Origin of the sequence: Methylomonas sp. MK1 (assembly GCF_000365425.1) — a bacterium.
Taxonomy (GTDB): domain Bacteria; phylum Pseudomonadota; class Gammaproteobacteria; order Methylococcales; family Methylomonadaceae; genus Methylomonas.
In genome coordinates this window covers 3,168,526-3,283,868 of the sequence record NZ_AQOV01000001.1, presented here as the reverse complement: position 1 = coordinate 3,283,868, position 115,343 = coordinate 3,168,526, and the positions used below count along the sequence as shown (strand labels likewise).

General features: G+C 51.1%; 105 protein-coding genes and 1 pseudogene (2 of these 106 only partly in view). 47 read left to right on the top strand and 59 right to left on the bottom strand.

The window, feature by feature from the left end; translation table 11 throughout:
* Positions 1-472, top strand: the 3' end of a protein-coding gene (locus G006_RS0115570) for an EAL domain-containing protein (RefSeq protein WP_020484140.1). 4,163 nt of this gene lie to the left of the window's left edge; only the last 472 of its 4,635 coding nucleotides appear in the window; the start codon falls outside the window, past its left edge; it ends in the stop codon at positions 470-472.
* 427 nt (positions 473-899) lie between these two features.
* Here the strand turns inward: G006_RS0115570 and G006_RS0115560 are convergent, their stop codons facing one another.
* The 27 genes and pseudogenes from G006_RS0115560 to mnmG all read right to left on the bottom strand — a co-directional run bounded on the left by G006_RS0115560 (position 900) and on the right by mnmG (position 36,707).
* On the bottom strand, positions 900-1,547 hold the full coding sequence (locus G006_RS0115560; protein WP_020484138.1) for a hypothetical protein: 648 nt from the start codon (positions 1,545-1,547) through the stop codon (positions 900-902).
* Between the two features lie 615 nt (positions 1,548-2,162).
* Entirely contained in the window at positions 2,163-3,596 is a 1,434-nt protein-coding gene (locus G006_RS0115555) for an HlyD family type I secretion periplasmic adaptor subunit (RefSeq protein ID WP_020484137.1), read from the bottom strand.
* 4 nt (positions 3,597-3,600) lie between these two features.
* Complete coding sequence (locus tag G006_RS0115550; protein WP_026147086.1) at positions 3,601-5,742, bottom strand: type I secretion system permease/ATPase; 2,142 nt, start codon at positions 5,740-5,742, stop codon at positions 3,601-3,603.
* Positions 5,743-5,884: 142 nt separating this feature from the next.
* Positions 5,885-13,372 carry a beta strand repeat-containing protein gene (locus tag G006_RS29380; RefSeq protein ID WP_020484135.1) on the bottom strand — a complete coding sequence of 2,496 codons (7,488 nt, stop codon included), beginning with the start codon at positions 13,370-13,372 and terminating at the stop codon, positions 5,885-5,887.
* 633 nt (positions 13,373-14,005) lie between these two features.
* Complete coding sequence (locus G006_RS0115535) at positions 14,006-14,371, bottom strand: hypothetical protein (RefSeq protein WP_152428876.1); 366 nt, start codon at positions 14,369-14,371, stop codon at positions 14,006-14,008.
* Between the two features lie 304 nt (positions 14,372-14,675).
* Positions 14,676-15,206, bottom strand: a pseudogene (locus G006_RS29545) (REP-associated tyrosine transposase).
* A gap of 127 nt (positions 15,207-15,333) precedes the next feature.
* Positions 15,334-16,047, bottom strand: coding sequence for a lysozyme inhibitor LprI family protein (locus G006_RS0115525; protein ID WP_020484131.1), 714 nt, complete (start codon positions 16,045-16,047; stop codon positions 15,334-15,336).
* Positions 16,041-16,202 (bottom strand): hypothetical protein, encoded by a 162-nt coding sequence (locus G006_RS28650; RefSeq protein WP_020484130.1) that lies wholly within the window; start codon positions 16,200-16,202, stop codon positions 16,041-16,043. Before G006_RS28650 ends, G006_RS0115525 begins: the two co-directional genes overlap by 7 nt.
* A 682-nt stretch (positions 16,203-16,884) precedes the next feature.
* Positions 16,885-18,096 (bottom strand): glycosyltransferase, encoded by a 1,212-nt coding sequence (locus tag G006_RS25660; RefSeq protein ID WP_020484129.1) that lies wholly within the window; start codon positions 18,094-18,096, stop codon positions 16,885-16,887.
* Between the two features lie 917 nt (positions 18,097-19,013).
* A complete protein-coding gene (locus G006_RS0115510; RefSeq protein ID WP_020484128.1) occupies positions 19,014-19,484 on the bottom strand; it encodes a hypothetical protein in 471 nt (156 codons plus the stop codon).
* 487 nt (positions 19,485-19,971) lie between these two features.
* Complete coding sequence (locus tag G006_RS0115505; protein WP_152428875.1) at positions 19,972-20,559, bottom strand: hypothetical protein; 588 nt, start codon at positions 20,557-20,559, stop codon at positions 19,972-19,974.
* A gap of 881 nt (positions 20,560-21,440) precedes the next feature.
* Positions 21,441-21,719: a hypothetical protein gene (locus G006_RS0115500; RefSeq protein ID WP_020484126.1), complete on the bottom strand. Its 279-nt coding sequence runs from the start codon at positions 21,717-21,719 to the stop codon at positions 21,441-21,443.
* Positions 21,720-22,089: 370 nt separating this feature from the next.
* Positions 22,090-23,919 carry a glutamine--fructose-6-phosphate transaminase (isomerizing) gene (gene glmS / locus G006_RS0115495; protein WP_020484125.1) on the bottom strand — a complete coding sequence of 610 codons (1,830 nt, stop codon included), beginning with the start codon at positions 23,917-23,919 and terminating at the stop codon, positions 22,090-22,092.
* 1 nt (position 23,920) lies between these two features.
* The gene (glmU, locus tag G006_RS0115490) at positions 23,921-25,342 is read right to left on the bottom strand and encodes a bifunctional UDP-N-acetylglucosamine diphosphorylase/glucosamine-1-phosphate N-acetyltransferase GlmU (protein ID WP_020484124.1); all 1,422 of its coding nucleotides are present in this window, start codon (positions 25,340-25,342) and stop codon (positions 23,921-23,923) included.
* A 72-nt stretch (positions 25,343-25,414) separates the two neighbouring features.
* On the bottom strand, positions 25,415-25,837 hold the full coding sequence (locus tag G006_RS0115485; protein ID WP_020484123.1) for a F0F1 ATP synthase subunit epsilon: 423 nt from the start codon (positions 25,835-25,837) through the stop codon (positions 25,415-25,417).
* Positions 25,838-25,861: 24 nt separating this feature from the next.
* Positions 25,862-27,235, bottom strand: a complete 1,374-nt coding sequence (atpD, locus tag G006_RS0115480; RefSeq protein ID WP_020484122.1) for a F0F1 ATP synthase subunit beta — start codon at positions 27,233-27,235, stop codon at positions 25,862-25,864.
* Between the two features lie 44 nt (positions 27,236-27,279).
* Positions 27,280-28,143: a F0F1 ATP synthase subunit gamma gene (atpG, locus tag G006_RS0115475; RefSeq protein WP_020484121.1), complete on the bottom strand. Its 864-nt coding sequence runs from the start codon at positions 28,141-28,143 to the stop codon at positions 27,280-27,282.
* A gap of 11 nt (positions 28,144-28,154) precedes the next feature.
* Complete coding sequence (gene atpA, locus G006_RS0115470) at positions 28,155-29,696, bottom strand: F0F1 ATP synthase subunit alpha (protein WP_020484120.1); 1,542 nt, start codon at positions 29,694-29,696, stop codon at positions 28,155-28,157.
* A gap of 21 nt (positions 29,697-29,717) precedes the next feature.
* Complete coding sequence (locus tag G006_RS0115465) at positions 29,718-30,248, bottom strand: F0F1 ATP synthase subunit delta (protein ID WP_020484119.1); 531 nt, start codon at positions 30,246-30,248, stop codon at positions 29,718-29,720.
* A 3-nt stretch (positions 30,249-30,251) separates the two neighbouring features.
* Positions 30,252-30,725, bottom strand: coding sequence for a F0F1 ATP synthase subunit B (locus G006_RS0115460; protein WP_020484118.1), 474 nt, complete (start codon positions 30,723-30,725; stop codon positions 30,252-30,254).
* An 85-nt stretch (positions 30,726-30,810) separates the two neighbouring features.
* Positions 30,811-31,095 carry a F0F1 ATP synthase subunit C gene (atpE, locus tag G006_RS0115455; RefSeq protein ID WP_020484117.1) on the bottom strand — a complete coding sequence of 95 codons (285 nt, stop codon included), beginning with the start codon at positions 31,093-31,095 and terminating at the stop codon, positions 30,811-30,813.
* Positions 31,096-31,137: 42 nt separating this feature from the next.
* Positions 31,138-31,902 carry a F0F1 ATP synthase subunit A gene (atpB, locus tag G006_RS0115450; RefSeq protein WP_026147085.1) on the bottom strand — a complete coding sequence of 255 codons (765 nt, stop codon included), beginning with the start codon at positions 31,900-31,902 and terminating at the stop codon, positions 31,138-31,140.
* 17 nt (positions 31,903-31,919) lie between these two features.
* On the bottom strand, positions 31,920-32,288 hold the full coding sequence (locus tag G006_RS0115445) for an ATP synthase subunit I (protein WP_026147084.1): 369 nt from the start codon (positions 32,286-32,288) through the stop codon (positions 31,920-31,922).
* Between the two features lie 310 nt (positions 32,289-32,598).
* Positions 32,599-33,447 (bottom strand): ParB/RepB/Spo0J family partition protein, encoded by an 849-nt coding sequence (locus G006_RS0115440; RefSeq protein ID WP_020484114.1) that lies wholly within the window; start codon positions 33,445-33,447, stop codon positions 32,599-32,601.
* Positions 33,444-34,220 (bottom strand): ParA family protein, encoded by a 777-nt coding sequence (locus tag G006_RS0115435; protein WP_020484113.1) that lies wholly within the window; start codon positions 34,218-34,220, stop codon positions 33,444-33,446. Before G006_RS0115435 ends, G006_RS0115440 begins: the two co-directional genes overlap by 4 nt.
* Positions 34,213-34,839 (bottom strand): 16S rRNA (guanine(527)-N(7))-methyltransferase RsmG, encoded by a 627-nt coding sequence (gene rsmG, locus G006_RS0115430; RefSeq protein ID WP_020484112.1) that lies wholly within the window; start codon positions 34,837-34,839, stop codon positions 34,213-34,215. Before rsmG ends, G006_RS0115435 begins: the two co-directional genes overlap by 8 nt.
* Positions 34,839-36,707 carry a tRNA uridine-5-carboxymethylaminomethyl(34) synthesis enzyme MnmG gene (mnmG, locus tag G006_RS0115425; protein WP_026147083.1) on the bottom strand — a complete coding sequence of 623 codons (1,869 nt, stop codon included), beginning with the start codon at positions 36,705-36,707 and terminating at the stop codon, positions 34,839-34,841. Before mnmG ends, rsmG begins: the two co-directional genes overlap by 1 nt.
* A gap of 54 nt (positions 36,708-36,761) precedes the next feature.
* Here mnmG and G006_RS0115420 point away from each other — a divergent pair, with 54 nt between their 5' ends.
* Genes G006_RS0115420 through G006_RS0115410 form a run of 3 tightly spaced genes read left to right on the top strand, consistent with a single transcriptional unit; the run spans position 36,762 to position 40,030 of the window.
* Positions 36,762-37,001: a DUF7230 family protein gene (locus G006_RS0115420; RefSeq protein ID WP_020484110.1), complete on the top strand. Its 240-nt coding sequence runs from the start codon at positions 36,762-36,764 to the stop codon at positions 36,999-37,001.
* A gap of 27 nt (positions 37,002-37,028) precedes the next feature.
* Positions 37,029-37,637 carry a GTP cyclohydrolase II gene (gene ribA / locus G006_RS25655; RefSeq protein WP_020484109.1) on the top strand — a complete coding sequence of 203 codons (609 nt, stop codon included), beginning with the start codon at positions 37,029-37,031 and terminating at the stop codon, positions 37,635-37,637.
* Positions 37,638-37,645: 8 nt separating this feature from the next.
* Positions 37,646-40,030, top strand: coding sequence for a Lon protease family protein (locus tag G006_RS0115410; RefSeq protein ID WP_020484108.1), 2,385 nt, complete (start codon positions 37,646-37,648; stop codon positions 40,028-40,030).
* Positions 40,031-40,207: 177 nt separating this feature from the next.
* Here G006_RS0115410 and G006_RS0115405 read toward each other — a convergent pair whose 3' ends face one another.
* The 5 genes from G006_RS0115405 to G006_RS28395 all read right to left on the bottom strand — a co-directional run bounded on the left by G006_RS0115405 (position 40,208) and on the right by G006_RS28395 (position 45,893).
* Positions 40,208-40,603, bottom strand: a complete 396-nt coding sequence (locus G006_RS0115405) for a type II toxin-antitoxin system HicB family antitoxin (RefSeq protein ID WP_020484107.1) — start codon at positions 40,601-40,603, stop codon at positions 40,208-40,210.
* A 162-nt stretch (positions 40,604-40,765) separates the two neighbouring features.
* The gene (locus G006_RS0115400; protein ID WP_020484106.1) at positions 40,766-41,182 is read right to left on the bottom strand and encodes a type II toxin-antitoxin system VapC family toxin; all 417 of its coding nucleotides are present in this window, start codon (positions 41,180-41,182) and stop codon (positions 40,766-40,768) included.
* Complete coding sequence (locus G006_RS0115395; RefSeq protein ID WP_020484105.1) at positions 41,179-41,436, bottom strand: hypothetical protein; 258 nt, start codon at positions 41,434-41,436, stop codon at positions 41,179-41,181. The genes G006_RS0115400 and G006_RS0115395 overlap by 4 nt, the downstream gene beginning before the upstream one ends.
* 10 nt (positions 41,437-41,446) lie before the next feature.
* Positions 41,447-45,097, bottom strand: a complete 3,651-nt coding sequence (locus G006_RS0115390; protein WP_160167677.1) for an Eco57I restriction-modification methylase domain-containing protein — start codon at positions 45,095-45,097, stop codon at positions 41,447-41,449.
* Positions 45,098-45,509: 412 nt separating this feature from the next.
* Positions 45,510-45,893, bottom strand: coding sequence for a hypothetical protein (locus G006_RS28395; RefSeq protein WP_152428874.1), 384 nt, complete (start codon positions 45,891-45,893; stop codon positions 45,510-45,512).
* A gap of 772 nt (positions 45,894-46,665) precedes the next feature.
* Between G006_RS28395 and G006_RS0115375 the strand changes: the two genes are divergently transcribed.
* The gene (locus tag G006_RS0115375; protein WP_020484101.1) at positions 46,666-47,583 is read left to right on the top strand and encodes a response regulator; all 918 of its coding nucleotides are present in this window, start codon (positions 46,666-46,668) and stop codon (positions 47,581-47,583) included.
* Between the two features lie 45 nt (positions 47,584-47,628).
* Here the strand turns inward: G006_RS0115375 and G006_RS0115370 are convergent, their stop codons facing one another.
* Positions 47,629-48,150: a GNAT family N-acetyltransferase gene (locus G006_RS0115370; RefSeq protein WP_020484100.1), complete on the bottom strand. Its 522-nt coding sequence runs from the start codon at positions 48,148-48,150 to the stop codon at positions 47,629-47,631.
* A gap of 145 nt (positions 48,151-48,295) precedes the next feature.
* On the opposite strand from G006_RS0115370, the gene G006_RS0115365 reads away from it, so the two are divergent.
* Positions 48,296-49,045, top strand: coding sequence for a zinc ribbon domain-containing protein (locus G006_RS0115365; RefSeq protein ID WP_020484099.1), 750 nt, complete (start codon positions 48,296-48,298; stop codon positions 49,043-49,045).
* A 24-nt stretch (positions 49,046-49,069) separates the two neighbouring features.
* On the opposite strand, the gene G006_RS0115360 is transcribed toward G006_RS0115365, so the two are convergent.
* The 7 genes from G006_RS0115360 to ltrA all read right to left on the bottom strand — a co-directional run bounded on the left by G006_RS0115360 (position 49,070) and on the right by ltrA (position 56,851).
* Positions 49,070-49,540, bottom strand: coding sequence for a hypothetical protein (locus G006_RS0115360; RefSeq protein WP_020484098.1), 471 nt, complete (start codon positions 49,538-49,540; stop codon positions 49,070-49,072).
* A gap of 66 nt (positions 49,541-49,606) precedes the next feature.
* Positions 49,607-50,014 (bottom strand): hypothetical protein, encoded by a 408-nt coding sequence (locus G006_RS0115355; RefSeq protein WP_020484097.1) that lies wholly within the window; start codon positions 50,012-50,014, stop codon positions 49,607-49,609.
* Complete coding sequence (locus G006_RS0115350; protein WP_020484096.1) at positions 50,011-51,756, bottom strand: Hsp70 family protein; 1,746 nt, start codon at positions 51,754-51,756, stop codon at positions 50,011-50,013. The genes G006_RS0115355 and G006_RS0115350 overlap by 4 nt, the downstream gene beginning before the upstream one ends.
* Before the next feature lie 17 nt (positions 51,757-51,773).
* A complete protein-coding gene (locus G006_RS0115345; protein WP_020484095.1) occupies positions 51,774-52,424 on the bottom strand; it encodes a nucleotide exchange factor GrpE in 651 nt (216 codons plus the stop codon).
* Positions 52,421-52,756 carry a J domain-containing protein gene (locus G006_RS0115340; RefSeq protein ID WP_020484094.1) on the bottom strand — a complete coding sequence of 112 codons (336 nt, stop codon included), beginning with the start codon at positions 52,754-52,756 and terminating at the stop codon, positions 52,421-52,423. The genes G006_RS0115345 and G006_RS0115340 overlap by 4 nt, the downstream gene beginning before the upstream one ends.
* 6 nt (positions 52,757-52,762) lie before the next feature.
* The gene (locus G006_RS0115335; RefSeq protein WP_020484093.1) at positions 52,763-55,252 is read right to left on the bottom strand and encodes a hypothetical protein; all 2,490 of its coding nucleotides are present in this window, start codon (positions 55,250-55,252) and stop codon (positions 52,763-52,765) included.
* 426 nt (positions 55,253-55,678) lie between these two features.
* The gene (gene ltrA / locus G006_RS26665; RefSeq protein WP_020484092.1) at positions 55,679-56,851 is read right to left on the bottom strand and encodes a group II intron reverse transcriptase/maturase; all 1,173 of its coding nucleotides are present in this window, start codon (positions 56,849-56,851) and stop codon (positions 55,679-55,681) included.
* 856 nt (positions 56,852-57,707) lie between these two features.
* Between ltrA and G006_RS28895 the strand changes: the two genes are divergently transcribed.
* The 5 genes from G006_RS28895 to G006_RS0115300 all read left to right on the top strand — a co-directional run bounded on the left by G006_RS28895 (position 57,708) and on the right by G006_RS0115300 (position 65,293).
* Positions 57,708-59,279: a hypothetical protein gene (locus G006_RS28895; protein WP_033193938.1), complete on the top strand. Its 1,572-nt coding sequence runs from the start codon at positions 57,708-57,710 to the stop codon at positions 59,277-59,279.
* Between the two features lie 402 nt (positions 59,280-59,681).
* Positions 59,682-60,530: an aldo/keto reductase family protein gene (locus tag G006_RS0115320; RefSeq protein WP_020484091.1), complete on the top strand. Its 849-nt coding sequence runs from the start codon at positions 59,682-59,684 to the stop codon at positions 60,528-60,530.
* A 286-nt stretch (positions 60,531-60,816) separates the two neighbouring features.
* Positions 60,817-62,844 (top strand): TonB-dependent receptor plug domain-containing protein, encoded by a 2,028-nt coding sequence (locus G006_RS0115310; protein WP_020484089.1) that lies wholly within the window; start codon positions 60,817-60,819, stop codon positions 62,842-62,844.
* Between the two features lie 17 nt (positions 62,845-62,861).
* A complete protein-coding gene (locus tag G006_RS0115305; protein WP_020484088.1) occupies positions 62,862-63,371 on the top strand; it encodes a YfiR family protein in 510 nt (169 codons plus the stop codon).
* Positions 63,368-65,293, top strand: a complete 1,926-nt coding sequence (locus G006_RS0115300) for an ATP-binding protein (protein ID WP_020484087.1) — start codon at positions 63,368-63,370, stop codon at positions 65,291-65,293. The genes G006_RS0115305 and G006_RS0115300 overlap by 4 nt, the downstream gene beginning before the upstream one ends.
* 14 nt (positions 65,294-65,307) lie before the next feature.
* Here G006_RS0115300 and G006_RS0115295 read toward each other — a convergent pair whose 3' ends face one another.
* The 5 genes from G006_RS0115295 to G006_RS0115275 all read right to left on the bottom strand — a co-directional run bounded on the left by G006_RS0115295 (position 65,308) and on the right by G006_RS0115275 (position 67,995).
* Positions 65,308-65,784 carry a CreA family protein gene (locus G006_RS0115295; RefSeq protein ID WP_020484086.1) on the bottom strand — a complete coding sequence of 159 codons (477 nt, stop codon included), beginning with the start codon at positions 65,782-65,784 and terminating at the stop codon, positions 65,308-65,310.
* Between the two features lie 40 nt (positions 65,785-65,824).
* Entirely contained in the window at positions 65,825-66,301 is a 477-nt protein-coding gene (locus G006_RS0115290; RefSeq protein WP_020484085.1) for an MEKHLA domain-containing protein, read from the bottom strand.
* 9 nt (positions 66,302-66,310) lie between these two features.
* The gene (locus tag G006_RS0115285; protein WP_020484084.1) at positions 66,311-67,009 is read right to left on the bottom strand and encodes an RES family NAD+ phosphorylase; all 699 of its coding nucleotides are present in this window, start codon (positions 67,007-67,009) and stop codon (positions 66,311-66,313) included.
* On the bottom strand, positions 67,009-67,413 hold the full coding sequence (locus tag G006_RS0115280) for an MbcA/ParS/Xre antitoxin family protein (protein WP_020484083.1): 405 nt from the start codon (positions 67,411-67,413) through the stop codon (positions 67,009-67,011). Before G006_RS0115280 ends, G006_RS0115285 begins: the two co-directional genes overlap by 1 nt.
* Before the next feature lie 111 nt (positions 67,414-67,524).
* Positions 67,525-67,995, bottom strand: a complete 471-nt coding sequence (locus G006_RS0115275; RefSeq protein WP_020484082.1) for a hypothetical protein — start codon at positions 67,993-67,995, stop codon at positions 67,525-67,527.
* A gap of 127 nt (positions 67,996-68,122) precedes the next feature.
* Between G006_RS0115275 and G006_RS0115270 the strand changes: the two genes are divergently transcribed.
* A complete protein-coding gene (locus G006_RS0115270; RefSeq protein WP_020484081.1) occupies positions 68,123-68,929 on the top strand; it encodes a helix-turn-helix domain-containing protein in 807 nt (268 codons plus the stop codon).
* Position 68,930: 1 nt separating this feature from the next.
* Here G006_RS0115270 and G006_RS0115265 read toward each other — a convergent pair whose 3' ends face one another.
* On the bottom strand, positions 68,931-70,091 hold the full coding sequence (locus G006_RS0115265) for an aminotransferase-like domain-containing protein (RefSeq protein WP_020484080.1): 1,161 nt from the start codon (positions 70,089-70,091) through the stop codon (positions 68,931-68,933).
* Positions 70,092-70,162: 71 nt separating this feature from the next.
* Here G006_RS0115265 and G006_RS0115260 point away from each other — a divergent pair, with 71 nt between their 5' ends.
* From G006_RS0115260 to G006_RS0115240, 5 genes are all read left to right on the top strand, one after another.
* Positions 70,163-70,645 carry a MarR family winged helix-turn-helix transcriptional regulator gene (locus G006_RS0115260; RefSeq protein WP_020484079.1) on the top strand — a complete coding sequence of 161 codons (483 nt, stop codon included), beginning with the start codon at positions 70,163-70,165 and terminating at the stop codon, positions 70,643-70,645.
* Between the two features lie 6 nt (positions 70,646-70,651).
* Positions 70,652-71,878 (top strand): RNA polymerase sigma factor, encoded by a 1,227-nt coding sequence (locus G006_RS0115255; protein WP_020484078.1) that lies wholly within the window; start codon positions 70,652-70,654, stop codon positions 71,876-71,878.
* Positions 71,879-72,185: 307 nt separating this feature from the next.
* The gene (locus tag G006_RS27915) at positions 72,186-72,338 is read left to right on the top strand and encodes a tetratricopeptide repeat protein (RefSeq protein ID WP_020484077.1); all 153 of its coding nucleotides are present in this window, start codon (positions 72,186-72,188) and stop codon (positions 72,336-72,338) included.
* Positions 72,339-72,879: 541 nt separating this feature from the next.
* The gene (locus G006_RS0115245) at positions 72,880-74,019 is read left to right on the top strand and encodes a helix-turn-helix domain-containing protein (protein WP_020484076.1); all 1,140 of its coding nucleotides are present in this window, start codon (positions 72,880-72,882) and stop codon (positions 74,017-74,019) included.
* Positions 74,016-74,507 carry a DUF4411 family protein gene (locus tag G006_RS0115240; RefSeq protein WP_020484075.1) on the top strand — a complete coding sequence of 164 codons (492 nt, stop codon included), beginning with the start codon at positions 74,016-74,018 and terminating at the stop codon, positions 74,505-74,507. The genes G006_RS0115245 and G006_RS0115240 overlap by 4 nt, the downstream gene beginning before the upstream one ends.
* A 52-nt stretch (positions 74,508-74,559) precedes the next feature.
* On the opposite strand, the gene G006_RS0115235 is transcribed toward G006_RS0115240, so the two are convergent.
* Complete coding sequence (locus G006_RS0115235) at positions 74,560-75,315, bottom strand: YkgJ family cysteine cluster protein (protein WP_020484074.1); 756 nt, start codon at positions 75,313-75,315, stop codon at positions 74,560-74,562.
* On the bottom strand, positions 75,312-75,806 hold the full coding sequence (locus G006_RS0115230; protein ID WP_020484073.1) for a YchJ family protein: 495 nt from the start codon (positions 75,804-75,806) through the stop codon (positions 75,312-75,314). The genes G006_RS0115235 and G006_RS0115230 overlap by 4 nt, the downstream gene beginning before the upstream one ends.
* 246 nt (positions 75,807-76,052) lie before the next feature.
* On the opposite strand from G006_RS0115230, the gene G006_RS0115225 reads away from it, so the two are divergent.
* The 8 genes from G006_RS0115225 to G006_RS0115190 all read left to right on the top strand — a co-directional run bounded on the left by G006_RS0115225 (position 76,053) and on the right by G006_RS0115190 (position 79,922).
* The gene (locus tag G006_RS0115225; protein WP_020484072.1) at positions 76,053-76,427 is read left to right on the top strand and encodes a YciI family protein; all 375 of its coding nucleotides are present in this window, start codon (positions 76,053-76,055) and stop codon (positions 76,425-76,427) included.
* 123 nt (positions 76,428-76,550) lie between these two features.
* The gene (locus G006_RS0115220) at positions 76,551-77,042 is read left to right on the top strand and encodes a VOC family protein (protein WP_020484071.1); all 492 of its coding nucleotides are present in this window, start codon (positions 76,551-76,553) and stop codon (positions 77,040-77,042) included.
* A 9-nt stretch (positions 77,043-77,051) separates the two neighbouring features.
* Positions 77,052-77,459, top strand: a complete 408-nt coding sequence (locus tag G006_RS0115215) for a VOC family protein (protein WP_020484070.1) — start codon at positions 77,052-77,054, stop codon at positions 77,457-77,459.
* An 11-nt stretch (positions 77,460-77,470) separates the two neighbouring features.
* Positions 77,471-77,824 carry a YciI family protein gene (locus G006_RS0115210; RefSeq protein ID WP_020484069.1) on the top strand — a complete coding sequence of 118 codons (354 nt, stop codon included), beginning with the start codon at positions 77,471-77,473 and terminating at the stop codon, positions 77,822-77,824.
* A gap of 25 nt (positions 77,825-77,849) precedes the next feature.
* Positions 77,850-78,332 (top strand): DUF1579 domain-containing protein, encoded by a 483-nt coding sequence (locus tag G006_RS0115205; RefSeq protein ID WP_020484068.1) that lies wholly within the window; start codon positions 77,850-77,852, stop codon positions 78,330-78,332.
* Positions 78,333-78,367: 35 nt separating this feature from the next.
* Positions 78,368-78,928, top strand: a complete 561-nt coding sequence (locus tag G006_RS0115200; RefSeq protein WP_020484067.1) for an SRPBCC family protein — start codon at positions 78,368-78,370, stop codon at positions 78,926-78,928.
* On the top strand, positions 78,925-79,410 hold the full coding sequence (locus tag G006_RS0115195) for an SRPBCC family protein (RefSeq protein ID WP_020484066.1): 486 nt from the start codon (positions 78,925-78,927) through the stop codon (positions 79,408-79,410). Before G006_RS0115200 ends, G006_RS0115195 begins: the two co-directional genes overlap by 4 nt.
* 38 nt (positions 79,411-79,448) lie before the next feature.
* Positions 79,449-79,922 (top strand): VOC family protein, encoded by a 474-nt coding sequence (locus G006_RS0115190; RefSeq protein WP_020484065.1) that lies wholly within the window; start codon positions 79,449-79,451, stop codon positions 79,920-79,922.
* 11 nt (positions 79,923-79,933) lie between these two features.
* Here the strand turns inward: G006_RS0115190 and wrbA are convergent, their stop codons facing one another.
* Both wrbA and arsC read right to left on the bottom strand, forming a co-directional pair.
* Complete coding sequence (wrbA, locus tag G006_RS0115185; protein ID WP_020484064.1) at positions 79,934-80,521, bottom strand: NAD(P)H:quinone oxidoreductase; 588 nt, start codon at positions 80,519-80,521, stop codon at positions 79,934-79,936.
* Positions 80,521-80,868: an arsenate reductase (glutaredoxin) gene (gene arsC / locus G006_RS0115180; protein WP_026147081.1), complete on the bottom strand. Its 348-nt coding sequence runs from the start codon at positions 80,866-80,868 to the stop codon at positions 80,521-80,523. Before arsC ends, wrbA begins: the two co-directional genes overlap by 1 nt.
* A gap of 72 nt (positions 80,869-80,940) precedes the next feature.
* On the opposite strand from arsC, the gene hldE reads away from it, so the two are divergent.
* The 8 genes from hldE (at position 80,941) to G006_RS0115140 (ending at position 86,436) form a co-directional block, all read left to right on the top strand.
* On the top strand, positions 80,941-82,371 hold the full coding sequence (hldE, locus tag G006_RS0115175; protein ID WP_020484062.1) for a bifunctional D-glycero-beta-D-manno-heptose-7-phosphate kinase/D-glycero-beta-D-manno-heptose 1-phosphate adenylyltransferase HldE: 1,431 nt from the start codon (positions 80,941-80,943) through the stop codon (positions 82,369-82,371).
* Between the two features lie 86 nt (positions 82,372-82,457).
* A complete protein-coding gene (locus tag G006_RS0115170; RefSeq protein ID WP_020484061.1) occupies positions 82,458-82,712 on the top strand; it encodes a type II toxin-antitoxin system RelE family toxin in 255 nt (84 codons plus the stop codon).
* Complete coding sequence (locus G006_RS0115165) at positions 82,709-83,068, top strand: helix-turn-helix domain-containing protein (RefSeq protein WP_020484060.1); 360 nt, start codon at positions 82,709-82,711, stop codon at positions 83,066-83,068. Before G006_RS0115170 ends, G006_RS0115165 begins: the two co-directional genes overlap by 4 nt.
* A gap of 32 nt (positions 83,069-83,100) precedes the next feature.
* Positions 83,101-83,295, top strand: coding sequence for a hypothetical protein (locus G006_RS0115160; protein ID WP_020484059.1), 195 nt, complete (start codon positions 83,101-83,103; stop codon positions 83,293-83,295).
* Positions 83,296-83,352: 57 nt separating this feature from the next.
* Positions 83,353-84,216 carry a 4-hydroxybenzoate octaprenyltransferase gene (gene ubiA / locus G006_RS0115155; protein ID WP_020484058.1) on the top strand — a complete coding sequence of 288 codons (864 nt, stop codon included), beginning with the start codon at positions 83,353-83,355 and terminating at the stop codon, positions 84,214-84,216.
* A 235-nt stretch (positions 84,217-84,451) separates the two neighbouring features.
* On the top strand, positions 84,452-84,901 hold the full coding sequence (locus G006_RS0115150; RefSeq protein ID WP_020484057.1) for a nucleoside deaminase: 450 nt from the start codon (positions 84,452-84,454) through the stop codon (positions 84,899-84,901).
* A gap of 395 nt (positions 84,902-85,296) precedes the next feature.
* Positions 85,297-85,944: a glutathione S-transferase family protein gene (locus G006_RS0115145; protein WP_020484056.1), complete on the top strand. Its 648-nt coding sequence runs from the start codon at positions 85,297-85,299 to the stop codon at positions 85,942-85,944.
* 102 nt (positions 85,945-86,046) lie between these two features.
* Complete coding sequence (locus tag G006_RS0115140; RefSeq protein ID WP_020484055.1) at positions 86,047-86,436, top strand: lipocalin family protein; 390 nt, start codon at positions 86,047-86,049, stop codon at positions 86,434-86,436.
* 156 nt (positions 86,437-86,592) lie between these two features.
* Here the strand turns inward: G006_RS0115140 and G006_RS0115135 are convergent, their stop codons facing one another.
* The 5 genes from G006_RS0115135 to G006_RS27155 form a co-directional block, all read right to left on the bottom strand.
* Positions 86,593-89,709: an efflux RND transporter permease subunit gene (locus G006_RS0115135; protein ID WP_020484054.1), complete on the bottom strand. Its 3,117-nt coding sequence runs from the start codon at positions 89,707-89,709 to the stop codon at positions 86,593-86,595.
* Positions 89,706-90,773 (bottom strand): efflux RND transporter periplasmic adaptor subunit, encoded by a 1,068-nt coding sequence (locus tag G006_RS0115130; protein ID WP_026147080.1) that lies wholly within the window; start codon positions 90,771-90,773, stop codon positions 89,706-89,708. Before G006_RS0115130 ends, G006_RS0115135 begins: the two co-directional genes overlap by 4 nt.
* A 40-nt stretch (positions 90,774-90,813) precedes the next feature.
* Complete coding sequence (locus G006_RS0115125) at positions 90,814-91,740, bottom strand: hypothetical protein (protein WP_020484052.1); 927 nt, start codon at positions 91,738-91,740, stop codon at positions 90,814-90,816.
* A 557-nt stretch (positions 91,741-92,297) separates the two neighbouring features.
* The gene (locus G006_RS0115120) at positions 92,298-93,638 is read right to left on the bottom strand and encodes a DNA recombination protein RmuC (RefSeq protein WP_152428873.1); all 1,341 of its coding nucleotides are present in this window, start codon (positions 93,636-93,638) and stop codon (positions 92,298-92,300) included.
* 30 nt (positions 93,639-93,668) lie between these two features.
* Positions 93,669-94,292 (bottom strand): hypothetical protein, encoded by a 624-nt coding sequence (locus G006_RS27155; protein WP_020484050.1) that lies wholly within the window; start codon positions 94,290-94,292, stop codon positions 93,669-93,671.
* Between the two features lie 174 nt (positions 94,293-94,466).
* Here G006_RS27155 and G006_RS0115110 point away from each other — a divergent pair, with 174 nt between their 5' ends.
* Positions 94,467-94,970 (top strand): phosphate-starvation-inducible PsiE family protein, encoded by a 504-nt coding sequence (locus G006_RS0115110; RefSeq protein WP_020484049.1) that lies wholly within the window; start codon positions 94,467-94,469, stop codon positions 94,968-94,970.
* An 83-nt stretch (positions 94,971-95,053) separates the two neighbouring features.
* Here G006_RS0115110 and G006_RS25635 read toward each other — a convergent pair whose 3' ends face one another.
* The 4 genes from G006_RS25635 to gmk form a co-directional block, all read right to left on the bottom strand.
* Positions 95,054-95,671 carry a hypothetical protein gene (locus G006_RS25635; protein ID WP_020484048.1) on the bottom strand — a complete coding sequence of 206 codons (618 nt, stop codon included), beginning with the start codon at positions 95,669-95,671 and terminating at the stop codon, positions 95,054-95,056.
* A gap of 18 nt (positions 95,672-95,689) precedes the next feature.
* Positions 95,690-96,973: a glutamate-1-semialdehyde 2,1-aminomutase gene (gene hemL / locus G006_RS0115100; RefSeq protein ID WP_020484047.1), complete on the bottom strand. Its 1,284-nt coding sequence runs from the start codon at positions 96,971-96,973 to the stop codon at positions 95,690-95,692.
* Positions 96,974-97,071: 98 nt separating this feature from the next.
* Positions 97,072-97,512 (bottom strand): hypothetical protein, encoded by a 441-nt coding sequence (locus G006_RS0115095; protein ID WP_020484046.1) that lies wholly within the window; start codon positions 97,510-97,512, stop codon positions 97,072-97,074.
* A gap of 17 nt (positions 97,513-97,529) precedes the next feature.
* A complete protein-coding gene (gmk, locus tag G006_RS0115090; RefSeq protein ID WP_020484045.1) occupies positions 97,530-98,144 on the bottom strand; it encodes a guanylate kinase in 615 nt (204 codons plus the stop codon).
* Positions 98,145-98,265: 121 nt separating this feature from the next.
* Here gmk and dnaA point away from each other — a divergent pair, with 121 nt between their 5' ends.
* The 13 genes from dnaA to G006_RS0115020 form a co-directional block, all read left to right on the top strand.
* Complete coding sequence (gene dnaA / locus G006_RS0115085) at positions 98,266-99,582, top strand: chromosomal replication initiator protein DnaA (protein ID WP_026147079.1); 1,317 nt, start codon at positions 98,266-98,268, stop codon at positions 99,580-99,582.
* 189 nt (positions 99,583-99,771) lie between these two features.
* Entirely contained in the window at positions 99,772-100,875 is a 1,104-nt protein-coding gene (gene dnaN, locus G006_RS0115080) for a DNA polymerase III subunit beta (protein ID WP_020484043.1), read from the top strand.
* Positions 100,876-100,889: 14 nt separating this feature from the next.
* Positions 100,890-101,963: a DNA replication/repair protein RecF gene (gene recF / locus G006_RS0115075; protein ID WP_020484042.1), complete on the top strand. Its 1,074-nt coding sequence runs from the start codon at positions 100,890-100,892 to the stop codon at positions 101,961-101,963.
* A gap of 120 nt (positions 101,964-102,083) precedes the next feature.
* Complete coding sequence (gyrB, locus tag G006_RS0115070; RefSeq protein WP_020484041.1) at positions 102,084-104,489, top strand: DNA topoisomerase (ATP-hydrolyzing) subunit B; 2,406 nt, start codon at positions 102,084-102,086, stop codon at positions 104,487-104,489.
* Between the two features lie 460 nt (positions 104,490-104,949).
* Positions 104,950-107,028, top strand: coding sequence for an ATP-dependent nuclease (locus tag G006_RS0115065; RefSeq protein WP_020484040.1), 2,079 nt, complete (start codon positions 104,950-104,952; stop codon positions 107,026-107,028).
* On the top strand, positions 107,025-108,758 hold the full coding sequence (locus tag G006_RS0115060) for a UvrD-helicase domain-containing protein (RefSeq protein ID WP_020484039.1): 1,734 nt from the start codon (positions 107,025-107,027) through the stop codon (positions 108,756-108,758). Before G006_RS0115065 ends, G006_RS0115060 begins: the two co-directional genes overlap by 4 nt.
* A gap of 514 nt (positions 108,759-109,272) precedes the next feature.
* The gene (locus tag G006_RS0115050; protein ID WP_020484037.1) at positions 109,273-111,588 is read left to right on the top strand and encodes an RHS repeat domain-containing protein; all 2,316 of its coding nucleotides are present in this window, start codon (positions 109,273-109,275) and stop codon (positions 111,586-111,588) included.
* A gap of 414 nt (positions 111,589-112,002) precedes the next feature.
* Complete coding sequence (locus tag G006_RS0115045; protein WP_020484036.1) at positions 112,003-112,500, top strand: REP-associated tyrosine transposase; 498 nt, start codon at positions 112,003-112,005, stop codon at positions 112,498-112,500.
* Positions 112,501-112,753: 253 nt separating this feature from the next.
* On the top strand, positions 112,754-113,500 hold the full coding sequence (locus tag G006_RS0115040; protein WP_160167676.1) for a tetratricopeptide repeat protein: 747 nt from the start codon (positions 112,754-112,756) through the stop codon (positions 113,498-113,500).
* Positions 113,501-113,722: 222 nt separating this feature from the next.
* Entirely contained in the window at positions 113,723-113,986 is a 264-nt protein-coding gene (locus G006_RS0115035) for a type II toxin-antitoxin system HicA family toxin (protein ID WP_020484034.1), read from the top strand.
* On the top strand, positions 113,983-114,438 hold the full coding sequence (locus G006_RS0115030; protein ID WP_020484033.1) for a type II toxin-antitoxin system HicB family antitoxin: 456 nt from the start codon (positions 113,983-113,985) through the stop codon (positions 114,436-114,438). The genes G006_RS0115035 and G006_RS0115030 overlap by 4 nt, the downstream gene beginning before the upstream one ends.
* Positions 114,425-114,733 carry a hypothetical protein gene (locus tag G006_RS0115025; protein WP_020484032.1) on the top strand — a complete coding sequence of 103 codons (309 nt, stop codon included), beginning with the start codon at positions 114,425-114,427 and terminating at the stop codon, positions 114,731-114,733. Before G006_RS0115030 ends, G006_RS0115025 begins: the two co-directional genes overlap by 14 nt.
* 297 nt (positions 114,734-115,030) lie before the next feature.
* Positions 115,031-115,343 carry the 5' portion of a hypothetical protein gene (locus G006_RS0115020; RefSeq protein WP_020484031.1) on the top strand. The gene runs 98 nt beyond the window's last position, so the window shows 313 of its 411 coding nt (coding positions 1-313); its start codon is at positions 115,031-115,033; its stop codon lies beyond the right edge, outside the window.

Genomic DNA, 115,343 nt, shown 5'->3' with positions numbered 1-115,343 from the left:
GGGATGCAGCATCGCCCAAGGTTGCGCCATCGCCGAAGCCATGCCGGCCGACGCGGTGTTGGCTTGGGTCAACAGTTATCGCAACCATCCGGCCTGGACTGATTGCGCCAGGCTTTCGCTGACTAATTGGCAAAACCAATTGGAATTACTGAAACTTCAGCAGCAGTATTGGTTGCGCCGTCTGGAACAATGTCTGCATCCTCCAGCCGGCAGCTGTCCGCGCTGGCCTATCCTGAACTCGAAAAAATCGCATCTGGGTAGGTGGCTGGAACGGCTCAAACACGAACGCGGCATTGATGCGCGTTTACTGGAACAACTGGAGCGGGCGCAATCTCGACAACAAACGCTGGCGGAAAATCTCCAGCGGCATCGGCTGGAAGGCAAGAGCGGCGACAGCGCAGCTTTCAGCCAATTACGCGAAGCCAATCTGCAAATAGTGCAGTTACTGGAGCGCCTAGAATCAGCGGCCTAAGCCTATTCTGATCACATGCAGAGCTTCGTTTGCGGTGATCTGACCTTGGTCTTGCTGTGTTCGGACTTTGTTGCATAATTCCTGCGAAAACCAAACTACCCCTTAGCCCCCCACAAATCAGTTAGACAATTTTGGGCATGGCATCCGTGATCGGCCTGCCCAGCTGGGTAACCGCCACCAATCGCGAACGATGCGCTTCACGCTGTTCAGCACATCTATGGCCCTTGTGTAGCCTCAATGCAGCGTTAGCGGAATCGAGGGGGGTGCCTTCGAATCCTCGATTCCGCTAACGCTGCATCGAGGCGTGCTTTCGTTGTTTGGTGGCCACTACTGCATCGGCTTGGGAGAGCAACTCGTCAAAACGTTTCTTCAAATGCTCGGTCATCAAGAGGCTCCTAATAATAGGGCATGAGGCCGCTGCGCGGCTTTATTGCACAGCACCCGTGTGGACTGCCAGGTTTGACTTCGTTTCTTCATGGAATAGTAGTTTGACGAGATTGTTATTGATGTGTCCCCACAATGTCTTACGCTCCTTTGTGTTATACGCCCTAACATTATTGGCATGTGAAATTTCCACGCCGTTTATGGCATATATCAAGGTGTTTTCAGCATGACTGATCTTGGCTTTACCCTTCGATATGACGAGGCTTCCATTACCTAAACTTCCGTCGTGACTGATATCTACGTCACTGCCACAAACAACAACGCTATTGCTGCTGTGGGCGATATGCACGGCACCGGTTGAAATGATGATGGAATTGGTTGCGAAAGCGATGTTCGTATCTGCCCCTGCAACTACAAGCTGATTATCTACTTCAGTCAATTTGAGAGGCTCGCTGTCACGAATAACGCTCTTTGGGGAAATGTTCCGAAGCGAGTTGTTTGCTTCTTCGGAAATTCCAAGATTATCGAATATGTCAGACACTTCGCTTTTAGCTTTCGAAATAATGCTGCTCTGATCGTAAGCGCTCTCGTGCTCAAGGAGATTCAACAAACTATCTCCACTGTACTTCGTGCATGCGGAAGCTGATGCGAGAGCAAAGGTTGCCGCAATGATCCGAAATGAAATATTCATGCCTCTCCAAATTTGGCGTCTAACGTTTGACATAACCGATAAATGCCGATGGCAAAGCCAGGGCCGTAGGCTCAGTAGAGCAATGCGAAACCCAGCAAATGCTTTAATTCTTAACGTTCCAAAGGCTCTTTGGAATAGCAAACTTATCAGCTTCTATGCTGGGTTTCATTATCATTCAACCCAGCCACTTCTGCTGTTGACCAACTAACCGCCTGATGGTGCTCGCTCATAAAGGCCAGCAATGGGATGATTCCGCACTTCTCTTTATTTCAATCCCGAACAAAGCTAATCGGCTCCAAATCGACAAAAAAGGGTTTGCCGAACGCAAACCCGACAAACCCTTAAATTCACACCGAACAAACTCGAAATTGTAGGAAGGCAATAAAGTTTCATACTGAAATCACGTGAAAGCCTTATCTAACGGCGCCATAAATCAGTGCTTAAAAAATGAAGTATCACACTGATCCGAATAGCACTTAGACGGCATGGCAATCGACTATTGCATTTTCATACCGCCCCGGAGTTACCATAGTCAACGACGCATATTCAGATACCAAACAGCTGGTGACACCGATGATGAAGTTGGCTGTGCCAATGCTGACTGGGCATTCAAACTTATCGCTCCCGCAAACTTTCCCCGACGTGCTCGATCAGCGGGCTTAGGAAATATTCAATGACTCGTCGCTGCCCGGTTTTGACTTCCACCGTCACCGCCATGCCCGGCGTCAGGTTGACGGTTTTGTTCTCGACTTGCATCGTCGTGCGCGGCAGTTTGACTCGGGAAGAGTAAATCAGGCCGCGTTTCTCGTCGTTGATGGCGTCGCTGGAGACATGGGTGACTTCGCCGTGCAGGGTGCCGTATTTGGTGTAAGGGAAGGTTTCGATTTTAATTTCGGCTGCCTGGCCGGGATTCACAAAGCCGATGTCCTTGTTTTCGACGAAGGCTTCGATTTCCATCGCTTGATCGGCGGGGACTACGATCATCAGCGGCTGCGCCGGGGTGACCACGCCGCCGACGGTGTGAATCGCTAGTTGTTGGACAATGCCGTCCACCGGTGCGCTTAGGGTCAGTAATTGGCCGCGCTGGCGGGCCTTGATGCCGGCCTGGGTGTAGGTTTCGATTTTCTGTTCGCTGTCGTGCAGCCTATCCAATGCCGTGCGCCGGGCGGCGGCCAACAGTTCGCTTTGTTGTTTGGCGGCTTCCTGAATCGCCGCGCCGAGCTCTTGTTGCTTTTCCCGTTGCGTCGCCAGTTCGCCTTCCTGTTCTATCCTGGCCTGTTCGCGTTCCAGGTAGTTGTGGCTGGAGACGAATTTTTTGGCTTGTAATTGTTGATAATCCTCAGCCAGTCGGCGGGCAATCGGAGCGGACTGCGCCAGTTTAGCCACGGTGGCCTGCACCGAACGCAAAGCCGCTTGTCGGCTGGACTTGTCGGCTTCCAGCCGTTCCAGTTTACTGGTAAGTTCCTGCCATTCGCCATCCAGCAGGCGTTGTTCGTGTTGGACTTGTTCCATAGGCATCGCTTCCGGCGCCTGGAGTTGCGGCTTTTGCGGTTTACCGTTTTGCAAAGCTGCCAGGCTCTGTAAAAAGGCGCTGTCCCGAGCCGCCGTCAGTTGCGCGGTGCGTAAATCGTTGGCAATGCTGGCGGTATCGGCATCGGCGGCGGTCGCGTCCAGTTCGATCAGCACATCGCCGGCCTTGACCGTTTGGCCGTCGTTGACGTGGATGGCTTTGACCGTGGCGGTTTCCAAGGGCTGGATGGTCTTGACCCTATCGTTGGGGACAATCTTGCCCTGGGCGGTAGCGACGATGTCGATCCGGCCGAAACAAGCCCAGAGTACCGCCAACAGCGCAAAGCTAATCAGCAACCATATTGCCACACGCGGTGCCGGTGAAACCGGAGTTTCCTGTAAGGCCAGCGCGGCGGGCAGAAAAGCGCTTTCGTGCGCCAAACGGGGCACACTGTCGAGTTCAGCGCGCCGTGACCAGGCGTGCCGGAAAGCTTGTCGGTAGCGGTGTAACAGATCTAAAGTGGCTTGAAGTTTCAACATCGTATTATCCCATCTGCAACCGATGCAGCCGGCTGTAATGGCCCAACTCGTGGGTGAGCAGTTCGCTATGGCTACCGGCTTCGACGATCTGGCCTTTGTCCATCACCACGATGCGGTTGGCATCGCGCACCGCACTCAAGCGGTGGGCGATGATGATGACGGTGCGGCCCTGGCAGATGGCTTTCATATTGTTCTGGATGATGCGCTCGGATTCGTAGTCCAGCGCACTGGTGGCTTCGTCGAAGATCAGGATGCGCGGATTGCTGATCAAGGCTCGGGCAATGGCAATGCGTTGGCGTTGGCCGCCGGACAGGGTCGAGCCGTGTTCGCCGACCATCGTGTCGTAGGCTTCCGGCAGCTCCAGGATAAAGTCGTGAGCGCCGGCCAGTTTGGCGGCGGCGATGACTTGCGGCAAGGGTGCGCCGGGATCGGTCAAGGCGATGTTGTCGCGGATGCTGCGGTTGAACAACACGTTTTCTTGCAATACCACGCCGATCTGCCGGCGCAGGGACGAGACGTCGGCCAAGGCCAAATCCATGCCGTCCACCAGCACCCGCCCGCGTTCGGGGACATACAAGCGTTGCAGCAATTTGGTCAAGGTACTCTTGCCGGAACCGGAGCGACCAACGATGCCGATTACTTCGCCGGCGGCGATGTCCAGCGTAATGCCACGTAGCACTTCCGAGCCGTCTGGATTGTAGCGGAAGATCACTTGTTCGAACTCGATTTTGCCTTGTATCGGCGGCAAGCTGCTCTTGTTACCGGCCGCTTCGCCACGAGTATTGAGAATATCGCCCAGCCGTTGCATGGAGATGCCGGTCTGCTGAAAGTCGGTCCACAGCTGCGATAAGCGCATCACCGGTTGTGCCACGTGGCCGGCCAGCATGTTAAAGGCGATCAACTGGCCGACGCTGAGTTCGCCGTCGATGACCAGACGGGCACCCAACCACATGGTGGCGACGGTGACCAGTTTGCCGATCAGGGTCACGCCGGCGTTGGCGAACAGGCCGACGCTGGCGGTCCGGAAGCCGGCCGAGACATAACCGGCCAACTGCTTGTCCCAATGCCGGGTCAGTTGCGGCTCTACCGCCATGGCCTTGACGGTGCCGATGCCGGAGATGGCTTCCACCAGAAAGGCCTGGTTCTCGGCACCGCGATTGAATTTCTCGTGCAAACGACCGCGCAATAGCGGGGTGTATAACAGCGACAGCAAGACATAGCAGGGCAAGGACACCAACACAATCAAGGTCAGGTCCACGCTGTAATAGGCCATCACCGCCAGAAACACCACCGAGAACAACAAGTCCAGCACGACCGTCACCGCGTTGCCGGTTAAAAAGGCCCGAATGTTTTCCAGCTCGCGGACCCGAGCCACCGAATCGCCGACCCGCCTTGCTTCGAAATAGGCCATCGGCAGATTCAACAAATGCCGAAATAGCCGGGCTCCCAGTTCGACATCAATGCGGCTGGTGGTATGGGCAAACACATAGCCACGCAAGCCGGTCAGCAGCACTTCGAACAAGGTCACGACCAGCAGGCCGATGGCAATCACATCCAAGGTGGTAAAGCCTCGATGCACCAGGACCTTGTCCATCACCACCTGAAAGAACAGGGGCGTGACCAAGGCAAACAACTGCAAGACCAGACTGACCAGCAACACTTCGAGCAACAGCTTGCGGTATTTGACGACGGCCGGGATGAACCAGGTGAAATCGAACTTGCCCAGTTCGGCGGCCAGCGAGGCGCGCGAGGTGAATAAGATCAATTCGCCGGACCAGCGCTCGGCGAAAGCCTCTAACGGCATTTGTTCGGGGCGAGCAGCAGTAGGGTCGTGAATCAACACTTGGCCGTTATCGACGCGGGCTAGTACGAAAAAGCTTCCGTCAACAGAAACCGCAACAGCCGGCAACGGTGTCTTATCCAAGCGGGCAACCGTAGTCTTGATCCGTTTGGCCTGCAAACCCAGCCTCTTGGCAGCTAGCAGAATATCGTCACAACCCAATAGCTGACCACTGGGTCGAAACTGGTGAGCCAGTTGATCGGGATCGACCGCAACGCCGTGCAGACGGGCCAACATCGCCAGGCAGACTAGGCCGGTATCGAGGGTAGCGGCGGGGGCACCGCTAGCAGGAGAGGTGGTTGTCATTTGATCGCAAAGTATAGATTGGAAGGCGATTATTTAGGGAAATATTGGCGACCGGGAACGCCGGGTAAAAGCCAACGCCGCATAGAGTCAAACTCGCCGACCCTAGCTACTTTTTACCTTTATCCGGCGCCTCGTCTGTCCTTTAATGCCAGTTAGCCACAATCACCGGCGCCAATGCCGTTTGGTAATCAGTCGGCAAGGTGGTTTGACCCGCTGCCGGCGGGGCAAATGCGGCCATCGCGGAGACCAGGTTTTCCACCTGGCTGTCCAGCAAGGTCAACGCACCGTCGGTGGTTTTGAACTGCTCGACGTGGTTGGCGGTGCCGGTATACCAGTCCTTAACGATCAGCTTGTCGTCGGTACCGATAATGCTGGCTTCCAGGTTGTTGCCAACGTGGCGTAACCAGATTTGGTCGGCGGTGATACCGGACAGGAATTGGGCGATGTCGGTGTTACCCGCCGAGGCATCGTTCTCAATAACGGTATCCGCAGCGTAACCCAGGCCCAAGACATAGGTGTCGTTGCCGGTGCCTCCGGTCAGCGTATCCGCGCCGCCCAGACCATCCAAGGTATCATTGCCTGCCGCGCCGGATAAGTTGTTGACTACACTATTGCCCTTGAGCACGTTGTTCAACGTGTTGCCCGTACCATTGATGGCAGTTGAGCCGGTCAAGGTCAGGTTTTCAAGGTTCGTGCCCAAGGTGTATGTAATACCGGTTTCTACGGTGTCGGTGCCTTCATTGGCATTCTCGGTGAGAACGTCGGTTGAAACATCGACAACAAAGGTGTCGTCGCCTGTTCCCCCCAGCATTTTGTCAGCACCGCCTTTGCCATCGAGCCTATCATTACCCGCACCGCCTGTTAGCGTATTGACAGCGCTATTCCCGGTTAACACATTATTGAGGGTATTGCCGGTGCCATTAATGGCTGTGGTGCCTGTCAACAACAGATTCTCCACATTGGCTCCCAACGTGTAGGTAATACTGGTTTCCACAGTATCGCTGCCTTCATTGGTGTTCTCAGTGATAACATCGGTTGAGACATCGACAACGTAAGTATCATCGCCTAATCCGCCTAACATCTTATCAGCACCTGCCTTACCATCGAGCCGATCATTACCGGCACCGCCGGTAAGCGTATTCACCGCGCTATTGCCGGTCAGAATGTTATCCAGGCCATTTCCGGTCCCGTTGATAGCAGTAGTGCCCGTTAAGGTAAGATCTTCAACATTAGCCCCCAGCGAATAGGTAACGCTAGCCTGAACCTTATCGGCGCCTTCATTAACATTTTCCGTGACAATATCTAGGACGTTATCGACTACATAGATGTCATTACCCATACCGCCAATCAGTGTATCCGCCCCAGCACCCCCGGAAAGCGTATTCGCTGAACTGTTACCGGTGATAACATTGTTAAGCGTATTACCTGTGCCGTTGATGGCTGCAGTACCGGTCAACACCAAATTTTCGACATTGGTGCCTAACGTGTAGGTAATACCGGTCTCAACGGTGTCGGTACCTTCGTTAGCATTCTCGGTGATTACATCGGTTGAGATGTCGACAACGTACGTATCGTTGCCTGTACCGCCTAACATCTTATCTGCACCGGCTTTGCCGTCAAGCCGGTCATTGCCCGCACCACCTGTCAGTGTGTTTACAGCACTATTGCCGGTAAGAACATTATTCAAGGCATTCCCGGTACCGTTGATGGCAGTAGTACCTGTAAGGGTGAGGTTTTCCACATTAGCGGTTAATGTGTATGTAGCAGTCGACTCTACACTGTCTAGACCCTCGTTAAGGTTTTCGGTGATTACATCAGCCGAGCTATCGACAATGTAAATATCATCCCCCGTCCCGCCTATCATCGTATCGTTACCCGCATTGCCAATAAGTCGGTCGTTGCCACCGAGACCAGTCAAGGTGTTGGCTACACTGTTGCCTATCAGCACGTTGTCAAGTTCGTTGCCCGTGCCATTCACAACGGCGTTGCCAGTCAATGTCAAATTTTCTACGTTGGCACTTAGGGTCCAAGTGATAGAACTTTGAACTAAATCAATTCCTTCGTTAAAGTCCTCAGTCGTATAGTCGGATAGGCTGTCAACCACATAGCTATCATTGCCCATACCACCGTAAAGACCATCATTGCCCGCTCCCCCGTCAAGGACATCGTTGCCCTCATATCCGAATAAATAGTCATTGCCGCCTAAGCCGTACAACGAATCGTTGCCTGTGCCCCCATAGCCGCTTTCGTTTGATTGAGTACCGGTAATCATCAGATCTTGGTAAAAGGTCACAATGTCGAACGTATCTGATCCCTTCAGTCCCGCAGTATCTTGTGCCGTGACCCGCACGCTCACCGTACCGGTCCCAATTGGCCGACCCGAAAAATATGTGCCATAAAAATGCAACCAACTGGGCAAAGGGCTTCCGTCGGACAAAGTTGCCCCCAACACCAGGGAACTTGACGGATCAAGGTCATCGGCAAACGTATTTGAGGGCACAAAATAGTCGAAAGGCCTTCCCTCGACCAAGCTCAAGTCTGGCAATGGCGTTGCCACGACTGGTGCTTGGTTGTTCAACTTGGCATTAATAGTAGTCAAGTTCCAGACCGTGTTCGTTGGGTAATTCTTAAACCTGATCTGCTCTATCGAGAATGGCGTAACGCCATCGTTATCGAAATAATGTTGAATAGTAAGCGTATCGGAGGTCCCTGCTAACGAAAGAATCAAGTCATTGTCAATGCGGCTAACGCCGACTTCAGATGGCAATATGCCCGATGAAAACTCAACTGCATCTATTTTTCCGACAGTCAGGTCATAACTGTTAATTGTGTCCTGACCAAAGCCTCTGTCGAAATAGTATGTATCGCTTCCCGCACCGCCCATCAAAACATCGTTAGCGCCTCCCCCGGTTAAAGAATCGTTTCCAGCGCCGCCTATCAAAACATCATTTCCGTCGCCGCCTCTTAAAATGTCATTACCAGCACCGCCATCCAAGGTGTTGGCGGCGTTATTACCAGTAAGCGTATTGGCTAGCGAATTGCCGAATCCGTCAATGGCTGCCGTTCCAGTCAAAGTGAGGTTTTCAAGATTGCTTCCTAGCGTATAACTCAAGCTCGCTTCAACAGAATCCGTATCCCAAGGCTGATTCGCGTTTTCATTTTCAAAAATTTGGTCATTTATGTCATCGACAACATAGAGATCGCTTCCTGCTCCACCCCGCATTTCATCGGCACCTGTTCCGCCGTTCAGAACGTCAGCCCCGGCGCCGCCGTAGAGCTTATCATTACCTCCTTCTCCCATTAAACGACCAGCGTTGGAAGAATTCTGCAATGCGACACTTAAAATATTATTTTGAGCGTTACCCCTCAGCGTAGCATTGTTGGCATAACCCGCCAATGTGAAAGATTCGACGTTATCCATCATCAAATCAGCGATGTTGATTTCGCTACCCGAGTCTGGCGCAAAAGTCCAAAACCTTACATCATCACTACCCTCGTTTGCGGCTTCAATAACGCGGTCGTTCAAACTAATAACATAGGTGTCGTTACCGGCACCGCCAACTAATGTGTTCGACGCTGCATTCTGTGAACCGTCCAGAAAATTGGCTAGAACGTTACCTACGCCGCTAATGGCATCGGCTCCAACCAGCACCAATCGGTTGGATGTGCTCGTCGGTACAGGCTGACCGGTGTTGACGTTGACTGCTGGCTGAGCCAAGCTGTAATCGATAGAACTGCGGATTTCGTAAGCTACGCCGACAATTTTGTCGCCTATGTTATCGATAAATACGATAGGTGCATCATTACCTTTTACAATGACCGTATCGGCACCCGCTCTTCCATCAAACACATCACCCTGAACCCCATAGCCACCAGAAGTCAAAATATTATCCAAGCCATTGCCATAGGCATAAACGGTATAAATCGAGTGGCTATTACTGCCATCGTATAAACTCAGATTTTCGACATTGTCGAATAGGGTGCCGCCGCCCGGATTTACCCAGGTATCGATCCCCCCATCCGCATACTCCACTATGTTTTCAACCGTGAAATAAGTGTCATCCCCAAGGCCGCCTTGAGCAGTATCATTACCGCCGTTTCCGACAATAACATTGTTGCCGCTATTGCCTATTAGGATGTTATCAAGGGCATTGCCCGTAGCACCAATATTTAGAAAGCCCGTTAATGTGAGGTTTTCTATATTGTTAGGCAACGCAAAGGTTCGTGACGCCAAAACAGTATCCGTTCCCGAATCTGCAGCTTCGACTATGGTGTCTGACTCGTTGTCAACGATGAACACATCATCCGCCGAAGTGCCCAACATATCGTTCTGCACACCGGCTTGAATATGCGCGCTGATATCTGCTGTTGTCCATACAGCGCCTAAACCGCCGTCAAACTCGATACGCTCTATCGAATAATCCGACGAGGTCAAATCATTGAATTGGATTTGCGTACTTGACCCATCGATCACTAGCACTAGGCGAGTGGAGCCGTATGGGTCTTTCATCCGATGCAAAGTCACATGTTCGGGCAGAATGCCGGCGTCTAACCGCAACACATCTTCGCTGGAACCGTGTAGGTATGCTGTTTCATAAATTTGATCGTAGCCGTCGCCTCGACCAAAAAAATAAATATCGTTCCCCAAGCCACCACGCAGGATGTCATTACCCGTGCCGCCTCCGAGAGTATCATTGCCCTCTTCACCATTGATCGTGTCATCGCCTACGCCGCCATTTAGCACGTCATCGCCACTGAGGCCTATGCCGGTTCCATTGCCAAATAGCGTATCGTTGCCCTCCCCACCATTGAGAGTATTGTTACCGGTGCCCCCTTTAAGGGAGTCATTACCTAAATAGCCAAGCAGGGTGTCATTGCCCGCGCCACCGTACAAATAGTCGGCCCCGGCACCGCCATACAACTTGCCGCCGTTGTCGCCCAACGTCAGCACAACCGATGTCGTCATTGAGTTACCGACCAGCGTTTCCAGATCCAGCGTGAAGCCATTGGCAAACTCCAGGGTGGCATCGGCGCCAAAAAAGACGTTTTGCAGTTTTAAGGCACCGCCGCTATCCAATGCGATACTGACACCCCGGAGTTGATTTTGATCACCGTATTGGTAGATCGATACCCCGCCAGCCCCCACGGCATTGGCTTGCGCCAAACGGATGGTGTCATGGCCTTCCGCATCGGCAATCGTGTCTTCACCACTGACATGGAGATACAGGTCGTTGCCGGTACCTCCCGCCATAATATCCGCGCCAGCGCCACCGTCCAGAATGTCGTCGCCGGCACCAGCTACCAGAGTATCTGCACCTAACGCCCCCCTCAGGACATCATTACCACTGCCGCCGAATAGCGTATCGTCTCCTGCACCACCATAGAGCTTGCCTCCGTTATCACCCAACGCTAGTGCCAACGCGGTCGTTAGCGATGTACCAACGAGCGTTTCTAAATCTACTTGATCACCATTAGCAAATTCTATGGTAGCGTCGGTGCCGAAGAAGGCATCTGCAATTTGAAGGGTTTCGCCGGTATTCAAGGTGATATCCAGCCGGAGGAATTGCCCTTGGTTACCGTAATTGGTTACCGCCAGTCCGGTAGCGCAGAGGGCATCCGCCTGAGCCCAGACAATAGTGCTATGTCCTTCGATATCGGTAATGGTATCCAGGCCGGTAACGTTGAGGTAAGTATCGTCGCCAGCACCGCCTAGCAGTTGATCGTTACCTTCGCCGCCGTCCAGGGTATCTTTGCCGGCTCCGCCGTATAAGGTATCGTTACCGGTGCCGCCAATCAAAGTGTCGTCGTTGCCTTCGCCGTAAAGGGTGTCGTTCTCGGTTCCGCCCAACAAAGTGTCATTGCCGCTGCCACCATACAGTGTGTCATCGCCCGCTCCGCCATCCAGATAGTCTTTACCGTGATAGGCCAACGCCAGATTGGCTTCGCTGTCATCGCCTATCAGCGTGTCAGTACCGGCACCCCCGGTCAGGGTGTCGTCATTACCACCGCCGTACAAATAGTCGTTACCATCGCCGCCGTCCAGGTAGTCCTTGCCGTGGTCTATACCGGACAGTAGCGCTTCGCTTTTGTCATCGCCCCAGAGAAAATCGTTTTCCGTTCCGCCCAGCAAGACGTCGTCCTTGCCGCCGCCAACGATCCAGTCGTTACCGGCGCCGCCGTCCAGAAAATCGTTGCCGTGAGTCGATGCCGGCGTGGTTGGGTAATAACCCGGTGCAATAAGACCGTCGCCATAGAGGTCGTCGTCGCCTGTGCCGCCGTCGATAATGTCATTACCGCCTTGGCCCCAGGCCGTATCGTTATCGGCACCGCCGTCGATATAGTCATCGCCACGGCCACCGGTTATTTGATCGTCTCCCGCATCGCCGTAGACCACGTCCGGCGCGTTATCCTGAGACAATGATCCACCTCCATAAATGGTGCGGGTATTGTTTGGGGCATCCGCAACACCCCAGGTACTGCCTTGTGTCCAGGCTGTCGTGCCGGCTGGGGCTTGCCAAACTTCGCCCGGCTTTTTGCGTTGCGGTGTGTTGAGACCGGTGGCGCTGAGAATTTCGTCGTTGCCCGTGCCGCCGTGAATGGTGTCGGAACCAGCGCCGCCGGCGATCAAGTCGTCGCCGATGCCGCCGTCGATCTGGTCGTTGCCGGCCCCGCCATCCAGCGCGTCGTTGCCGCCCAGGCCGTTGATTTTGTCGGCATCGGCCGAGCCCGTGATGACGTCGTTAAAGTTCGCCGCAGCGATGCCCCCGCTAAGGATGCCATCGGCTTGCCAACTGGTAGCACTCCATTTGTAGGTGTTGAAGTTGGGATCGGTGGCGGCGGTTCCAGGATCGATTTCGCTGCCGATCAGCAGTGCGCGTTGGTCGCCGATGTAGGTGTGGAGTGGGGCAAGCGGCTGCGAACCGTCGCCCAAGCTGATGCCTAGCTCGCCCGGATGCCAGTTTTGTACTTTGACGACATCGCCGTTTTTGAGGATGAAAAGGTTTTGCGTACCGGTGGAATCGGTTTGCAGGTGATAGCTGATGGCGGATTGCGAGCTTTGTTGGTCTTGCCAGGTGGTGGCACTGAGTTTTTTCCATTTGTCGGCGGCAACATTGCCGTTACCCTGGATGCTGATTAAACCCCATTGGATTTCGCCGTCGCTGTCGATAATGGTATCGACGCCGTCGCCTTGAGTGTAGGCGTAAATATCGCTGCCTGCGCCACCGATCAAGGTGTCGTTGCCGGTGCCGCCGCTGAGGGTATCGTTGCCGGCGTTGCCGATTAGAATATCGTTGCCACCCAAGCCTTGCAGGTTATTAGCATTGGCATCGCCAATCAAAAGCTCGTTTTGATCTTGGCCGGTATTGATTGTGTATCCGTCGCGTCTGCCACCTGATAAATCACCTTGCAGGTCGGTAGCCAGTTGAATATCCAGTGGGTTAATGGTGCTACGCAAGGCTTCCGGGACATAAAGCTGCATTAATACATCGGCAGCTTTTTGTAGGCTGTTTTCCAGGGTTTTGACTTTTGTGTTGTTATCAGTAAGGCTGTAGTCGTTATTGGCTTTTCCGATTTGATTACTGAAGGTGGCTTCGTAGTGCAAAATATCGTCGTGATGACGATTGTACATTGTGTAGATTTGTTTAGCTTGGGCTTCGTCTACCGTACCGGAATCATAAAGGTTAAAAAGTTCTGACTCATAGTAATGACGTTTGGCCCAGCCATTTGTGAATGTGCTATTCCAATTTTGGAGAGCCTTATATCGTATTTGATACCATGCTTCCACACGACTTCCATCGACCGCTATTGCCTGTGTCAACCCATCGGCAAAATCGCCCCATATAGCGCCATTGTACGAAAGTGATATGATTGCTGTACGCTCCCTTGATTCAGGTATACCAAGATTAACTGCTGGAGGCTCATATTTTTGATAAGTTTTCCCTAATAGAGCTTTTGCATCTGCGATGGTCAATGTTTTGTTAAATTGATTGAGTGCAATAGCTGTTTTTTGGTCAATAGGCGCATTATCAATTTCCTGCAATACAGACCACTGAGTAGCACTTAATGAAATCCCTGTTTTTTGCCATATTTCGACATTATTATTGCGATTGAAAGTATATCCATAACCAATTGTTGCCTTGCCATCATTTATGTCTTTAGCATTTTTAATAAAACCTTCTACTCTACTTATCACATCGACAACGAGATCCGTATACTCTTGAGAAGTGGTTAATCTTCTGAAATTAATCATAGTGTTTTATCCTTAAATTTTATTGCAAATAAGCTTTATGTCATCTTTATCAATTTGATAAACTCGTTTATTGTTGTTATCGGTTACATTTTTTTGGAAGGCGGTTGCTTTTCCTGAAATTAAATATAATAAAGATTTTATGCGTATCAAAAAAAATCTTTCTCCTGGCAAGTTTAATTCAAGTTTTTTTCCACTTGAAAGCCCAATGGTTAAGTGGCAAATACTGTCAAGGCTAGCACCACAACTTCTTATAACATTATCATCAATACCGTCATTATCAATGTCTAAATGCTGATATATATCATCTATCCCATGTTCTAGGTAATCATAGTCAATTTTAAAATCTTTTAACTCCTTACCTTTTTTTATGACCTCCATGTTACGATGAAAAAATGAGCATATTTGAGATTGTTGATCTGCGTTAGAACGTACGGGAAAAATGAATAGATAAATTATTGTAAAAAAAACACACCGGCTCATAGCACTGCCCTATTATTTAAATTTTTTATTAATACAAAATAACAAATATCTTTCAATTCATCTTGAAGAGAACGTTTTTTCGGTATTGGCGTTATATTTTTATGTGTACGATACTGACTGATAATCCGCCATTTCCTTTTACTCCAACCCGATAAGGTGCGCCGATAGGATGCTGCCGACGTAAGGAGGCGCATCGCTCGCGTTACTCGACACCTTGAATTTCATATTGCTCATTACTTCCCCAATCATTTGAATAAATGCCGCGTTTCACAAATTGATGAAAACTGGAATACGGCCAATCCATCACCCGTTTCACATATCCATGCTTCACCGGATTCCAATGGATATAATCGATATGCCGATTTAAATCATCTTGGTCTTCGATTAAATGCGCCCAAAACCGTCGCTACCAAATGCCGCGCTCGCGCCGTTTTTGACGACTTTTTGAAACCCGTTCACCGGTTGATATTTTTCTGGAAAAATACCCTTTCAATAAATTCCATCGTGTTGAATAATCGCCATCATCTGTAGGCAGTGTCCAAATGCAATGCAAATGAACAGGCATAATCACGACGGCATTCATATAAAACGGTTTTCGGGTTTTTATATACCGAAAGGCTTGGCTTAATACGTCAATTTTCTCAATCAACAATCGATTGTTCTTGCGTTCCGCAAGATTGACGGTGAAAAACCACAAGGCTTCGGGTATATAAAAACGTCGATATTCGGTCATGGCTTTTGGCTACTCGATTGATGCGCCTCCTTGCGTCGGCACATCCTATTTGGCGCATCGTATCGTGGTCTTCTTCAGTTAATGTGGTAACGGCAATAGTCATTTCGTTCTCCTTAGTAAAAACGATTTAATCGTTAAATTTTTGAAAATGGATATAAGCAGAGGCATGATCATTTTCTTCATACTCGATTACATCAGCATAATTGGGATTGTAAAATGGTATGGTAAATCTTAAATAAGTCCGCGAATTTATACATTCTTGTGCTGCCAGCTTTAATTTAAAAGTTTTGAATTGGCTATTTTCATTGTAAACATAAGTACCTTCGATTTGATCTTTAAAGCTGATGCCAAACGGTTCGCTCTCTATCGAGTATTGGGTTTTGCAGAAAGGATTTCCGGTACCCTTACCGCCCCATGCAACGGCATGGTCGGTAATTACAATCTTGCCATATATTGAGCGAGACGCCGTATCCGATCCATACCAAATACCGGTTAATTCATACCGGTCTATGGGCATTTTAAAATAGGACTTTAATTCCGTAATTTTGGATGAATATGCTTCTTTAAGACACGCAACGTTTTTGCAAAGATTACGCACCTGTTTGAGCCAATACTTTTGCTGGGCAATCAAATCAGATTGTTGTTCGGCGTTATTATTAATAGCCTTGCTGTAAATGATAGTCAGTTTGTCATCAAGCTCTTCTATGTCTGAGTTTGAACAAATAATTTTTTCAACGGGGGTTACTGCCTTTGTGCAATCAAAACTAGCGGCATTTACCCCTGATGCGGCATAAAATAAAACGCTTACGACAATAAAAAACTTATATTTTTTATTCACCATGCCACCACCTTCCGTAGAGCATCGTTCGTGACGTATAGTTGTTCACGTGCAATCTTCGCTATGACTTGTTGTAAATCATAAATATCGTTACCGCCCAGGCCGTTGATGCAGAAGAATGGGGTCGTGTCTTTCATTAGCGCATTTTTATTTTTCATGCAGATAATCTCCAAATTTCATCATTTGCTGCTGCCGAGTTGCCAGCCGCGACATTTTGGACGTTTACGCTTAGCTCGCCCGCGCCGCCAGCGAGGGTAACCGCTTTCCCAAAGGAGCTGAATGTGTCGAATCAATAAATAACTTAAGCTGCAGGTTAGCGTATGACAAGAACGATCCCTGTTGGCTGATGATTCCATAAAATACTGTTAGTGGCTTAAGTGGGTTGCAGGAGTGCTTTGTTGCATCCGACTAATGTGGCCGATAACAATCCGCGTTAGCGCATTATCCCGGAAAGCCTTTTAGGCTACGCCTGTCCAAAAGTCCAATCAGCGGCTATTTATTTAAAATAACTTTGAGGTGACTCTCGGTTTTTGACCTAACGAACCATTCTTGTGTGATTGGCATTGCTTTTTTGTTTGGCTTTTTCGGTTAGGCATTTCCGTAGCCCCAAACCTTAGGCATGTTGGATTCTAAGTAAGACGTTTTACCGACCCAAATCCCTCAGCACTGAACATTAAATTCGTTGCACATGTCAGGGTCGTGGCATGACTATCTAGGCTATGAAATCAGCAGCCCGCGAGCTTTGGCTTGAAAAACATTCAGGCATCACTCTTGATTACGACAAGAAATTCAGAACTACGCGCACCTGCAAGTTGAGTTGCGTATTGGCTTAGTAAGAGCCTATTGGCTTGACACTGCATCCCGATTTGTTAAGGTGCTGTCGATCAACTGGATGACATTATCTGTGGTCTCAGCAGGCGCATAACCGGCGTACTGTTGGGCAAACGCTCGTGCGGATAGCCGATAACACGATTTTTTTAACAATGCTTCCAATAGCCCGGCGAAATCTTGTTCCTGACGGTTATTTCTGGCCGCTGTCCCGGCACCTAGGACCTCGACGCGCAGGCTCATCAGGAATTGCTCCACATTTTGCGGAACCAGCAACAGCGGGATGCCCGCCAACAGGCATTGGCTAACGGTACCCGTACCGCCGGTCGTCACGGCACAGTCTGTCATTTTAAAAAGCTGTTCGGTTTGGACGGGTTGGGTCAGGATGCGCAAGTTTAGCGTGGCAAACGCCTGGATGTGGGCGGGTTTGATCCCAGGCGCCACCACAATGACTTCCGCCGAGAGTTTTGATAAGGCTTTAAGCAGGTTTTCAAAACCAGGCGCGTCAGGCCGTAAATAGGCAAATACGTGTGGTTTGTCAATTTGGTGCCAGGTAATGAGTTGACCTGTGGTACCTGTGTATAGTGGGCCAACGTAATTTTCGCCTTCGCGTGTGCCGTAATGGTCCAATTCGGCAAAGGTCGCCAATACTTTGCGAGCGCCTTGGAATAAATCGGTGATGCGTTCGATAGTACCACCCTTTAAAAAGGTCGCAAGGGCATTAAGCCGTTCCAGGACGTATTCTTCAGCTCGTAACAGCCGTTCCGTCGGGATGGTTTCCCACGGACGAATAGAAGGCAGCGGTAAACAGTTGGGCGGTATCTCAAAACCGGTGCCGATGGTGATGGCGGGCAAGGCGGTCAGGCGGGCGGCAACGAGTGCTGTCGGCGCGTGGTCTACAACTATGAGATCTGCCTTGAACAGCCGGATTAAACTAATCCAGCCCTGCACCAAGCCCAACAAAACCGCCGGGTCGGCATAGCCCGACGCAATTAGGATTTCGGCGTAGTTGACCGGGTGGGGAAGCCGCTTCTTGTCGACATTGACGGGGGCTTGGGCATAAGCAAATCCCTCGGGCGTGAGCAGTTGTGCAGCCACGGCGGTATCCCGGACTACAAAGAAGACTTGGTGTCCCTGTTGGCGCAGCCGCCGGGCTATCGGCAGTTGGCGAGTCATATGTCCAAGGTTACCGCCCAATTCCCAGGCGAACAGGATACGGCTCATGTCAGTTTTACCTACTCTGTCAATATGCTAGTGGGCCAGGGGCGCGGTCGTAGCTAAAGTTGATGCCATAAAACTCGCATTACCCGGTTATATCGGCGATGACACGGCACTATAAACGAGTTCTTGAAAATTACGAGCCCCCGTCCCTATGCACGATTAGGCAGATAGGTGAGGACAACAGACTACGTTAAACATGGTGACATCTCCAATATTTGTAGTCTCATCACCAAAGATCGATGGGCGACAACAAGAATGCCACGGCCTGCCAGACTGCGTTAGCTCTCGCAGCATCATCAATCCAACAATCAGGTGACCGTTCTGTTGAAGGCCTTACGCCCCTAACACCTTGCGCACACACTGTTTTGAAATTGGGGCGACACCGAAAGCCCTGCAGCTAACCGTCGGACAGCTATTGGCTGCAGCGAATTGCCGTGTGCAAATGGCTCGGTGGCCAACGCGCAAGTGCTGGAGGCTAGAATTTCAATCGATTTGGTTTGCCCGAATAGCTTTTTACCCTGCGCGCAAGCGTGTCGTGGCTTGCGGTTAAGGTAATTTGCTATCGGCGAACACCGTTTCTGCCTGCGCGTTTGCTTAGCCAGGTTTGCGATTGACGCTATTTGCCGTGTACGAACGGCTTGTTGGCCTGCGCGCAAGGCCGTCGAGATTTGGGGTTGCACCAATGTGGTTTGCCCGAATCGCTTTTTACCTGGCGAACACACTTATCTTGGCTTGCGCTTGAAGCTATTTGCCTTGCACGACCGGCTTTTTGGCTTGCCGGTTTTCCGCAACGCTTAGCGCTTAAGGATAAAAGGTATTGGGGCGGGGAGAACAGCCTGGCAACGGTAGCGCTGAGGCTAAGCGGCCTAGTATGACGGCTGGCCGTCCCCCGCAGCCAGCTATCAATTCCAGCGAAAAGCTTAGCCGGCGGCTGGCTCCACTTTACTCTTGGCACCGCGATTGAAGCGCACCGCCATCGCTTGGCGTAAAGTTTCCAGTGCCGCGCCTTTGCCGGCAATTTTCAGCGAGGCGTAGGCGTCCAGGCAGAAGCTGTAAATATCACTGCCCAGCGCCATGTCGGTATCGTCGCCGCGCGCCTGCAAATCCCGCAGCCGATGTAACCTGGGCCGCAGTTGATCGAGGCTGGTCATGTCCGCTTGTGCCTCTGCCATGTTCAAATTGGGCGGAATCGCCTGAGCGTTTTGTCCTCCCAGCAGCATGGTCTGCCGACAGAACGCTTCGGTTTTATCGCCCATCTTCAGAATATTGCGGCGCTGGTCGGGCGACAGCGACGCAAAGCCGGTGAAATGGGTTTCCAAGGTATTCAAAGCCGCATCGATCTCCGCTAATGCCGCATCGCTGAACGTTAACGATAACAAATTCTGACTCATCTCAATCTCCTGCAAAGTTGCCGAATACGCGCACCGACCGCGCCGGTCCGCAGAGAAAAAGCGTAGGCTATATTTCTAAAAAGGAGTGATTTTATATGTTAGAGATTGGCGTTTTTATTCGGCAAAGCTTGTGATCGGGATTGAGTGGAGCGGAATCCGGGGTTGAGAGTCACATTTGATGGCTTGTCTTGATTCAGGCCATACTTGCTGTGGCCTGAAAGGAAAGGCTTAAAGCGGCCAAAACCGCCGGAGGAAGACAATAGTGCCAATGGCAAATGCCTAGCCAAAAGCAGGCGTAGCGTGCGGTGAGTTTACGAATCGCACCATTCGCGAACGATGCGCTTCACGCTGTTCAGCGCATCCTATGGTCCTGGAAAGCCGCTTTGAATCGGTTTAGCATTCAGTTTGAAGACAGAATGCCTAATCGATAATTAAATCCCGTTTACACATAATTCAGGACACCCTCAAATTTGTAGAATAAAATTATCTAATTAAAGTCATGTTCAAAAAATCGATAATCAAAATTATCGGGCATGTCGTTAATAAGGCAGCGATCATGTTCTGGATGTCCTTTAGGATAACAAACCCATTTATTAATATTTATAAACTTATTAAGTTTTGTCGTTAGTTTTAAAAAAAATGGATAAACATTAATATCCATTGCCTCATTTCCGCGTCTGAAATGAATGTAAGTGGATCTAACTGTATTTCCCCTTAGTTCTTCAAGCTTTTTAAGCCCATCGAATGGTAGAGATTCATAGGCTTCGATAAGCTCATTAAGCTGCTTTTTGGTTAATTGGGCATAACGGTCACCAATAACACCTACATGTTGTCCTGCTTGTGAATATGCATCGTTGTTAAGCTTGTAGCCGCTATAATGCACTTTTCCATTTTCATATATTTTTATGGTGAAATTTGGCTGACTAAAGATCGAATCTGTAAGTTCGAGTAATGGAATTGGCTTTTCTTTGGCCTGAATATCCTGGCCGATAACCAAAAAGATCAAGGCCATAAGGCGTAATAACCAACGGGCATTGCGCCGTATTGCTGTGCGAATCGTATTATTCAAATTCATATTAATCTCAGCTATTCCCGTGATCATCCAAAGGGTTACCGGTTCCCAAAAGACCTGAAGGCATCGAATCGATTTATCGTGCAAAAGGTTGTTGGTATGCATATGGCAATCACGTCCCTGTTGATAATCGGTTCCATAAAATGCAGTTAGAGGCTTAAGTGGGTTGCAGTTTCGTTTTATTGCATCCGATTGATGTAGCCGGTAACAATCCGAGTTAGGGCCGTAGGGTGGATAAGCGAAGCGCCATCCACCTATTTAAAAATCTTCTATTCTTGGTGGATGACGCTTCGCTTATCCACCCTACAACTTCCGAAATTTGAATGGCCAATTTAAATTTCAAACCGGCATTCAAGAATAAATATACCAATTTCCGCTCGGAGTCGATCGACCTTCCCCCGTCATCATCAAACTAGATGTTCAACGACTAGACCGCAACTCGCAAAAAAGGGTTTGCCGAACCCGACAAACCCTTAAATTCAAACTGAACAAACACAGAATCCGTTCCGTCAAAACCCCCGCTATTCCACCGTCACCGACTTGGCTAAATTACGCGGTTGGTTGACGTCGGTACCTTTGAGCCTGCTCCGATTAGTGATAGCGTAATCGGAGGAATGTTGACTTCGAAATGCGCGATTATGCAAGCTAATCGCACCTACATTTTGAATGACAGCTCACTGGCCTTTTACTGTCACCGCAAATCAAATCTTATCTGGCGACAATAGATCGGGTGGCGACCGTGAGATAAACCGCCATTCAGCACATACTTGAAACTAAAATCTGCTTCTAAATAACACGATGTTTAGCGCAGTTCGCTGGAGCGTTGAGTTAGGCGACTACTCAAAACCAATGGAGTCTGCCCCCCATTGGTTTCTGCACACCGATTATTTTCCCTTTTGTACCTCGGCAGGCGTCTTGTTCTCCGCGGGCACTACCGCCTCAGCCGGCACTTGTGCCTCAGCTGCCTTTTTTGCCTCTCTCTCCGCAGCCTTTTTTGCCAGCGCGGCCTTCTGATCAGCAGCCTGTCTCGCAGCTACCGACCCGGTTTCTGCCGCAGCCAACAAAATTACTGTGTCTGCCTGGGTTGGCACTGGCGTTAACAGTACCGATAGTGTGCAAAGACATACCGCCAATCTACTTTCTTTTGATTTAATACTCATCATAAGCACCTCGCTGTAATAGTTATTTTAAATTAGTGCAACTCGGAAGGTCCGAGGGTCGATAGGGTAACACTAGGGTGATCTAACTAGTTTTACCCCATCCTTACTGCAATTTACCAAATTTTTGTGAATTTGATTTGATCATCTTACATGACATTGTATAACGCCCATCCGTTATCAGGCGCAGGTCAGTCCGATCAATCAATTACCGCGAATGGCTGTTCTAGTTCGATCTCGCTCCTCCCCGCCATTACCTAACTCCCAATACAACGAGTAGATCGTAACTAGAAAAAAAGGGTTTGCCGAGACTTAACCCGACAAACCCTTAAATTCAAACCGAACAACCACGGAATCCTTTCCGCCGAATCCTCCGCTATTCCACCGTGACCGACTTGGCTAAATTGCGCGGCTGGTCGACGTCGGTGCCTTTGAGTACGGCGACGTGGTAGGACAGCAGTTGCAGCGGTATCGTGTAGACGATAGGCGAGATGATGTTGGCGACGCTGGGCATTTTGACGATTTGCACGTTTTCGTCGCTGCTTTCCGCCAGTTCTTCATCCATGAACACGATCAATTGCCCGCCACGGGCGCTGACTTCCTGAATATTGGATTTCAGCTTTTCCAGCAGGTTGTTGTTTGGCGCCACGGTCACGACCGGCATTTCCGCGTCGATTAACGCCAGCGGGCCGTGTTTCAACTCGCCGGCCGGATAGGCTTCGGCGTGAATATAGGAAATCTCCTTCAGCTTCAATGCCCCTTCCATCGCGATCGGGTAATGGGTACCGCGACCAAGGAACAGAGCGTTGTGCTTGTCGGCAAAGCGCTGCGACAGCAATTCGATGGCGTTGTCGAGCTTCAGCACTTTTTCGATGTTGCCGGGCAGGCTGAATAACTCGGAGACGATTGTCTCTTCCGTTTCCTTGGTCAACGCAAAGCGGCGGCCGACAGCGATGATCAACATCAGCAAGGCCACCAACTGGGTGGTGAAGGCTTTGGTGGAAGCCACACCAATTTCCGGGCCAGCGCGGGTCATCATGACCAGATCGGATTCGCGCACCAGCGAGCTTTCCGGGGCGTTGCATATCACCAGCGAATGTTTGACGCCCAGGCGTTTGGCTTCCAGTAGCGCGGCCAATGTGTCGGCGGTTTCGCCGGATTGGGAAATGGTGACGACTAGGGTATCCGGGGAAATAACCGGATTGCGATACCTGAATTCGCTAGCCACTTCTATGGAGCATGGCACTCGCGCCAGTTTCTCGAACCAGTAGCGTGCCACCAAGCCGGAATGATAGCTAGTGCCGCAGGCCAGAATCTGCACGGATTTGATTTGATCGAAGACTTCGGCGGCATTGTGGCCGAAGGCATTATCCTGTAAGCGGTTGTCGATGAAACGACCTTCCAGGGTTTCGGAAACCGCCCAGGCTTGCTCGTAGATCTCCTTGAGCATGTAGTGACGGTATTTGCCTTTGTCGACTGAATCGGCTTTCAGTTGGCTCTCAACGATAGGGCGTTCGACGCGGTGGTCGTTCTCGTCGTAAATCACCAGGCTGTCGATTTTCAATTCGGCAATATCGCCGTCTTCCAAGAAAATGAAGCGCTGGGTAACCGGTAAGAGGGCGGCTATATCGGATGCTATAAAATATTCGCCGATGCCGACGCCAATGACCAAGGGACTGCCTTTGCGGCAGGCGATCAAGGTATCGGGGCAGTCTATGTAGACCACGCCCAGCGCGTAGGCGCCTTGCAAGGTGGCGACCGTGGCTTTTACCGCGCTTAACAGGCTGTCGGAGGTTTGCAGATCTTCGGCAATTTTATGGACGATGACTTCGGTATCAGTTTCTGATGTGAATTCGAAGCCGTTCTGTTGCAAAGCCGTACGCAGATGATCGTGGTTCTCGATAATACCGTTATGCACTACCGCCACTTTATCGCGACTAACATGGGGGTGAGCATTGCGGGTGCTGGGTTTGCCGTGGGTGGCCCAGCGGGTATGGGCAATGCCGATAGTGCCTTCGATAGGATCGGCGGCGATTAAGGCTTCCAGGCCTTTGACTTTACCCAGCTCACGTTTGCGGAAAATTTCGCCTTGACTGACCACGGCCAAACCGGCCGAATCGTAGCCGCGATATTCCAGGCGCTTCAGGCCTTCCAGCAAAATCGGCACAACATTACGTTGTGCAACTCCCGCGACTATCCCACACATATTATTTCTCCTGTGACTCACTTGGACGTGAGGAATGCGGAAGATTGTCTGGAACAATCTCCGCTTTAACCGGACGCTGCCAGGTCGGCACGCTAAGCTGTTTGGTCCGGCTAAGGGTTAACTGATTTTCCGGCGTATCGCGGGTAATGGTTGAGCCAGCACCAATCGTAGCGTTTTTACCCACCGTCACAGGCGCCACCAATTGGGTATCTGAGCCGATGAAGGCACCATCGCCGATAATGGTTTTGAATTTATTCACGCCATCGTAATTGCAGGTGATGGTGCCGGCGCCGATATTAACTTTGCTACCCACTTCGCTATCGCCAATATAGCTTAAATGGTTAATTTTGCTGCCGGTGGCAACGGTGGATTTCTTGATCTCCACAAAATTTCCAACATGTACATGATCGGCCAGTTCAGTTTGCGGACGCAGACGAGCGAAGGGGCCAATACGGCTGCCGGCGCCGACTGAGGCATCCTCGATCACGCTGTTGGCGAATATCTCGACATCATTGGCGATGCTGGCGTTTTTAATCAGGCAGTTAGGACCGATTTTGACGTTGGAACCGATACGATTAATGCCTTCGAAGATGACATTAATATCCACGTCGATATCCTGGCCCAGTTCGGCAAAACTGCCTCTGACATCGACGCGTGCAGGATCGCGGAGTGTGACGCCTTTTTCCATCAACGCCTGTGCTTGTTCCCATTGATACACTCGCTCCAAGTGCGCCAATTGGCTGCGATTATTCACACCTAATACTTCATCCTGACTGCCGGCTTGAGTGGTTTCGACACTAAGCCCATCCTCCACAGCCATTTCGATAATGTCCGTCAAATAGTATTCGTTTTGCGCGTTGTTATTGCTCAACCTGGACAGCCATTGCTTTAACTGGCTACCTTTGCAGGCCAGGATGCCGGTGTTGCCTTCAGTGATTTGCAACTCGGCTTCGTTGGCGTCTTTTTGTTCGACTATTTTGACGACGGAATGATCTTTGTCGCGGACGATACGGCCGTAACCGGTTGGATCATCCAGATTCACGGTCAGCAAGGCCAACGACGTCAAGCTTACCTTGTGCAATAGAGTTTGAATGGTTTTGGCATTTAATAAAGGCACATCGCCATACAGAATCAAAACAGTATCCGGGTCGTCCACATGGTGGATCGCTTGCTGTACCGCATGCCCCGTGCCTAGCTGCTGTTTCTGCTCGATCCAGGTGGCATTCAAACTGCATAAAGTTTGTTTGACCGTTTCGCCACCGTGGCCGTAAATGATGAAAATCTGGTTGTTTTCCAGCGCCAAACTGGTTTCGTAGACATGCTGCAATAGCGCTTTATTGGCGATTTCGTGCAGTACTTTGGGCCGCGACGAACGCATTCTGGTGCCTTGGCCGGCTGCCAAGATGATGGTTTTAATCGACATTGCTATTCCTTAAAACAAAAAAAGCCCGATAACGAAACGTCATCGGGCTTATATTTTTACGCAATAAATGGTTTACGCACCACGTTTTCTTAATCTTTCCAAAGTTCTCAACTGGTTTACAGCTTGCGCCAATTCGGCTTGTGCAATCGCGTAATCGTATTTACCCGATTTATCGCTCAGCATTTCTTCCGCTCTGGATTTAGCTTGCAAGGCTGCGGCTTCGTCGATGTCTTTTGCTCTGATCGCGGTATCCGCCAATACGGTCACCAGGTGCGGCTGAACTTCCAGAAAACCACCCGAGACATAAAACGCCTGCGATTCCTTGTCACTCAGCTTAACCCTTACTTCGCCGGGTTTAAGCTTGGTGATCAACGGCGCGTGGCGCGGTGCGATACCAACATCGCCCATTTCCGCCGGTGCGAAGACCATTTCAGCCAAGCCGGAAAAGATTTCCTGCTCCGCACTGACGATGTCCACATGAATTGTCATTGCCATGTCAAAACTCTCCTATGAGGTGGTTTACATGCCTTTGGCTTTTTCAATGGCTTCGTCGATTGTGCCGACCATGTAGAAAGCTTGCTCGGGAAGACTGTCGTATTCACCGCTGATAATGCCTTTGAAGCCGGCAATAGTATCTTTCAAGGATACGTATTTACCTGGCGAACCGGTAAAGACTTCGGCAACGAAGAACGGTTGCGACAAGAAACGTTGAATTTTCCGCGCTCTTGATACGGTCAGTTTGTCGTCTTCAGACAACTCGTCCATACCCAAGATGGCGATAATATCGCGCAGTTCTTTATAGCGTTGCAAAATACCTTGTACTGAACGAGCTACGTCATAATGCTCTTGACCGATAACCAATGGATCTAGCTGACGGCTGCTGGAATCCAGCGGATCGATAGCCGGATAAATACCCAGCTCGGCGATCTGCCGTGACAATACCACGGTCGCGTCCAAGTGAGCGAAGGTAGTAGCAGGCGACGGGTCGGTCAAGTCGTCCGCAGGTACGTATACCGCTTGGATAGAAGTGATAGAACCGGTTTTGGTCGAGGTAATCCGTTCCTGCAACACACCCATCTCTTCGGCCAGTGTAGGCTGATAACCTACCGCGGAAGGCATACGGCCCAGCAGCGCCGATACTTCGGTACCCGCCAAGGTATAACGGTAAATGTTGTCAACGAAGAATAGTACGTCGCGGCCTTCGTCACGGAAAAACTCCGCCATGGTCAAACCGGTTAACGCTACGCGCAAACGGTTGCCTGGTGGCTCGTTCATTTGGCCGTAAACTAGAGATACTTTGTCGATAACGTTGGAATCGGTCATCTCGTGATAGAAGTCGTTACCTTCACGAGTCCGCTCACCTACGCCGGCAAATACCGAGAAACCGCTGTGCTCGATCGCGATGTTACGGATCAGCTCCATCATGTTAACGGTCTTGCCTACGCCGGCACCACCGAACAGACCGACCTTACCGCCCTTCGCGAACGGGCAGACCAAGTCGATAACTTTGATACCGGTTTCCAACAATTCGTTGGCTGGCGCTTGTTCGTCGTAAGAAGGTGCATCGCGATGGATAGTCCATTTCTCTTTCTCACCGATAGGACCTTTTTCGTCGATAGCTTCGCCGAGTACATTCATGATGCGTCCCAGTGTCGCCTGACCGACCGGCACCTTGATCGCTTCGCCAGTGTTACTGACTTCAACGCCTCGGCTTAAGCCATCGGTGGAACCCATCGCAATGGTCCGGACTACGCCATCACCCAATTGCTGCTGAACTTCCAATACCAGACCACCCTTAACATTCAACGCATCATATACTCTCGGCAGGTTATCTCGTGGAAACTCCACGTCTACGACCGCACCGATGATCTGAACGATTTTACCCAAACTCATTATGTCGTCCTCTTTTAAAATCTATCTAAACTTGTCGTGATGCTCTAAACAGCAGCAGCGCCGGCCACAATTTCGGAAATCTCTTGCGTAATTGCGGCTTGTCTGGCTTTGTTATAAACCAACTGCAATTCTTTAATGATATTACCGGCGTTATCGGATGCGCTTTTCATTGCCACCATTCGGGCAGCCTGCTCGCAGGCGTTGTTTTCCACTAAACCTTGGAAAACCGCGGATTCCACATATCGGATCAATAAACTATCCAATACTTCTTTAGCATCAGGTTCGTATAAGTAATCCCAGCGACCTTTGGACTCTTCGCCTAAATCGCCCACAGCAACCGGCAACAATTTTTGCACGACCGGTTTTTGCGTCATAGTGTTTACGAAATCGTTACTGATCAAAAACAATTCATCAATCTCGCCGGCAGTAAACGCATCCAACATGATCTTGATCGTGCCGATGATGTCGTTCTGATGCGGTGTGTCGCCCAATTTGGAGACTTGTCCGATCAAATTGGCTTTGATCATGCTGAAAAAGCCCGCAGCCTTGCTGCCGATAGTACAGACGTCTACTGCGATTTGCTGGCTTTGCCATTGTTGCATTTCGCCCAACACTTTCCGGAACAAATTGGCATTCAGACCACCACACAAACCTCTATCTGAACTCACTACGATAATGCCGATGCGCTTGACTTCGCGTTCGATCAAAAAAGGATGCTTGTATTCGGGATTGGCATAAGCCAGATGTTTGATGATCTGGCCTATCTTCTTCGCGTAAGGCCGGGTGGCCTGCATTCTGTCTTTGGTTTTACGCATCTTGCTCGCGGCCACCATTTCCATGGCCCGAGTAATCTTCTGAGTATTTTTAATACTCGCGATCTTGGTACGTATCTCTTTGCCAACAGCCATGTGCGGACCCTTTACCAGCTACCGGTCTTGACGAAACGTTCAATGGCACTGTGAATGCCTTTTTGAATTTCGTCGTTATAGTCGCCTTTCTCGTTAATTTTAGCCATCAAAGCTGACTCGTCGGCATGCATGAAGTCCAACAAAGCCGCTTCGAAATCGCGGACTTTTTTAACTTCCAAGCTATCCAGGAAACCAGCGTTAGCCGCATACAAGGAAACACTCATGTCCGCGACCGACATCGGCGCGTATTGATTTTGTTTCATCAGTTCGGTAACGCGTTGTCCGCGTTCGATTTGCTTACGTGTGCTTTCGTCCAAATCGGAAGCGAACTGAGCAAACGCCGCCAACTCGCGGAACTGCGCCAAATCCAGACGAATACCGCCACCCAACTTTTTGATGATCTTGGTTTGCGCTGCACCACCCACCCGCGATACCGACAGACCGGCGTTAACCGCTGGACGAATACCTGAGTTGAACAGACCGGTTTCCAGGAAGATCTGGCCGTCGGTGATGGAAATTACGTTGGTCGGAACGAAAGCCGACACGTCGCCACCTTGCGTTTCGATAATCGGCAACGCAGTCAATGAACCGGTTTTGCCTTTCACTTTACCGTTGGTCAGTTTTTCTACTTCAACCGCGTTGATCCGAGCCGCACGTTCCAGCAAGCGCGAGTGAATGTAGAACACGTCACCTGGATACGCTTCACGACCTGGCGGACGACGCAACAGCAAGGAAATTTGGCGATACGCCCAAGCTTGCTTGGTCAAATCGTCATAAATGATCAGTGCATCTTCGCCGATGTCGCGGAAATATTCGCCCATCGAGCAACCGGTGTAGGGTGCAATAAATTGCAGCGCCGCCGATTCAGAAGCCGAAGCGACCACGATGATGGTGTGCTCCATCGCGCCGTGCTCTTCCAGTTTGCGAACCACGTTGGCAATAGAAGAGCGTTTTTGGCCGATAGCCACATAGATACATTTGATGCCGGTACCTTTTTGATTGATGATCGCATCAATCGCAATGGCTGTTTTACCGGTTTGTCTGTCCCCGATGATCAACTCACGTTGGCCGCGACCAACAGGAATCATCGAATCAATCGCTTTCAAACCGATTTGCACCGGTTGATCTACCGATTGTCTGGCGATAACGCCTGGAGCAATTTTTTCGATAGGCGAGCTTAATTTGGTTTCGATAGCACCTTTGCCGTCAATTGGGTTACCCAAGGCATCGACCACGCGGCCCAGCAAGGCTTCACCAACCGGCACTTCCAGAATTCTACCGGTACATTTGACCGTGTCGCCTTCGGTAATATGTTGGTAAGCACCGAGCATTACCACACCGACCGAGTCTCTTTCCAGGTTCAAAGCCATGCCGTAAGAGCCGCCAGGGAATTCCAGCATTTCGCCTTGCATTGCTTCCGACAGACCGTGAACCCGAACAATACCGTCGGTGACACTGACTACGGTGCCTTCGGTATGTGCCTCAATATGGGCGTCGAAGTTCTCGATCTTCTTTTTGATCAGATCACTTATTTCTGATGGATTTAATTGCATTTTATTTTCCCGCTCTAACTCTTAAAGTCTTTTAGCTAATTGATGAAGCTGGCCTTTGATAGAACCGTCGATGACTTTATCGCCCGCTTTAGCGAGGATGCCCCCAATTAACGATTTATCGACAGAAACGGATGCATTGACCTTTTTATGCAAAAGCTTTTCCAGCATGGCGACATATTTGCCTTGCTCGGCTTTTGTTAGCGAGTACGCACTGTATAAATCAACATTGACGTAGCCTTCATCATCCGCCTTGTACTGCTCGAACATCACCGAAATTTGCGGCAATAAGGGCAGCTTGTCATTTTCTATCAACACTTTCAGAAGATTCTTGGCTTCGTCTTGTATCTGATCCTGGCAAATATCCAGAATCAACTGTGCTGTATGCTGTTTGCCAACCCGAGGATTTTTGACAATGTTAGCCAATGCCTCATCCTGAATGACCAAAGACAAAAACGTCAACGAATCGGACCATTGCTTGGACGACCCCGTTTCCTTGGCGCGCTTGAAAGCCGCTTCCGCGTAAGGTCTTGCTAATGTCGATAATTCAGCCATTGCTTAACCCAATTGATCCGCTGCTTTGCTGAGAATGTCTTGATGCTTGGCTTTGTCGATTTCTTCTTTCAAAATCTGTTCAGCGGCACGCAAAGCCAGTGAGGATACTTCTTTGCGCAAGCTCTCTTTGGCTTGCAGCATTTCCTGCTCTATCTGGGCTTTTGCGGCTTCAAGCAAACGCTCGCCTTCTTTTTTGGCTTGATCTTTCGATTCTTCAACCAGCTGATTGGCGCGTTTTTGCGCTGCGCTGACGATTTCCGCCGATTGTTCTTTTGCTTCCTTCAGCAGGCCTTTGGCTTTTTTCTCGGCCAATTTAATTTCTTCCTGGCCTTTCTCGGCCGCGGCCAAACCTTCGGAAATTTTGGTTTTGCGCTCTTCCAGAGCGGCAATGATCGGTGGCCAGACATACTTCATGGTAAACCAAACCAGAAGTGTGAAAGTTATCATCTGCCCGATCAGAGTAGCATTGATGCTCATTGATGCTTTCCTCGTAATGCCGTTGTCATTCTATCGGTATGCGGAATAGGGATTAGCCTATTCATCTCAATCCGATAATTGCTAATTAACCTGCGACAGATTGAACGGCTGAAAGGAATGGGTTTGCGAAGGTCAACATCAGAGCCAGACCGACACCGATCATGGTTACCGCGTCAAGCAAACCGGCGATGATGAACATTTTGACCTGCAACATAGGAACCAACTCAGGTTGACGAGCAGCGCCTTCCAGGAATTTACCACCCAGCAGACCAAAGCCGATAGCAGTACCGATTGCGCCCAAGCCCAAAATGATGCCAACTGCGATAACGGTGAAGCCTTGTACGTTGGCAATTAATGATGCGAGTTCCATAGTGTCTCCTAAATATTGATATGAAAGTTGAAAATAAAACTATTAATGATCTTCGTGGGCCAAGCTCAAATAAACGATGGTCAACACCATGAATATGAAAGCTTGCAGGGTAATAACCAGAATATGAAATACAGCCCAAGGGAAGCCCAGCAACGGCTGAACGATAGGCGGCAGCAAGGCGATCAGGATAAATACCAGTTCACCGGCATACAAGTTACCGAATAGCCGCAGACCCAGGGAGATGGGTTTAGCCAATTCCTCGACTGTTTTCAGCAGCAGATTGAATGGCATCATTTTCGGACCGAAAGGCGTGCACGTCATTTCCTTGGCAAACCCCATCAATCCTTTAACCTTGATGCTATAAAAGAAGATCAGGAAAAATACGCTGATCGACAATGCAAAGGTACCATTTAAATCAGTACTCGGCACCACACGCATGTATTCCATGCCCATCAAGCTACCTATCATCGGCAATAAATCCACCGGCAACATGTCCATGGCGTTCCACATGAACACCCAGCAGAAGATTGTCAACGATAGCGGCGCGATCAAAGGACTGCGACCGTGGAAACTGTCCTTAACTTGAGTATCGACGAACTCTACCAAGGTTTCCGCAATATTTTGCGCCAAGCCAGGCACCCCGGATGTCGCTCTTTCCGCCACCGTTTTGAAGAACAGAATGAACAATCCGCCTAAAAACGCGGAGAAAAACAAGGTATCCAGATGCAATGTCCAAAATCCCTCACCCACCGACAATGGTGTCAAGTGATGGACTATATAACCTGTTGCGCCACCTTCAGTACTCATTTGTCCTCGCAAAAAAACTAATCACGCCACAAAAACAGCGCAAACCAAAAAACCGACAACACTGCGATGTAACCCACCATCAGCGTTAAGAAATCAACAGAGGGAATCTGTAACACGATAGAAAACAGGGCTACCGTCAAAATTAACTTAACCGTTTCGCCTGCATAAAATGCATTAACGATACCCTGCGCGCCCAAATCCTTGGCAAGATAGATTTTGTAGGCAAAATAAAGATTGGGAAGTAAAGCCACGAATCCTCCAAATAACGGAGATACTGCACTTTTCCAACCGCCTATCAACAAAAATCCCGACGCCACCAATGCAGCCATCAGGACTTGTCCAAAAACTACTTTTCTGACAGTAGAAAAATCATTTCTAGCTGTCATTTACTTCCCCTTTCGTCTTGAGCTGGGCGATTATATCCAGCCAGCACTTCTAAAGCAAGGTAAGCACGTCCGGTAGGAACCAATTGGCATTGCCACCTTGTTGATTTGGCTAGACTATCCCTGCCCAACACTCGATCAACAGCAAGCACAGAGGCTTTATATCGAACTTTCAATCCCAACGCTTACAGCAATACACATGCCATTTCGTAAGCCACTGATTTTCTAAAATATTGCCAAAATAGACAATGTAGCAAACCAGACAAAGCTCCGTATCATGACCGAAATACGACATTTGCTAACACCGAAGCACTCAATTGATTTTTTTTATGATGCCTTCCAGCTCTTCTAAGCTGGTGTAAGTAAAAATCAATTTGCCTTTGCCGCTGCTCTGATGATTGATTTCCACCTTGGCACCCGTTCTTTCGCTCAGGTCTCGCTGTAAACGCAAGGTATCCGGATCGATTTTTTTCACTGCCGCCGGCTTATCTTCGTGCTGTTCACGCACCAGCTTTTCCACCGCTCTGACGGTCAAACCTTGTTTGACGGCCTTGTTGGCAATTTCGACTTGTTTGGCTTCATCCAGACCCAGCAAGGCACGGGCATGCCCCATTTCCAGCAAGCCCTTGCCCAACATGCCTTTCACTTCGCCAGCCAGTTCCAGCAGGCGCAATAAATTGGTGATCGTGGTACGCGACTTGCCGACTGCCGTGGCGATCTGCTGATGGGTGAGCTCGAACTCGTCCTGCAAACGATGCAGTGCCTCGGCTTCTTCCAACGCATTCAAATCCTCGCGCTGAATGTTTTCGATCAAGGCTATCGCCATCACCGAACGATCATCCAAATCCTTGATCAGCACTGGCACATCCTGCAACTCGGCTAATTGCGCCGCCCGCCAACGGCGTTCACCGGCGATGATTTCATATTTCTCGCCGTCTATTTTGCGGACAATGATAGGTTGGATGATGCCTTGCGCAGCAATCGAATCGGACAACTCCTTCAGCTTATCCGGATCCATGTCCTTGCGCGGCTGATACTTGCCGCGCTGTAGAAACTCGATGGGCAAACTTTGCGAGTCTTGAGATTTTTCGGGCACCGGCGCGCTAACGTCGCCCAGCAATTCGCTCAAACCTCGCCCTAAACCGCGTTTTTTTTGCATCATTTTTTTGCCGCTTTTTCTTTTCTGATCATTTCACCCGCCAACGCGATGTATGCCATCGCGCCGCGCGAGGCTTTATCGTAAGCCAACACCGGCACGCCATGGCTAGGCGCCTCAGCCAGACGAATGTTTCTGGGAATGGTAGTTCGGAAAACTTTGTCGCCAAAATATTCGATTAACTGATCGGAAACATCCTTACCCAAGCGACTGCGACTATCCACCATGGTTCGCAATATGCCTTCCAGATACAAACCCGGATTGACGCTATCGCGGATGCTGCGCAAGGTCGACATCAATGAAGACAAGCCTTCCAGCGAATAATATTCACACTGCATCGGTATCAACACGCTGTTGGCAGCCACCATCGCATTCAAGGTCAACATATTCAAAGACGGCGGACAGTCGATCAAGATGTAATCGTACTGATCTTTTATCGTCAGCAAAGCGTCGGCCAGGCGCCGCTCACGATGCTGCGCGCTCATCAACTGCACTTCGGCAGCGGTTAAATCAGCGTTACCGGGAATCAAATCAAAACCCAGCTGCTTATTTTTCACGACAATCTCGGAAACCGGCACTTCTTCCAGCAGTAACTCACAGCTGGAATATTCGATTTCTTCCTTATTCACCCCGCAACCCATAGCCGCATTGCCTTGCGGATCCAGGTCGATTAACAACACCTTGCGCTTAGTTGCCGCCAAAGCCGCCGCCAGATTGACGCTGGTGGTGGTTTTGCCGACTCCGCCTTTTTGGTTGGTAATCGCAATAATCTTAGCCATGCTTGGGGTTCTCCAGTCGAATCAGGCAGCGTTCGGCGTCTATGCCGGGCACCGTCAGCGGAATCACGCTGTATATTGCGGCCAAGTCTATCAGCTCTTGCTCGGGCTGCTGACCTTTCATCGCCAGCAGTGCGCCATCCTCCGCCAGCAAATGCCCGGTGAGTTGCATAATATCCGGCATGCTGGCAAAGGCCCGGCAGAGCACTATCGAAAATAATTCCGCCGGTTGCAGCAGTTCAACGCGGCTATGCACTACCTCGACATTTTTCAGCTTCAACTCCAGCACGGCCTGCTGTACAAAGCGGGTTTTCTTGGAGTTGGAATCGACCAAGGTGAAATGGCAATCTGGCCGGCAAATCGCCAACGGAATGCCCGGCAAACCGGCACCGGTACCTATGTCCGCGACGCGCGAACCGTGAAGATACGGCAGAATCGCCAAGCTATCCAGGATGTGCAGACTGACCATTTCCAGCGGATCGCGCACCGCCGTCAGGTTATAGGCTGTGTTCCATTTCGCTATCAACTTAATAAAGCGCAATAACGCATCGTTACCGTGCTCACCGACATCCAGCCCGAGCGCTTTTAGGCCGAGCTCCAGCTTATCGCGACAAGCATCCATCAAGCGCTTTTCTTTTTCAGGTGCACCAACAACAAGGAAATCGCCGCGGGCGTAATGCCAGGAATCCGCGAAGCTTGACCCAGAGTTTCCGGTCGCTGCTTTTTCAATTTTTCGCTGACTTCGTTAGATAGACCGGACACCAGGCTGTAATCAACATTGTCCGGCAGTTTCAAATGCTCGTAACGCAAGGTACGGTTGATTTCAGTTTGCTGGCGATCAATGTAGCCGGCGTACTTGGCTTGTATCGCTACCTGTTCGGCGACTTGCTCGTCTACTTCGGTTTCGTCGCTGAATCGCAGCAGGCTCTCGACATCCACTTCCGGGCGGCGCAGCATTTCCATCAAACTGGCTTCTTTCAACAGTTTTTTACCCCACAATTCCTCGGCCAAAGCGGCTTCGTCGGATTCGGTTCTGATCCATTTTTTGGCCAGCTTGCCTTGCAGATTAGCAATGGCTTCGCGCTTTTCTTCAAAGCGCTGCCAGCGGGCATCATCGACCAGACCCAGTTCCCGGCCTTGTTCGGTCAAACGTAAATCGGCATTGTCCTCGCGCAATTGCAAACGGTATTCGGCGCGACTGGTGAACATCCGATAAGGCTCGGCGGTGCCGCGCGTAATCAGATCGTCGATCATCACGCCAATGTAAGCCTCGTCGCGGCCGGGACACCAGCTTTCCAAGCCTTTGACTAGACGTGCGGCATTCAAGCCGGCGATCAAGCCTTGCGCCGCAGCTTCTTCGTAACCGGTGGTACCGTTGATTTGACCAGCAAAGAACAAACCATTCATATGCTTGGTTTCCAACGACGTTTTCAAATCGCGCGGATCGAAGAAATCGTATTCGATGGCATATCCTGGACGAACGATTTCCGCATTTTCAAAGCCCAGCATCGTCCGAATAAAGCGATATTGAATATCAAACGGCAAACTGGTAGAAATGCCGTTCGGATAAACTTCGTTGGTGGTCAAACCTTCCGGTTCCACAAAAATTTGATGAGAATCGCGGTCCGCAAAGCGCACGACTTTGTCTTCAATCGACGGACAGTAACGCGGGCCAACACCTTCGATAATGCCGGAATACATAGGCGACCGATCCAAACCGGAACGAATGATGTCGTGGGTTTGTTCGTTGGTTCGGGTGATGTGGCAACAGATTTGCCGCGGATGCTGCTCGCGGCTACCCATGAACGAAAACACAGGCAACGGCGTGTCGCCGTGTTGTTCCTGCAATTTGCTGTAATCTATAGTGCGGCCGTCGATGCGGGCCGGCGTGCCGGTTTTCAAACGACCGATGCGGAAGGGCAGTTCCCGCAAGCGTTCGGCTAACGCAATCGAAGCAGCATCGCCGGCGCGGCCACCGCTGTAATTTTCCAGACCGATATGAATACGGCCAGCCAGGAAGGTACCAGCAGTCAACACCACGGCTCGAGCATTAAACTCCAGACCCATCTGGGTTTTTACACCCACCACGCGTTCGCCTTCCACCAGCAAATCGGAAACGGTTTGCTGGAATAAAGCCAGATTGGGCTGATTTTCCAGTGCAGTGCGCACCGCTTGCTTGTAAAGCATCCGGTCCGCCTGCGCCCGGGTCGCCCGTACCGCCGGGCCTTTGCTGGCATTGAGGATACGGAACTGGATACCGCCTTTATCGATGGCCTGCGCCATAATGCCACCCAGCGCGTCCACTTCCTTGACCAGATGGCCTTTGCCTATCCCGCCTATTGCCGGGTTGCAACTCATCTGCCCTAAGGTCTCAATGTTTTGCGATAACAACAGAGTTTGCGCACCAGAACGAGCAGCAGCCAAGGCTGCCTCAGTGCCGGCGTGACCACCGCCCACTACGATCACATCAAAGTCTTTCTGGAATTTCACAGGCATTCTATGTTCAAATAAAACGTTATTTTAATAGCTTGCGGAGAAAAAAGCATGAGAAAACAAAACCCCAGCAAGGACTTGCAAGCCAAGCCCTGCAAAAACCCGGTGGCGAAATTCGCCCATCAGTTCAACAAAGCGCAGATTTTCGCCGACAAAACCCGGTATCGTCGCAAAGCCAAACATGCAGGCCTGGAGCCTTTCGTAATCGTTGCCTACTCAGCAATTACGAAAGGCTCCAGGCCAGTCGCCATCGCTTCTGTCAACAAACAGTCGCGAGCACTTGCCGCTTAATGCCGCAGATTGAGGATTTCCACAGCAGTGAAAGCAAGCATAGAAGATAAAGTTCAAACCCGGATTCCCACCAAGCACGGCGAATTCATCCTGCACTACTACAGCAACAGCCTCGATAAAAAAGAACATGTAGCCTTCGTCAAAGGCGAAGTAGCCGGCAAGGAAGACGTGCCGGTACGCATCCATTCAGAGTGTTTTACCGGCGATGTGTTGGGCTCACGGCGCTGCGATTGCGGCGAACAGCTGGATATGGCCCTGGATTTGATCAACACCGCCGGCTGCGGGGTCTTGATTTATCTACGTCAGGAAGGCCGCGGCATCGGCTTGCTGAAAAAACTCCAGGCTTACAATCTGCAAGACCAAGGCCTGGATACCGTCGATGCCAATATCAAACTCGGACACTTGGCCGATGAGCGTCAGTACGACATTGCCGCGCTGATTCTGAACAGCTTGCAAGTGCGCTCCATCGAGTTAATCACTAATAATCCTTTGAAAATCGACGAACTGACCAAGCTGGGGATTAAGGTGAACAACCGCATCGCCATCGAAACCCGCATTCATCAAGACAATCTTGAATATCTGAAAACCAAAGCCGAACGCATGAGCCACATGCTGTCGATGCCTAACAGCAAATAACCCGCATCATGCTTGAACAATTGAAATTGCCGGTCTCGGCCTTGAAGCTGGCGATTGATTTGCCCAGCGCAGCGCCAAGCGAACAACCCAACGCCATCCTCGGCCAAACGCGCGCCCAATCGGCTCTAGCCTTTGGCATTGCAATGAAGGCGCCGGGCTACAACATCTTCGTGATGGGCGATCCCGGTACTGGCCGCTTGTCCATGGTCAGCCATTATTTAAGCACCTATGCCGAACAGCAAGAATCGCCGCTGTCTTATGCTTACGTCGATAACTTCGAGAACCAGCGCGAACCGGTGGCTATCGAACTGCCGTCCGGCGAAGGGCACGCCTTTGCCAAAGACATCGAAAAACTGATCGACGATGTGCTGGCCACCTTTCCGGCCGCCTTCGAAAGCCCTAGTTACCAACAAAAAAAGACGGCGATAGAGCGCCGCTTTAACCAGCGTTACAACGCCGCCATCGATCTGGTAGACGGCAAAGCCCGCGAGATGAGCGTGGCGCTGTACCGCGACAGCGATACCATCACTTTTCTACCCATCCGCAACGACAAGGCACTGGACGAAGACCAATTCACCTTGCTGCCGCAAGCCGAGCGCGATGCTTTTCATCAACATACCGAAGAACTGGAAGAATATCTCGGCGACGCATTGCTGGAACTGCCGCAGTGGCGGCGCACGCTGGTCGAAGAAACACGCCAGCTGGACAACGACACCATCAAGCAAGCCTTGGAGCCGCTGCTGGCCGAGCTGAACACCAAATACCAAAACGTCGACGACGTGATTACTTATCTGGCAGAGATCGAAAAAAGCCTAAGCAACACCATCGGGGAGTTGCTGATGCCCAGCCGCAGCCAGGATAGCCGGGAGATCATCGCCAAGCGCTTGGCGCTAATCGAGCAATATCTGCCCAATATCCTCGTAGATTGCAAACACGACGGCAACGGCGCGCCAGTGATTTACGAACCGCATCCGATCTATCAAAACCTGTTCGGCCGCATTGAGTACATCAGTGACCAAGGCACCTTGGTGACCAGTTACCGGCGCATTTGCCCCGGCTCCTTACATCGCGCCAACGGTGGTTATCTGATTCTGGATGCTGAAAAAGTGCTGACTTATCCCTTCGTTTGGGAAGGCTTGAAACGGGCCCTGCAAGCCGGCCGCATCGAAATCGAGTCACCGTATTCAGAGCTTGGCATCAATACCATCACGCTGAAACCCGGCGTGATTCCGCTCAATGTCAAAGTTATACTGGTTGGCTCGCGCGATATTTATTACCTCTTAGAAGAACTGGATAGCGAGTTCAACGAGATGTTCCGGGTGTTGGCCGACTTTGATGATCACATCAAACGCAGCCCGGACAATGTCGGCCAATTTGTGACATTGCTAAAACGCCACGCCACCGACTCCGGCGCCAAAGCCTTGACCGATGCGGCTTTGCTACGCTTGATCGAGTACAGTTGCCGGCTGGCGGAAAACCAGCAGCGCCTGTCCGCACACGTGAATAGCTGCCTGGAAATCATCGCCGAAGCCAATTTACTGGCAAGCCAAACCCAGGCCGTCAACATTGATAAAACCGAAATCGAATTGGCGCTGGCCGCCCGCGAGCAACGCAATGGCCGCATCGCCGAAGCCATTCTGGAAGAAATGCTGGAAGGGACCATCCTGATCGACACCGACGGCGAAGCCATCGGCAAGGTCAACGGCTTAACAGTGATGGACATTGGCGGCAGCAGCTTCGGCGCGCCGGCGCGGATCACCGCCACCGTGCATCCCGGCTCCAGAGGCATTGTCGACATCGAACGCGAAGTGGAACTGGGCCAACCCATCCATTCCAAAGGCGTGATGATTTTGAGCGGCTATCTGGGCCACTGTTACGCTCAGCAATTTCCGTTGGCCATCTCCGCCAGCATTGCGATGGAACAGTCTTACGGCCACATCGACGGCGACAGCGCCTCCTTGGCCGAGTTGTGCTGCCTGATTTCCGCACTGACGCGCACGCCGATTCAACAAGGCTTCGCGATGACCGGCTCGATCAATCAATACGGCGAAGTGCAAGCCATCGGCGGCGTCAACGAAAAAATCGAAGGCTTTTTTGAGTTGTGCGCGGCGCGCGGTTTGACGGGTAGACAAGCGGTGATCATCCCGGCATCGAACAAACGCAATCTGATGCTGAAACAACAAGTGGTGGATGCGGTCGAGCAAGGCTTGTTTGCGATTTACACGGTATCCAATGTCGACGAAGCCCTGAGCCTGCTAACCGGTCAGAACGCTGGAACGATCAACGCCGAAAGCCAATATCCGGAAGGCAGCGTTAACTTCAGAGCGGTGGCGCGCTTGAAGGAAATTTCGGATATGTCGGCGGACGAGGATAAAGAAACCGAGACCGGATAGATCGCATTGATTTTGTTGAGCATCATTTGCACACACTGTACGCGACTCTTATGGGCGCGCCTACAACCGCACGGCTTACTTGGAAGAGCGCCGTAAAATCAAGCAAACCTGGGCCGACTATCTGGACGGCTTAAAGGCCCGGCCTAAGTGATACCGTTCAGGAAACAAGGATAAGGCTTAACGCATTGCCTGCCGTGCTGCTTGCGCCAAGAACCCGGAACGCGTAGCGCCGTGAGCTTTGGCATATTCGTCGATTCGGGTCAGCAATAGTTTTGGCAAGGTAATATTGACCTTATCGGCTGGGCCTAAATACCGCTCTACCGGCACTTCAACGATAGACCATACCCAACCGGCAAATTCTGGGTCTGCTTGGTGTTCCGCTAGCGTTTTGCCGGGTGGAATCATTGCACCATCTTCGATAACTGTTTCGCACCATAGATCAATGGCTTCTTTTGCGTTTTCGAATGCCTCGTCCAGGGTGTCGCCTGCCGAAAAGCAACCCGGCAAATCGGGCACCACTACGCCAAAAGCATGATCCTCATCACCTGGCTCTACCGCAACAAAAAATCTCATACCTTCAACCCCGCTTGTTTTAACAGCTTGCTTAGGAAGCGCTGATTAAATCGTCATTCCCGCGTAGGCGGGGATCCATGCTTTATCCAATGCCGCAGCAAAGGCATCGTAGATTACGGGGATTTTATGCGCGTATTGCAGGATGTGGAGAATTTTCCGTTTTCAAGGTAACAACAGATTTTGAAAAGGCCGGGTATTTTTCCAGCGGTAGGTATGAAAATCGCGCTGGTCGGTGCTGAAAATCCTGCCGTGCCCCAGGTCTTCGGCCAGCAGCACCAGCGAAGCGTCGGCTAAATCCATCGGCAAGTCGGCATATTGCCTCATCAACTCCACGATGCGGGCTTTGTGTCGTTCTTGTATTTCAAACACGTCAAACGCGCCCAACAGGTACATTTGCATGAAACGCAATTGAGCGGCCACGCCTTGCCGTTTTAACAACAGATGGCAAACCTCCGTCATCACCGGAAACGACGTTATCAATTTTTCATCCAAAGCTATGGCGGAGGCATCGGCTTTCGCATGGTGCTTGTCGTTTTTATCAGCCAAGGCAATCCAAAACCCGGAATCGGCGATGATCAAGTTTTATCGCTCCAATCCAGAATATCCTTGTAGTTTTCCGACAAATTGCCGTCGCCGGCCATGCTGCCGATAAAGCCGGTTTGCTGCATGATTTGATAGGCTTTTTGTCCGTCGCTGAGCGGCGAAGGGACTTGCCGTTGATATATCTCATCAATGGCCAGGGAAATCAGCTCCGACGTGTTTTTTCGTAAGCTTTTTTCCAGTTCATGAAGTTTTTCGAGATGTTGGTTATCCAGTTCGGCGGTGATTTGCATACATGCCTCTCTATTGGTTTTCAATTAGTGCAATTTCATTGTTATTAAGATCGTAAAGCTTGTAAATCAATGCATTGATGGTGTGCTCAAGCCCTTCAATGTCAGATTGTAACTTTTCGAGCTGCTTATCTAAATCGAGAATTTGTTGGCGCAAGCTGGCATTTTCAGTTTGTTTTAGGTTAAGCAACCATTTCAGTACGTCAGTTGCCGTGACGCTGGGTGTGATACGGTTTTTGCGTATTACCTGCCTCCATTGCGCCGCGATCCAAACGGCATCTTGTTCATCGGCAAACACGCTGAAAACGTTGATACCATCGGCCTGCAATATCACTTCGCCATCATCTACATAGACGTTCAGCCTGACATTGGGGCTGAGCCGTAGCGCCAGTTTTTGTAATTTTCTCTCCAGGGCCGCTTGCGCGGTCTGTTTTGCCCATGCGGTCAGCGCCGCGCTCTTCAAGCCGGCATCCTGAGCTTCTGAGCTGCTTTTAAGTTGGGTAACTTCGGGTAGATCGGGCCATAGCCAACGCGGGGATTGCTTAGTGCGGTCGTCCAGCATTTGGTTGTGTCCAAGCCGTTTGTCGAGCTTTTGTAGACTATCGCGGTATTGGCTGTGGGCGGTTTGTAATTTTTCGGCCAGCTCGGCGACTTGTTTTTTCTGTTCCAGCGTCGCATTCGGGATCGGCAAAGGGGCGATGAATTGTTTATTGGCCGAATAGTAATCATGTTGAAACGGCTTTGAAATGCGTCGCCAGACATAATTGGCAACAGGTGCGTTTAGTATTCCTGCGATATAAAACAGTTCTGCAGGTTGAGATACCAGTACACCTCCGACATCCACGTTATCCATCCAATATTCGCCGTTGAAATCAACTGCGCAGAACAGCTTGATTACCAATCTCGGTATTAGTAACTTCTTGGTATTTTGTTTGTCAATATTTTGATTGCGTCCAAATTGATACCAAGTATCGGTGTCGAATTTTCCACCTTCTCGTTTGCGCAGAGCGTATTCATGTTGTTTCAGGTATGACCACCCTTTAGGGAAAAGCGCTGCCATCTCAGCTTGTGTGTAAAGCCGTGGCTTGGTTTCGTCTAATTTGTACGGAAATAACAGATAGGTTTCGGTATTGGGTGTTTGATAACGCTTGGCTTCCTGACCAGAAACCAGCGGGCGCATCAAATTATCTTCAATTGCGACTTCGACAGGATTGGGCTTGTCAGCATGGGAGATGTATCGCCCAGCACTGAGTTTGGTTAAGTGGTAAATATTGTCGGCGCTGGTGATCAAGCCCTGAAAAATGGCCGTTGTTAAGCTTTCGTCATCAAGGCGCTTGCAGTTATTTCCAAGTTTTTCAATCAACTTACGTTCTACAATCGGCATAAATTGCCAAGCACCCGTAGTGGACAATTCCGCATAGGGTTGAGCTTCGATATTCGCCCATTCCAGCGCCGAAAGATCGCTATTGCCATGGGGTGCAAAGTGCAATTTGATGCCATCAACAGCTTGGCCGGTAAAGAATTGCAGGGCAGTATAGGTGATTGCTTCCTCGAAAATCTGGTAACTCTTGAAATCCACCCAGCGTTCCAATTGCTGCGTATCGTGAAGTTTCTTGCGCAAGCCTTCGCCGTATTCGTTGACTGTCCAGACATTTGGCGCAATAAAGCCCATGCGGCCTTGGGGGTTCAACAGCCCGATACTGTATTCGATGAACGGCAGGTAAATATCATAGTTGCCGGTTTGAGTACTGAGGAATTTAGGTGGTTGATCGATTTTTTCGACACCCGGCGGTGCTTGTCGTGCTTTGACCCAATAGTCGGTGGTTTCGGATTGCAGTTGTCGCATGTTCTGCAATTTAATGTAGGGCGGGTTACCGATGATGACGTCAAAGCCGCCGGCGGCAAACACCGATTCAAACGCCTTTGAGTAGGTAAACGGGTTGATGCGTTGGCGTTGTTCGTCAGTCAAGGGGCCGATCACCGTTTCGATGTCCCAATCGACCAAACTATTACCGCAAAGAATATTGTTGTCCAACGAAGACAACGGCTCTCCCGGCAACGCAGTATGCAGCCAAAGAGCCAATTTGGTGATTTCGACCGATTCCGGGTTGATGTCCACACCAAACAGGTTATGAGTCAATATGTTGCTGTAGGCTTTGGCTAGGTCAAAAAGTTGGGTTTGCCGATGGGCATAACTGATACGCCGGCGTTCGGACGCAATCCATTCGTATTCCTGTAACAGACGTTTCAAGGCTTGAATCAGGAATGCACCGCTTCCGCAAGCAGGGTCGAGAACCTTGATTTTGGATAAGCTTTGCTCATAGCTGCCCAGCCAAGCGAAATAACGCATGCTTTGAGTATTTGGCTTTAGTTTGCCGGTAGTTATGCCGTGGTCTGCATCAATTTGCGCGGCGTCAAGTTGGCTAAAGTTAGCCTGTCCCAGTTCGGCGCGAATTTCCCTCAGCCGCAAGCCTAACGTTTCCTCAACGATATAGGCAGTCACCCATTCGGGCGTGTAGTACACGCCGTCGGTTTTACGTTTGCTGAGCTTCATCAACGAGGCTGTGCCCGCGGCTTCGGCCTCCATGATTTCCAGGTCGGTAATCGATTGTTCAAAAATGCGGCCCAGCGCATACAGGCCAACTGCACGCTCGCCGCTATCTTCGATGCCAAAGTTGTAGTTGGCGGAAAAATACAGCAGATTGTTATACCGACTTTGTAGCGCCGCCGCATCGCTGCCTTGGTTGACTGCGCAAAAAACCTTGTTGGGAACCGTCAGCTTTTCCAGGGCATCATCTTCCGCAAACAAGCCACCATTGAAACGGTTGATGGTGTGCGGTTTGAACAATCCACCTTCTCGCATGACTCGAAATATACGCTTGATTTTCCCGTCCCAAAGTTCGACGTCTTCCGGGTCAAAGTGTTGATCTTGGCTCTCTTTGCTGAGTATGTCCCGCAACAAATTAACCGGGAAGTCGAGCCGCTGGCCCATGTCTTCGCAAAACAGGATGAATAAAAACCGGTCGAGTAATTTCTGACTGAGACGTACCAGTTGGCGCTGATTGGTTTGGTAATTCGGGTTATGGGCCAACAAGGTTTTGAACAGCGTGGTCCGGAAATCACGGTATTCAAAATAAAAACCTTTTTCCAGTTTGCTTTCCCGCACTCGTTGAGCGGCAAGCAGGCTTTGCAAGGGTGATTCGCCACCCTGGTTCATCAACCCGTCATGATGAAATACACGGCTAAACAAAAAACGTTGCTGGCGGGCGCTCTCGGTTTGTCCGATCATCTCTGCAATATCAAAGCGTTCGCATTGTTGAGGCATACGAGATTTCCAATACAAACGGAATTCCTTCATGTCGGTGACAATGCCCCAGGTGGGTTGGATTTTTTCGTTACCGTAAGGTGTGAACTGCTCGCTGGCATATTTCAGGTAATCAGCGCATTGCTTGACCGGGGAGCGGTCATTACCTTTTCGATTTTGGGGCTTGTCCAACCCGGAACGAACGTCTTTAAACTCACATAACACTTGCGGCGTGTTGGGAAGCTCAGAATTTCCGAACCAACCGAGCGCCAAATCCGCCTTGCCTTGGCCGCCATTTTGTCCCGCTTTGTTAATGGGAAATTGTTGCTCCAGGGTATAGCCCATAGTTTTGGACTGCATGCCAGAGCGTTTGTAATCCCACAAATCAACAAAAAACGTCTCGATAAATCCGCCTTCTGAGACAGTTTCTTTTTGAAAATCTTTTTCTAACCAATGTTTAAGTTTTTCAATCAGCCTTTCATCTTTACCGTTTGCACAATATTCGGAGTAATCGTTCGTCCAGACTGAGAGAAGAAAAGTATTAGAAAATAGCGGCAGCGGTTTAAATGAACTCTCCCGTGCGGTTGATTTGTTTACAGTCATGTTGTTATTGTTTTGGGTAAGGAGGGTAAATCAGCCGCTCTAATTGCGGTGCAGTTCCGACCAACGCCGCGCGCCGCGTGCGCGTAGCAAATGATCGGGCCATTTGACCGCTATGTGATCGAGCCACGCCAGCCTAGTGTCTGCGTTAGTTGGGGTCGATTTTGTTGGGTTATTTGGGTAAATTTAGTTGATGTTCCAGTTTCGTAGACGTAGCCGCCAAATCATCCCGCCATGCTAAGTTGATAAGGGTTTTAAAGACTTCTTCTTGTTTGTTCATAGGCAAAAATTCCATTTCATGGCCGACCGGCTGCATTGACCCTAGCAGGGTTTCTAGCAACGTCCAACGTGCTCCGGCATGATGTAGTTTAACCGGCATCCCGAAAACCCAACAAGTGTGACCACCTGGTATTTCTTTCACTAAAAAAACAAACAAGCTATTTATGCCGTTCGATGCAAAGGGCCGAATAAAACGAGCCAGGAAAGGGGTTGTTGGTCCTACAATGATGGAATACTCTGCGAGATCTGGGAAGATTTGAAACTGGCTGGTAATCATCGCAATCTTAGGCCATAAACCGAGTCAGGGTGAAAAATGCAGTATCATTTACAGTAACACCATAATAATTAAAATAAAAAACTAGCTGTATCAATGGTTAACATCATCACATCGGACTAAGATAAGGAAACCGAGACGGGCTAAACCCGCCGTGGCGGCTGGGCTCTCGCCAGCGCGGGAGCGGCGGCCAGATTGATAAGTAAGATCATGCGTTAGCGCTTTAATCTCAAGAGCATCAAAAGGCATGATTTGCAAGCTGCTTCAGTTGAATGCCTCGCGCGCCTAAACCATTGCAAAACAATTCCTGACTATTAAGGAATGATCATGAAATAACCTATATAAGTGTTCGGCGTAGGTGCGGATTTATCCGCACAGTGCGAATGAATTCGCACCTACCGTTGCCGAACTTGTTTCTCACGTATACCTACGCTGCTTCAGCTAAACCAAAAGAGTCCGTCGTGCCTGCGGGGAAGCAGGCATCCAGAGCCATGGATGGCAAGCTTCGAGCTATCCCTGCAATCTGGATTTCGGCATTCCCTGCCGAAATGACGATTTTGAGGGTGCGTGAGGAATTCAGCTGAAGCAGCTTGCTAATCAGGAAACAATTTGCGACTGCTCTGCCCCGCCAAATCAGGGTTTGTCCGCCAAACCCTACATTCAACGATAATCCGCAAAATCGGTACAGTTGCGTATTGAACCGAACACAGATAGCATCACTTAGGCTGATATTCTCAGCTAATCAATCGAACCGCTGCCTTTAGGAGAATTGGCGTTGAAATTTTCTGACCATGACTTTAAAGCCAGGGTATTGATCGTCGATGACATGAAACTTATGCGGGAAATACTCCGCAAATTCTTGGAGTCAGACGGTTACCTGGTTCAATCCGCCAGCAACGGTTTAGATGCCTGGCAATTACTCAACGGCAGCGAACAACCCTTCGATATCGTCGTGACTGATCGGGATATGCCGCAGATGGATGGCATGGAATTGTTGGCCAAAATCAAAGGCGATCCGCGGTTCGCCGAGCTGCCAGTGATTTTTCAGACCGGAATTTCGTCACGGGACGCCATTGTGGAAGGCATCAATGCCGGGGTTTATCATTATCTGACCAAACCGTACGACGAAAAAGTTCTACTCGCTTTTGTGGCGTCAGCTATTGATGACAGCCGTCGCCACAAAGCGCTGAAAACCCGGATTACCAATAAGCGAGTAGCGCTAAGCTTGCTGCGCAAAGCGGAATTTGGCTTCCGGACCTTAAATGAAATCAAAGGTTTGACCACGCTGCTTGCCGACTTGTCATGCAACCCGGAAAAAGTCGCCACCGGACTTTCCGAGTTGCTGCTAAATTCTGTCGAACACGGTAATCTCGGCATCAGCTATCAAGAAAAAACCGAATTGGTTAGCCAGGGTCGTTGGCGTGAAGAAATCGAACGCCGGCTCAATCAGCCTGAATATGAAGATAAATTCGTGGTGGTTAAAATTGTCAGAGAAGCAACCCGCACCACCTTTACGATTAAAGATCAGGGTCAGGGCTTCGATCCTTCGAATTTCCTGACCTTCTCGCCGGAGCGCGCAACCGACCTGCACGGCCGGGGCATTGCTTTGTCCCGGATGTTGAGTTTCGACTCACTTGATTATCTTGGAAACGGCAATCAAGTCGTAGCCACGGTGAACAGCCCGAGCAATTGATCGCGCTATATTTACCATCAAAGGCATCAAGCCAGGCGCGACCGCTTAGAGATGCTTCTCCAATAATTCCAAAGACAAACCGACCACTTTAGGTTGCCACAATGCCGGATTTACCGGAAACGCCTTAATAGTCCCGGTGCGCTGGTAGCCGCGCCGTTCGTAAAAAGCCATTAGCTCAGTCCGACAAGGGATCACCGCCATCACGAAGTGTTTAACCAACCAAGCTTGCTTGGCCTCCGCTTCGGCCGCCGCCAACAAACGCTTGCCAATTCCCAGACCTTGCATAGCCGGCGCCACCGCCAACATGCCGATTTGCACCTGCTGATCAATTTTTTGTAAATGCACTGAGCCCAGTAAACCAGCCTGCCGCCGACACAGCAGAATCATCGATTCTTCACGGCTGATTAAGTCCAGAATATCCGTAGCATCGGTACGCCGGCCGTCCAGCAAATCGGCTTCGGTGGTCCAGCCCTGCCGGCTGGATTCGCCGCGATACGCCGAATTGATCAGCGCCGCCAGTTGCTCCGCATCTACCGGCTCGGCTCTGGAAAATGTCAGTTCCAACATGATTAACCTCAAAAAACTCGCTCATTCGGCAAAGCACCTTACGTGCAAATAAATCTTGCCGGAGCAGAAAAAATCCCGGCCTTGCTGCTAAGGTTTAGTGGCAAAACCTGCATCCATCTTAACCTTCCAAGCCAGGAGCCCCACCATGAAGCCATGCCCTAAGTGCAATCGGGATGTGCCGCCCGCGGAGGAAACCTGCCCGCACTGCGGCATCGTCTTTGCAAAATATTACAAATACCACGGCGATACAAACACCCTGGCGGCGGAACGCCAGCAAGTTGTGATTACTATCGATGCTCCTGCGGACACGGTATTTGGTGACGACGCCTACCGGGACAACGAAGCCATCTTTATGGGCCGCTGCCTATTATTACCAGGATTTTTGCTGTGGAGCTGGTTGCTGATTACGCCGGGCTTGGCTAGCAATGCGGTCGGCGAATCGTTTCTGCATCTGGTCAACCTACCGTTTCACGAAGCCGGCCATGTGATTTTCCGGCCGTTCGGGCAATTTATCACCTCGCTGGGCGGCACGCTGGGACAACTCCTGATGCCGGCGATTTGCATGCTGACCTTATTGCTAAAAACCCGCGATCCTTTCGGGGCCGGCTTGTGCTTGTGGTGGGTGGGCGAGAATTTTCTGGATATTGCGCCGTATATCAATGACGCGCGCGCCGGACAACTACCCTTGCTAGGTGGCAATTTCGGCCATTCCGCGCCTTACGGTTTTCACGATTGGGAATATTTGCTGACAGAATCCGGCCTGTTGGCGCAGGATCATACTCTGGCAAAACTATCCCAGCTGCTGGGGGCGATATTGATGATCGCTGCGCTGATAGTCTGCGGCTACGTGCTGTTCAAACAACGGCAAGCGCTGACCGGGGCCAATCCGGACTAGGAGCGATTCATATCTCCCGAGAATTTAACCCAACCACGCTTTAACTTTCGCCTTCACCTGCACTTTTACCTGCCGCGACCAACGGTAAATCTCGGTATCGACAATCTTGGCATGCGCCCATTGCAGCCAACCCATCACGGTGTGATAAACAAAAGCGATAATCCCGAAGGTCAGTAACTGCGGTTTAGTCAATTTAAACACCCGCGCCACCAGCAAAGTACCCAGCAGCTTGGCGAACACTTCCAGCAAAATGCCCTGCAACAACAAGCCGTGCAACAGCAAAGACAAAGCTGCCAGATTAATAGGCGTAACAATCAGCACCGGAATTGTAAATGCCAGCAAAGCCATGGCCGGCGAGGTTTGCGCCAACCAGCGCTCGACGCTTTCCAGCCTGAGCAGCAAAGCCAAATAATGACCGCAGGCCGACAGAAAATCCCACAACCATTCCTCGATGATCAGCAGGATAGCCAGCAGGGTAAGCAGGAGTTTTTTCATGGTGATCTACCGAAAGTTAAACGCAAGGCACGTTAGCTTAGCGAGGCCCGGCCGCAACACGCACCGCTAATCACTACTGGAATTTGCCGCCGATTTAACCGACAGCTGACCTATCATGTCATCAAATCGGCGTAAGGTTTCGTTCTGGCCTTCCAACATTCGCAAATGGCCCAGAATATCGTGCGCTTCCGGCCAGCGTTGCTGCGCTACAGTATCATAAAGCGTCCGATATAGGCGCTGAACCAAAAAGCCTCTAAGCAGCTTGGCGGCTAGGGTTTGCTTGAAACTCAAGGAGCGCAACACGGCCGGCACCGCCAAATCCAACCGGCCGGCCTCCGCGCTTTGTAAGGACACGCTCAGCCACTGCTGAGCTACTCGTTCACTCCGAACGATTTGCTTCAGCTCCGCACCGCAACGTGGGCAGAGCGTGGCCGCCCCGAGCCGGGCGTTGCAGGCCGGACAACGCTGAATCACGATTCCAGGTAGTAGATGATGTCGTTCAAGCGCTCGACCGGCACGCTTAGCCCCGCCTCGTCGCCGTTTTCCAGACAAGTCGAGATGGTTTCGATCAAATCGACCATGTCTTCCTTGTCTTCGGCGGAGGCGGTTTCGAACAGCGCTTCGGCTTTCTTGATCGCATTGCGCGCGGCGGCCACAGCCAGGCTTTCCGGAACCGGAACCGAACCCGCCTCGCCACCGGTGGTTTCACCGAACAAGCCGTCGATACGTTGTTTGGCATTACTAAGCTCGCCGCTATCGAAGCGGGAAATGGCATTGTTGATGGTGATGGCTTTTTCCTTGCCGGACGCTTTTTCCCGGGCCGAAACATGCAAGATGCCGTTCAAATCCAGATCCAGCGTCAAGGTGATGATATTGCCCGCCGGCACATCCAACAAACCTTCGACCAAAAATTCGCCGATTTCGACGTTGTTCAGCGCATCCGGGTCCTCGCCTTGAAAAATTCGTACGTTCACTTCGCGTTGATTGTCGTGATAGGTCTCGAAAGCTTCGGTCTTGCGCACCGGCAATACGCTGTTTTTATGAACGATGGGCACGTACTGATACGGATAGGGCAGGCCATCCAGATAGCCGACCGCGCAGGTGCCGAAGGTATACGGCGTTACGTCGACCAATACCGTGCCGATGTCCTCGCCGTTGATCATCGCCGCCTGCATCGCTGCGCCCATCGCCACGCAAAGATCGGGATCGACTTCGCCGTGCGGTTCGAAACCGAATTCATCGAAAAGGCGCTCGCGGATACACGGGGTACGCGTCGATCCGCCAACCAGAATGATTTCGTCGATGTCGGACGCGGTGAGCTTGGCACCCTTCAGCGCGATGTGGATCGCGTCCATGGTGGCGTTGATATGGTCCGCGATCAGGTCTTCGTAGTCCGAGCGCGCCAACTCCATCGTCAAATGCAGCGGCGTGCCTTGGCGTTCCAGTAAATATTCTTCCTCTATCGTCGCAAACGGCTCGTCGGACAAGACCAGTTTCGCCTGTTCCGACGCCCGCACGATGCGCGCCATCGCCTTGCCGTGCGGCTCGACTTCTATCCCGTGTTGCTCGCGAATATGCGCCAGGATGCGATCGACGATCAGTTGATCGAAATCGTCGCCGCCCAGGTGATTGTCGCCATGGCTGGCCAGCACCTCGACGACACCGCTCTGCACGTTGACCACCGACACGTCGAAGGTGCCACCGCCCAAGTCGTAGACCAGCATGCGCTTGGCTTCGTCCTGGCCGGCACCGTACACCAAGGCCGCCGCAGTCGGTTCGTTGATCATCCGCACCACTTCCAGCCCGGCGATTTCCCCGGCTTCGCGGGTGGCCTGGCGCTGGGCGTCGGAAAAATAGGCCGGTACGGTAATAACCGCCTTGGAGATCGACCGACCGACGTACTGTTCGGCAATGCCTTTCAAGCGTTTCAGAATGATCGCGGAAATTTCCTGCGGCGTGTACGACTGACCGGCCATCGTCACCCTGGCATCCTGCCCCATCAAGCGTTTAATCGACTTGACCGTGCGCTCCGGGTAAATCAGATATTGGTTGCGTGCGCTGGTGCCGACCAGAATCTCGCCGTTATCGTCGAGTCCGACGAAAGACGGCAAGATCTTGTTGCCATTGTCGGCGATCACAGTGACTTTGCCGTTTTCGACGATAGCTACTTCTGAATTGGTGGTCCCTAGATCGATACCGATGATGATGTCATTCATATGCGTTCCCTGAATACTTAAAGTTTATTGACCTTGACTTCCGCCAAGCGCAGTACCTGATCTTCGATTAAAAAGCCCTTGCGCAGTTCTTCGAGAACGACGGCGTTTTCCTGCGTAGGATCGTTGCCGACGGCGATGGTCGTCATCGTTTGCGCATCGAACGGCTTGCCGACACAATCGATGGCAAACACCCGCCGGCGTTGCAGCATTTGTTCCAGGCGCTTCAAGGTGATTTCCTGGCCTTCGCCAATGCTGGCGACGAAGCGCACGTCCTGCTGTTTGGAATGCCGGAACAGGCCGTCGACCGGCCGATACTGCTGTAAGGCCCGATAGCCGGCATCGAGCCGGTCATAAATATCCAGCCATTCCAGCAGCATAGCCCGCTCGACGTCTCGGCGTTGTTGTTGCAAGCGTTCGTTGGCTTTCGCCAGTTCGCCAGCCAGAGCTTGGTTGTCGGCTTTCAAGGTTTCGACGGCATCGCTCAAGCTGTCCAGCGTGGCCTTGAATTGCCGCGACTCGGCCTTGACTTCGGTTTTCAGGCCGGCCAAATCGCTGAATAACGCGGTCAAATCCGGTTGGTCGACCGAGGTCAAATGGGCAAAATCGGTTTCCTGTAGATAGTGCTGCAAGGCTGCCAGCAATTCGTCTTGCGGGGTTTCCGTGGTCATGATGGCGTTTTAGCGAGTTTGGCGAGCGGTTTTTCGATGGAAATCGTGCTCAACAGTTTTAAAAAGTCGTCCGCAGCCATCGGCCCAATGGCATCGTCTCGGCTAAAGGCTTGCTCTAGCAGCGCATCGAATTGGACGCTGGGAACATGAAATAGTGCGTGGCGCAGGCGGCAGTCTTCGTCCTTGATCGCATCGTAGGCATCTTGAATCTGCCGAAAGCGCGCGGGATCGCGGTCGGGCGGATTGTCCTTGACCCGCTGCAAATAGGCTTGTTTGATGTCGGCGTCGGCGGCCTGTTCGGACACACCCAGAATACGGTACGGTGAAATCATCGGTACTCAATTGAAAGGCAATGAATATTGCGGGGAGTTATGCTCGAAACGCGCGAGGATGTCGTCGAAACCGACGCCGATCTCGATCTTAAGTTCCTCCGCGCCGGCGAGTATAGCCACCGACCAAAGGAAATCCTGGTTCATAAACAAGATCGCCAGCCGTTGCTGGCCGAGCTGTTCGCCATATTCACGCATAATTTGGGCGGTGAAAAAATCGGGGCCGCGCTTGCGTATGATTTCCTCGATTTTCTTTTCGATGCGCTTGAACATGGCATCCGGAATGGGGCCGAACAAATCCTCTATCGGATCGTCGCTGATGGGCGGCTGGTCGAAGTCCTCAGCTTCATCTTCGAGCGGCTCGGGAGCGCCGCTGGCCCGCTCAAGCAGGCGCGCGATCAACCCTGCGGTCTTATTGTCGTTATCCGCCCGCGCGTCTTCCAGCGCAATTTTCAAGCGGTATAAGCTCATGAAGTCCAAATGGCTGGCATCGCCTTGGCATTCGGCCAGCGTCCGGTAATACATCCAGGCTGGCCTGTGCCGGCGGGCCTGAGCCGCTTTGGCGCAGTGTTTCAATAGCTCGTAATGACCGATGGCTTCCAAAGCTTGGCACCAGCCGAGCAACAGCGTGTCATGGTCCAGCAGCCATTCCACCGACTTTTTCAGCGGCGCTTTGACTTTATCCAAGGCTTTGAACAACAAGCTTCTATCGTCCAATTGCTCATCGTAATAATCGAGCGACGCGATCAGCCGCTGCAATTGCGGGGCTGACAGCAGATAGTCCTTAAACGCCGGCAGCGCTCGGCTAATCCCCTGCGTCGGCAGCTCCAATAGACCGGCTTCGATCTGCGCCTGAAAATGCATGTTGACCGGATCGTCATGCAAAGTAGCCAAAGTATCGACGATGCGTTGCAAGCCCTGGGCTTTGTCCTCGGCCTGCCACAGGTAAAAACCGCGCAACAGTTCGGCCTGGCGGCGCAGACTTTTATCGATAGTCAATTGTTCGGCCGCTTGAATTTCCTTTTCCACCAAATGAAACTTTTCGGTTTTTACCAAGCGGCGGGCGTGAGCCATGTGATTGGCGAACAACAAGTGTTTGGCCAAGGTATTGACCGGATCGATCTTCAACAAAGCTTTGGCATAAGCTGCGGCTTTTTTAAAGGCTTTTCTGGCGGCGGCGGATTTGGCCGCCCGCACCAGTAAATCGGTATCGGCGGGGAAACGTTGCAGGCCGCGTTCCAGCCAGTGTTCGTATTGAACCGGGTCCGGCCGCTGTTCCTGGTAAATCGTCAACAATTTCAGATAGCTTGGTCTGTCGCCGGGATCGTATTCCAGGCTGTCGATCAGCAACGTCACCGCTTCGGCGTATGGAGCCTTGCCGGCCATGTGCCTGAGAATCAAGGCGATTTTTCGGTCGTTGGCCGGCCGGTCTTTTTTCAGAATATCGATGCAGCGTTCCCAGAAAAAGCCGGCGTCGTAGCCGTTTTCCGCTTGCTCGTGCAATAAGGCTTGCAAGCGGTTTTCCTCGAACAGGTCCTTGCTGGCGAAGTGTTTGAAGTAGTCTTTTTCTCCGCCCGGATACTCGGCCAGCGCTCCCAGACAATAGGCTTGCGCGGCATCGACGCCGAATACGTCGCGATATTGCAAAACCAGATTAAAGCGAGTTTTGGCGTCCAACTCGCCGCTGTGCTTGATCAGCGTTTCCAGTAACTGAGCTTGGCGGACGCTGAAACCTTTGGCTTGAGCGACAATCCTGCGTTGATTATGCTCCAGGCCCGACAAGCTAGCGACGAAGTCCGCGCCGGATTGCCGATACGCCAAGCAGGCCTTAGCCAGCGGTTGATAGGGCGATTCGTCGGGGATTTTGGCTACCAGGGCCAAGGCTTGCACGCTTTCCGCGCCATCCAGCAACTGCGCTTTCAGCAAGGTGCGCAAATCGCGAAACGCCGAACGGAACGGCAGTTGTTTCAGAGCCTGCTCGCAACGTTCCCGCTCGCCGTTACGATACGCCGCGAGCGCTGCGACTACCCATTCCCAATGTTTGAGCAGGGCGGAATCCTTGGGCAAATGCGGCAATAGTTCGGTACTACCGGAAACAAGCAACGCTCCCAGATATACCGAAAGCGTCGGAAACTCTTCATCCAACTGCCGCGCATTCAACCCATCCAGCACCGCATAGGCTTTGCGCTCGTTTTTGCCGGCCATCAGCCATAGCACGTAAACATGCTGTGCTTGCAGCGGCATTTGCGCCTGAGCCGCGTAATTCTCCCAAAGCACGCAGGCTTCCTTGAACATGCCTTTACCGGCCATCGCCCAAGCTCTTTGCAGATAGCAATCGGCCAAGCAGCGTTTGGTTTCGGCGTCGGCCGATTGCTTTAACAGTTCCTTGAATAAATCGCTCGCCTCCTTATAGCGCCCGGCGGCATAGTGCGCCCTGGCTTTTTCCGGTAAGGTCGACTCCGAGATCGCGGCGGAAATTTTCTGGATGATTTTTTTCACGGCTGTTTAGGGATTAGCCCTCGCTTTAAAAAAGAACATTATAAAGCAGCGCCTGCATACTAGGCCTGTTTGCTTTCGCGTCCAGACTTCGATTCCAGTTCCTTTGATTGGTCACTAATGAACGATGGATGTTCACAGACTTTTTGAACTTTAAGGGGATAGCTTGCGAGTTGGCTATTGACGGATCTGACATTGACTGTGGGACGCGAACGAGCAAAACCGACCCTATGCGGTCAGATAAGGTTTAATTGTGGCGACAAGAAATGGCAATAAAGCTGCCCTTCAAAAATGTAGATTAGCTTGTGTAATTGCTCATTTCCAAGCCAACAATCCCCCTATTGGAGAGTAGTCGCGGCGCTTACACGTCGCGACCCTCGCAGAACCGGACTTGGAGTGTTACACCATCCGGCTCCCAGTTCAAGGCATTCACAATGGTTGAGGATACAAATAGTGCTGCACATTCAAGCACGGCATCCAGGCTTTTAATGCCTGGGTGAAGGTCTTCCAGTTACAGCTTCGCTTTTGGCTTCTTCGGTTAAACCATTTGAACAACAGACGAGCAATCAGACGCGCATAGTTACCAATCTGCCTCGTGTTGCCACTGACGGCATAATAGGCAAGATGACCACGTAAATGCTGCCGTGCATAGTCCATCATGGCTTTTCCTCCCTGCACTCTTAAGCTTGCCAGCTTCTGTCCGACCTCTTTGAGCTTCTTCGTGATCCGTTCTCGTTGCGTCATACGCCCTACCTTAAACCATCCCTTTCGGCTCTTGCCCACATAGTGGGTGAAGCCCAAGAAGTTGAAGGTCGCCGGACGCTTAAGCCCGTCTTTGCCGCAGTGCTTGGCCGCTTGGCTGCCAAAGCGTAGAACGGCGGTTTTACTGGGCTCGACTTCCAGGCCAAATTGGCTTAGTCGCTCCTGCATTTCCACCATAAAGCGTTTGGCCTCTTCCTCACGATTGAAACAGGCCACATAATCATCCGCATAACGAATAAGTCGGGCGTTGCCTCGGCAGGTCTTGGCGAATTTCTTTTCAAACCAAACATCCAGCACGTAGTGCAGGTAAATATTGGCCAGCACTGGCGACACCAGCCCACCTTGCGGTGTTCCACTGTCTTCATGCCGCCATAGACCATCTTCCATGACACCTGCCTTGAGAAAGCGGTTGACGAGTCTCAGAAACACAGGATCTTTGATCCGATAAGCTAAAAATTTCATCAGCCAATCGTGATTGACATGATCAAAGAAACCTTTAATGTCTGCTTCCACGACCCATTGGGTGTTTTCATTTCGGATGACTTCTCCCAGTCTAGCCAATGCTTGGTGAGCATTTCGACGCGGTCTAAATCCATAGGAGCAGTTCCGAAACTCCGGCTCCCAAATCGCTTGCAGTATATTGGACATCTGCTGTTGTACGATCCGGTCTTCGAAACTCGGTATGCCGAGTGGCCTAACCTGGCCGTTGCCTTTCGAGATGTAGACTCGCCGCGACGGTTTCGGCCTGTAGCTCAAGCTACGCAGGCTTTGCGAAAGCGCTTTGATTCGCTCTACCACATCAAGCGCATACGCCGCTTTGCTGACGCCATCGATTCCCAATGCTTGTTGCCAGGTTGTTTGTCAAAACAAGCTAACAGTTCGAGGGGACTGCTCAGCAATCCCGTCAGTGCAGTGTACTGCTTTTGCGGGGTTTCCCGCGCCCATTGTGTGAAACGTTCAAGTGTTGTTGTCATACACAGAGTCCGCTCGGTGTCGGGGCATGTTTCCCTTGACCGTTATCTTGAACCGATTCCCCTTCGCTCCCGCAGCATTACCCGCGTTCTTCGCTACTATGGGAACCTCAGACTTCCGTACGTTACAGCTTCCTCCCTCGCTGTTTAGGCTTGTCGGGAAGTGCGTTAAAAGCCAACGCCAACATACGGATCTCCTGGGTTACCGCTTAACCTCAATATCTGGCTCGAAACGGCCTAAGATCTCGGGTGGAAACCACTGACTCGCCTTGGCGCCAGTGACTTTGTTGCTTGCGGGGTAGCGTAAACCCTCAGCCCTTTCCAACTATAGTTTTCGAGACTCAACACCTTCACGGTCGGCATTATCCGTTACCATTGTTCCTCGCCAGTTTTCGTACCTACGCATCAAGCAATCGGTTACCCAACGACCTGCAAGGCTCGATACTCGGCCTGTGGCTAGCAGTTACCGAGGCGGGAATTCCACCCGCTAGATTTAAGCGGCATTGCCCAGCCGCAACACGCTGCGCTAATCGGACTACGAGGGCTATCGCTGCTTCAACCACGGCGATGCGCTGGCGTTCATTCGAGGCAGTTACCCTCTGATTCCACTCAATTTACATTCAACACTCCAGCCATTGATCCTTGCGAATACTTATATTTAAGATTGATGTAAATCGCATTGTTTATTATCTTGCAGGGACCCAGCTCCCGGAGATGATCAACCCATGACGAACACTAAAGAAAACTCTGTAATCTCAGGTCAGCGCCGCTGGGTCTGGTTCAGCAGCGAGCAATCGGTGGCAGACGGGCAAATTTCCGTGCTGGCGGTAGCTGAAACGCTGATCTCAGTCGCGGTTTATTTTTGGCTGGCACAGCATTTTGAGCGTCAATGGTGGTGGCTGTTAACCGCCTTGGCTGCACCAATCCTGTTGTTGCGTTCGGATGAATCCAAAGAATTAGGCTTGCGATGGTTTACGAAATATTTCAAGGGTGGTTTTGATGAACGACCGTTAACCCGCACCGAGACAGGATTGATGACCTTATCCGTTGTTATGCTGATCATCACTATCAGCTATTGGTTGGCATCGATCTGGTTAGTCGAATATCAGGGCCGGTTTTTACTCTGGCGATCTCTACTGATTGGTGCGATTGTTCTCTTGTTAGGAATAGCGGGAGCGGTAGCGAGAGCGGGAACATTAGTGGCAGCAGCAGCGTTTGCGGGAGCGGGAGCGGGAGCAGGAGCAGTAGCGGTAGCTGGAGCGAGAGAGGAAGCGTTTGCTGGAGTGGTAGGGGGAGCGATTGCGGCAGCGCTAGTGGTAGGGGTAGCGGGAGCCTTTGCGGTGGCGGGAAAGCTTACGGTAGCGATTGCCGAAGCGTTTGCGGTAGCGGTAGCGGTAGCGGTAGCGTTTGCGAAAGCGAAAGCGAAAGCGGTCGCGGTAACGCTAGCGGTAGCGGGAACGGTATCGATAGCATTGGGAGTTTGGGTACGCAGTTTGTTGATCCGGATAATGGCCAGTTTGCGCTATTGTCGCTCGGGGCTAGCCAACTTGCCGAACAACTGGCAGCAATTGTTATGGGTCGTCGATGTAAAGCATGAACCGGAGCTGTTACCGGGCCTCAACCAAATTGATAAACAACTTAGTCTCAGCGAACTATTACGAAACGACGACAAATATTTCGCATATCCACTAGTGGTCATTTTTTACCTCCCTGCCTTGCTCTGGCGCTGGAGTTTGAAATCTACGCTTTGGATGTGGTGGCCGGTTGCGCTGTTATTACGCCAGCCACTCGCCAAACTGTCGCCTGAGCTGTTGCGCGACCATGCCGCCTCGCGTGTCTGCGGCGTTGGGCAAGCCTTAGTCTACTGCGCCGGATTGATCGCGCTTTGGCTGCTGGTCAATCAATGGCCGAACTTGCAGCAATGGCTGGCAGTATTGCCGGAACCGTGGTCGAAAATTGGCGGGGACATGCTGACAAAACAAGCTCCGCCGCCGATTGGCATTCGATATGGGTTGTTGTGCTTAGTCAGCGGTCTCGGATTGATGACAGCCTGGCAATCCGATCGGCTAAAAGCCATCCACAAATCGGTTCTGGAAGACGATAGCAAATTTACCGAGTTAAATGCGGGCCGCCAAAATCTGTTCGCAACCCGCACTCGCCACCTGGAACATTGGCATACGGCAACCGTGGTTTCGTTGATAGCCTTGGGTTATGCCGTGGTTATGTGGAAAGGCCAGCAGCTCTATCCGCAGGAAATAGCGCGCTACCTGCACCCTTGGCTGTTGCAACATTTATAAAAATGGAATCGCAGCCAAGTCTTTCAATCAAGCATTTACCTGTCAGTATGTCAGTCAGCTATCCATTCGAGAGTTGTCATACCTAACGGCATTGTTAAAGGCAGCTATTGGCCGATTGTGTTGAAAAAGGGCTCTTTTGTGAAAATAGCTCTTTTTATAAAAATTATTACCTATTAAAAACAATAGGTTGAAAATACGAGTGTAGGAAAAATTGGCCTAAATTCGCCGAAAACCGACTTTTTCAACATAATCGGCCGAACTCAACCGACAAAATCAAACACCCAACCCAAATTTTTCAATCACCGCACAATAGCTTCCCTCAGCAATCCCGGATTTTAGTAATCCAGGCAATTGACGCCCAGGCCGCGATCGCCGAAGATCAAGGCTTTTTCAGGAGCTGTGATGAGCGCCAACGACTTTATTCTCTCCGCCGCCGGGGTACGTATGCCGGGCATTATTTACGGGACGGCCTGGAAGCAGGAGCGGACCGCCGCACTGGTGGAACAGGCAATAACGATTGGTTTTCGCGGGATCGACACGGCTTGCCAGCCCAAACATTATCACGAGGCGGGGGTAGGCGAAGGTGTGCTGGCCGCTTGCCGCGCATTGGGTTTGCAGCGCTCCGATCTTTATTTGCAAACCAAGTTCACGCCCTTGAATGGGCACGATCCGCTGCGTATCCCTTACGACGCCAAGGCCAGCTTGACCGAGCAAGTCGCGCAGTCCTTCCAAGTATCATTAAAAAATCTGCAAACCGATTATCTGGATGGCTTGGTGCTGCATTCACCGCTGGCGGATCGCGGACAGTTGCTCGAAGTTTGGCAAGCGTTGGAAGTTATCCAGCAGAGCGGCGGTGCCAAACAACTGGGTATCAGCAATTGCTACGATCCGGCCTTGTTCGAATTTTTATACGACAACGCCACAGTTAAACCCGCCGTGTTGCAGAACCGGTTTTATGCCGATACCGGCTACGACAAACAGCTGCGGGCGTTTTGCCGGCAGCAGCAGGTCGTCTATCAAAGCTTTTGGACGCTGACGGCCAACCCCAAAATCCTGGCTGACTCGGCTGTGAAAGCGTTGGCGGAAAAATACCAGCGCGGTCCGGCGCAAATATTCTTCCGCTATTTAACGCAGATTGGCATCGTGCCTTTAACCGGCACCACATCCGCCGAACATATCCGCGAGGATTTGGCTATTTTCGAGTTTGAGTTGACTAGCGCGGAATGCGCGGCAGTGGCAGCCTTGCTTTAAGCATGGTTCTACAGCGCTAAGAATCAATAGCCGATTTCCCTTCCGCCTGAGCATGTCGTAAAAAGGGATACTGTTATTCTTAGATACAAAACAACAGTTTATTTAGTTTTCACCCCCTCACCCCAGCCCTCTCCCGCGAGGAGAGGGGGCTTTTACTAAAGCCCAGACAGGTTGGGGAGTTTGCAATGTCTTTCCATTCATAAGGCATGTTATCAACTGATTTGCCCAGTTAACGGTCAAGGCTTTTATAATAGCGGCAACCTTGCCTCTCCAAACGCTTATTGTCATGCTGATTAACCGTTACCTGCGTAAATTCGCCTACTTATGCAGCGGGCTTTGCCTGGTGCATATGAACGTACTTGCTCAAGGCAATCCGGCGGACATCGAAGCGACCAACGAATTGCTGCCGCTAAGTTGGGAGGAACTTACCGAGCTGGAAGTATCCAGCCTGGCCCGGCAGGAACAAACGGTCAAGGACAGCCCGGCCGCGGCATTCGTCATCACTTCGGAAGACATCCGCCGCTCCGGCGCCACCAGTTTGCCGGAAGTGTTACGCATGGTGCCTGGCATGAATGTGGCTAAAATCAACGCCTGGAATTGGGCGGTCAGCGCGCGCGGTTTTAACGATCTATATGCCAACAAGCTGCAAGTGATGATAGACGGCCGCAGCATTTATGATCCGCTCATCAGCGGGGTGTATTGGGGCCAGCAAAATCCGTCGCTGCCGGACATTGAGCGCATTGAAGTGTTACGCGGCCCCAGTGGCAGTTTGTGGGGCGCCAATGCCGTGAACGGCACCATCAACATCATTACCCGTTCTGCCCGCGATACCCAGGGCGGTTTACTCAATGCCGGCGGCGGCACCGAGGAACGCGGTTTCGGCGGGATTCGTTACGGCCAGAAATTGTCGGAATCGACCTTTCTGCGCGGTACTATCAGTACGATGGTGCGCGACGCCAGCATCGACCTTGCGGGCAGGCAAGACACCCACGACACCGGCGATACCGAAACCGCCAATTTTCGCCTGGACAGCCAACTCAGCAGCCAGGACAAACTGATGGTGGAAGCCAATGTCTCCCGCTACCGGCTGGGCGGCTACTATATCGGTAAAACCTCAACGACAGCACCGCTGTGGCAAAACGACGATTTTGGTCGGGACGGCGTGACCGGCAGCTTGCAAGGCAATTGGTCGCATCGCACCGACAGCGGCCACGACTGGCGGCTGAATATGGCGTTTACCCAAACCGAATGGCAATTGGCAGTGAACCGGATGAGCCGCTCGCATTACGATCTGGATTTTCAACACACCTTGCCGGCAATCGATAACCATAAGCTGATGTGGGGTTTGAATTACCAAAACATCGATGACAGCTTCGACAATACGCTAACCCTGGGTTTCGAGCCGAATCAATTCACTCAGCATAATGTCGGCGTGTTTCTGCAGGATCAAATCGATTTGTCCAACGATCTGACCCTGACGCTGGGCAACCGGGTCGAACATTTCACTTTCACCGGCTGGGAAACCGAACCCAACGCCCGACTGCTGTGGACGCCCAACAAGCAGCACAGCGTGTGGGCTGCTGTCTCGCGGGCCGTGGTGTTGCCGAATCGGGCCCAACACAGCATCCGCTTGTTCAAACAAATCCCGAATACCAACCGTTTTTTTGAAGCCAAAGCCAACCCGGACATGCTCACCGAAAATCTGCTGGCCTACGAATTGGGTTGGCGATGGCAGATCTTGAATAATCTGGATATCGATAGCGCCTTGTTTTACAACATCTACGACCGGATGCAGGGCACCAAGTTTACCGGTGTCACCTATAACGATCCGATATTCGGCAATATCAAGCAGGCTACCGTGGCCAATTACCGGCAGGTGGACAGTTACGGCCTGGAGCTGGCAGTCAATTACCGGGTAAACCCCGATTGGCGCCTGCAAGCCTCTTATAGCGCCAATCAATTTTCGGTCAATTACGATAAAAACCAACCCTGGTTCCGCGACCCGCTCACCGAAGAACATTTCAATCCGCAGCACAATCTCTCGCTACGCTCGTTATACAACCTGACCAGCGAAATCGAACTGGATGCCTGGGCACGGTATGTCGATGAAGTGTATATCGACAGGCGCAGCATTCCGGCCTATATCTCGCTGGACTTGCGGCTAGGCTGGCATCCGCACAAAAATCTAGAGTTATCGATAAGCGGGCAAAATCTGCTGGATGATCAACATCCTGAATTCAGTGACGTGCTTTACATACCGGTCGCCAGCCAGATTCAACGCGGCTATCTGGCGCAAATATCCTGGCATTTTTAAGACGGTTGATTGCGCCAATGCGTCTGCTCACCCTTTTGCTACTCAGTATCTGCGTTTGGTTCGCCGGTTTCGCGCGCGCGGAGGAAAATAGCCAAAGCCGCGAATTTCAATTAAAGACTGCCTATTTGTTCCATTTTGCAGAATTGGCGCAATGGCCGACGACCAAGCCGGTGACGATTTGTTTGCACGGTCACAGCTTGTTACGCGCCTATCTGCCGGTGTTGGAAGGCCAGCAAATCAACGGCAGTGCGGTTCATGTCAATCTAGCCGACGCCCCCGACATCGTCCAATGCAGCATCTTATTTCTAAGCGACTTGGCCGGGTTAACGCCGGTTTTGACCGAGCAAGCTAGACAACATCATGTGTTGTTGGTCGGCGACGTAGAAAACTTCGCTAACCACGGGGGTATGGTGCAATTTACGTTACGCGACAACAGGTTAAAACTGGTGGTAAATTTAGCGGCGGTGAAATCAGCGGATTTAAAGCTGAGTTCGAAATTACTGCGGATGGCCGAAATAATAGAATGACAGCGTCAACAGATCCTCGCATTTCCATCAGCCGCAAGCTGGGTAAAATCCTGCGAGTGATGGTGATGTTAAGCCTGATGGTGGCGACGGTATCGCTGTCGATTCGGGAATACTCGGCTTTGCAGCAGACCATCGGCCAGAAACTGACCTTGACCGCCAATATGATCGGCCAAAACAGCAGTTTTGCCTTGTTGTTCGACGACAATCAAACCGCCCAGGAAGTACTGGACGCGCTGGCTCACGATCCGGACATCATCGCCGGACAAATCCAAACCCCCAGCGGCGTCACGCTGGTCCGTTATGAAAAACCCGCCACCAATTGGCATGGCTGGTGGCCAACCTGGCTGTCGAAAACCCGACAGATCACGCAGCCGATTCTGCATAAAAATAAACAGATTGTCGGCCACATTACCCTAGTTGCCGATCTGAAACGCTCCTATCACTCCTTGCTGCTCAATACCCTGATTAACACCGGTATTATCTTGATAGCCCTGAGCGTGGTGGCGTTGTATGTGCAGCGCTTGCAGCGTTCGTTTTTAGGACCGTTGCTGAAATTGGCCAATACCGCGCGGCAAATCGAGAAAGACCACGATTACAGCCGTCGCTCGGATTATTCCGGTAACGACGAAATCAGCGATTTGGCCGAAGCCTTTAATAATATGTTGGCGCAAATCCAGGCGCACGAGACCGATTTGGAAAGCCAGGTGCAAAGCCGCACCCAAGAGCTTGAGTTGGCCAAGCAGGACGCGGAATCGGCCAATCAGGCCAAGGGCCAGTTCCTGGCCAATATGAGCCATGAAATCCGCACGCCGATGAACGCGATTGTCGGCTTGGTGGAATTATGCCTGAATAGCGAACTGAGCTTTAAACAGCGCGAATACCTGAAACGGGTAGAGTCGTCCGCGCATTCCTTGATGACACTGATCGGCGACATTCTGGATTTCTCCAAAATGGAAGCCGGCAAGATGCAGATGGAGACCATCCCTTTTTTGCTGGAAGAAATGTTGGAACATGTGTTCTCCACCATGCTGCAACTGAGCGCGAATAAGGGGATTCAACTGATCAGGCCGCCGGCCGGGGAGTATCATGCGGTAATCGGCGACCCGCAACGGCTGCGGCAGGTTTTGATCAACCTGATCGGCAACGCTATCAAGTTTACCGAGCACGGCGAGGTAGTAGTCAGCTTAAGCGAAATCGCCCGCGACGACCATTCGGTGCGTTTGCAATTTGCGATCAGCGATACCGGCATCGGCATCACCGCCGAACAGCAAACCAAGTTGTTCCAGGCCTTTAGCCAGGGCGACAGCAGCGTGACCCGCAACTATGGCGGCACCGGCCTCGGTTTAATCATCTCCAAACAGTTGATAGAGCAGATGGGCGGCAGCATAGAAGTCAGCAGCAAGCCAGGCATTGGCTCCACCTTTACCTTTAATGTGCTGCTGGGGGCCACCGATTTGAATACCATCCGCAATTTCCAAATCCGCCGTCACCGCACCAGCATCGACATTGGTAAATTGGCGCGATTGCATGGGCGGCGGGTGTTGCTGGTGGAAGACAACGAAATCAATCGCATCGTTGCCATCGAGCTACTGGAACAAGCGCAATTAGAGGTGGATATTGCCGAAAACGGCGAACTGGCCTTGGACAAGCTGCGGCATAACGACTACGACTGTGTGCTGATGGATGTGCAAATGCCGGTGATGGACGGCTATCAAGCCACCCGGCTGCTACGGCAAATCCCGGCTGGCCGCGACATACCGGTAATCGCGATGACCGCCAACGTGATGCACGGCGATCATCAACACTGCCTGGCGGCCGGCATGAACGACTTCATCGGCAAACCGATTCTGCCGGCCACGCTTTACGAGGCCTTATTGAAATGGATTAAACCCGTTGCCGACCAGTCTTTGGACATCGGGTAGCGTTAATCAACGCCCTATCTACCCCACGGCATAATCGGCACAGTCGATACGCTATTGGCCGGCGCGCCTTCGATCACTCTGCGGCTAATCGCCAGATAAACCAGGGTGTTGTGTTTGGCATCCCACAAGCGGGTAATGTTGGTGGACTTGAACAGTAGCGAGGTGCTTTCCGAAAATACGGTTTCTTCGGAAGCCAGTTTGGCCGGCAAATTTATAGGGCCGATTTGCCGGCATGCCAGCGAGAACTGCGACGGATCCTCCGCCAGCCCCAAGCCACCGGAAATGCCACCCGTCCGGGCCTGACTGATATGGCAAATCACATTGGGGATTTTCGGGTCTTCGAACACATCGACGCAAACCTTATGGTTAGCGCCAATCAATTTCCAAGCCGTGGTCACACACCCCACTTCATCGGCCTGCGCCGCGCCGGCCAGCATTAGCAACAAGCCGCAGCATAAACGGCCGCCACGTTTTAAAGATATTTTCAGCATAAATTTCTCGCAGACAGTGAGTGGATCGAAACCATTGCGCTCAGGGTAACAAGCGCCAGTCGCTAAAACAAGCCGCCTGGCCAACATAACGTTGCTCGCTATCGTAGACATTCCACACCACCGCCCGCTCGATTAAAAAGCGCTTGCCGGATTTAGCAATGCGCACACCACTATAGTTGTCGATATAACCCTGGCTGGCGACTTGATTCAGCAAACGTTCGCGCTCCTCTCGGTTCACCGGTTCCGCCGAGAAACGCGAAGGCATGCCGATGAATTCCGGCCAAGGCAGCTCGAACAAATCCTGTGCGGTTCGGTTGGCATAATTGAACAAAGGATCGGCAGCGGTGTTATGCGACAGCAAAACAAAATCAGCTTGATAGGCTTGCTGACCAAGCGACAAAGCTGAAGATTCTTCTAATAGCGGTCTACCCAATAAACGCCGATAGCTGTCCACTAACAATTGGATATGGGTTTCGTAAAAATCGTTTTCCCGGCTGGGTACTGGCAAATCGAGCATGGCTATCCGTTACACACCGGGATGGTAAAGTTCTTTTTTATAGACCGTGCTGATTTGCCGGCCGTCCCACACATAACAATAATGCGCACCTTGTTTGACCGGCGCCAGCAAGCGCGGTTTGAATACCGCCACGCATTCGCCGCCCACCGCCCGCACGCTGGAATAGACGATACCGTCCGCACCTTCCGCGCGTAACTGCCTGGCAAACGCCTGCGCGGCAGCGTAATTGCCGGTGTCGGCGTCGTAAATATCGGGGATTTCGGCTTGCTGGCCGCGAATGTCGTGCAGATCAGCCTCCAGATCGGAAGCGTAACTGCGCATGTCGATTTCAATTGGTGCCTGTTGGGTAGCGGCCAAAAACCGGCTGCGATGAAAACAGGTCTCGGCTATCGCGGTATCGATGTCTTTGGCAGCGTAATACACGCCGTAACTGCCGTCGCAAAACCGGCTACCTTCCGGATTGAGATGAGTGAATGCAGCCATGATCGGCGTGGTCCCCGGCCCGGAAATACGATCCGCCGCAGCGACCAAGCTAATTTCGCCGGCTTCGTCGCGTAAACGATCGTTAGTTAGTGCTTCGATGGCGAACACTACCTCCAGATCGGCAGGATTTGCCACTCTGTCGAACAGACCGGTTGGTGGAAACCGGCTGGGAATCAGCCGCCAACACGGCCGCCAGTCAATTCGACTGATCTTGAGCGCCGTCATTAGGCCCAACCGCACTGTGCATCCAGATACTGACGCACCACGTATAAATCCGCCACCCGCCCGGACAACATGCGTTGCAACGCAGTTTGTCCGGAAAACAGCGCGGCCTGATTAGGTTGATGCAACCAGCCGTCCGCCGCTTCCGGTTTAGGTAGAAGAATCTGCAAAGCCTTGTAAATACCGAAGATATACGACAGTCTTTCCAATTTATCGGCATTCAGACTGGCCGTTTCCGGGTTCTTCTTCCATTTAAAATAGGTGCTGCGCGAATCCAATCCCAGCAGCACCATGGCTTGTTCGACATTCAAACGCCAGGCATCGGCGATATTAAAAAAAGTACGTAACGCGGCGCCGGCCACCATCGCGCCGTCGGCGGGTAATTGCGCATGAGCTGTTGACAACATAAGCCCTCCAAAACAACTTATCTAAACTTTACTTTACTTTAAAATAAGTCTATTTATGGACTTTGTCAACCTAGCTTTAAGCCACCCCCATTAGCCAACGATAGTTTTGCATCAGTGCCTATCCAATCTCGATAGCCATGCCGCCCTAGCCACCAAAATCGTCGCGGTTAGAAAACCGACCGTCGTCAATGTAAAACTGATACCCGCCTGAATCGGGAAATGCGGTTCGACCGGCAAAGCCGTGGCATCCGGCTTCGCCGCCAAGCCTCTCAATAAAAATGACAACGGGTTGAAAAACGCTCCGAAACAGCAAGCTGCCACTACCCAGACCGGCGGAGCGATAGCGTATTGCCGGAACAATAAAAAGAAAATGAACAGAAATTGCGCCATCATCAGATAATCGATGTGGGCACGGATGATGTCGGCCCGCTCGACCAGATGACCCGCCAGCACACCCTCGGGAAAAAACAGCGTGATGCCTAACACCCAGGCAATGCTCAAGGCTATCGCCAGACACAATATCGCAAATCCCAGTAAAAAGACGTTTGCCATTGGTTCGGGTGGAAATTTTTGATTAGTCATGTTTATCCTCGTTTTAAAAGGGACTTAGTCCCGGTTATCGAATGCCGCCAAGGGCAAGCGCCCAAACCCCGTTGCCAAGCGCAAGCGCATTGACTAGACTGGCCGGACGCAACAGGGAGCATAAACAATGACCGATACCTCTCGCTTGTATGAACGTGCTGCGGCCGCCGCCAACCCGTTCGACGCGCTGTGGGACATCAGCGACGGCCGCACGTTTTTTTGCGGCCCGCTGTACTACAACGCCAACCATCAACACGGTGCCCCGGTGTTTCTGGCCGGACTGTACGGGAAGTTTCGTTTAAAAGTAGCGGGCAGCGATTGGCTATCCTGCCGCACGGCAGTGATTCCGGCTGGGGTGTGGCACGAGCTGGATGTGGGCGGCGACCCGCTGGCGGTGTTTTATATCGAACCGACCATTGCCGGCGTGGAGGCACTACTGCCTTTAACCTGCAACACCCGTTCGGTCAACGGTGCTTTGGTGGGTAACGGCGGTGAAATCGCCTTCATGCGCGATCTCTACGAAGATCGCTACAGCCCACATTGGACCGCGCAACCCCTAGCCGATCTACTCAGTTTTTCGAAACGACGCTCTCAAGCCGACAGGTTAGACCCACGCATCAGCCAAATCGTCGAATTTTTATTCACGCGAGGCGACGACCTGACGTCGGTGATTACGCTGGCCGCAAACGTGGGGTTGTCCGCGTCCCGACTACAACATCTTTTCAGCCAGCAGATCGGTGTGCCGTTTCGCCGTTATCGCAGCTGGAACAGAATGCGGCAGGCAATATGCCAAGTCATCAAGGGCCACAACTTCACGACCGCCGCCCATGCGAGCGGGTTTTCCGATTCCGCCCATTTCAGCCACGAATTTCGCAAGACCTTCGGCGCCGCACCCACGGTAGGCTTGCATAATTTGGCGCGGCTGCAACGCTAACTCAAACAAACTCCCTAACCAAGCCTGCCAAAACCCGCAAACCGAGCTCGGCCTGTGCTGAGTCGGCGTGACTGAAATTCAGACGCAGCTGGCCGCAGGCCTGCACATCCATCGGTAGGAAAGGCTCGCCGGGCATGAAGGCCACGCCGGCTTCGATAGCCTTGGGCAACAGCTTGCGAGTATCGATTTGACGGTTCAGCGTCAGCCAGAAAAATAAGCCGCCGGGCGGGATTTGCCAGCTGGCCAGGTCTGAAAAATGTAGGTGCAGCGCGGCTTCGAAGGCATCGCGGCGCTGGCGATAGTGCTCGGCCAATTCCGCCAACTGCTGAGTTCGAGCCGGAGCGTTCAGGTGTTGCAGCACCAACCATTGGCTGAGGCGATTGCTGTGTAAATCGGCCGCCTGCTTCAGCCGGGTGAGGAATGGCAGCAATTCCGGCGACGCGACCAGATAGCCTAGGCGCAAGCCCGGCGCCAGACTTTTCGAAAACGATCCCTGATAAATCCACGGCGCGTGCCGCAACTGAGCACACACCGGCGTGCGCTCACAGGCGTCGTATACCAAATCGCGGTAGGGATCGTCCTCGAACAACGGAATATTCGCCGCATCGCAGGCAGCGGCCAAAGCGGCACGTTCCGCTGCATCCAGGCAGCGACCGCTGGGGTTCTGAAACGTGGGTATCGCATAAGCAAACGCCGGCTTTTCCCGCCGCCAGGTATCCAGATCGGGCGCCCCGACATCGTAAGGAACAAAGCGGGCGCCGAAAAACCGAAACACCTGCAAAGCCGCCAGATAGGTCGGCGCCTCCACCGCCACCGGCGTGCCGTGATCGATGAACAATTTGGCGACCAAATCTATGCCCTGCTGCGATCCTGACAAGATCAACACTTGTTCGGCAGAACATTGCATACCCAAGCTTTGCATGTCTTCGGCAATCCGCTCGCGCAATTCCGCTTCGCCTTCGCTGGCCCCGTATTGCAGCATATGCTGAGGCATGGCTGCTAAATTGAATTGCGGAAAGCTGTCCAGCGACGGTAAGCCGCCGGCAAAGGAAATCATGCCGGGTCGGTCGACGACGGCCAAAATTTCGCGAATAGGCGAGGGATGCAGGTCTTGGGTGCGAGCGGAAAAGCGGGTAGGGTGTTGCGGCGATAATAAGTTCATAGCGGGCGCTGATAAATGTCAATAAAGTTGACCTATAGCCATGCTAACGGCTACCTGCCTATAATGTCAATATGGTTGACCAAATATCCACTATCGATAACCCCTCGCTTGATGAAACGCTGACGCCGGACATGCGCGAAGCTGCGTTGCGCCTGGCTATCGAACAGTTTTACTTCGGCTATCGCGCATTTACCGTACAGCCGGACCGCATTCTGGCCGAGCGCGGACTGGGGCGGGTGCATCACCGGATCTTGTATTTCGTCGGCCGCAATCCGCGGATTTCGGTGAACGCGTTATTAAACATGCTCAGCGTCAGCAAGCAAGCCTTGAACGCGCCGTTGCGGCAGTTAATGGACATGCAGTTGGTCATGATAGACACCGCCACGCACGATAAGCGAGTCCGCGAACTCAGCTTAACGGGGGCCGGAGCGGAATTGGAAGCGCAACTGACCGGCACCCAAATGCAACAGCTGCAAACGGTATTTGCGCAAGTCGGCGCCAAGGCCGAAGCCGGCTGGCATCAGGTCATGCGCAGCTTGAGCGGACAAGGTTGACCAACGGTGCGCGAGAAAATCGACGCCATCTACCAAAGCGAATCCCGTCATGTACTGGCAACCTTGATTCGGTTGCTCGGCGATTTCGATGTTGCCGAGGAAGCGCTGCACGATGCCTTTCGCGCCGCGCTCGAACAATGGCCGCGCGACGGCGTGCCGGCCAATCCGCGCGCCTGGTTGGTGTCGGCCGGCCGCTTCAAGGCCATCGACAGCCTACGCCGGCAAGCCCGCTTCGATGTACTTGATGATGCCGATACCCTGGCCGGTCCGGCCAGCGAAACCGACGACACCGATGACGAAGGCCTGGAAGACGACCGCCTGCGGCTGATCTTTACCTGTTGCCATCCAGCGCTGTCCCCGGATGCCCAAGTCGCATTGACGCTGCGCGAAGTCTGCGGCCTGGCGACCGAGGAAATCGCCCGCGCCTTCCTGACCCCGACACCGACACTGGCGCAACGTATCGTCCGCGCCAAAACCAAGATTCGCGACGCCCGCATTCCGTACCAAGTACCCTCACCGGCCGAACTGCCGCAACGCCTGGATTCGGTGTTACGGGTAATTTACCTGGTGTTCAACGAAGGTTACTCCGCTTCGTCCGGCGACGCGCTAACCCGGCATGATTTGTCGGAAGAAGCGATACGCCTGGGACGCTTACTGATCGAGCTACTGCCGGAGCCGGAAGCGCTAGGTTTGTTGGCGTTGATGCTGCTGCACGAATCGCGCCGCGCCGCCAGAGCCACAGCCGACGGTGAACTGATTTTGTTGGACGACCAAGACCGCAGCTTGTGGGATAGGGAACGCATCGCGGAAGGCTCGGCACTGGTGCAGCAGGCCTTAGTATCGCAGCGTTTTAGCCCTTACGCTGTGCAAGCCGCCATCGCCGCAGTGCACGCCAACGCCAGCCATGCCACCGCCACGGACTGGCCGCAAATCGTCGCACTCTATGAAGTCTTATTGCGCATCGAAGCCTCGCCGGTAATCGAATTAAACCGGGCCGTCGCGGTAGCGATGCGCGATGGACCGGCAGCCGGGCTGGAGTTGATCGATGCCATTTTACAGAACGGCGACCTTACCGATTATCACCTGGCGCATGCGGCACGAGCAGATTTGTTCCGGCGTCTGGGCAGAACCGACGAAGCTATCGCAGCTTACGAACAAGCCCTGGCTTTGGCGCGGCAGGAACCGGAGCGGCGCTTTTTGGCGCGTAGATTACGGGAAATCCGTGTTGAGTGACGATATTAGTTAAAAATGGGCGATTGATTTTAAAGTGATATTTCATTATTTGAGTCGCGCACCGTATCCACTTTTTGACACAACAAATGAAAAGTTTCGCGCCGCGCCATTCTGATAGAGCAAGTTCGGCCAAAGCCCCCTTACTTAAAAAGGCGCCATCCGCCATGAAATTGCGTCGATTGAAGTCGGGCCATTGTAGCCTCGATGCAGCGTTAACGGGATCGATGGCGTCGGCCTGCCGGCCATCAAACCCACATCGGCAATTAAAAGCAGCTGGCCTTCGAAACCTCGATTCCATCGAGGCTACTTGCTGGCGCACGCGGCCCGAGCAGACTTGTACCGGCGTCTGGGCAGAACCGCCGATGCGATCTCAGCTTACGAGCAAGCCCTGACTTTGACACGCCAGGAACCGGAGCGGCGCTTTTTGGCGCGTAGATTGCGGGAAATCCGCATCCAGTGACAGTATTAGCTAAAAAAGGGCGATTGATTTTAAAGTGATATTTCAATATTTGAGTCGTACTCCATATCCGCTTTTTGACACAAAAAATGAAAAGTTTCGCGCCCCGTCATTCTGATAGAGCAAGTTCGGCCAAAGCCCACCTGACTTAAAAAAATAGGTGCCACCCGCCACGAAATTGCGTCGATTGAAGTCGGGCCACTGTAGCCTCGATGCAGCGTTAGCGGAATCGAGGGCGTCGGCCTGCCGGCCATCAAACCCACATCGGCAATTAAAAGAAGCTGGCCTTCGAAACCTCGATTCCATCGAGGCTACTTGCTAATTGCCCGTGGATCAAACAAGTAGAGCTCAGACAATCTCATTATGAAGAAATAATTACTATTTGTAATTCATGCGTTTAGGTTCAAAGTATTGCCTATAATGAGGCCTGCCAATCTCGCCGCGTTGGCACAGCGGCATCAATACAAAACGAATCGCAGCATTCGGTATCGACAAGTTGGTATAAATGCATTAATAATCGATTAGTTGGAAGAAAAAAAGACTTATGACCACCGCCAACATCAACACGACCATGCTGACCTGGGCGCGTGAGCGCTCCGGCGTCACCGTGTCTGAATTTGCCCGGAAGTGCGGTGTCAGCCTAGACAAGCTCAGCGAATGGGAGTCCGGCCACCGCTCTTTGACCTTTAAGCAGGCTATGACTTACGCCGAAAAGGCACATATCCCATTCGGCTATTTGTTCCTTGCCCAGCCTCCAATCGACGAATTGCCTATTCCCGATTTAAGAACGATCGAGGGCCAAATCAACCGGAGACTCAGCGCGGAATTGCTCGATCTGATCAAGCTGATGCAACAGCGCCAGGAATGGTACAAAGACTATTTGCAACAGCATCTTGTCGGTCCAAATCCTATCGTTGGCCGCTTTGCCGTCAAAGATGGGGTAACCGCCATCGTGCGCGACATTCGCACCGAACTCGGCGTCGGCAATCACCCGCAACGCGGCAGCTGGGAAGATTATTACCGCGATCTGGTCAACCGTATCGAGTCTGTAGGGGTGTTGGTGATGCGCCAAAGCGATGTGGGCCACTACACGCGACCATTGCGCGTCGAAGAGTTTCGAGGTTTTGCAATTGCTGACAATTACGCGCCGATCATTTTCGTCAACCATGCCGATGCCTTGGGCGCACGGCTGTTCACCCTGGTCCACGAACTCTGCCATATCTGGATCGGCCAGTCTGGCATTTCCGACGCTAGCACGCAAACCCATCGGGCAGAAGAGATTCTTTGTAATGCGGTAGCCGCCGAGTTTTTAGTCCCGGCCACTGAATTTCAGACCATATGGAGGCATGGTCTGGACAACTGGCAGTCCAATTTGCCGACTTTGGAATCGCATTTCCACGTCAGCACGTGGACCTTGGCGCGCCGCGCGCTGGCTTTAAACTACATAACTCAGGACGAATACCAGCGTTATATCAACGCCCAGCAAGCGGCTTATCGGGATCGCGACGACAGCGGCGGCCCTGGTTATTACCGGACCAAAAAAGCCCAGATTAGCCAGCGTTTTTCCCGCGCGGTCGTCAGTGAGGCTCTCAGCGGCCAACTTTTACTCCGTGAAGCCAGCCAGTTATTGGGTGGTATCAAACCCGACAAAATCGCCACCTTTGCCAAGGAGTTGGGCGTTTGAAATATCTTCTCGATGCCAATACCTACATTCAAGCCAAGAATTTCTATTACGGCATGGATATCTGTCCGGCTTATTGGGATTGGCTGGATCGGCAATTTCAAGCGGGTTTGGTCGCCAGTGTTCAGATGATAGGCAAGGAACTTAAAGACGGTCACGACGAACTAGCCGCATGGGCGAAGGCGCGCTCAGAACACTTCATCAACAACGACGACACCGAAACCCAATCGGTGTTTTCCGAAATTGTTCAAAGTGTCGCAGCCGGCGACTATAACCCCGGCAATCGCGACAACTTCTTAGCAAAAGCCGATCCCTGGCTCATCGCCAAAGCTAAAACCCTTGGGGCAACGGTGGTCACCCACGAAGCCTTGGTTGCACCGAACACCAAGAAAGTCAAAGTTCCCAACATTTGCCTGCAATTCGGTGTGCCTTGCCTGGACACGTTTCAGTTTCTGCGGGAATTGAATGCGCGGTTTGTTTTGGAACACTAAAGCAAAATGCACTGAGTTGTGACAACCGGCAATCGTAGAATAGTTATCCGGCTTACCGAGCTAAATACTGCATTTCTTTGGCCCCGGAAATGTAATGCCGATGAAATTCCGCCAGGCCAGGTTCCGATGCGGTTTTCTCTGCATAACTGTTCAACACAGGCAATTGCCACTGAGCAATCTGCTGGGCATTGGGGTGGCGAATCGCGGTCAAAAATGACGACAGGCTGGTCACCACTTGCCCGCCTTTGGGTTTGAGCGACACTTTGGCCAGACTATCGACCAACTGCGGCGTGTACTTCAACATGTAGTCGGCATAGCGGCGAATCTGCGGAATCTGTTCCTCCAATTCCTGCCGTTCCGCATCAAAATCCTCGCGAAACACGATTTTCTTGTCGGCAAACACCAGCGGCGCCGATTCGGAGGTATCGCAGGTCCAACCGGGTTGCGGTTTTAATAGCTCGGCTTGAAATTGCTCGTCCCGATACGGGTAAAACGGCATAGTTCGGCAGCGCGCTGGTTTATCGGCGTGAATGCCGCACAGATTATCGGGCGCTAGTGCCGGGCACGGATATGACGGGGGAATATAGGCGGTGGGTACTATCAACACCACCAATTCTTTGCGATTAGCCAGTTTTATAGTGGCTCCCAGCTGGGACACCATCGCAAAGTCTTTACAGCCTTGCCGCACCGGCGTCCAGACCATGGCTAATGGGAAGCGGTCCGCATACTTAAACGCATCGTTTACTGTCAGTGGCAATTGTCCATAACAGCATTTGCCGCACGCGGTACAGTGAAAACGCTGCGTCATTCCTGCTCTAATTCAGTCGTGGTACCGCAGCATTTTTTGGCTTTTTTGCCCGACCCGCACGGACAGGGGTCGTTACGGCCCACTTTGCTGACTACCCGCTGCGTGACTTTGGGATTGAGATCGCCGCTGACATACAGCCACTCGCCGTTTTCGCGGCGGAAACTAGCTAACTCGGTTTGCACCAAATCCTGTTTGTCGCGGCGAAATTTTATGGTGAATTCGACTTGCGCCGTATCGCCGATTTCCGTGGCATTGCGAATATCCAGGCTGCGCCACTCGCATTCTTCCGCCATGCGCTCGGCTTCCGCTCGATTGAAATCCTCCTTAATTTCCGGGGCGTGGGTACGCTCGATGTGATCCAACTTTCGTTGTACGAATGCCGTGTAGCGTGAACGCATCAAGGCCTCGGCAGTGGGCGCCAGCACACCGTCGATGATTGGGCCGCAGCATTCGGCATAATCCAGTTTGGAGCCGCAAGGGCATAGCGTCATCGTTGATCTCCGGTCAGATTGTGAAAAATTGAGGTCTATCTTTCCATGGTAAGCGACAGTCGTCTTCGGCTCAACGCAAATGCGCATTAACAAAAACTTTTGTATCTATTCAACAATTGCGATGGGTAGGCTGTATTGACTGAGTACTTAAAAATTTTTTGTCTAAACACATTTTGCTTGTCGAATTTGCCCAACGCCGAACGACTATTCGGTAAGTACACTATTTTTAGCCCGAGGAAATTGACCATGAAATACCTATGCCTGATTTGCGCCGAAACCGTCATGGAGGGAATGTCGGATGAGGCCGCAGCCAAACATTTTGATGAATACACCGAGTTTACCCAAGCCATTCGCGACAGCGGCCACTACCTGAGTTGCAATCGGCTGCTGCCGGCCAATGCCGCCATCACGCTACGAGTGCGCGGCGGGAAAGTGAGCACCACCGACGGCCCGTTCGCGGAAACCAAGGAACAGCTCGGCGGCTATTACCTGATCGAAGCCGACGATCTGAACGAAGCCATCCAGGTGGCCGCGCGGATTCCCGGAGCGAAGTTGGGTTGCGTGGAAATTCGACCGGTAGCGGAAGATCCAAAAACCCTGGAAGCGCTGGGCCTGGGTTAATCTCAACTCAGCCTAACTTGCCCGGCAAAAAAATTTTGATGCGTTGTCGATTTGGGCAGTCGCCGTTCGACTAAGGATGCAAGCCACAATTATCAGCACCCACCCTAAAACGAGGAGTTCCCCATGACCGCCAACATCAAATTTATCCCCGACGGCTACCACACGCTTACCCCTTATCTGGTGGTACAAGGCACGGCACAGGCACTGGAATTTTATAAAAATGCCTTCGCAGCCAGCGAGTTATCCCGGCTGAATACGCCGGACGGCAACATAGCTCACGCCGAATTCAAAATCGGCGATTCGATATTCATGCTGGCTGACGAAAACCCGCACTGTACCGATCATTCGCCAGCAATGCTGGGCGGTACGCCAGTCAAGCTGTTTTTGTATGTCGCGGATGTCGATACGGTGTTTGCCGCCGCGATAAAGGCCGGTGCCACATCCAAGATGCCACCCACCAACCAATTCTGGGGCGACCGGATGGGCGCGCTGAGCGATCCGTTCGGCCATCAATGGCTGATTGCCACGCATATCGAAGACGTCGATCCCAGCGAAATGCCCAGCCGTATGGCTGCATTCTTCGCGGCGCAAGCGGCTAGTGCCGAACCGCAATAAGGAGCTGACATGAACACGCAAATTTTCGTCAATCTTCCGGTAAAAAACCTACCTAACTCCATCGCCTTTTTTACCCGACTGGGTTACACCTTCAATCCGCAATTTACCAACGACGACGCGGCTTGCATGATCGTCAGCGACACTATTTTCGTGATGTTGCTGACCGAAAACTTCTTCCAATCCTTCACGCCCAAAACCATTTGCGACGCCACAAAAAGTACGGAAATGTTGCTGTGCCTATCCGCGGAAAGCCGGGAAAAAGTCGATACCATCGTCAGCACTGCCGTCGCGGCCGGCGGTACGCTGTACAAGGAGCCGCAAGATCACGGCTTTATGTATGCTCACGGCTTTCAGGATCCGGATGGCCACATCTGGGAATATTGTTACATGGAGCCCGGCGCGGCGTGCCAAGGCTAAAGGAGACCGGCATGAAATATATGTTACTGATTTATCTTGAAGAGCACAGCGTGGACGAAGCCGAGCGGCAAGCCTGTTATGTCGAGTCCACCCAACTCGCGCACAAACTCAAAGCCGACGGCCAATACCTGGCGGCCAGTCCGTTGCAGCCTACAACCATGGCGACCAGCGTGCGGGTGCGAGAGGGTAAGCGCTTCGTCACCGACGGCCCGTTCGCGGAAACCCGCGAACAACTGGGCGGCTACTATCTGGTCGAGGCCCGGGATTTGGATGCAGCCATTGCTATTGCCGAACAGATTCCGATGGCGCGCAAGGGCACCGTCGAAGTGCGGCCGCTGATCGAGATTCCGGGCCTGCCATCGTAAAAACGCAACCGAAGAGGAACAAGTAATGAAAATTGACCTGCAGAAAGAACACGAATGGCTACAACAACTGATTGGCGAATGGACCTATGTGTCCGAATGCGTAATGGAACCCGGCCAGCCGCCCGAGAAATTCGAAGGTTCCGAGAGCGTGCGCAGCTTGGGCGGGTTGTGGCTATTGTGCGAGGGTTGCGGCGAAATGCCGGGCGGCGGCACGGCGACTATGTTGATGACATTGGGTTACGACACTCGGCAGCAGCGCTTTGTAGGCACCTGGATAGGTTCGATGATGACCCATCTCTGGATTTACGACGGCGCGTTGGACGCCAATGGCACTGTGCTAACGCTGAATACCGAAGGTCCGTGTTGCACTAGCGAAGGCAAGTTAGCCAAGCAGCGCGACGTAATCACTATCCAGAGTCCGCAACAACGCCTACTGACTTCGTATCTGCTCGACGACGAAGGCCAATGGCAGCTATTCATGACGGCGCAGTATCGGCGCAGAACATAATTTCTTACATTTCTTGCACTATCGAGGAAAATCCGATGATCAAAACGATACTAATTGTCTTGGCCTTAGTCATCGCCTGCATACTTATTTATGCGGCAACCAAACCCGACACTTTCCGCGTACAACGCTCGATCATAATCAAAGCTACCCCGGAAACGATTTTTCCGTTGATCAGCGATTTGCACAGCATGCAAACATGGTCGGCCTGGGAAAAAGTGGACCCTGGTATGAAGCGAACATACAGCAGCGCTACCAGCGGGCCGGGTGCGGTGTACGAATGGGAAGGCAACCAGGAAATCGGCCAGGGACGCATGGAGATTATTGACGCGACGCCGCCCGCGAAAATAACGATCCGGATGGATTTCATCAAGCCCTTTCCGGCGCAAAACACCTTGGAATTTGTTCTACAAACCGAGGGTGACTCGACGCGCGTTACCCAGGCTATTTTCGGCCCTAGCCCTTATATTTCCAAAGTGATGAGCCTGGTGTTCAGTATGGACAAGATGATCGCCGGGAAATTCGCAGAAGGTTTGGCCGAGCTAAAGACCATCGCCGAAAAGCGATCAGCTATTTCAATTTCAGAGGGAAAGCCATGAAGCCAACTGAACAAACAACTGAATCGCGGGAACTGGTGCTGACGCGCCTGATTGATGCGCCACCCGAGAAACTCTATAGAGCCTGGACCGAACCGGCACTGCTCAAGCAGTGGTTTTGTCCGAAGCCCTGGACCGTGGCTGCAGCCGAACTCGATGTCAGAGCCGGCGGCACCAGCATCATCGTGATGCGTAGCCCGGACGGTCAGGAGTTTCCCAACCAAGGCATCTATCTTGAAGTTGTGCCAAACGAGCGTTTGGTCTTCACCGATGCCTACACCAGCGCCTGGGAACCCTTCGCCAAACCTTTCATGACCGGCATCATCACGTTTACGCCTGAAGGCGGAAAAACCCGCTACAGCGCTCGCGTGTTTCATTGGAGTCCGGAAGACCGGAAAGCCCACGAAGAAATGGGTTTTCACGAAGGCTGGGGAAAAGCCACGGATCAGCTTGCCGAGTTGGTGACCAGCGTGTGGGCCGGATAGTCGAGCATTACCATTCACATCATGTAGGAGTAGATCTCATGCAAAAAATCACCCCGTTTTTGTGGTTCGACCATCAAGCCGAAGCGGCTATGAATTTTTACGTCTCTATTTTCAAGAACTCGAAGGTGTTGAGCGTCAACCGTTACGGCGATGCCGGGCCAGGACCGAAAGGTAGTGTGATGACCGCCAATTTCGAGCTGGACGGTCAAGTATTTACCGCGCTCAACGGCGGACCGGTCTACAAGTTCTCGCCCGCCATTTCGTTTGTCGTGCATTGCGAAACTCAGGCGGAAGTGGACCACTATTGGCAGAAACTTTCAGAAGGCGGGAAAGAACATCAATGTGCCTGGCTGGACGATAAATTCGGCGTGACCTGGCAAATCGTGCCGAATGCGCTGATCAAATTATTGAGCGATCCCGATCCGGTAAAAGCCGGACGCGTGATGCAGGCTATGCTGAAAATGACAAAAATCGACATCGCCACCTTACAACAGGCCTACAATCAAGCTTAGAGTGGCGAAGCCTAAGCTCGCAATGCCAGCGCCGCCTTAGCCAAACGCTCGCCCAACACCCAACACAAACGTTTCTCGTGCTCTGTTAATTCGGCATCGGTATCGGCGACATGACTGGGACCATACGGCGTGCCGCCGCTGACCGTTTCGCGCAGTGCAATTTCGTTACAGGGTAGGCTCATCAACAACATGCCGTGATGCATCAAGGGCAGCATCATCGATAACAGCGTAGTTTCCTGGCCGCCGTGCATGCTGCCGGTAGAGGTGAACACGCCCGCCGGCTTGCCGGACAACGCGCCTGAGAACCACAACGCGGTCGTACCATCCAGAAAATGCTTTAACGAGGCAGCCATATTGCCGAAATGGGTCGGGCTGCCCAACGCCAAGCCGTCGCAGGTTTCCAGGTCTTGCAAAGTCGCATAAGGCGCGCCGGCATCGGGAATGCTGTCGGCGATTTTCTCGCACACCGCCGACACTTCCGGCACCGTGCGCAACACCGCTTCCGCGCCGGTTACCGACTCCACACCCCGGCCGATCTGCTGCGCCATGCTCGCGGTACTGCCGTCGCGGCTGTAATACAGGATCAGGATTTTCGCCATCAGAGTATTGCCAACACGTTTTCCGGTGGCCGACCGATGACGGCTTTACCATCTTTTAACACAATAGGCCGTTCGATCAATTTGGGGATTCTGATCATTGCTTCGATCAAGTCCGCATCGCTCAGGGATTTATCGTCCAGACCGTTTTCCTTATATTCCGGCTCTTTGGTGCGCATCAACTCGCGCGGCTTGATGTTGAGCTTGCTTAGGATGTCCTGCAACTCGGCGGCGGTAGGCGGAGATTTAAGATATTCGACAACTTCCGGCGTCACGCCCTGCGCTTCCAGTAGTTTCAAGGTGTCGCGGGATTTGCCGCAACGCGGGTTATGGTAAATTTTGACGCTCATGGTTTGCACCTTAATCATGACGGGTTGCGGCTATAATAGCACCCTTCGAATCACGGATAAGCTCCCAAAGCCATGCAATTACCCAACTATTCAACCGCCCGCGTGCTGGTGGTCGGCGACCTGATGCTGGACCGCTACTGGCACGGCGCCACCTCGCGAATTTCCCCGGAAGCGCCGGTGCCGGTGGTGCACGTCAAACAAGACGAACAACGCGCCGGCGGTGCGGGCAACGTGGCTTTAAACATTGCTGCGCTGGGGGCAAAAGTATCTTTGTTGGGTTTTACCGGCGAGGACGAAGCCGCAACGGCCCTGAAACAATTGCTGCAACAAGCCAGGGTTTTATGCCTGTTTCAGGCGGTGCCGGGTTATCCCACCATCACCAAATTGCGGGTGATGAGTCGCCATCAGCAATTGATCAGATTGGATTTTGAAGACGGTTTTAATAATGTCGATAGCGACGCGTTACTGCATCTATACCATGCCGAGATGATGCAATCGCAAGTGATCGTGCTGTCTGATTACGGTAAAGGTACCCTAAGCCAAGTGCAACAATTCATTAAATTGGCGAAGCAACTGAATAAACCGGTGCTGGTCGATCCGAAAGGCAGCGATTTTTCGATTTATCGACAAGCCACACTGATTACCCCCAACCTCAGCGAGTTTGAAGCGGTGGTGGGCCGTTGCGCCGACCAACAGCAAATCGTCGAGAGCGGTATGAACTTGCTTAACGAATTGGAACTGCAAGCCCTGTTGGTCACCCGCGGCGAAAACGGCATGACCTTGCTCAGTAAAGACGCCGAACCGTTACACCTGCCGACCCATGCCCGCGAGGTTTTCGATGTTACCGGCGCTGGCGATACCGTGATTTCCGTGTTGGCCGCCAGCCTGGCCGCGAAAAAACCGCTGGCCGAAGCCACACAGCTGGCCAACATTGGCGCCGGTATCGTGGTCGGTAAAATGGGCACCGCCACCGTCAATACCGACGAATTGCATGCCGCCTTGCAAGGGCCGCGCGCCCATCACAAAGGCGTCTGTAGCTTGGCGGACTTACTGGCCGAGCGCGCAGCCGCCAAGCAAAACGGCGAGAAAATCGTCGCCACCAATGGCTGTTTCGACATTCTGCATCCCGGCCACGTCCGCTACTTGCAACAAGCCAAAACCCTGGGCGACCGACTGGTGGTGTTGGTCAACAGTGACGCCTCGGTGCAACGCCTGAAAGGCCCGGAGCGCCCCGTGAATAAGCTGGATCATCGAATGGAAATGCTGGCCGCACTAGAATGCGTAGACTGGGTGGTGGAATTCGAACAAGACACCCCGAAAGAAGTCATCGACCAATTACTACCCGACATCCTGGTCAAAGGCGGCGACTACACCGACATCACCAGCATCGCCGGCCACGAAAGCGTTTTGGCGAATGGCGGCGAGGTGAAGATTTTGTCGTTTATCGAGGGGCATTCGACGACTTCGATTATTCAGACCATTAAGGATAAAACCGGCAACTAACCGCGAAGGCCCAAGGAATACAAATGCGACTTAAATATTGTTATTTGTTTTAGCTGTTTTTTATAGCTAAATGCTATTATCGGCTAATGTATCAAATAATCTATCGAAAAACGGCCGCCAAAGCATTGCTGAAAATGCCGCTTAGAGTAGCCGAACAATTCAAAGCAGCATTCGAGCAGATGGCAATGGATGACGAAGACGGATTGGACATCAAAAAACTGGAAGGTCGAGAAGGCTTTAGATTGCGGATTGGCGGTTACCGTGCGATTTACCGCAAATTGAACGATGTGCTGATTATAGAAGTGCTTAAGGTTGGTAGCCGGGGAGATATTTACAAATGAGCGTGCAATTTATCGAGCAAAACGGCTTAAAACAATATGCGGTTGTGCCCGTCGCCGACTATGAAAAACTGTTGGAAAAAGCGGAAATGTTGGATGACATCACGGCCTATGACCAAGCCCTGGGCAGCGAAGACGAATTGGTTCCTGCCGAAATCGTCAATCGACTGTTGAACGGCGAGAATAAAATCAAAGTATGGCGCGAACATCGCGGCCTGACTCAGTCGGGACTCGCCGAGAGCTGCAACATGGCCCAAGCCAGTATCGCGCAAATGGAAAGCGGCAAGCGAACCGGAACCATTGGCGCACTGAAAAAAATAGCCGAAACATTGAATGTGGATTTGGATGATTTGGTTTAATCCGCTGACATTCTTCAAGACGAAGGCAATTCATGAAAACTGACGCCGAAATCATCCATAGCGGATTCGAATCCATTTTTTCAACCCTGGGCATGGTTGATGCCGAGAGGTTTATCATTAATCGCGATAAACTCGATTACACGAATTGGCAAAAACAGCTCTGGCCTGACGAATCCGTAGAATCGTTATCTGCATTGGCCCAGCAAGACTGGGAACAATCGTCTTAACTTTGCCGCTTGCCCGAACTGCGGCTAGTCACCCCCTAATAATGAATCGCGCTTTGAATGAATAACTTAAAAGACCGCCTCCTCCAATACTGGCTACTAGCCCGCTTCGATAAACCCATCGGTATTTTCATTTTGCTGTGGCCGACGCTTTGGGCCTTGTGGATCGCCGGCAACGGCAAGCCGGATTTATTGGTGTTGATCGTGTTTACGCTGGGCGTGGTGTTGATGCGCGCGGCCGGTTGCGTGATCAACGATTACGCCGACAAGGATTTCGATCCGCATGTCGATCGGACCAAACTGCGGCCCATCGCTGCCGGCAAGGTGACACCGAAGGAAGCGTTGATCGTGTTTGTGGTGCTGTGTCTGACTGCGTTTGGTTTGGTGTTGCTGATGAACTGGTACACCATCGGCTTGTCGTTTATCGGTGCGTTTCTGGCGGCCAGTTATCCGTTCATGAAGCGTTTTACTCATTTGCCGCAGGCTTATCTGGGCGCGGCGTTTGGGTTTGCGGTACCGATGGCATTTGCCGCGCAGACCAATGAAATTCCGCTAGTTGGCTGGATTCTCTATCTGGCTGTATTGCTGTGGGCGCTGGTGTACGACACGATGTATGCGATGGTCGATATCGAGGATGATTTGAAAATCGGCGTCAAATCCACCGCGATTCTATTCGGCAAGCGGGTGCGGGAAATTACCGCCGGTCTGCAAGTTGTGATTATGGGGCTGCTAATTACGGTCGGCGCGATGCAACAACTGAGCTGGCCGTATTACGCCGGTTTGGCGGTTGCCGCCGGCTTGGCGATTTACCAGCAAAAGCTGATTTTTCATTTCGATAAACCCAGTTGTTTTAAAGCTTTTTTGAATAATAACTGGTTCGGTTTGGCGGTGTTTGTTGGGATTGTGTTGGCGTATTGGCTGTAGTGTTTAGGGTGAATTGCCCTCCCTCACACTAGCCTCAATAACGTAAAAAGAGACGGTCAGAATGAGAAGATGAAAACAGGTCATTCGCCTGGTTTAATTCTCATCACCCCAACCCTCTCGGCAACTGCTCCCAGCGTTGCCCTGAATCCGTGCAGTCGTCCAGCAGGAGAGGGAGCTTAATTTAAAGCCCTGATAGGAGATTTTTAAGCCTATCCAATAGATTATAGGATTTGCGATGAACTATCACGAGATGCTAGCGGTTGCTTTTTCCGAAGCAAAAGCCGGTTTTGACGATGGCGGCGTGCCGGTCGGCGCGGCTTTGTTCGACACCAGTGGCATGTTGCTAAGCCGGGGCCGCAATCGCCGCGTGCAAGATAACGATCCGTCTGTGCACGGCGAAACCGATGCCTTTCGCAAAGCCGGTCGGCAAACCAGTTACCGCGACAAAATCCTGGTCACGACCTTGGCGCCGTGCTGGTATTGCTCGGGCTTGATTCGGCAGTTCAATATTGGCACGGTGGTGGTCGGTGAATCTGTCAACTTTGCGGGGCATCTGGATTGGCTAAGAGAGGCTGGCGTTAAGATCGTGGAATTAAACGACGCGGCTTGTATCGATTTGATGAGCCGTTTTATTGCCCAATCGCCACGGATTTGGTTTGAAGACATCGGTGAGGATTGTTGTTAAAGACATTCTGAACAAGTTAATTCCACAAACGAAGATTTGCGCTCAGGCTCTACCCATCCGAAATAACCGCCAACCACCCCCAACTAAACGTTCATTACAAAATGACATTGCTCTATGCGGTGAATTGTTATAAAACGGCGGGAATGATGCGCTTGGACCTAAACGCAACATTTAATGTTAATCTCGCGAAGACGCGAGTCCGGGGTTTTGATAGTCCTGGGTTCCAGAATTCGCAGGAACGACGATACCCATTTTTTGAAGCCCCCCTTTCACAGGTTGTGCGAGTAATCAAAAGGCTCTAATCAATCACAACTTGCATTGAATGGGGAGGTTGACGGCAGCTAACCCGATTTTGAAAAATTCTCGATCCTTAATCTGTACAGGAGTTTCCGTTCATGAGTCTGACCTTAGTCATCGGTAACAAAAACTATTCCTCTTGGTCACTACGGCCTTGGTTGTTTTTGAAATATCACGACATCGATTTCTCGGAAATCAGAATCCCTTTGTATCGCGAGGATTCAAAAGACAAACTATTGCAATACTCGCCGACCGGTAAAGTACCGGTTTTGTTGGATGGTGAGCTTAAGGTCTGGGATTCGCTGGCAATTTTGGAATATCTGGCGGAACGCTTTCCGCAAACCCAAGGCTGGCCGGAGGATTTCGCCGAACGCGCCGCGGCCCGTTCGTTAGCCGCCGAAATGCATTCCGGATTTACTGCGCTACGCACCTATTGCGGCATGAATTGCAAGCGCACACCCTCAGCCAAACCCTTACCGGAAGCGGTGCATCCGGACATCGAACGCATCGGTGAAATTTGGCAACACTACCGGCAACTCCACCGCCATGACGGTCCATGGTTATTTGGCCGATTTACCATAGTCGATGCAATGTTCGCCCCGGTCGCCTTGCGATTTCACAGCTATCAACTGGAAACCAATAAAGAGGCGCAAGCCTATGTGGACTCGGTGCTGGCCTGCCCGGCTGTAAACGCCTGGATGGAAGCCGGCAAGTTGGAAAGCGAGGTCATCAGCGCGTTTGAATAAGCAGTGTTAAGACCTTGCCGATTTACCACAATAATTTAAAGATACTTTGCTACTACCTGAGCGTAGAATGATTCTCTTGTTATTTACCAACGGGAGAGCACTATGAAAAAAATCAAATTAACCGCTGTTTTACTCGGCTTATCAGTATTTTCCGGCCTGAGTTTTGCGGATGTTCCGCTGCAATCCAATGAAGAAGTACAAGGCGTGTGGAAGTTGGAATATACCAAAAAATCCGCTACCTCCACGGAAACCATCAAGCGCGAAGATACCTGGACCTTTAAAGACGGCAAAGTCACCATCACTCATATCCCACGCGAAGGTACTTTTTATGACCAATCGCCAGTCGCTTATGAAATTGAAGGCGGTAAATTGAAAATCGCCATTTTGGGTAGACCGGATAAATTCGACATCTTTGCCTTGCAGGAAAAAACCGATAAATCCATGACCTTAAAAGGCAAATTCGGCGACGTTTATCACTTTAATAAAAATTAAAAACCATCATCCGTAATTTCTTAGCCTAAAAATACCAATAACACTTGGCTAACCATTAATAATTTGTTCCCGCAAGCTTCCCCCTGTTCACGCCGGGGCGCGGGAACCCTGAAATAACGAATCCCCGCATAAGCGCTGCAATTTTGGTCCTAAAAATTAAACCGTGATTCTGAACCAAGCGGCATACAAAGCCGGCAAAAACAGTAAGGTCAATGCAGTCGCGACAGTCAAACCTCCCATAATCGCTACCGCCATCGGCCCGAAAAACGCGCTGTGGGTGAGTGGAATCATGGCCAATATCGCCGCCGCCGCCGTTAATACGATAGGCCGGAACCGGCGCACCGTCGAATCGACTATGGCATCAAAATCCGAACGCCCGGCCAGCTTATCCTGATCGATTTGATCGACCAAAATTACGGAGTTGCGCATGATCATTCCGGAAAGTGCGATGGTGCCCAACATCGCCACAAAGCCGAACGGTTGCTGAAAAATCAACAAAAACAACGTCACGCCGATCAAACCGAGCGGCGCTGTTAATAACACCAAGGCCATCCGCGAAAAACTTTGCAACTGGATCATCAGCACAGTCAATACCGTCAGAAAGAACAAAGGCATACCGGCAGCCACCGAATCGCCGCCCTTAGCCGATTCTTCCACCGCACCGCCGGTCTCCAGGCGGTAACCCGGCGGTAACTGTCGCTTAATATCCGCTAACTGTTCTTCGATTTGTGCCGACACCATCGGCGCCTGCATATTGCCATACAAATTTGCTCGCACAGTGACGGTAGGAATACGATTGCGCCGCCAGATCAAACCTTCCTCAAAACCGTATTCCAATTCGGCGACTTGCGACAAAGGCACACTACGTCCTCCGGGGATCGGTATCATCAAATTTTGCAGACGCGATAAATGCTTACGTTCAATTTCGGCGCCGCGCACCAATAAGTCGATGCGCTCGATGCCTTCGCGAAATTCAGTGACATACAAGCCTTGCAGGGCGCCGTTGATAATATTGGCGATGTCGTTGGAACCGACTCCCAGCAGTCTGGCCTTGGACTGTTCAACATTGACGCGCACAACTTTCACCGGCTCTTCCCAATCCAACTGCACATTGGACGGATAAGGATTGGCGCGCATCACATCCGCCACTTGGCGAGCGATAGTGCGCAGTGTCAGCAAATCCGGCCCGGAGACTCTGAACTGCACCGGAAAACCTACCGGCGGCCCATTCTCCAAACGTAATACGCTGCCGCGCATATCCGGAAAATCCTGTTCGAATAGGTGTATGAGTTTATCGCGCAGCTGTTCGCGTTCCGCTGGGCCATTGGTCAATATGACAAACTGCGCAAAACTGCGTTGCGGTAGTTGCTGATCCAAAGGCAGATAAAAGCGTGGACTGCCGTTGCCGACATAAGCGACATAATTATCGATGCCGCTTTGCTTATCCAGCCAAGCTTCCAGTTTTTTCACATCGGCTTCGGTGGCGGCATACGACACACCCTCAGCTAAGCGTAGATCGACGATTAACTCCGGCCGAGTGGAATCCGGAAAAAACTGTTGCTGGACGAACTTAAAACCGAAGATAGCGGCAAAAAACATCCCTATGGTCAAAAAAATTACCAGCCAACGGTGGATAACGCAGGCGGCTACCAGTTTTCGGAAACGCAGATAAAAGGGGGTTTGATAAAGATCGTGGGCGTGGTTCTTGGACGGTTCGGACTGTGGTTTTTTCCGCAACTTGGCCCAAATCCGCGCCCAGCTCGACTCTTGCTCTTGGCCCTTACTCAAGTCAGGCAACAAGCGATGGCCCAAATACGGTACAAACACTACCGCCGCGAACCAGGATACCAACAAGGCGATGACAACCACTTGAAAAATCGAGCGGGTGTATTCGCCGGTAGAGGACGCAGCCGTGGCAATCGGCAAAAAACCGGCAGCCGTTACCAATGTGCCGCTCAACATAGGCATCGCAGTGGATGTATAGGCAAATGCGGCAGCACGCGTCCGATCCCAGCCCTGTTCCATCTTAGAGGCCATCATTTCCACAGCGATAATGGCATCGTCGACCAACAAGCCCAAGGCCAAGATCAGTGCACCCAGGGAAATTTTATGCAGACCAACGCCAAACAGATACATCAGCCAAAAAGTAACCGCCAACACCACTGGGATCGTGATCGCTACCACGATGCCGGTGCGTAAGCCCAAAGACAGCAAGCTAACGCCTAATACAATGACGACCGCTTCAGTCAGCGATTTGGCAAACTCGTTAACCGAGCGCTGCACTGCTTTTGGCTGCGAAGACACAGTATGCAATTCCAAACCCACCGGCAATTGGGCCTGGGTCGTTATGACGGCCTGGTCCAGATCTCGGCCCAGCTTGATGATATCGCCACCAGCACGCATCGCTACCCCGATCAACAGCGCATCATGACCTTTATAGCGCACCCTATCTTTGGGAGGATCTTCAAAGCCACGACTGACTTTGGCGACATCCCCCAGCCGAAATTCGTTGTTATTGGCGCGAAAACGCACATCGCGCAGCTCTTCCAGTCTATCGTAACGACCGGTTACCGCAATCCGAATGTGCTCGTTTTCGGAGTCGAAACTACCGCTGCCTGTCACCAGATTCTGCGCTTGCAAGGTACGGAGCAAGGTGGCAATGTCGATGCCGATGGTCGCTAATTTGGCATTGGACAACTCGACGTAAATGCGTTGCTTTTGCTCACCGAAAAAATCGACCTTGGCGACATCGTTGACTCTGAGCAGCTCGGCGCGCAAAGTTTCCGAGTGACGCTTCAGTTCCGCGTAGTCGTAACCCTCGCCAGTCAAGGCATACAAGTTTCCGTATACATCCCCAAACTCATCGTTAAACGTCGGACCTTCGACGCCGGCCGGCAGGGTATAAGCAATATCGCCGACTTTTTTGCGAACTTGATAAAAAATGTCCGGGACTTGCGCCGCCGGTGTGGAATCCTTGGCCGACAGAAAAATTAACGATTCGCCCGGCCTGGAATAGCTGCGTAAATTGTCCAGCCAGGGTACTTCCTGAAGCTTTTTCTCCAGCTTATCGGTGACTTGTTGTTCCACTTCCTGGGCACTGGCACCGGGCCAACCGGTGCGAATAACCATCACTTTGAAAGTGAAAGGCGGATCTTCCGATTGGCCCAGCCTGGTATACGAAAGCATCCCCACCAAGGTCAGCATCAACATGGCATATAAAACCAATGCCGGGTGCCGCAAGGCCCACTCGGAGAGATTGAAGCCCGATTTCATAGTCGGCTCCGCAACGGCGTTGCCCGGACTATCTGGCCGGGTACCAAAGTTTGCACACCGGCCACCACTATTTGCTCGCCTTTTTGTATGCCGCTAGCGATCAAGACGCCGTCTTCGCGAAACGCGCCGGCTTGCACCGCTCTCGGCTGAACTTCGCCGCTGGCCGGATTGACCACCCAAACTACGGATTGACCGTCACGCTGAGTAACCGCTGTGGTGGGTAATAAAAAATCCTTGGTTTCCTGATGATAAAAACGGACGCCGGCCGTCATACCCAAACGCACCGAAGCGTCCGCATCCAGCAAAACCACACGTACTTGAAAAGTACGTGTGAGATTATCGGCAGCCGGTGCCACTTCCCGGACTTTACCGTGATATACGGTATTGGGATTGGCCCACAGCCTAATTTCCGCCGGCACATCAACAGCAATGCCCAACATGCGCGACTCGGGCACGGCAATTTCGACTTCCTTATTCTCCGGCACCGCGATGCGAACGATAGGCTCGCCGGCGGCAACCACCTGGCCAGGTTCGGCATGAATTTGCGTAACCACGCCATCCCGCTCCGCCAGTAATTGCGTGTAGCGCGACTGATTGCCGGTTACCGCGGCTTGCGCGCGGGTTTGCTTTACCCTGGCCGCCGCGGCCTTGAATTGCGCTTCATTAATATCCAAAGCCTGGTTGGAAATGAATTTGCTGGCATGCAGTTGGCGTTGTCTGTCCAGTTCGGCCTGGGCTAAGGCCAAATCCGCTTCCGCCGCCCTGACTTCCGCTTGAGCCGCTTGAGTCGATAAACCGGTATCCATACTATCCAGCTTGGCGAGCAACTGACCTTTAGTCACTACCGCCCCCGTATCGACGTTGCGTTCGATGATTTTGCCGTTGATACGAAAACCTTGCGCACTTTCGTAGCGGGAGCGAATTTCACCCACCAATATGATGGGAGCGGCTGCGGTCTGTTCGCCTACTGTCACCACCAAAGCCGGTCTGGGCACCGATGCCGTGGGCGCTGGTTTTTCACAAGCCAACAGCAACAGCGGCAACATCAACAACAAATGTTTCATCTTATCCCCTTTAAATAGACCGAACTGCATCCAGCGTTACTTATGCCATTGCCTTGCGGATCGACTCCAACGGCACCAACGAAATCAATGCTCTAAACAACAAGGCATTATTATTGTTGACGAGGCCGTAACATTCATAATCCAAGGGTGTCGCGTTCAAATCGCCAAAATCGTGCGCGGCGCTATCCGCTGTGGGTTTGATCAAAATATGCACCGCGTCGTTACTTTTAAGCTGCGCCAAACAACGTCTGTCGATAGAAATTTTGTGCGAAGTATAGACCATGGGGTTACGCTCGAAATCGTGCAACCATTTCAAGGCTTTTTCCAACAAAGCGCTGGAGAGCAGCGCGCATGGAAACATCTCCGGGAAAATCACCTTATCCTGCAATTCGTCGAAATACCGGGTTTGGTCGCGTAGCGATGCGCAGAGAAAATTCTTGGCGTTGCTGGTCATCATGAACTTACGCTTCAGAAAAAAACCATTATTCAAAAAACAACGGTCAGGCTGGATTTTTAATTCGCCGACCCTAGACAAATCCGGCTGATCTAAAAACAACGGGTCGGCAGTTTCTTTTTTATAGCCGGTCAGGGCCAGCTTGCCGTCGGCCTTGACGATAATCCGGTTGCTCAAGCTTGGCGACGGTTCGTTTTTAAATATCGACTCTTTAATATCTACTTCTATCGCTTGGTTCGGCTTAATGGCATTGGCAAAGGCAAATTGGTAATTGCTGAAGTTCAAGCCATGTTCGGCTAACAATTTTTCTTCGTCATGTTGGAGGCGATAGTCGGCGATCTTGCCTTCGATCAAGGACTCCAGCTGAAACCCCAAGGTAATCGGGCCATTAAACGGATTGCCGTTGATGTTCTGCCATTTTCGGCTATCGTGGAACAGATTGAAATCGTCAGTGGAATTGCGGGCGATGTCGATATGCAGCTGACTGAAAACATCGGCATTGATTGGATTCATAGAGGCGGCCTCCGCTGGGCTTTGAATATGGCGTTTCAACTCGCCGCATGCTACCACCTATCAACGGGTTCACAAACCGGCAATGGTTGTATCCCAATCAAGCTTGCCGAGCGTCGTCATCCAAAGCTTACAGACGGGAGCTTACCTGCGCCAGGTCTTTAGCATATTGCAGAATAGTGGCAAGGACGGCCATCGGATGGCTCGCTTTATCGTGCCGATCATGTCCAGCAAAACAACTCACCAGCGGACTATCGCTTAACACTTCCCACAGTGACACAACAAGCCCTGGCCGTTGTTGAAAACCTGTTGGCTAATCACCCAACAAGTTGTGGATAAATTACCGGTAAAAAGCACTGTTTTAGTTATCCCCAGACTGTGAACAACTAGAAAGTCCAACTTATAACAGTGTTAATTGTTAGTAACACTTTGAATTAAAATACTTAAATGTGCTTTTCCACAGATTTTTCAGCACTAGTAGTAATAATAATCTTAAGATCTTTATAAAGTTATTACTATTATTGCGACAAGATTCTGGCTATTAAGCCCCCCAAGAAACATCAATCTTCTGCGGACAGTTGTTCGGTTAGGCTTTTAGGTAGCTTCTTTTTGACTTTCACGCCCAATTCTTCTAGTGCGCTGGCCTGGCGCAGCAAATTACCGCCACCGCTACTGAGTTTGTTGACGATACCGTCGTAGGTTTTCTGCACCGTGCTGAGTTGGTTACCCAGTTTTTCAATGTCTTCGACAAAACCTCGGATCTTGTCGTACAGACTGCCGGCCTTATCGGCGATCAAGCGGGCGTTTTCATTTTGTTGCTCGTAGCGCCAGATGTTTTGCACGGTACGCAAGGTTGCCAGCAGCGTCGTTGGGGTAACGACGACGATCTTGTGCTCGAAAGCATCGTTGAATAACTTTTCGTCAGCTTGGAATGCGGCCATGAATGCAGCTTCGATCGGCATGAACAGCAGTACAAAATCCAATGACCTTAGACCTTTTAAACTGGAGTAGTCTTTGTTGCTTAAGCCTTTGATATGGTTTCTGACCGCTTCAGTATGTTGTTTCAAAGCTTCGATGCGCTGCTTGTCGTCTTCAGCGGAACAGTAACGCTCGTAAGCCAATAGCGAGACCTTGGAATCGATGATCACGTCTTTGTTTTCCGGCAGGCGAACGATCACATCCGGCTTGAACAGGCGATTGTCTTCGTCGCGAAATGCGCCTTGGGTGTCGTATTCGATGCCTTTGCGCAAACCGGATTGCTCCAGCACCCTTTCCAGAATCATCTCACCCCAATTGCCTTGGGTTTTATGATCGCCCTTTAACGCACGGGTCAGGTTCAACGCTTCCTGATTCATCTTGGCGGTGTCGCGGCGTAGGGAGACAATTTCCTCACGCAGGGAAATGCGGTCTTTGGTTTCGTTGTCGTAAACGCTTTCGACGCGGCTTTTGAATTCGCCGAGTTGCTGCTTTAATGGCGCGACCAGATTTTCGATGCTGGTTTTGTTATGTTCAGTGAACTGCTTGCCGCGTTCTTCGAATATTTTGTGGGCCAGATTCTCGAATTGGGTTTTTAACTGATTTTCCGCATCTTGCAGTAAACGGATTTTCTCTTCGTTATGTTTGTGCTGTTCCTGCTGGCGCGTGTTCAGTTCGGCATTCTCGGTTTTCAATGCCAGCAACTGTTGTTGCAAACTGTGCAGCTCGGTTTCTTTTTGGGTCAGCAATAACGTGCGCTCCTCGGCCACTGCCAATTTGACGGCCTGTTGTTGGAGCTGCTGCTGTAGTTGTTCCAACTGACTTTGCAACTCGCGATGCCGCTTACCGCTTAGCCAGGCGCAAACGCCATAGCCAAGCAACGCCGCCAGCGGTAGTGCTGCCAGCGTCATCCATATCTCTTCCATCACAACCTCTTGCTTACTAAAACGTGCGGGTTAACGCGGCTTGATGGACAAATCGCCAATGGTAAAGCCAATATCAAACCCCTTGCCTTTGCCCAGCATAACCAAGGAAATTTCGCCGCGGGTCAATACTTGCCTATCCACCGAGTTTTTAAACCCAAAGTGATTGCCCAACGAAACATAATTGCCGAATATTTCGCTGATATATTTGACGTCGGTGAAATAGGCTTCTCCTTCTATGACGGAATAGCCGATCGTAAAGCCGATGCTTTTTGACGACAGCGCCACCTTGGCTTTTTGGCCGTTGCGGCAGCTTATCTCCCCAGTACCATCGTATTGCTTGTAAGCTAGCGAAAACCCCTCCAGCTTGTAGGTCATGCTGCAAGTACCCAATTTCTTCTCGCCGAATTGTTCGTTAAAGTCAATCTCGGCTTGGTTAGGCTGGCTGGTATCGGCGGCTTCCGGTACGGCTGGCGCTGCGGGTTCCGATGGCTTTGGAGACGGTGCGTCGGTTAGCGGATGGGTAACAAAATCGGCATGGCTCAAATTTGGCAACATCGCGAAGCCGAGCGCTAAAAACAAAAGCCCGGTTAATTTGCCATGCCGATACGTGAGTGTTTCTTTAATCGATCCAGCGTTTTCGCTCTGTCTATTCATCTGTTTTGGTCCAAGTCAGTTAAATGCTATCCCGCCTAAGTCATCGGAGCATGGCTAATTGCACTAGTCATTAAAACCGACGCTACGGATCCATTGAAATTCTACCTCTCGGCAACTACTTTCGCGCATATTCATATATTGCATTTATCTTTTGAAGATCACGGAGTACATAGTATGAAAAATGAAATATCCAGATGGCGAATATTGGGTAAGGATTGGAATGCACTGACGTTTTATCAACGCTTCGAAAGCGGCGTCGCGTTTGCCCTGACTTTTTTGGTCATGTTGGTCGTCAGCGTCGCGTTGTTTAGATTATTCGTCGGTGTAATCGGCGGATTGGTATTCGATGCATTGAATCCGTTGGATCACGAAATATTTCAGCAGGTGTTTGGCGAAATCATGACCTTGCTGATTGCGCTGGAGTTTAACCACACCCTGCAATACGTCGTCACCCGCGAGCAAAGTGTCATTCAAACCAAGGTTGTACTCTTAATCGCCCTGCTGGCGTTGGCGCGTAAGTTTATCGTACTGGACATCGGCAAAATCTCCGCCGACGTATTGTTAGCCTTGGCGGCAGTGACATTGGTGTTGGGCATCACCTATTGGTTGATGCGCGAACGTGATGACCGATTGCTTGAGACAAATTCGTCTAAATCGGTTAATCAGATACCCGGATAGTTTCGTAGGTTACTTTGGCGCGATACGACTGTATGGATACAGGAGGTAGGGCAACGCAGGAGCAGCCGTATTGTCAGGGAACGCTATCGCGAACCCTGACCTACCGGGCTTGCCTGCCCTACATTACGCGCGACACTCATTTTTCGCCAATGCTCAAGTAACTGAGTGTTGCCCGATGCCACCTCAATGAGCATTTGAAGCGAAAGCACAGCCCCTGGGACGATCCCCGCTTCATCAATCTCCTTGCCTTCGTAGTCTGGGTTAGTTGGAATCTCAACATTGACGACCCACCACACTTCAACTTTGCGAAGCAGGGCAACGAGAACCGGAAACTGTGATGCGTGATCGGATTCCGTTTGGCCTGTAACCACGTTGAACAGTTGATGGGCTAGTAGGTTCCTGATTTTCTTTAGATTCTCGAAGGTATCCAGATCAGTCTCGTCAAGTGCTTCGTGTTCAAGGAGCCAGTCTAGGGATGCATAGAGCCTACTCTTACTTCGTGAAAGGACCTCGCTTTGGTATTCGGATTCGAAGATTGGGTCAGTTTCAGCAAAACCGGGTATATAGAAATTTCGAATGCGATCAATGATCGAGTCTTTCAGGATCTCAAACGTAGTGATAAACATCGTAGCCAGGAATAGCGATGGCTGAACTACCTCTGGATCGAGGAATCGCTCCCAGTTTTCTGCGGTTGTGCTCATCGGCGGTCTAAGAAAGAATCAAAAAGACTCTGCAAATACCTTACTCGCCGCATCCACCGTAGCCTGCAAATCCTCATCCGCATGCGCGGCCGAAACAAATCCCGCCTCGAACGCCGAAGGCGCCAGATAAAAGCCTTTATCCAACATCCCATGAAAGAAACGTTTAAAGCGGTCGACATCGCAAGCCATCACTTGGGAAAAACGGCTGACAGATTTTTCGTTGCTAAAGAACAAACCAAACATCCCACCGACCTGGTTGGTAGTGAAGGCGATGCCGGCCTGATCAGAGGCGGCTTGAAGGCCTTTCAGCAGTGTTGCGGTCTTAGCGGTCAGGGCCTCGTAGAAGCCTGGCTGATTGATCAGTTCCAGGGTTTTTAAGCCGGCGGCCATCGCCACCGGGCAGCCGGACAAAGTGCCGGCTTGATAGACAGGACCCAGCGGTGCCAGATATTCCATGATTTTGCGGCTGCCACCGAAAGCACCGACCGGCAGGCCACCGCCGATGATTTTACCCAGCGTGGTTAAATCCGGTTTGATGCCGTACAGACCTTGCGCGCCTTGCAAGCTGACACGGAAGCCGGTCATTACTTCATCAAAAATCAGCACGCTGCCGTATTGATCGCAGACGTCGCGCAGGGTTTGCAAGAAGCCCGGTTCCGGCGGGATGCAGTTCATGTTGCCGGCCACCGGTTCGACGATGATGCAGGCGATCTTGTCGCCTAGTTCGGCGAAGGTGCTGCGTACCGCATCGCTGTCGTTGTAAGTCAGCGTGAGGGTGTCGGCGGCGACCGAGGCGGGTACGCCCGGCGAGCTGGGGACGCCGAAGGTCAACGCGCCGGAGCCGGCCTTGACCAGCAAGGAATCGGAATGGCCGTGGTAGCAACCTTCGAATTTAACGATCTTGTCGCGACCGGTGTAACCACGCGCCAGGCGCAAGGCGCTCATGGTCGCTTCGGTGCCGGAGCTAACCATGCGCACCATTTCGATCGACGGCAGCAATTCGCAAACCGTTTGCGCCATCAAAGTTTCGATTTCGGTGGGGGCACCAAAACTTAAACCTTTTTCAGCGCTTAGCTTGACCGCTTCGATCACAGCCGGATGCGCATGCCCCAAAATCATCGGCCCCCAGGAACCGACATAATCGATGTAACGCTTGCCTTCGCTGTCGTAAACATAAGCGCCGGCTGCGCGATCAAAATATACCGGCGTACCGCCGACGCCGCTGAAGGAACGCACCGGCGAATTGACGCCGCCGGGAATGTATTGTTTGGCTTGAGAAAATAATTCGGAAGATTGAGTCATGGAGATGAAAGATAGAGAAATCGTGTAGGTTGGGTTAGCGAAGCGTAACCCAACACGTAGGCCTTAAGACGTGGGGAACGTCCTATCGAGCGGTGACGTTATGGTTTGCCGAACAAATGCGGTCCTTTCGGTTGCGGTTTGTTTTGCAAACAGAAATAAGCCGCAGCGTCGAATTTGATCTGCAAGGTGTGGGTGTCTTCGTGGTCTTCCAGATATTTCTCGGCATCGATTTCCGATAGGTCTTTCATGATGTGTTCGGCGATACAGTCGCAACTTTCTTCAAAACGCTTTTCATCGACGTCTTTGTTATTCGAATTTTTCAGTTCCCGTTCAACGCATTTAGCGGAAAACTCTTTTTCGAACTGACGTTTCTCGGGTTCTGTAGCTTCGCCGGTATCTACTCTGTGTACCGTTTTTTTGGCAGTGCCGGCGCTAGCGCTAGCTTTTGGGGTTTCCGCTTCATCACTGGAGCAGCCGGCAATGGTCAACGCTGAAACAATCAACGTCGCAAAGAGATAAGAAGTTTTTCTAGTTTTCATAAGTGTTGTTAGTTTTATTAGTTAAGTAAATCTTGCAGCAATGGCGCCAAGGTTTGTTGTTGTTGACTTTGGGTTAAGCGGTTTGCGGTAACAATGCTTTTTAGTTGATGCAAAGCCAGATTGAAATCGTCGTTAACGATCAGATAGTCGTACTCCGGATAGTGGCTCATTTCAGTCACCGCATCGCGCATGCGTCGGGCAATCACTTCAGGATTATCCTGACCGCGATTTTGCAAACGCTGGCTCAATACCTCGATGGATGGCGGCAGGATGAAGATCGACAGGCTTTCCGGCAACATTCTTCTTACCTGCTGAGCACCTTGCCAATCGATTTCCAAGATCACATCCAAGCCTTTGGCCAGATTATCTTCCACGGTCTGCTGTGCGGTGCCGTAGAAATTATCGAACACTTGCGCGTGCTCCAAAAAGGCTTGCCGTTCGATCATGGCTTTAAATTCGTCAACAGAGACGAAAAAATAATCGACGCCATCTTGTTCGCCGCTGCGCATTGCCCGGGTAGTGTGCGACACCGAGACGGCCAGATCGTCAGTCTCGGCAATCAGTTGCTTAACCAGACTGGTTTTGCCCGCCCCGGATGGCGCAGAAATAATATAAAGTTTGCCCGAAATCATGTGTAGTAATGAGGGTTATCCATGCGGCCGTCATTCTTTTCTGATAACGTCCACAGAGTCAAGCCCTAAGCGGTCACTGTGGTATCATGCAAGGCCTTTCTAAGCCCCTTCTTGAATGCCGATGAGTGTGATTTGGAACAACTGCCTGGCCAAGCTTGAACATGAAATTCCCAGTACCGATTTCAGCACCTGGATCAGGCCGCTGCAAGCAGTGGAAACCGACAGCCAGTTAAAATTACTTGCTCCCAACCGCTTTATTATCGACCATATCAAACAGCATTTTTTCGCGATCATCGAAGATGCGGTCAACGAGTTTTCCAATGCAACCTTGGCGGTGCAGTTTGAAATAGGTAGTAAAAAATCGCCGGCTATCAAAGCACCAACACTCAGCAAGAGTCCGACCCAAAAGAAGAATCAACCGAATTTTTTAAACAAAGCCTTCACCTTTGAGAGCTTTGTGGAAGGTAAATCCAATCAGTTGGCCAGAGCCGCTTCGATGACGGTTTCGGATAACATCGGCAAGGTCTACAACCCGCTGTTTATCTACGGCAGTTCCGGTTTGGGTAAAACCCATTTGATGCATGCCATAGGCAACGCTGTGTTACTGAAAAAACCCGATGCCAATATCGTCTATCTGCATTCCGAGAAATTCGTGCAGGACATGGTCAAAGCGCTACAACAAAACAGCATCAACCAATTTAAAGAGTACTACCGCAGCATCGATATTTTATTGATGGACGACATCCAATTTCTGGCCGGTAAGGAACGTTCGCAGGAAGAGTTTTTCCACACCTTTAACAATCTGCTGGATAACAAACATCAGGTGGTTTTGACCTGCGATAAATATCCCAAAGAAATAGATGGCTTGGAAGACCGTTTGAAATCGCGCTTCGGTTGGGGTTTACCGGTGGCGATAGAACCGCCGGATCTGGAAACTCGGGCCGCGATCTTGATTAAAAAGGCTATGCAGGTGGGTGTGGATCTGGATCAAGATATCGCCTTCTTTATTGCTAAACGCATACCTTCCAATGTTAGAGATCTGGAAGGTGCGTTACGGCGGGTGGTGGCCAATTCGCAATTTACCGGCCGCGACATTACCTTGGAATTTACCAAGGAAGCGTTGCACGATTTGATCAGCTTGCAAGACAAGTTGATCAGCATCGATAACATTCAGAAGACAGTGGCCGAGTATTTCAAGATCCGAGTGGCCGATTTATCTTCAAAAAACCGCAAGCAGTCCATCACTCGGCCACGACAGGTCGCTATGTGTTTGGCTAGAGAATTGACCTCGCACAGTTATCCGGAAATCGGCGACGCCTTCGGTGGGCGCGATCACACTACGGTCATCAATGCCTGCAAGCGCGTGGCTGAGCTGAAAGACGACGATGTGAAGATGGCTGAGGATTACAAAAACCTGTTGAGAACCTTATCCCATTAATTGCGTGTAAGTTGTGGATAAAGTGTGCCGAAAATACGTCCTTTAGGTTATCCACAAACCCCATACAAGCTAAAGCGGTATCCGGCAACAATGTTTGATACATGCTAAGATTTTGATTTAAATTATATAAAACCGGTTTTCCACAGCTTTTTGTTTACATAGTAGTAACAATATATAAAAGATATTTATATGAAATTTATTATTAGCAGAGATCAAATCTTGCCACCGCTGCAACAAATCGTCAGCGTTATCGAGAAACGGCAGACCATGCCGATTCTGTCCAATGTGTTGTTGCAGGCTAGCGACGAGCAGTTGGTGATGACCGGTACAGATACAGAAATTCAGATTGTTGCTAAGTTAAATATCGAGTCAATAGCGCATTCCGGGGAAATCACGGTTCCTGCTAGAAAGTTTCTGGATATATGCCGATTGTTGCCGAACGGCGCGGAAATTCACTTTGAATTGCAAGATGATAAAGTTAAGGTCGTTTCTGGCCGCAGCCGGTTTTCTTTGAGTACTTTACCGGCAGAACATTACCCGGAGTTCAACGAGTCCGAGTTTGAACATAGCTTTTTGCTGAATGCCGGTAAATTCAAGAAAGCTTTGGATAAAACCGTGTTTTGCATGGCCAATCAGGATGTGCGCTATTACCTGAACGGTTTGTTGTTGAATGTGAGCAATTCCAAACTCAAATTGGTGGCTTCCGACGGCCATCGTTTGTCGATTTATGAAGACGATATCGGCCAAGCGACCGGTTATGAATCCCGCATCATCATGCCCAGAAAAGCGGTGCAGGAGCTTAGTCGCTTGCTGGACGATGCAGACGCAGAATTGAACATCCAGTTTTCCAGCAACAACATCCGAATTTATTACAAGGATGTGGTGTTCTCGTCCAAGCTGATCGATGCCAAATTCCCGGATTTCAGTAAAGTGTTCAATCAAAGCTTTATGAGTCCGTTGCTGATCCAAAAACAAGTCTTGCGAGATGCGTTAACGCGGGTGGCGATTCTGTCCAATGAGAAGTACAAGGGTGTGACTTTCGATATTTCCGGCGATTTGCTGAAACTCAGTACGCATAATCCGGAGCATGACGAAGCCGAGGAAGAACTGATCATCGATTATCAAGGTGAGCCCTTGAGTATCTCGTTTAATTCGCAATATATGCTGGATGCAGTATCCAACTTGGATTCAGAAATGGCGGTACTGACCATAGCCGGCAACGCCAGCAGTTGTTTTATTGAAGAACCCGAACAGCCATTATTTAAATTTATTGTGATGCCAATGCGGATGTAGGTTGTCCTGGGATTATGACCTTGTTAAAGCTGGATGTGCTGTCGGTCAGAAACATCCATTCCGCAAGTATCTCGCCGTCTCCTGCTATTAATTTCATCACCGGCGCCAATGCCAGCGGCAAGAGTTCGCTGTTGGAAGCCATTTTTATTTTGGGTAGATCTCGCTCGTTTAGAACTACCCATACCAAGCAGGCCATTGCTTTCGAGCAGTCGCAATTGACCGTTTCCGCGCAAAATCGACAACAGTCCGGTTCGGTCAGTACGCTGGGGATACAGATTGACAATAAACAATGCCAGATCCGCATCGATCAGGAAGATAGGCAAAAAGCTGATTTGGCGTACGCATTGCCTGTGCAATTGATTCATCCCAAGAGTTATCGCTTGCTGGATTCCGGGCCGCAAATCCGTAGAGAGTTTTTGGATTGGGGGATTTTTAATCAACACAAAAACTTTCTGCCCTGTTGGCGCAAGTTCAATAAAGCTTTACAGCAACGTAATGCCTTGTTGAAGACTCGGCAGATTAAACAGCTCTCGGCTTGGGATAAGGAGCTTGTGGAATATGGGCAGGTGATTAACGATTTTCGTTTGGCCTACTTGGCAAACTTGCAACCGGTGTTTTTAGAAATGGCTAGCCATTTCTTAAATAAGGAGGATGTTGATTTACGATTCTTGCCCGGTTGGGATGATAGGCAAGCCCTAGACGTAATTTTGAAAAACGATCTGGAGCGAGACATACGCTACGGCTTTACGCATAGCGGACCGCACCGAGCGGACTTTCAAACTTATCAAGATAAAAGATTGGCTAAAGACTATCTGTCACGCGGACAACAAAAGCTCTTAGTTTTGGCACTGATGTTGGCACAAGTGACCTTATTGAATCAGGAAAGCCCATATTCCTGCTGCATCTTAATAGACGACCTCGCGTCCGAATTGGATACAGAAAACCGGGCAAAATTGATAAAATACCTTATTGGACTGAGTTGTCAGGTTTTTATCAGCAGTACCGATATAGCTGATTTTGGTGACTTAAGTTCAGTAGAAAACTATAAATGGTTTCACGTGGAACAAGGTGACGTAAAACAACTTTAATGTTTCACGTGGAACAAATAATAAAAATTAACAACTCCCATCACACACGATACAACGGCTTCATGTGCGATATGAAAGCCAGGCATCGTTGCGGTAAAACACAACACAATGGATATACCCATGAGTGAAAATTACGACAGTTCGAATATCACAGTACTTAAAGGATTGGATGCAGTCAGAAAACGTCCCGGCATGTACATCGGCGATACCGATGACGGCTCCGGTTTGCATCACATGGTATTCGAAGTCGTCGATAACTCCATCGACGAAGCATTAGCCGGATACTGCAAAGGCGTCGATGTCGTGATTCACGAAAATGGCTCGATATCCGTGTATGACGATGGTCGCGGCATTCCGGTTGATATACACAAAGAAGAAGGCCGTTCCGCCGCGGAAGTTATCATGACCATCCTGCACGCCGGCGGTAAGTTCGACGATAACGCCTATAAAGTCTCTGGTGGCTTGCACGGCGTAGGTGTCTCGGTGGTAAATGCCTTGTCTGAAGAGCTAACGCTGAAGATTCGTAAGAACGGCAAGCTGCACATGCAAAAATACATCCTCGGCGAGCCAGTAGCGCCCTTAGCGGTGATAGGTGACTGTGAAGGCAGCGGTACCTACATAAACTTCAAGCCCAGCCCTACTATCTTCACCAATATCGAATTTCACTACGACATCCTCGCCAAGCGTTTGCGCGAACTGTCGTTTTTGAATTCCGGCGTAAGAATCTCCCTGCGCGACGAAAGAACCGGCAAAGAAGATGTATTTGAATTCGAAGGCGGCATCAGCGCTTTCGTGCAACATCTGAATAAAAACAAAACCCCGCTGTTTGAAAAAGTTTTCCACTTTATCGCTGAGAAAGAGGGCGTGGTGGTGGAAGTGGCGATGCAATGGAACGACTCCTACCAGGAGAACGTGTTTTGCTACACCAACAATATCCCCCAGCGCGACGGCGGCACGCATTTGGCCGGTTTTAGAGGCGCGTTGACTCGCACCATCAATCAATACATCGAAACCAACGGCTTGGCTAAAAAAGAGAAAGTTGCCACTACCGGTGACGATGCTCGCGAAGGCTTAACCGCCGTGTTATCGGTAAAAGTGCCCGATCCTAAGTTCTCCTCGCAAACCAAAGACAAATTGGTGTCGTCGGAAGTAAAACCCTTGGTCGAATCGACTATGAACGAAAAGTTGCAAGAGTTCCTACTGGAACAGCCGCAAGTCGCCAAAGCCATCGTCAACAAGATCATTGATGCCGCAAGAGCTCGCGAGGCCGCTAGAAAAGCCCGCGAAATGACCCGCCGCAAAACTACGCTGGATATCGCCGGCTTACCCGGCAAACTCGCCGATTGCCAGGAAAAAGATCCAGCCCTATCTGAACTGTTCATAGTGGAAGGGGACTCGGCGGGCGGCTCCGCAAAACAGGGCCGTGATCGCCGCACCCAAGCCATCCTGCCGTTGAAAGGTAAAATCCTTAACGTGGAACGCGCCCGCTTTGACCGTATGATTTCATCGGAAGAAGTCGGCACCCTGATAACCGCGCTGGGCTGCGGTATCGGTAAAGACGAATACAACATCGACAAACTCCGCTACCACCGCATCATCATCATGACCGACGCGGACGTCGACGGTTCGCACATTCGTACTCTGTTACTGACCTTCTTCTATCGGCAATTGCCGGAGCTGGTGGAGCGCGGCCACATCTACATCGCCCAGCCGCCGCTGTATAAAGTCAAAAAAGGCAAACAAGAACATTATGTCAAAGACGACAACGCTTTAAACCAATACCTGATTCAACTGGCTTTGGATAAAGCGCAATTACAAACCGATGCCGATACCCCGGTCATCCAAGGCCAAGGCCTGGAAAAGCTGGCGACAGAATTTGCCGACGTGATGAGCATCATCAATCGCCTGTCCAGACGCTACGACGACCTGTACTTAGAGCAAATGACCTACATGCAGGTGCTAAGCGACGACATCAAAGCTGATCAGCAAAAGCTGCAAGCCTGGTTGGATTTGCTGCAAAAAAATCTGAACGAGGGCGGCCACAAAGCCATATTCAGCACCCAGCTAAAATATCGCGACAGCGACGACTTTGATATAGAAGTTAGTAAGCGCCTGCACGGCATTACCAAAAGCTTTGTCCTGCATGCGCCGTTTTTCGCCGGCAACGATTATCAAAAAATCGCCCGCTTCGTGGAAAAAACCCTCAGCATGTTCGGCGAAACCTCCGTCATGCGCATGGGCGAACGCGAACAACAAGTGGATACCTTCAAACAAGCGTTCGAATGGATGATGAAAGAAGTTAAAAAAGGCCAGCACATCCAGCGCTACAAAGGTTTGGGCGAAATGAACCCGGAACAACTCTGGGAAACCACCCTAGACGCCAACAGCCGCCGCATGCTGCAAGTCACCATCAACGACGTAGTAGCCGCCGACGAAATCTTCACCACTCTAATGGGCGATGTCGTGGAACCGCGTCGGGATTTCATAGTTAAGAACGCGCTGGATGTGGCGAATTTAGATGTTTGACTTGTCGGATGCCACAATTAGTGAAAAGTGTGCCAAATTAGTGAAAAACTAGTGACACAAATATTGAAAAAATCCGAGTGGATTTGGTTCTTAGAACCTAAATGAGAGGCATGTATGCAACTGTGCTGGCGTCATTGACCAGCCAGTTGCGGCCTACTTTGATGTGTTTATAGCGTTGATGGTTCATGATCGTTATCGACCCTTAACTGCATCCATACTTCATTGCTTCGACGGCAGCCATACGGACCAACTAGCCACCGACATCTCCTCGGCTTTTGCTAACATTTGTACTCGTTGACATTTTTGCCTGAGAATTGTCAGTTATCTGACGCTCAAAGGGCCGCAGAAGCCTTCGAAACAAACGAACACTACCGAATGCCTCGAAGTCTGCTATCTAAGATGACCAGCTTGATAAGCTTGAATGTTTTAGTCATTATTTGACCCAACCATAGGAGAAAGGATGCAAATTGAGAAAGTTAGGGTAGAGGGATTTCGACTTCTACAGGATGTCGAAATTATGTTGGAGCCCAATTCCACAGTGATCGTGGGTCGCAATAACAGCGGTAAGACCTCATTCACCGACGTATTCGATCGCTTTATCGGCGAAACGGGGGCGCGTTTTCGATTGGAAGACTTCTCGAGCGCATCGCGCAGCAAATTTTTCGATGCCAAGGCATTAAGAGAAAAGCAAGCGAGTCCTGAGGAAATACTTGCTGCGCTTCCGAAAATCGTCCTAACCTTAACCTTTGCCTATGACAGCGCGGCCTCGAGCCTGGGACCGCTAGCTCCGTTTGTCATCGACTTGGATGTTGCATCCACCAAAGCCATTGTGCGCATCGAGTACGGACCGACCTTGGCAACACTCCATACCCTGCTTGATGTCCCGCCTGCCGTTGAGGGAATCGATCCAAATACACATTTCCTGCGCTCGCTACGTGAAACACTAACTGAAGCGTACAGCATTCACGTTTGCGCCATTGATCCAACGGACAGTACTAACCGACGCAATTTTGAGGGGGCCGCTACACTAGCAGCCTTGGTTCGATGCAACTTTGTTCGCGCACAGCGGACTCTCGATCATGCAAGGCACGGCGACGCGGATGTTATTGGAAAATTGCTCGGCACTCTCTTCAAAACAGCTAAAACTCCAACGGCAGCAGTAGCCGATCAAGACCTAGCCGCCAAGCTGAAGTCATCAGTCGAAAACATTGAACGAGATGTTCAAAAGGATTTTGATGAGATGCTGAAAAAGCTGCTTCCGACCATGGAAGTGTTGGGTTTTCCAAGCCTTAACGACACCGAGCTTCGGCCAGAAACCTCATTAAATGTAGAGGCGCTACTTTCAGACCACACTAAAGTGTTCTACACGAGTACAGATGGGGTGCATCTACCAGAGGGCTATAACGGCTTAGGTACCCGTAACTTGATCTACATGCTTTTGCAGCTTGAGAGCTTCCACAAGACATACCGTGCAAAAGCAACCCGCCCTGTCACACACCTTATCTTTATCGAAGAGCCGGAGGCCCACCTGCATCCTCAAATGCAGGAAGTTTTTATTAACCAATTGAACACGGCTATTGACAAGTTGTCTGCTAATTACCCCGATGAGCCTGCGTGGAAAGTGCAATTTGTCATTACGACGCATTCGCCGCATGTTGCGAACGCTGCATCGTTTGAGGCGGTACGGTATTTCCTGAATGAGTCGCAGGACAAGACGAGCATGCGGCAGACCAAGGTCAAGGATTTCAAGAAGGGGATGGCCAGCATATTATCCGACGATCAAGACTTCTTGCACCAGTACATGACCTTGACCAAGTGTGACCTCTACTTTGCCGACAAAGCGATCATGGTAGAGGGAACCACGGAACGACTGCTGATGCCGCGTCTGTGCGAACTTGTAGATAAGTCACTCGATGAAAAAAATAAGCTGGCAAGACAGTATGTTACCTGTGTTGAGGTTGGAGGAGCACACGCACACATCTTCTATCCACTGCTCGACTTTCTTGAACTCAAGACCTTGGTCGTAACAGACTTGGATTCCACGAAAGAAGTGAAAAAGTTAAATAAGAAAGGAAAGATGATTACCACTTGGGAAAAATGCCCGGTCGCTGAAGGCCTGCGGACATCGAGTGCTGCCATCAAAAAATGGTTCCGACCAGAAGACAATGATGACTGGCAAATCACGCCTGTCGAGCTTGTAGCCAAAACTCCTGAAGAGAAGCAAAGCGGCTACCGTCGTATTGCCTATCAGATTCCAGAAACATCCGGGACAGACGCGTGCGCGCGCAGTTATGAAGATGCGCTAGTCCTCGCAAACCCTGGTCGATTTGAATGGCCAAAGGAGCAGGATGAGGCCACTGAGGCCTGGGAGATCGCGAAGGGACTTGCAAAAGCAGATACGGCTTTGCGATTCGCGATTCGCGAAAAGGAATGGACTGTCCCCCGCTATATCAGGGAAGGCCTTGAATGGCTTTCCAAACCTCCGGCAGCGCCGCTTTTAGAAAATCTGGAAGCACCAACCAATGAGGAGGCGGTATGAATGGACTAGCCGACAATCCAGCGCTTGTTGCCGCAAAGGAGGCTCAGAGGCGGATTAATGAGGCCCTTGATGCAGGCCAAAGCTTTCGACTTGAAGCCGGTGCAGGTGCGGGGAAAACGTATTCTTTGGTTGCCGCGCTAAAGCGATTGATCGCAGAGCGTGGCCCCGCCTTGGTTCAAGCAGGGCAAAAGGTTGCCTGCATCACCTACACAGAGGTTGCCAGAAACGAGATTGCACAGGAAATTGAGGACCATCCCGCCATTTTTGTTGATACCATTCATGGTTTCTCTTGGGCATTTCTACGTCAGTTTCAAAAGGCACTACGTGACCTCGTGGCAGAAATGGATGATCGAAAGGAGAAAGTCGAGCAAGGCGGAGGCGTCGGTAAAAAGATTGTGGATTACGACTTAGGCTTCTTCGGCATCGATACAGACAGAATCACGCTAAGTCACGATGATATTCCAGAGATTATGTCCAAGTTTCTGAATCAGGAAAAGTTTCGACGAATCTTGAGCCAGCAGTTTCCTGTGATCTTTATCGACGAGTATCAGGATACCCATCGTCAATTCATGGAGGCGATAACAGAGAATTTCTTGAGACCAGCTACTGGCCCACTGGTTGGCCTTTTTGGGGACCACTGGCAAACCATCTATCGAAGTGAATTCGAACTTGCAGAATACCCCATCAAGGAAATCGCAAAAGGCTCAAACTTTCGGTCAGTGCCTGCCGTAGTAGATGTTCTGAACAAACTACGCCCAGAACTATATCAGGCCGTTCATGACCCCGATGCAAAGGGTGAAGCCAGGTTTTTTCACACCAACGCCTACAAAGGGGGACGAACCAATGACACACACTCAAAGGAGGACCTGTTACCTGACTTGGCGCGAAGTACTCGGGAATCTTTGATGCAGCGGCTGCAAACCGAAGGGTGGGATATGAACAAGACAAAGGTGCTCATGCTGACCCACAATGTTTTAGCTGAGGAACTTGGTTACCCAACTATTGCAGAGGTATTTAGCAAACATAAGGATCTCTTTACAAAGAAAGAGGACCCGGCGATCAAGTTCTTTGCGGAAATCGTTGAACCCATGTGTGCTGCTTATGCTTCTTCTCGCTACGGAGATATGTTCAGGGCGTTTGGATCCGGCCCAGCGATTACCCAACATGAGGACAAAGCCAATTGGCGTCGCGATATGGATGCCCTACAGAAGCTGCGTACAGAAGGCACGATTGGACAAGTCATCGATCACTTGAAAACAACCAAGCGTCCGTCGCCACCGGATCGTTTGATGCGACGCGACGAAGAGCTTAAAGCATTGGATGGCGGCCCCATACCAGATGAAGCGTCTGCACTTAAACGATATAGCAAGCTACGGGACATTCCCTATAGAGAGGTGATCGAGGTGGTTAAGTTCATAGAGAAGCAGACCTCCTTTGCCACGCAGCATAGCGTTAAAGGCGCTGAGTTCGAGAACGTTCTCGTCGTACTTGGAGGTGGCTGGAATCATTACAACTGGCCACAGCTACTAGAGCTAACAAAGACAAAGGCTTTGAATAGCAAGAACACGAAGGGGTATTATCGGGCTCGCAACCTATTTTACGTATCTATATCCCGACCTATGACACGCCTTGCTGTACTTGCCACGCAGACTTTACCTAGCCCTGCCCTTGAAGCAGTAAATCACCTATTTGGAAGCGATAACGTCGAGGAGCTTCTTATCGCGACGTAAGACCTACTTCGAATATCAACTTCGGTTTTAGCTGGGAAGTTCGAGTTTATCTGGTAAGGAAATACTCATCAAGTAGCTGACCTGAAGGTAACCGGCGCATTGTCGCCTGATTTTGGCCGTAGGTTGTAAACGGCTTCCAATATTTGCCATTAATGAGCGCCGAGATTTCCAGCAAAAAAATAGCGTGTGCAATAATATCAACAACATAGTTGTTAACTGGCGGAAAATTTAAACGCTCCTTTGCTGTGATTTGGCAGAACTTAGACGCCGTTTTCCACACCCGCCCCCTATACCTACCGCTAATCCACATTTTATGCCGGTCACTGCCGGAAATTAGCACTCATGATCCAGCTTTGCGTCTAACGCAATGCGAATTAATTGGGCTAAACTTTCCGCGTCAATCTTTTCAGTCCTGTAGTCAATACGGCGTTCTGTCGGATACTGGGGATGCAACCAGCATTTTCAACGGTTACCAATTTTTCTAGGAATTAGGAAAGCCAAGAAATATAAACGTTTGGCCAGCCGGACGGCAGTTCTGGCGACCACCGGCGATCCTTTAAGCCTCACCAAACTCACCGAAACCGCCACCCTGAACGGTAGAACTTCGACCAGTGTTTACGACGTTGCCACTAAAACGGTGACAGCCACCAGCCCGGCCAACCGCAAAGCCACCGCGCTGACCGACGCCCTGGGCCGGGTCATCCAGTCGCAAGTCACCGGCATCCTGGCCAGCAACGCCAGTTACGATGCCCAGGGCCGCTTGGCCAGTGTCAGTCAGGGTAGCGGTGTCGATCAACGCACGCTCAGCTATAGCTACAACCCGCAAGGCTATCTGGCCAGCGTACTCGATCCGATTGGTCGGCAAGTGCAATTTGCCTACGATCAGGCCGGTCGCGTCACCACCCAGACCTTGCCCGATGGCCGGCAGGTTCTGTATGGCTATGATGCCAACGGCAATCTCACCTCGCTGACACCGCCAGGCCAGCCGGCCCATGTGTTTAACTACACGGCGGTCGATCAAACGGCGGATTATCAACCGCCCTTGGTCAGTGGCGGCGGAAACACCGTCTACAGCTACGATAAAGACAAAGCGCTCACTTCGGTGACCCGTCCGGACGGTTTGAGTCTGGAACTCAACCGCGACAGCGCCGGCCGAGTGTCATCGTTGGCCTTGCAACCGGCCAATCAAACTCTGGCCAGTTACGCTTACGACAATGTCACCGGCAAACTGACTACTATCGATGCGCCGGATGCTTCATTGAGCTATGGCTATAACGGTGCGTTGTTGACCCAAATTGGCTGGCGAGGCAGCGTGAACGGTAGCGTCGGCTACGCCTTCGACAACAGTTTTCGCGTCACCTCGGTCAGCCTCAACGGCGCCAATCCGATTGCCTATGTCTACGACAACGACGATCTGCTAACCAAGGCCGGCAACCTGACCTTGAGCCGCAATGCCCAAAACGGTTTACTGACCGGCACCGCTCTTGGCAGCCTGACCGAAGCCTACAGCTACAGCGGTTTCGGCGAATTGTCCGCTTACGAAGCCAAATACGCCACCTTCTCGCATTTGAAACTGGCCTATAGCCGCGACAAACTGGGCCGCATCACGCAGAAGCAGGAAACCAAAAACGGCGTACTCAACACCTACGACTACGGCTACGATACGGCTGGCCGCTTAGTGGAAGTGAAGAAAAACAACACCGTCCAGGCCAGCTACAGCTACGATGACAACGGCAACCGCTTGAGTCGCACCAGCGGCGCGGTCACTCAAACCGGCACCTACGATGCGCAAGACCGCTTGCTGACTTACAACGGTGCCAGTTACAGCTATACCGACAACGGCGAGCTGAAAACCAAAACCGCCGGCGCGGCGGTCACCCAATACGATTACGACGTGTTGGGCAACCTGAAAAAAGTGATGTTGCCGAGCGGCGGCCAAATCGACTACCTCACCGACGGCCAGAATCGCCGCATCGGCAAGAAAGTCAACGGCAACTTGACCCAAGCCTTCCTTTGGCAAGGCCAGTTACAGCCGATTGCCGAGCTGGATGGCAGCGGCAACGTCGTCAGCCGCTTTGTCTATGCCACCGGCGTCAACGTGCCGGATTACATGATCAAGGGCGGCGTTACCTATAGGCTGATCAAGGATCATCTGGGTAGTCCAAGGGTGGTGGTGGATATTGCCAGCAATACCGTAGCCCAGGAAATGGAGTTTGACGAGTTTGGCCGGGTGATTAAGGACACCAATCCAGGGTTCCAGCCGTTTGGGTTTGCGGGGGGATTGTATGATAGGGATACCGGGTTGGTGAGGTTTGGGGCGCGGGATTATGATGCGGTGATTGGGCGGTGGGTTAGTAAGGATCCTATTGGGTTTGGGGGTGGGGATACTCTCGTATATAGCTATATATCTTCAAGTCCGATTACAGAAACTGATCCAAGGGGGCTTGCAGTTGAAATGTGTCAAGATGGTGCTCATTGGTTTGTCAGGACTCAAAAAGGGTCGGTAGGAATGGGTTCAGATGATGGAGAGCCAACTTGGTTAGGAATAGGGAGCTCTGTCGGCTGGATGAATCATGGTCCACGAAAAGGTAACTGCACAGTAATCCCAGATGTAGATGAACAATGTGTGAACTCAAAAACACAAGGACATATTGGGTATTACGCTATTAGCCATTATGGTTTGGTGTGCCAAGGGGCTGTTAGGAATGTAATTGGGCAATGCATGATTAGAAAACATCAAGTATTACCCAACCCATTAAGGTATCGAGGTGTTTGGGGTTGGATACTTAATTTTATCGACTCAACGTTTGCTTCTCACGGTGCATATTAGTAAGCGCCCTTTAAACCACTATTGATTTTCAGGCCCAAGTGGTAGCAAGCAAGTAGCCTGCAAGTGGCAAGTAGCAAGTAGCCTGGATGAAGCGCAGCGTAATCCGGGATTGGGAGTACGACGAGTTATGTGCGAGTTACGTAATCCGGGTTTGGATTACGGCGAGGTATCGTGAGCGGGACGGGGTATGCACCCCGTCTCAAACGTTTCAATCCAACGCAAAGGTAAGGCAAAACGTTACGAGCGGATTAAATAATCCGCCCGGCGAAGAAGTGAGCGGGACGGGGTATGCACCCCGTCTCAAACGTTTCAATCCAATGCAAAGGCAAGGCAAAACGTTACGAGCGGATTAAATAATCCGCCCGGCGAAGAATTTGATCTAACCTAATCGGACTCAAGCCCATAGGAACCGGCATGCCATCTCGACGCGTCTCGGCCCAGCTAAATGAAGGCACTTATTTCGTTACATTAACGGTCGAACGCTGGTATTACCTATTCGATCGCTTTAACCGCTGGCAAATATTGGCTGATTCGCTGCGTTATTGTCAGGAGCACAAAGCCTTAAAGCTCAATGGTTATGTGTTCATGCTTAATCACATTCACCTGATTGTTAGCTCGCCAGATGTCGCCGGATTTTTGAGAGACTTCAAACGCCATACCTCCAAGCAACTCAAGGCAAACATCGAAAACCACGAGCCAAAGGTGTTGGCTTTATTTGTTGGTGATGACGGCAAATACCGATTCTGGCGCGATACCAATGCACCCAAGAAAATCGAAAATCCGGTTTTCTATCTGCAAAAACTCAATTACCTGCAGGAAAACCCGGTGCGTAAAGGCTATGTCGATAAACCGGAGCATTGGCGTTGGTCGTCGGCAAACCCCGCATCTGCATTGGCTGTGCATTTTTTATGATTTGCAATAAAGAACAATGGCAATGGATTTGAGCGCATTGATCTGGTCGGTTGCCGGGCGATATGAGTTTTTCAAACCTTTCAATACCAACAGAATCTGTGTTCTGACAGGTTCCGAAACTTGGTAAACCGATTCCCTCAATATGGATACATAGAGTTGAACAGCTATCCACGTTATAAATATTATATCCGGCAATACTCATTGACTGCCCCAAAAACCCTTGCCGATGAAACGCCGCCTTACGATCACTTTGATGTCCGTTTGTACCCTGTTTGCCATAGCTGCAATCGGCGCCGAACCCGCTAAGCCGCAAAAACCGGCTTATCTAACAGAGATAAAGGAAGATAACGCGCTGTTCATTAGCGAACTGGAACTGGCGGCAAGTCACGGCGATGATCTGGCGCAGGTGATGTTGGGTATATCTTATATTCACGGACTACCGCGTGTTAACGATCATCCGCCCATCCCGAAAGATATTGAGTTGGGTAAGAGCTGGATGATAAAAGCCACGGCGGGAGAAGATGGAATTTGCGTGATGGGCATGCTAGCTAGCGCCTTGCAACATGAAGCCAGCGCTATAGCGACCCAAAATTTTGACGAAGCGGTCTATTGGTATCGGCAAGCAGCGGCAAGAGGGAGTAGCGATGCGCAAGCAGAACTATTGAAGCTTTATGACGAAGGCCTGTACGCCCCGCAAGACGAGCTGGAAATATCTCAGTGGACTATCAATACGGCTGAGCACGGCATCATTAAAAGCTATGCCAAGGCTGCGGCCCTATATCTTGACGGGCAAAATGTGCGCCGCGACCTATTGCAAGCATACAAATGGAACACGCTGGCCGTTAAATACGAACCAACTGACGCCGAATTAACCAAGAATCAACAAGACATTGTTGCGCAATTGACCGACCGTCAACGGGATGACGCCCAGAAGTTGATAGAGGCCTGGAAGCCCAAGCATCAGGATGAATGCGAAAGATTTAGTCAGCGGATGAAATAGCGCAGGGTTGCTTTTGCTTTTTGCTGGGCTTTTGCAAAGCGGAATGCCTTGTTGGATAACCCTGTTTATTCGCTTCTTGAATTGCGAGATCCGACAGTTGTTCTTGGTATCATCAGCCAATGATGGTTTTTAAATTTGAACGTGAAATTGACGGGAAGAACAATATAAATGACAATGTGTAACCGTTTTTCAGTTACAAAAAGAACTTTCTAGGCTAAAGTTATGTCGAAGCAGCAGAAAGCGCTAGAAAGATTGTTGGCACAACCTACTCCTGCCGACATTACCTGGGACGAGTTAAAAAAGGTTCTGGATGGATTTGGCTATAAAGAACTAAAAAACGATGGATCAAGACGAAAGTTTTTTAATAAAGAATTAGAAGCCGTGATCAATCTTCACAAACCGCATCCAGGCAATATTGTTAAAAAAGTCTACATCGCACAAGTCATAGACCACCTCACATGCAAAGGGCTGATAGATAAAAAATGAAAACACTTAAGTACAAAGATTATGAGGGAACATGCGAAATCGATGCCGAAGATGAAATTTGTCACGGAAAGTTGCTGTTTATCGATGATTTGATTACTTACGAGGCCGAGACTCCAAAACAGTTGAAACAGGAGTTTGAATTAGCTGTGGATGACTATATTCAAACCTGTGCCGATCTTGGGATCGAAGCTAAAAAGCCCTTGAAAGGCCAATTTAATGTTCGAGTTACGCCAGAATTGCATAAAGAGGCAATTTTGAGGTCTCACAATGACAATGTATCTTTGAATGAAGTTGTTAAACGTGCGTTAGAGTCTTATCTGTATGTTAGCCAAGAGGTGAATAACCATTTCAATATATCGATAGCTAGCCAACAAAGCTCGATCCCATCGGCTCAACCTCAGTGGTTTAGCATGTCCACTAATACTGCTGATACCTCACATGCAAGACATTAACGAAATCGTTCGATTACCAAAGGCGGTAGCTCCCGTACTGTCGCTCCGCGAATTAACGGAGTTATTGGTCAAGCATTACGGAATCCACGAAGGAAAATATGACTTACTGATGGAATTTCAGATTGGTACGGGTATGTTTGGCCCTACACCTGAAGCCACGTTACCGAGTGCCTTTGTAGGAATCTCTAAAATCGGTCTGATGCCCACGAGCGTCGAATCAGCGACGACCGTCGATGCGGCTATCGTTAATCCTGGGAAGTCAAAAAAGTCCAGGAAGAAAAAGGACGAAGATTAATTGTTTCAGCTTCGTTGCATAGCGGATGACTTGTCCATACTGCCGCTCTTTACCGATATTGTTCCGTTACCTTTAAAATTTTCTCAGGGTTTTCCAACTACCGGCTTTCACCGGAAGCGATAATTCAGTTTTTCCAGATTTCAGAAATTGTGAGAATTAGTTGGGTTTTTATCTCCAATTATGAGATTTTTTATAGAAACCCGAATCTCACAATTTATGTAACTCATTGAAAGTCTTAGAAGCCAACATTTCATTAATTATGAGATCCGACACCACTTTCCCTTTCAGGAATCAACGATGATTGAACCGAGTCCGAATGAAATTATGGCTGCATATGCGGCTAATGCCGTTAACTTCGCGCACAGCAATTTTGGCCTGTCACTTGATTTTACAATTGAGAGTATTGAACAAGTGGAAACGCTGGCAAACCGATTGTTTCATACTCGCCCCAAAGGGTTCATTGCGAAGCTGTTTCGCAAAGAGCCATCGGATAAGGATGTCCAAGATGTGTGTAAAATGCTTGGGAGCTACATAGGCGAGGTGTATCGTCGGCACAAGGGGGGTGAATGGCAGATTAACCATGAACACCAAGCTATCGGCTTGGTGGATG

Bases quoted from the DNA above. Each gene is read 5' to 3' on its own strand.
- G006_RS0115125 (WP_020484052.1), bottom strand. From the start codon at position 91,740: ATGAATCCAATCAATGCCGATGTTTTCAGTCAGCTGCATATCGACATC.
- G006_RS0115550 (WP_026147086.1), bottom strand. From the start codon at position 5,742: ATGACAACCACCTCTCCTGCTAGCGGTGCCCCCGCCGCTACCCTCGAT.
- G006_RS0115145 (WP_020484056.1), top strand. From the start codon at position 85,297: ATGAGTCTGACCTTAGTCATCGGTAACAAAAACTATTCCTCTTGGTCA.
- G006_RS0115230 (WP_020484073.1), bottom strand. From the start codon at position 75,806: ATGACGCTATGCCCTTGCGGCTCCAAACTGGATTATGCCGAATGCTGC.
- arsC (WP_026147081.1), bottom strand. From the start codon at position 80,868: ATGAGCGTCAAAATTTACCATAACCCGCGTTGCGGCAAATCCCGCGAC.
- G006_RS29380 (WP_020484135.1), bottom strand. From the start codon at position 13,372: ATGTACAATCGTCATCACGACGATATTTTGCACTACGAAGCCACCTTC.
- G006_RS0115535 (WP_152428876.1), bottom strand. From the start codon at position 14,371: ATGGAGGTCATAAAAAAAGGTAAGGAGTTAAAAGATTTTAAAATTGAC.
- atpA (WP_020484120.1), bottom strand. From the start codon at position 29,696: ATGCAATTAAATCCATCAGAAATAAGTGATCTGATCAAAAAGAAGATC.
- G006_RS0115555 (WP_020484137.1), bottom strand. From the start codon at position 3,596: ATGTTGAAACTTCAAGCCACTTTAGATCTGTTACACCGCTACCGACAA.
- G006_RS0115435 (WP_020484113.1), bottom strand. From the start codon at position 34,220: ATGGCTAAGATTATTGCGATTACCAACCAAAAAGGCGGAGTCGGCAAA.
- G006_RS0115485 (WP_020484123.1), bottom strand. From the start codon at position 25,837: ATGGCAATGACAATTCATGTGGACATCGTCAGTGCGGAGCAGGAAATC.
- G006_RS0115340 (WP_020484094.1), bottom strand. From the start codon at position 52,756: ATGATTTCACCGTACCGTATTCTGGGTGTGTCCGAACAGGCCGCCGAC.
- dnaN (WP_020484043.1), top strand. From the start codon at position 99,772: ATGAAATTTATTATTAGCAGAGATCAAATCTTGCCACCGCTGCAACAA.
- G006_RS0115310 (WP_020484089.1), top strand. From the start codon at position 60,817: ATGCTGATTAACCGTTACCTGCGTAAATTCGCCTACTTATGCAGCGGG.
- G006_RS0115505 (WP_152428875.1), bottom strand. From the start codon at position 20,559: ATGAATTTGAATAATACGATTCGCACAGCAATACGGCGCAATGCCCGT.
- G006_RS0115360 (WP_020484098.1), bottom strand. From the start codon at position 49,540: ATGAAAAAACTCCTGCTTACCCTGCTGGCTATCCTGCTGATCATCGAG.
- G006_RS0115270 (WP_020484081.1), top strand. From the start codon at position 68,123: ATGACCGATACCTCTCGCTTGTATGAACGTGCTGCGGCCGCCGCCAAC.
- atpE (WP_020484117.1), bottom strand. From the start codon at position 31,095: ATGGAACTCGCATCATTAATTGCCAACGTACAAGGCTTCACCGTTATC.
- G006_RS0115040 (WP_160167676.1), top strand. From the start codon at position 112,754: ATGTCCGTTTGTACCCTGTTTGCCATAGCTGCAATCGGCGCCGAACCC.
- recF (WP_020484042.1), top strand. From the start codon at position 100,890: ATGACCTTGTTAAAGCTGGATGTGCTGTCGGTCAGAAACATCCATTCC.
- G006_RS0115120 (WP_152428873.1), bottom strand. From the start codon at position 93,638: ATGGAAGAGATATGGATGACGCTGGCAGCACTACCGCTGGCGGCGTTG.
- G006_RS0115300 (WP_020484087.1), top strand. From the start codon at position 63,368: ATGACAGCGTCAACAGATCCTCGCATTTCCATCAGCCGCAAGCTGGGT.
- G006_RS0115260 (WP_020484079.1), top strand. From the start codon at position 70,163: ATGGTTGACCAAATATCCACTATCGATAACCCCTCGCTTGATGAAACG.
- G006_RS25635 (WP_020484048.1), bottom strand. From the start codon at position 95,671: ATGAGCACAACCGCAGAAAACTGGGAGCGATTCCTCGATCCAGAGGTA.
- G006_RS27155 (WP_020484050.1), bottom strand. From the start codon at position 94,292: ATGAATAGACAGAGCGAAAACGCTGGATCGATTAAAGAAACACTCACG.
- G006_RS0115410 (WP_020484108.1), top strand. From the start codon at position 37,646: ATGCTTGAACAATTGAAATTGCCGGTCTCGGCCTTGAAGCTGGCGATT.
- G006_RS0115045 (WP_020484036.1), top strand. From the start codon at position 112,003: ATGCCATCTCGACGCGTCTCGGCCCAGCTAAATGAAGGCACTTATTTC.
- atpG (WP_020484121.1), bottom strand. From the start codon at position 28,143: ATGGCTGTTGGCAAAGAGATACGTACCAAGATCGCGAGTATTAAAAAT.
- G006_RS0115440 (WP_020484114.1), bottom strand. From the start codon at position 33,447: ATGATGCAAAAAAAACGCGGTTTAGGGCGAGGTTTGAGCGAATTGCTG.
- G006_RS0115350 (WP_020484096.1), bottom strand. From the start codon at position 51,756: ATGAATGACATCATCATCGGTATCGATCTAGGGACCACCAATTCAGAA.
- gyrB (WP_020484041.1), top strand. From the start codon at position 102,084: ATGAGTGAAAATTACGACAGTTCGAATATCACAGTACTTAAAGGATTG.
- G006_RS0115510 (WP_020484128.1), bottom strand. From the start codon at position 19,484: ATGAGTCAGAATTTGTTATCGTTAACGTTCAGCGATGCGGCATTAGCG.
- G006_RS0115165 (WP_020484060.1), top strand. From the start codon at position 82,709: ATGAGCGTGCAATTTATCGAGCAAAACGGCTTAAAACAATATGCGGTT.
- dnaA (WP_026147079.1), top strand. From the start codon at position 98,266: ATGAGTGTGATTTGGAACAACTGCCTGGCCAAGCTTGAACATGAAATT.
- G006_RS28395 (WP_152428874.1), bottom strand. From the start codon at position 45,893: ATGATTACCAGCCAGTTTCAAATCTTCCCAGATCTCGCAGAGTATTCC.
- G006_RS28650 (WP_020484130.1), bottom strand. From the start codon at position 16,202: ATGAAAAATAAAAATGCGCTAATGAAAGACACGACCCCATTCTTCTGC.
- G006_RS0115465 (WP_020484119.1), bottom strand. From the start codon at position 30,248: ATGGCTGAATTATCGACATTAGCAAGACCTTACGCGGAAGCGGCTTTC.
- G006_RS0115210 (WP_020484069.1), top strand. From the start codon at position 77,471: ATGAAATATATGTTACTGATTTATCTTGAAGAGCACAGCGTGGACGAA.
- G006_RS0115170 (WP_020484061.1), top strand. From the start codon at position 82,458: ATGTATCAAATAATCTATCGAAAAACGGCCGCCAAAGCATTGCTGAAA.
- G006_RS0115225 (WP_020484072.1), top strand. From the start codon at position 76,053: ATGAAATACCTATGCCTGATTTGCGCCGAAACCGTCATGGAGGGAATG.
- G006_RS0115275 (WP_020484082.1), bottom strand. From the start codon at position 67,995: ATGACTAATCAAAAATTTCCACCCGAACCAATGGCAAACGTCTTTTTA.
- G006_RS0115305 (WP_020484088.1), top strand. From the start codon at position 62,862: ATGCGTCTGCTCACCCTTTTGCTACTCAGTATCTGCGTTTGGTTCGCC.
- G006_RS0115025 (WP_020484032.1), top strand. From the start codon at position 114,425: ATGCAAGACATTAACGAAATCGTTCGATTACCAAAGGCGGTAGCTCCC.
- G006_RS0115220 (WP_020484071.1), top strand. From the start codon at position 76,551: ATGACCGCCAACATCAAATTTATCCCCGACGGCTACCACACGCTTACC.
- G006_RS0115135 (WP_020484054.1), bottom strand. From the start codon at position 89,709: ATGAAATCGGGCTTCAATCTCTCCGAGTGGGCCTTGCGGCACCCGGCA.
- wrbA (WP_020484064.1), bottom strand. From the start codon at position 80,521: ATGGCGAAAATCCTGATCCTGTATTACAGCCGCGACGGCAGTACCGCG.
- G006_RS0115190 (WP_020484065.1), top strand. From the start codon at position 79,449: ATGCAAAAAATCACCCCGTTTTTGTGGTTCGACCATCAAGCCGAAGCG.
- G006_RS0115370 (WP_020484100.1), bottom strand. From the start codon at position 48,150: ATGTTGGAACTGACATTTTCCAGAGCCGAGCCGGTAGATGCGGAGCAA.
- G006_RS0115460 (WP_020484118.1), bottom strand. From the start codon at position 30,725: ATGAGCATCAATGCTACTCTGATCGGGCAGATGATAACTTTCACACTT.
- G006_RS25660 (WP_020484129.1), bottom strand. From the start codon at position 18,096: ATGAGCCGTATCCTGTTCGCCTGGGAATTGGGCGGTAACCTTGGACAT.
- G006_RS0115445 (WP_026147084.1), bottom strand. From the start codon at position 32,288: ATGACAGCTAGAAATGATTTTTCTACTGTCAGAAAAGTAGTTTTTGGA.
- G006_RS0115195 (WP_020484066.1), top strand. From the start codon at position 78,925: ATGAAGCCAACTGAACAAACAACTGAATCGCGGGAACTGGTGCTGACG.
- hldE (WP_020484062.1), top strand. From the start codon at position 80,941: ATGCAATTACCCAACTATTCAACCGCCCGCGTGCTGGTGGTCGGCGAC.
- G006_RS0115560 (WP_020484138.1), bottom strand. From the start codon at position 1,547: ATGAATATTTCATTTCGGATCATTGCGGCAACCTTTGCTCTCGCATCA.
- G006_RS0115365 (WP_020484099.1), top strand. From the start codon at position 48,296: ATGAAGCCATGCCCTAAGTGCAATCGGGATGTGCCGCCCGCGGAGGAA.
- G006_RS0115295 (WP_020484086.1), bottom strand. From the start codon at position 65,784: ATGCTGAAAATATCTTTAAAACGTGGCGGCCGTTTATGCTGCGGCTTG.
- G006_RS0115030 (WP_020484033.1), top strand. From the start codon at position 113,983: ATGAAAACACTTAAGTACAAAGATTATGAGGGAACATGCGAAATCGAT.
- G006_RS0115160 (WP_020484059.1), top strand. From the start codon at position 83,101: ATGAAAACTGACGCCGAAATCATCCATAGCGGATTCGAATCCATTTTT.
- G006_RS0115235 (WP_020484074.1), bottom strand. From the start codon at position 75,315: ATGACGCAGCGTTTTCACTGTACCGCGTGCGGCAAATGCTGTTATGGA.
- G006_RS0115060 (WP_020484039.1), top strand. From the start codon at position 107,025: ATGAATGGACTAGCCGACAATCCAGCGCTTGTTGCCGCAAAGGAGGCT.
- G006_RS0115525 (WP_020484131.1), bottom strand. From the start codon at position 16,047: ATGGTGAATAAAAAATATAAGTTTTTTATTGTCGTAAGCGTTTTATTT.
- G006_RS0115280 (WP_020484083.1), bottom strand. From the start codon at position 67,413: ATGTTGTCAACAGCTCATGCGCAATTACCCGCCGACGGCGCGATGGTG.
- G006_RS0115395 (WP_020484105.1), bottom strand. From the start codon at position 41,436: ATGCAAATCACCGCCGAACTGGATAACCAACATCTCGAAAAACTTCAT.
- G006_RS0115320 (WP_020484091.1), top strand. From the start codon at position 59,682: ATGAGCGCCAACGACTTTATTCTCTCCGCCGCCGGGGTACGTATGCCG.
- G006_RS0115285 (WP_020484084.1), bottom strand. From the start codon at position 67,009: ATGACGGCGCTCAAGATCAGTCGAATTGACTGGCGGCCGTGTTGGCGG.
- atpD (WP_020484122.1), bottom strand. From the start codon at position 27,235: ATGAGTTTGGGTAAAATCGTTCAGATCATCGGTGCGGTCGTAGACGTG.
- gmk (WP_020484045.1), bottom strand. From the start codon at position 98,144: ATGATTTCGGGCAAACTTTATATTATTTCTGCGCCATCCGGGGCGGGC.
- G006_RS0115390 (WP_160167677.1), bottom strand. From the start codon at position 45,097: ATGCAGTCCAAAACTATGGGCTATACCCTGGAGCAACAATTTCCCATT.
- atpB (WP_026147085.1), bottom strand. From the start codon at position 31,902: ATGAGTACTGAAGGTGGCGCAACAGGTTATATAGTCCATCACTTGACA.
- rsmG (WP_020484112.1), bottom strand. From the start codon at position 34,839: ATGGATGCTTGTCGCGATAAGCTGGAGCTCGGCCTAAAAGCGCTCGGG.
- glmS (WP_020484125.1), bottom strand. From the start codon at position 23,919: ATGTGTGGGATAGTCGCGGGAGTTGCACAACGTAATGTTGTGCCGATT.
- G006_RS0115265 (WP_020484080.1), bottom strand. From the start codon at position 70,091: ATGAACTTATTATCGCCGCAACACCCTACCCGCTTTTCCGCTCGCACC.
- G006_RS0115245 (WP_020484076.1), top strand. From the start codon at position 72,880: ATGACCACCGCCAACATCAACACGACCATGCTGACCTGGGCGCGTGAG.
- G006_RS0115345 (WP_020484095.1), bottom strand. From the start codon at position 52,424: ATGACCACGGAAACCCCGCAAGACGAATTGCTGGCAGCCTTGCAGCAC.
- G006_RS0115140 (WP_020484055.1), top strand. From the start codon at position 86,047: ATGAAAAAAATCAAATTAACCGCTGTTTTACTCGGCTTATCAGTATTT.
- G006_RS28895 (WP_033193938.1), top strand. From the start codon at position 57,708: ATGACGAACACTAAAGAAAACTCTGTAATCTCAGGTCAGCGCCGCTGG.
- glmU (WP_020484124.1), bottom strand. From the start codon at position 25,342: ATGTCGATTAAAACCATCATCTTGGCAGCCGGCCAAGGCACCAGAATG.
- G006_RS0115110 (WP_020484049.1), top strand. From the start codon at position 94,467: ATGAAAAATGAAATATCCAGATGGCGAATATTGGGTAAGGATTGGAAT.
- ubiA (WP_020484058.1), top strand. From the start codon at position 83,353: ATGAATAACTTAAAAGACCGCCTCCTCCAATACTGGCTACTAGCCCGC.
- G006_RS0115420 (WP_020484110.1), top strand. From the start codon at position 36,762: ATGAGAAAACAAAACCCCAGCAAGGACTTGCAAGCCAAGCCCTGCAAA.
- G006_RS0115290 (WP_020484085.1), bottom strand. From the start codon at position 66,301: ATGCTCGATTTGCCAGTACCCAGCCGGGAAAACGATTTTTACGAAACC.
- hemL (WP_020484047.1), bottom strand. From the start codon at position 96,973: ATGACTCAATCTTCCGAATTATTTTCTCAAGCCAAACAATACATTCCC.
- G006_RS0115130 (WP_026147080.1), bottom strand. From the start codon at position 90,773: ATGAAACATTTGTTGTTGATGTTGCCGCTGTTGCTGTTGGCTTGTGAA.
- G006_RS0115035 (WP_020484034.1), top strand. From the start codon at position 113,723: ATGTCGAAGCAGCAGAAAGCGCTAGAAAGATTGTTGGCACAACCTACT.
- G006_RS0115150 (WP_020484057.1), top strand. From the start codon at position 84,452: ATGAACTATCACGAGATGCTAGCGGTTGCTTTTTCCGAAGCAAAAGCC.
- G006_RS0115065 (WP_020484040.1), top strand. From the start codon at position 104,950: ATGCAAATTGAGAAAGTTAGGGTAGAGGGATTTCGACTTCTACAGGAT.
- G006_RS0115095 (WP_020484046.1), bottom strand. From the start codon at position 97,512: ATGAAAACTAGAAAAACTTCTTATCTCTTTGCGACGTTGATTGTTTCA.
- G006_RS0115500 (WP_020484126.1), bottom strand. From the start codon at position 21,719: ATGATGAGTATTAAATCAAAAGAAAGTAGATTGGCGGTATGTCTTTGC.
- G006_RS0115200 (WP_020484067.1), top strand. From the start codon at position 78,368: ATGATCAAAACGATACTAATTGTCTTGGCCTTAGTCATCGCCTGCATA.
- G006_RS0115205 (WP_020484068.1), top strand. From the start codon at position 77,850: ATGAAAATTGACCTGCAGAAAGAACACGAATGGCTACAACAACTGATT.
- G006_RS0115215 (WP_020484070.1), top strand. From the start codon at position 77,052: ATGAACACGCAAATTTTCGTCAATCTTCCGGTAAAAAACCTACCTAAC.
- G006_RS0115405 (WP_020484107.1), bottom strand. From the start codon at position 40,603: ATGAGATTTTTTGTTGCGGTAGAGCCAGGTGATGAGGATCATGCTTTT.